General features: G+C 45.2%; 103 protein-coding genes and 1 tRNA gene (1 of these 104 cut by a window edge). 52 read left to right on the top strand and 52 right to left on the bottom strand.

What is annotated here, in order from left to right:
• Positions 1–390: 390 nt before the first annotated feature.
• The 7 genes from ACO1NU_RS10915 to ACO1NU_RS10885 form a co-directional block, all read right to left on the bottom strand.
• Positions 391–804, bottom strand: coding sequence for an OsmC family protein (locus ACO1NU_RS10915; protein ID WP_448818509.1), 414 nt, complete (start codon positions 802–804; stop codon positions 391–393).
• A gap of 428 nt (positions 805–1,232) precedes the next feature.
• Positions 1,233–1,661, bottom strand: a complete 429-nt coding sequence (locus ACO1NU_RS10910; RefSeq protein WP_448818508.1) for a DUF2147 domain-containing protein — start codon at positions 1,659–1,661, stop codon at positions 1,233–1,235.
• Between the two features lie 100 nt (positions 1,662–1,761).
• Entirely contained in the window at positions 1,762–2,859 is a 1,098-nt protein-coding gene (locus ACO1NU_RS10905; protein WP_448818507.1) for a glycoside hydrolase family 43 protein, read from the bottom strand.
• Between the two features lie 194 nt (positions 2,860–3,053).
• Entirely contained in the window at positions 3,054–5,210 is a 2,157-nt protein-coding gene (locus ACO1NU_RS10900) for an alpha-glucuronidase family glycosyl hydrolase (RefSeq protein ID WP_448818506.1), read from the bottom strand.
• 16 nt (positions 5,211–5,226) lie between these two features.
• Positions 5,227–6,258, bottom strand: a complete 1,032-nt coding sequence (locus ACO1NU_RS10895; protein WP_448818505.1) for a LacI family DNA-binding transcriptional regulator — start codon at positions 6,256–6,258, stop codon at positions 5,227–5,229.
• A 199-nt stretch (positions 6,259–6,457) separates the two neighbouring features.
• Positions 6,458–7,249: a TIGR00266 family protein gene (locus ACO1NU_RS10890; protein ID WP_448818504.1), complete on the bottom strand. Its 792-nt coding sequence runs from the start codon at positions 7,247–7,249 to the stop codon at positions 6,458–6,460.
• A 130-nt stretch (positions 7,250–7,379) separates the two neighbouring features.
• A complete protein-coding gene (locus tag ACO1NU_RS10885) occupies positions 7,380–7,679 on the bottom strand; it encodes a hypothetical protein (protein WP_448818503.1) in 300 nt (99 codons plus the stop codon).
• Positions 7,680–7,804: 125 nt separating this feature from the next.
• Between ACO1NU_RS10885 and ACO1NU_RS10880 the strand changes: the two genes are divergently transcribed.
• Positions 7,805–8,359: a DUF1003 domain-containing protein gene (locus ACO1NU_RS10880; protein WP_448818502.1), complete on the top strand. Its 555-nt coding sequence runs from the start codon at positions 7,805–7,807 to the stop codon at positions 8,357–8,359.
• A gap of 369 nt (positions 8,360–8,728) precedes the next feature.
• Here ACO1NU_RS10880 and ACO1NU_RS10875 read toward each other — a convergent pair.
• The 3 genes from ACO1NU_RS10875 to ACO1NU_RS10865 all read right to left on the bottom strand — a co-directional run bounded on the left by ACO1NU_RS10875 (position 8,729) and on the right by ACO1NU_RS10865 (position 10,883).
• Positions 8,729–8,802 (bottom strand) — tRNA-Asp (locus tag ACO1NU_RS10875).
• Between the two features lie 114 nt (positions 8,803–8,916).
• Positions 8,917–9,990, bottom strand: coding sequence for a peptide chain release factor 1 (gene prfA / locus ACO1NU_RS10870; protein WP_448818501.1), 1,074 nt, complete (start codon positions 9,988–9,990; stop codon positions 8,917–8,919).
• Positions 9,991–10,127: 137 nt separating this feature from the next.
• A complete protein-coding gene (locus tag ACO1NU_RS10865) occupies positions 10,128–10,883 on the bottom strand; it encodes a UDP-2,3-diacylglucosamine diphosphatase (protein WP_448818500.1) in 756 nt (251 codons plus the stop codon).
• A 100-nt stretch (positions 10,884–10,983) separates the two neighbouring features.
• On the opposite strand from ACO1NU_RS10865, the gene ACO1NU_RS10860 reads away from it, so the two are divergent.
• The 4 genes from ACO1NU_RS10860 (at position 10,984) to ACO1NU_RS10845 (ending at position 17,170) form a co-directional block, all read left to right on the top strand.
• Complete coding sequence (locus tag ACO1NU_RS10860; RefSeq protein ID WP_448818499.1) at positions 10,984–13,101, top strand: prolyl oligopeptidase family serine peptidase; 2,118 nt, start codon at positions 10,984–10,986, stop codon at positions 13,099–13,101.
• 9 nt (positions 13,102–13,110) lie between these two features.
• Complete coding sequence (locus ACO1NU_RS10855) at positions 13,111–14,349, top strand: sensor histidine kinase (protein WP_448818498.1); 1,239 nt, start codon at positions 13,111–13,113, stop codon at positions 14,347–14,349.
• Positions 14,350–14,492: 143 nt separating this feature from the next.
• Positions 14,493–15,488, top strand: coding sequence for a pyruvate dehydrogenase (acetyl-transferring) E1 component subunit alpha (gene pdhA, locus ACO1NU_RS10850; RefSeq protein WP_448818497.1), 996 nt, complete (start codon positions 14,493–14,495; stop codon positions 15,486–15,488).
• 32 nt (positions 15,489–15,520) lie between these two features.
• Positions 15,521–17,170, top strand: coding sequence for a 2-oxo acid dehydrogenase subunit E2 (locus ACO1NU_RS10845; RefSeq protein ID WP_448818496.1), 1,650 nt, complete (start codon positions 15,521–15,523; stop codon positions 17,168–17,170).
• A 44-nt stretch (positions 17,171–17,214) separates the two neighbouring features.
• Here the strand turns inward: ACO1NU_RS10845 and ACO1NU_RS10840 are convergent, their stop codons facing one another.
• From ACO1NU_RS10840 to ACO1NU_RS10830, 3 genes are read right to left on the bottom strand one after another with little or no spacing between them, the layout of a single operon-like run.
• Complete coding sequence (locus ACO1NU_RS10840; protein WP_448818495.1) at positions 17,215–17,676, bottom strand: pyridoxamine 5'-phosphate oxidase family protein; 462 nt, start codon at positions 17,674–17,676, stop codon at positions 17,215–17,217.
• Positions 17,676–17,903 carry a ferredoxin gene (locus ACO1NU_RS10835; protein ID WP_448818494.1) on the bottom strand — a complete coding sequence of 76 codons (228 nt, stop codon included), beginning with the start codon at positions 17,901–17,903 and terminating at the stop codon, positions 17,676–17,678. Before ACO1NU_RS10835 ends, ACO1NU_RS10840 begins: the two co-directional genes overlap by 1 nt.
• Positions 17,903–19,141, bottom strand: coding sequence for a peptidase U32 family protein (locus ACO1NU_RS10830; protein WP_448818493.1), 1,239 nt, complete (start codon positions 19,139–19,141; stop codon positions 17,903–17,905). Before ACO1NU_RS10830 ends, ACO1NU_RS10835 begins: the two co-directional genes overlap by 1 nt.
• Before the next feature lie 122 nt (positions 19,142–19,263).
• On the opposite strand from ACO1NU_RS10830, the gene ACO1NU_RS10825 reads away from it, so the two are divergent.
• The gene (locus ACO1NU_RS10825; RefSeq protein WP_448818492.1) at positions 19,264–20,037 is read left to right on the top strand and encodes a threonine/serine ThrE exporter family protein; all 774 of its coding nucleotides are present in this window, start codon (positions 19,264–19,266) and stop codon (positions 20,035–20,037) included.
• Between the two features lies 1 nt (position 20,038).
• Positions 20,039–20,536, top strand: a complete 498-nt coding sequence (locus ACO1NU_RS10820) for a threonine/serine exporter family protein (protein WP_448818491.1) — start codon at positions 20,039–20,041, stop codon at positions 20,534–20,536.
• Here the strand turns inward: ACO1NU_RS10820 and glgP are convergent.
• From glgP to ACO1NU_RS10795, 5 genes are all read right to left on the bottom strand, one after another.
• Complete coding sequence (gene glgP, locus ACO1NU_RS10815) at positions 20,533–22,188, bottom strand: alpha-glucan family phosphorylase (protein ID WP_448818490.1); 1,656 nt, start codon at positions 22,186–22,188, stop codon at positions 20,533–20,535. The genes ACO1NU_RS10820 and glgP overlap by 4 nt on opposite strands.
• 69 nt (positions 22,189–22,257) lie before the next feature.
• Positions 22,258–23,559 carry a class II aldolase/adducin family protein gene (locus ACO1NU_RS10810; RefSeq protein WP_448818489.1) on the bottom strand — a complete coding sequence of 434 codons (1,302 nt, stop codon included), beginning with the start codon at positions 23,557–23,559 and terminating at the stop codon, positions 22,258–22,260.
• Between the two features lie 86 nt (positions 23,560–23,645).
• Positions 23,646–24,869: an FAD-dependent oxidoreductase gene (locus tag ACO1NU_RS10805; protein ID WP_448818488.1), complete on the bottom strand. Its 1,224-nt coding sequence runs from the start codon at positions 24,867–24,869 to the stop codon at positions 23,646–23,648.
• A 273-nt stretch (positions 24,870–25,142) separates the two neighbouring features.
• Positions 25,143–25,499, bottom strand: a complete 357-nt coding sequence (locus tag ACO1NU_RS10800) for a helix-turn-helix domain-containing protein (protein ID WP_448818487.1) — start codon at positions 25,497–25,499, stop codon at positions 25,143–25,145.
• 204 nt (positions 25,500–25,703) lie between these two features.
• Positions 25,704–26,303: an OmpA family protein gene (locus ACO1NU_RS10795; RefSeq protein ID WP_448818486.1), complete on the bottom strand. Its 600-nt coding sequence runs from the start codon at positions 26,301–26,303 to the stop codon at positions 25,704–25,706.
• A gap of 317 nt (positions 26,304–26,620) precedes the next feature.
• Here ACO1NU_RS10795 and ACO1NU_RS10790 point away from each other — a divergent pair, with 317 nt between their 5' ends.
• The gene (locus ACO1NU_RS10790) at positions 26,621–27,346 is read left to right on the top strand and encodes a CPBP family intramembrane glutamic endopeptidase (RefSeq protein ID WP_448818485.1); all 726 of its coding nucleotides are present in this window, start codon (positions 26,621–26,623) and stop codon (positions 27,344–27,346) included.
• Here the strand turns inward: ACO1NU_RS10790 and ACO1NU_RS10785 are convergent.
• From ACO1NU_RS10785 to ACO1NU_RS10770, 4 genes are read right to left on the bottom strand one after another with little or no spacing between them, the layout of a single operon-like run.
• Positions 27,343–28,557, bottom strand: a complete 1,215-nt coding sequence (locus ACO1NU_RS10785) for an AGE family epimerase/isomerase (protein ID WP_448818484.1) — start codon at positions 28,555–28,557, stop codon at positions 27,343–27,345. The two genes, ACO1NU_RS10790 and ACO1NU_RS10785, sit on opposite strands and share 4 nt — an antisense overlap.
• Complete coding sequence (locus ACO1NU_RS10780) at positions 28,532–29,728, bottom strand: glycoside hydrolase family 130 protein (protein ID WP_448818483.1); 1,197 nt, start codon at positions 29,726–29,728, stop codon at positions 28,532–28,534. The genes ACO1NU_RS10785 and ACO1NU_RS10780 overlap by 26 nt, the downstream gene beginning before the upstream one ends.
• A 21-nt stretch (positions 29,729–29,749) precedes the next feature.
• Entirely contained in the window at positions 29,750–30,883 is a 1,134-nt protein-coding gene (locus tag ACO1NU_RS10775) for a glycoside hydrolase family 26 protein (protein ID WP_448818482.1), read from the bottom strand.
• Complete coding sequence (locus ACO1NU_RS10770; RefSeq protein WP_448818481.1) at positions 30,880–32,286, bottom strand: MFS transporter; 1,407 nt, start codon at positions 32,284–32,286, stop codon at positions 30,880–30,882. Before ACO1NU_RS10770 ends, ACO1NU_RS10775 begins: the two co-directional genes overlap by 4 nt.
• Positions 32,287–32,497: 211 nt before the next feature.
• On the opposite strand from ACO1NU_RS10770, the gene ACO1NU_RS10765 reads away from it, so the two are divergent.
• A complete protein-coding gene (locus ACO1NU_RS10765) occupies positions 32,498–33,358 on the top strand; it encodes an AraC family transcriptional regulator (RefSeq protein ID WP_448818480.1) in 861 nt (286 codons plus the stop codon).
• Between the two features lie 11 nt (positions 33,359–33,369).
• Here ACO1NU_RS10765 and ACO1NU_RS10760 read toward each other — a convergent pair whose 3' ends face one another.
• The 7 genes from ACO1NU_RS10760 to ACO1NU_RS10730 all read right to left on the bottom strand — a co-directional run bounded on the left by ACO1NU_RS10760 (position 33,370) and on the right by ACO1NU_RS10730 (position 43,648).
• Positions 33,370–34,608: a glycoside hydrolase family 27 protein gene (locus tag ACO1NU_RS10760; RefSeq protein ID WP_448818479.1), complete on the bottom strand. Its 1,239-nt coding sequence runs from the start codon at positions 34,606–34,608 to the stop codon at positions 33,370–33,372.
• Between the two features lie 26 nt (positions 34,609–34,634).
• Positions 34,635–36,884 (bottom strand): glycoside hydrolase family 3 N-terminal domain-containing protein, encoded by a 2,250-nt coding sequence (locus ACO1NU_RS10755; protein WP_448818478.1) that lies wholly within the window; start codon positions 36,882–36,884, stop codon positions 34,635–34,637.
• Positions 36,881–38,197, bottom strand: coding sequence for a glycoside hydrolase 5 family protein (locus ACO1NU_RS10750; protein ID WP_448818477.1), 1,317 nt, complete (start codon positions 38,195–38,197; stop codon positions 36,881–36,883). The genes ACO1NU_RS10755 and ACO1NU_RS10750 overlap by 4 nt, the downstream gene beginning before the upstream one ends.
• 264 nt (positions 38,198–38,461) lie before the next feature.
• Positions 38,462–39,193, bottom strand: coding sequence for an ABC transporter ATP-binding protein (locus ACO1NU_RS10745; RefSeq protein ID WP_448818476.1), 732 nt, complete (start codon positions 39,191–39,193; stop codon positions 38,462–38,464).
• 6 nt (positions 39,194–39,199) lie between these two features.
• Entirely contained in the window at positions 39,200–40,678 is a 1,479-nt protein-coding gene (locus tag ACO1NU_RS10740; protein ID WP_448818475.1) for a DUF5687 family protein, read from the bottom strand.
• 18 nt (positions 40,679–40,696) lie between these two features.
• Entirely contained in the window at positions 40,697–41,977 is a 1,281-nt protein-coding gene (locus tag ACO1NU_RS10735; protein ID WP_448818474.1) for a replication-associated recombination protein A, read from the bottom strand.
• Positions 41,978–43,648, bottom strand: coding sequence for a glutamine--tRNA ligase/YqeY domain fusion protein (locus tag ACO1NU_RS10730; protein WP_448818473.1), 1,671 nt, complete (start codon positions 43,646–43,648; stop codon positions 41,978–41,980). It lies immediately after the preceding gene.
• A 203-nt stretch (positions 43,649–43,851) separates the two neighbouring features.
• On the opposite strand from ACO1NU_RS10730, the gene ACO1NU_RS10725 reads away from it, so the two are divergent.
• The 11 genes from ACO1NU_RS10725 (at position 43,852) to ACO1NU_RS10675 (ending at position 54,793) form a co-directional block, all read left to right on the top strand.
• Positions 43,852–45,252, top strand: a complete 1,401-nt coding sequence (locus ACO1NU_RS10725; RefSeq protein WP_448818472.1) for a sigma-54-dependent transcriptional regulator — start codon at positions 43,852–43,854, stop codon at positions 45,250–45,252.
• 112 nt (positions 45,253–45,364) lie between these two features.
• On the top strand, positions 45,365–46,357 hold the full coding sequence (locus ACO1NU_RS10720) for a response regulator (protein WP_448818471.1): 993 nt from the start codon (positions 45,365–45,367) through the stop codon (positions 46,355–46,357).
• A gap of 76 nt (positions 46,358–46,433) precedes the next feature.
• The gene (locus ACO1NU_RS10715) at positions 46,434–46,712 is read left to right on the top strand and encodes a YtxH domain-containing protein (RefSeq protein WP_448818470.1); all 279 of its coding nucleotides are present in this window, start codon (positions 46,434–46,436) and stop codon (positions 46,710–46,712) included.
• A gap of 30 nt (positions 46,713–46,742) precedes the next feature.
• Complete coding sequence (locus ACO1NU_RS10710; protein ID WP_448818469.1) at positions 46,743–47,105, top strand: phage holin family protein; 363 nt, start codon at positions 46,743–46,745, stop codon at positions 47,103–47,105.
• Positions 47,105–47,545: a hypothetical protein gene (locus ACO1NU_RS10705; protein ID WP_448818468.1), complete on the top strand. Its 441-nt coding sequence runs from the start codon at positions 47,105–47,107 to the stop codon at positions 47,543–47,545. The genes ACO1NU_RS10710 and ACO1NU_RS10705 overlap by 1 nt, the downstream gene beginning before the upstream one ends.
• A 263-nt stretch (positions 47,546–47,808) precedes the next feature.
• Positions 47,809–48,459: a tRNA (guanosine(46)-N7)-methyltransferase TrmB gene (gene trmB, locus ACO1NU_RS10700; RefSeq protein WP_448818467.1), complete on the top strand. Its 651-nt coding sequence runs from the start codon at positions 47,809–47,811 to the stop codon at positions 48,457–48,459.
• Complete coding sequence (locus ACO1NU_RS10695) at positions 48,459–48,782, top strand: MGMT family protein (protein ID WP_448818466.1); 324 nt, start codon at positions 48,459–48,461, stop codon at positions 48,780–48,782. Before trmB ends, ACO1NU_RS10695 begins: the two co-directional genes overlap by 1 nt.
• 5 nt (positions 48,783–48,787) lie before the next feature.
• A complete protein-coding gene (locus tag ACO1NU_RS10690; RefSeq protein WP_448818465.1) occupies positions 48,788–49,147 on the top strand; it encodes a carboxymuconolactone decarboxylase family protein in 360 nt (119 codons plus the stop codon).
• Positions 49,148–51,946 (top strand): DNA polymerase I, encoded by a 2,799-nt coding sequence (polA, locus tag ACO1NU_RS10685; RefSeq protein WP_448818464.1) that lies wholly within the window; start codon positions 49,148–49,150, stop codon positions 51,944–51,946.
• A gap of 165 nt (positions 51,947–52,111) precedes the next feature.
• The gene (locus tag ACO1NU_RS10680; protein ID WP_448818463.1) at positions 52,112–53,527 is read left to right on the top strand and encodes a glycogen synthase; all 1,416 of its coding nucleotides are present in this window, start codon (positions 52,112–52,114) and stop codon (positions 53,525–53,527) included.
• 3 nt (positions 53,528–53,530) lie between these two features.
• Positions 53,531–54,793 carry a glucose-1-phosphate adenylyltransferase gene (locus tag ACO1NU_RS10675; RefSeq protein ID WP_448818588.1) on the top strand — a complete coding sequence of 421 codons (1,263 nt, stop codon included), beginning with the start codon at positions 53,531–53,533 and terminating at the stop codon, positions 54,791–54,793.
• Between the two features lie 79 nt (positions 54,794–54,872).
• Here the strand turns inward: ACO1NU_RS10675 and ACO1NU_RS10670 are convergent, their stop codons facing one another.
• The 7 genes from ACO1NU_RS10670 to ACO1NU_RS10640 form a co-directional block, all read right to left on the bottom strand.
• Complete coding sequence (locus tag ACO1NU_RS10670) at positions 54,873–56,531, bottom strand: DUF4957 domain-containing protein (RefSeq protein WP_448818462.1); 1,659 nt, start codon at positions 56,529–56,531, stop codon at positions 54,873–54,875.
• Between the two features lie 10 nt (positions 56,532–56,541).
• Positions 56,542–58,362, bottom strand: a complete 1,821-nt coding sequence (locus ACO1NU_RS10665; protein ID WP_448818461.1) for a RagB/SusD family nutrient uptake outer membrane protein — start codon at positions 58,360–58,362, stop codon at positions 56,542–56,544.
• 11 nt (positions 58,363–58,373) lie between these two features.
• Positions 58,374–61,610, bottom strand: a complete 3,237-nt coding sequence (locus ACO1NU_RS10660) for a SusC/RagA family TonB-linked outer membrane protein (protein ID WP_448818460.1) — start codon at positions 61,608–61,610, stop codon at positions 58,374–58,376.
• A 386-nt stretch (positions 61,611–61,996) separates the two neighbouring features.
• A complete protein-coding gene (locus ACO1NU_RS10655; RefSeq protein ID WP_448818459.1) occupies positions 61,997–62,677 on the bottom strand; it encodes a metal-dependent hydrolase in 681 nt (226 codons plus the stop codon).
• Positions 62,678–62,687: 10 nt separating this feature from the next.
• Positions 62,688–62,993, bottom strand: a complete 306-nt coding sequence (locus ACO1NU_RS10650) for a YbaB/EbfC family nucleoid-associated protein (protein WP_448818458.1) — start codon at positions 62,991–62,993, stop codon at positions 62,688–62,690.
• Between the two features lie 44 nt (positions 62,994–63,037).
• Entirely contained in the window at positions 63,038–63,418 is a 381-nt protein-coding gene (locus tag ACO1NU_RS10645; protein ID WP_448818457.1) for a response regulator, read from the bottom strand.
• Between the two features lie 108 nt (positions 63,419–63,526).
• On the bottom strand, positions 63,527–64,726 hold the full coding sequence (locus ACO1NU_RS10640; RefSeq protein ID WP_448818456.1) for a serine hydrolase domain-containing protein: 1,200 nt from the start codon (positions 64,724–64,726) through the stop codon (positions 63,527–63,529).
• A gap of 140 nt (positions 64,727–64,866) precedes the next feature.
• Here ACO1NU_RS10640 and fumC point away from each other — a divergent pair, with 140 nt between their 5' ends.
• The 4 genes from fumC (at position 64,867) to hisS (ending at position 69,333) form a co-directional block, all read left to right on the top strand.
• Positions 64,867–66,264, top strand: a complete 1,398-nt coding sequence (gene fumC, locus ACO1NU_RS10635; RefSeq protein WP_448818455.1) for a class II fumarate hydratase — start codon at positions 64,867–64,869, stop codon at positions 66,262–66,264.
• 46 nt (positions 66,265–66,310) lie between these two features.
• The gene (locus ACO1NU_RS10630) at positions 66,311–66,814 is read left to right on the top strand and encodes a fumarate hydratase (protein ID WP_448818454.1); all 504 of its coding nucleotides are present in this window, start codon (positions 66,311–66,313) and stop codon (positions 66,812–66,814) included.
• A gap of 44 nt (positions 66,815–66,858) precedes the next feature.
• Positions 66,859–67,653: a S1/P1 nuclease gene (locus ACO1NU_RS10625; protein WP_448818453.1), complete on the top strand. Its 795-nt coding sequence runs from the start codon at positions 66,859–66,861 to the stop codon at positions 67,651–67,653.
• A gap of 279 nt (positions 67,654–67,932) precedes the next feature.
• Entirely contained in the window at positions 67,933–69,333 is a 1,401-nt protein-coding gene (gene hisS, locus ACO1NU_RS10620; protein WP_448818452.1) for a histidine--tRNA ligase, read from the top strand.
• A gap of 249 nt (positions 69,334–69,582) precedes the next feature.
• Here hisS and ACO1NU_RS10615 read toward each other — a convergent pair whose 3' ends face one another.
• A complete protein-coding gene (locus ACO1NU_RS10615) occupies positions 69,583–70,761 on the bottom strand; it encodes a THUMP domain-containing class I SAM-dependent RNA methyltransferase (RefSeq protein WP_448818451.1) in 1,179 nt (392 codons plus the stop codon).
• Between the two features lie 67 nt (positions 70,762–70,828).
• Here ACO1NU_RS10615 and ACO1NU_RS10610 point away from each other — a divergent pair, with 67 nt between their 5' ends.
• The 9 genes from ACO1NU_RS10610 (at position 70,829) to ACO1NU_RS10570 (ending at position 79,613) form a co-directional block, all read left to right on the top strand.
• Positions 70,829–71,194, top strand: a complete 366-nt coding sequence (locus ACO1NU_RS10610) for a DUF3127 domain-containing protein (protein ID WP_448818450.1) — start codon at positions 70,829–70,831, stop codon at positions 71,192–71,194.
• A gap of 182 nt (positions 71,195–71,376) precedes the next feature.
• Positions 71,377–73,245, top strand: coding sequence for a sensor histidine kinase (locus ACO1NU_RS10605; RefSeq protein ID WP_448818449.1), 1,869 nt, complete (start codon positions 71,377–71,379; stop codon positions 73,243–73,245).
• Between the two features lie 58 nt (positions 73,246–73,303).
• A complete protein-coding gene (locus ACO1NU_RS10600) occupies positions 73,304–73,996 on the top strand; it encodes a response regulator transcription factor (RefSeq protein ID WP_448818448.1) in 693 nt (230 codons plus the stop codon).
• Positions 73,997–74,048: 52 nt separating this feature from the next.
• The gene (locus ACO1NU_RS10595; protein ID WP_448818447.1) at positions 74,049–75,134 is read left to right on the top strand and encodes a polysaccharide deacetylase family protein; all 1,086 of its coding nucleotides are present in this window, start codon (positions 74,049–74,051) and stop codon (positions 75,132–75,134) included.
• A gap of 36 nt (positions 75,135–75,170) precedes the next feature.
• Positions 75,171–76,145 (top strand): alpha/beta fold hydrolase, encoded by a 975-nt coding sequence (locus tag ACO1NU_RS10590; RefSeq protein WP_448818446.1) that lies wholly within the window; start codon positions 75,171–75,173, stop codon positions 76,143–76,145.
• A gap of 3 nt (positions 76,146–76,148) precedes the next feature.
• Positions 76,149–76,820, top strand: a complete 672-nt coding sequence (locus tag ACO1NU_RS10585; protein ID WP_448818445.1) for an HD domain-containing protein — start codon at positions 76,149–76,151, stop codon at positions 76,818–76,820.
• A 12-nt stretch (positions 76,821–76,832) separates the two neighbouring features.
• Positions 76,833–77,858, top strand: a complete 1,026-nt coding sequence (locus ACO1NU_RS10580) for a sensor histidine kinase (RefSeq protein ID WP_448818444.1) — start codon at positions 76,833–76,835, stop codon at positions 77,856–77,858.
• 79 nt (positions 77,859–77,937) lie between these two features.
• Positions 77,938–78,585, top strand: coding sequence for a DUF47 domain-containing protein (locus ACO1NU_RS10575; RefSeq protein ID WP_448818443.1), 648 nt, complete (start codon positions 77,938–77,940; stop codon positions 78,583–78,585).
• A gap of 17 nt (positions 78,586–78,602) precedes the next feature.
• The gene (locus tag ACO1NU_RS10570; RefSeq protein ID WP_448818442.1) at positions 78,603–79,613 is read left to right on the top strand and encodes an anion permease; all 1,011 of its coding nucleotides are present in this window, start codon (positions 78,603–78,605) and stop codon (positions 79,611–79,613) included.
• A gap of 4 nt (positions 79,614–79,617) precedes the next feature.
• Here the strand turns inward: ACO1NU_RS10570 and ACO1NU_RS10565 are convergent, their stop codons facing one another.
• Genes ACO1NU_RS10565 through ACO1NU_RS10555 form a run of 3 tightly spaced genes read right to left on the bottom strand, consistent with a single transcriptional unit; the run spans position 79,618 to position 83,093 of the window.
• On the bottom strand, positions 79,618–81,474 hold the full coding sequence (locus ACO1NU_RS10565; protein ID WP_448818441.1) for a M1 family metallopeptidase: 1,857 nt from the start codon (positions 81,472–81,474) through the stop codon (positions 79,618–79,620).
• Positions 81,475–81,481: 7 nt separating this feature from the next.
• Positions 81,482–82,528, bottom strand: coding sequence for a hypothetical protein (locus tag ACO1NU_RS10560; RefSeq protein WP_448818440.1), 1,047 nt, complete (start codon positions 82,526–82,528; stop codon positions 81,482–81,484).
• Entirely contained in the window at positions 82,515–83,093 is a 579-nt protein-coding gene (locus ACO1NU_RS10555) for an RNA polymerase sigma factor (RefSeq protein ID WP_448818439.1), read from the bottom strand. The genes ACO1NU_RS10560 and ACO1NU_RS10555 overlap by 14 nt, the downstream gene beginning before the upstream one ends.
• 87 nt (positions 83,094–83,180) lie before the next feature.
• Between ACO1NU_RS10555 and ACO1NU_RS10550 the strand changes: the two genes are divergently transcribed.
• Positions 83,181–85,016, top strand: a complete 1,836-nt coding sequence (locus ACO1NU_RS10550) for a YfbK domain-containing protein (protein WP_448818438.1) — start codon at positions 83,181–83,183, stop codon at positions 85,014–85,016.
• 3 nt (positions 85,017–85,019) lie between these two features.
• Positions 85,020–85,745: a DUF4197 domain-containing protein gene (locus ACO1NU_RS10545; RefSeq protein ID WP_448818437.1), complete on the top strand. Its 726-nt coding sequence runs from the start codon at positions 85,020–85,022 to the stop codon at positions 85,743–85,745.
• 14 nt (positions 85,746–85,759) lie between these two features.
• Here ACO1NU_RS10545 and ACO1NU_RS10540 read toward each other — a convergent pair whose 3' ends face one another.
• The 5 genes from ACO1NU_RS10540 to porX are packed head-to-tail and all read right to left on the bottom strand — an operon-like array spanning position 85,760 to position 91,870.
• Positions 85,760–87,544 (bottom strand): DUF885 domain-containing protein, encoded by a 1,785-nt coding sequence (locus ACO1NU_RS10540; RefSeq protein WP_448818436.1) that lies wholly within the window; start codon positions 87,542–87,544, stop codon positions 85,760–85,762.
• A gap of 42 nt (positions 87,545–87,586) precedes the next feature.
• Positions 87,587–88,570, bottom strand: coding sequence for a YihY/virulence factor BrkB family protein (locus ACO1NU_RS10535; protein WP_448818435.1), 984 nt, complete (start codon positions 88,568–88,570; stop codon positions 87,587–87,589).
• Positions 88,571–88,622: 52 nt separating this feature from the next.
• A complete protein-coding gene (locus ACO1NU_RS10530; RefSeq protein ID WP_448818587.1) occupies positions 88,623–89,834 on the bottom strand; it encodes an alanine dehydrogenase in 1,212 nt (403 codons plus the stop codon).
• A gap of 53 nt (positions 89,835–89,887) precedes the next feature.
• On the bottom strand, positions 89,888–90,316 hold the full coding sequence (tsaE, locus tag ACO1NU_RS10525) for a tRNA (adenosine(37)-N6)-threonylcarbamoyltransferase complex ATPase subunit type 1 TsaE (protein ID WP_448818434.1): 429 nt from the start codon (positions 90,314–90,316) through the stop codon (positions 89,888–89,890).
• Positions 90,317–91,870 carry a T9SS response regulator signal transducer PorX gene (gene porX / locus ACO1NU_RS10520; protein WP_448818433.1) on the bottom strand — a complete coding sequence of 518 codons (1,554 nt, stop codon included), beginning with the start codon at positions 91,868–91,870 and terminating at the stop codon, positions 90,317–90,319. It lies immediately after the preceding gene.
• A gap of 109 nt (positions 91,871–91,979) precedes the next feature.
• On the opposite strand from porX, the gene ACO1NU_RS10515 reads away from it, so the two are divergent.
• The 7 genes from ACO1NU_RS10515 to ACO1NU_RS10485 all read left to right on the top strand — a co-directional run bounded on the left by ACO1NU_RS10515 (position 91,980) and on the right by ACO1NU_RS10485 (position 98,507).
• A complete protein-coding gene (locus tag ACO1NU_RS10515) occupies positions 91,980–93,215 on the top strand; it encodes an HD domain-containing protein (protein ID WP_448818432.1) in 1,236 nt (411 codons plus the stop codon).
• A gap of 72 nt (positions 93,216–93,287) precedes the next feature.
• On the top strand, positions 93,288–94,325 hold the full coding sequence (lpxD, locus tag ACO1NU_RS10510; protein ID WP_448818431.1) for a UDP-3-O-(3-hydroxymyristoyl)glucosamine N-acyltransferase: 1,038 nt from the start codon (positions 93,288–93,290) through the stop codon (positions 94,323–94,325).
• A gap of 21 nt (positions 94,326–94,346) precedes the next feature.
• On the top strand, positions 94,347–95,756 hold the full coding sequence (locus ACO1NU_RS10505; protein ID WP_448818430.1) for a bifunctional UDP-3-O-[3-hydroxymyristoyl] N-acetylglucosamine deacetylase/3-hydroxyacyl-ACP dehydratase: 1,410 nt from the start codon (positions 94,347–94,349) through the stop codon (positions 95,754–95,756).
• Positions 95,753–96,535 carry an acyl-ACP--UDP-N-acetylglucosamine O-acyltransferase gene (lpxA, locus tag ACO1NU_RS10500; protein ID WP_448818429.1) on the top strand — a complete coding sequence of 261 codons (783 nt, stop codon included), beginning with the start codon at positions 95,753–95,755 and terminating at the stop codon, positions 96,533–96,535. Before ACO1NU_RS10505 ends, lpxA begins: the two co-directional genes overlap by 4 nt.
• Positions 96,536–96,565: 30 nt before the next feature.
• Positions 96,566–97,192, top strand: coding sequence for an ABC transporter ATP-binding protein (locus ACO1NU_RS10495; protein WP_448818428.1), 627 nt, complete (start codon positions 96,566–96,568; stop codon positions 97,190–97,192).
• Positions 97,193–97,276: 84 nt separating this feature from the next.
• Positions 97,277–97,837 (top strand): elongation factor P, encoded by a 561-nt coding sequence (efp, locus tag ACO1NU_RS10490; protein ID WP_448818427.1) that lies wholly within the window; start codon positions 97,277–97,279, stop codon positions 97,835–97,837.
• 58 nt (positions 97,838–97,895) lie between these two features.
• Positions 97,896–98,507: a 5-formyltetrahydrofolate cyclo-ligase gene (locus ACO1NU_RS10485; RefSeq protein ID WP_448818426.1), complete on the top strand. Its 612-nt coding sequence runs from the start codon at positions 97,896–97,898 to the stop codon at positions 98,505–98,507.
• Here ACO1NU_RS10485 and ACO1NU_RS10480 read toward each other — a convergent pair.
• The 3 genes from ACO1NU_RS10480 to ACO1NU_RS10470 form a co-directional block, all read right to left on the bottom strand.
• A complete protein-coding gene (locus tag ACO1NU_RS10480; RefSeq protein WP_448818425.1) occupies positions 98,461–99,231 on the bottom strand; it encodes an exodeoxyribonuclease III in 771 nt (256 codons plus the stop codon). The genes ACO1NU_RS10485 and ACO1NU_RS10480 overlap by 47 nt on opposite strands.
• A gap of 4 nt (positions 99,232–99,235) precedes the next feature.
• Positions 99,236–99,934, bottom strand: a complete 699-nt coding sequence (locus ACO1NU_RS10475; protein ID WP_448818424.1) for a peptidylprolyl isomerase — start codon at positions 99,932–99,934, stop codon at positions 99,236–99,238.
• 89 nt (positions 99,935–100,023) lie between these two features.
• Positions 100,024–100,359, bottom strand: coding sequence for a hypothetical protein (locus ACO1NU_RS10470; protein WP_448818423.1), 336 nt, complete (start codon positions 100,357–100,359; stop codon positions 100,024–100,026).
• Between the two features lie 357 nt (positions 100,360–100,716).
• Here ACO1NU_RS10470 and ACO1NU_RS10465 point away from each other — a divergent pair, with 357 nt between their 5' ends.
• The 6 genes from ACO1NU_RS10465 (at position 100,717) to ACO1NU_RS10440 (ending at position 106,228) form a co-directional block, all read left to right on the top strand.
• Positions 100,717–102,123 carry a tetratricopeptide repeat protein gene (locus ACO1NU_RS10465; RefSeq protein WP_448818422.1) on the top strand — a complete coding sequence of 469 codons (1,407 nt, stop codon included), beginning with the start codon at positions 100,717–100,719 and terminating at the stop codon, positions 102,121–102,123.
• 77 nt (positions 102,124–102,200) lie between these two features.
• Positions 102,201–102,968, top strand: a complete 768-nt coding sequence (locus tag ACO1NU_RS10460; protein ID WP_448818421.1) for a phosphosulfolactate synthase — start codon at positions 102,201–102,203, stop codon at positions 102,966–102,968.
• Between the two features lie 14 nt (positions 102,969–102,982).
• Positions 102,983–103,762, top strand: a complete 780-nt coding sequence (locus ACO1NU_RS10455) for a shikimate dehydrogenase family protein (RefSeq protein WP_448818420.1) — start codon at positions 102,983–102,985, stop codon at positions 103,760–103,762.
• Position 103,763: 1 nt separating this feature from the next.
• Positions 103,764–104,345, top strand: coding sequence for a gliding motility lipoprotein GldD (gene gldD, locus ACO1NU_RS10450; protein WP_448818419.1), 582 nt, complete (start codon positions 103,764–103,766; stop codon positions 104,343–104,345).
• 18 nt (positions 104,346–104,363) lie between these two features.
• Positions 104,364–105,002, top strand: coding sequence for an MBL fold metallo-hydrolase (locus ACO1NU_RS10445; RefSeq protein WP_448818418.1), 639 nt, complete (start codon positions 104,364–104,366; stop codon positions 105,000–105,002).
• A 5-nt stretch (positions 105,003–105,007) separates the two neighbouring features.
• Complete coding sequence (locus ACO1NU_RS10440; protein ID WP_448818417.1) at positions 105,008–106,228, top strand: FtsX-like permease family protein; 1,221 nt, start codon at positions 105,008–105,010, stop codon at positions 106,226–106,228.
• On the opposite strand, the gene rfaD is transcribed toward ACO1NU_RS10440, so the two are convergent.
• The 3 genes from rfaD to mqnB are packed head-to-tail and all read right to left on the bottom strand — an operon-like array spanning position 106,223 to position 108,680.
• Positions 106,223–107,188: an ADP-glyceromanno-heptose 6-epimerase gene (rfaD, locus tag ACO1NU_RS10435; RefSeq protein ID WP_448818416.1), complete on the bottom strand. Its 966-nt coding sequence runs from the start codon at positions 107,186–107,188 to the stop codon at positions 106,223–106,225. The genes ACO1NU_RS10440 and rfaD overlap by 6 nt on opposite strands.
• A 17-nt stretch (positions 107,189–107,205) precedes the next feature.
• Positions 107,206–108,039, bottom strand: coding sequence for a 1,4-dihydroxy-6-naphthoate synthase (locus tag ACO1NU_RS10430; protein WP_448818415.1), 834 nt, complete (start codon positions 108,037–108,039; stop codon positions 107,206–107,208).
• Positions 108,039–108,680 (bottom strand): futalosine hydrolase, encoded by a 642-nt coding sequence (mqnB, locus tag ACO1NU_RS10425; RefSeq protein ID WP_448818414.1) that lies wholly within the window; start codon positions 108,678–108,680, stop codon positions 108,039–108,041. Before mqnB ends, ACO1NU_RS10430 begins: the two co-directional genes overlap by 1 nt.
• Positions 108,681–108,761: 81 nt before the next feature.
• Between mqnB and ACO1NU_RS10420 the strand changes: the two genes are divergently transcribed.
• From ACO1NU_RS10420 to ACO1NU_RS10405, 4 genes are all read left to right on the top strand, one after another.
• Positions 108,762–109,175: a 6-pyruvoyl trahydropterin synthase family protein gene (locus tag ACO1NU_RS10420; protein WP_448818413.1), complete on the top strand. Its 414-nt coding sequence runs from the start codon at positions 108,762–108,764 to the stop codon at positions 109,173–109,175.
• A 16-nt stretch (positions 109,176–109,191) separates the two neighbouring features.
• Positions 109,192–109,830 carry a GTP cyclohydrolase I FolE gene (gene folE / locus ACO1NU_RS10415; protein WP_448818412.1) on the top strand — a complete coding sequence of 213 codons (639 nt, stop codon included), beginning with the start codon at positions 109,192–109,194 and terminating at the stop codon, positions 109,828–109,830.
• A gap of 22 nt (positions 109,831–109,852) precedes the next feature.
• On the top strand, positions 109,853–110,734 hold the full coding sequence (gene fabD, locus ACO1NU_RS10410; protein ID WP_448818411.1) for an ACP S-malonyltransferase: 882 nt from the start codon (positions 109,853–109,855) through the stop codon (positions 110,732–110,734).
• A gap of 101 nt (positions 110,735–110,835) precedes the next feature.
• Positions 110,836–114,537 carry an ATP-binding protein gene (locus ACO1NU_RS10405; RefSeq protein ID WP_448818410.1) on the top strand — a complete coding sequence of 1,234 codons (3,702 nt, stop codon included), beginning with the start codon at positions 110,836–110,838 and terminating at the stop codon, positions 114,535–114,537.
• Here ACO1NU_RS10405 and ACO1NU_RS10400 read toward each other — a convergent pair whose 3' ends face one another.
• A protein-coding gene (locus ACO1NU_RS10400) for a hypothetical protein (protein WP_448818409.1) crosses the window boundary here: on the bottom strand, positions 114,538–115,343 show its 3' portion. Its footprint extends 118 nt past the window's final position; 806 of the gene's 924 nt are visible here — the last part of the coding sequence; its start codon lies off the right edge, out of view; the stop codon is at positions 114,538–114,540.

Below are 115,343 nucleotides of genomic sequence, written 5' to 3'. Positions count from 1 at the left end.
TGGATAAAGTGCTGCCAGCCCGCTCCATCCGGTCTTTTAGAGGAACTACCCTCAATCAAACCTTGCTTCAGACCGGCCTAGCACGTCTGGAGTACAACCTGAGGATAACAAGAGACCAAGGAGCCACCAACTTCGATGTAGAGCCACAGTGCAGGCACCGTGCAGCCACGTTGAGTCCACCTTTTCGCTATAAAAGGTGGACTCAACGTGGCTGCACGGTAGCTAGAATATGGCTGCACCCCCCAGATGACTACATACTGGTCCATAGAAAAGCAGGACTTGTACTCCTGATTTTCACCACCATTGGAGGAGGAATATAGATTTAGCTCAAACGGGTAGGTATTCAAGTACCGCATGAGCCAGAAGCTGTTTTTTGGTGAATTGCCGGCTTTAGCTCAGCAGCTTAGCTTCCGATGAGATTTCGGTGTTCAGTAATTTGCTGATCGGGCAATTTTCTTCGGCATCCTTAACCGCAGCCTGGAAATCTTCTGAAGAAATTTCAGGAACCTTTCCTTCGACGATCAGGTGCGATTTCGTTACCGCACCATTTTCAAAGGTGATATTGCAACGGGTGCTCAGCTGCTCTGCCGTAAAGCCCTTTTCGTTGAGGACGAAGCTCAGTTTCATGGTGAAACAGCCCGCATGTGCCGCAGCGATCAATTCTTCGGGATTCGTTCCGATTCCTTCTTCAAAACGGGAGGTAAAAGAATATTGGGTATTGTCGAGTACCGTACTCTGCGTGGTCAGGTTTCCATTTCCGTCCTTACCTGAGCCGTTCCAGACAGCTGTTGCGTTTCTTATCATGATTTTTTGTTTATGTATTTAATTAACGGTTATATGCGCCCTTGGTTTGCCCGGCAAGGGTCGCCTTACACTAATTTAAATAATTGCTGCTCAGAAAACGTCATAAACAAGAAGAAAGGATGTTGATAAAATTTTAATTTGGGGATTATTGAAAATGTTCAATTTACCAAGTTAGCAACCGGGAACGTTGTTAATTGCAATATATATAAAAATAAAAAAGTCAGTTTAAAATATTTGTAACAAAAGACATCCTACACTATCTTTGTATCAAGCAAAACGAAATAAATGCTTAACACTGTAGAGTGGTGAAACAGGAGAAATCCTGAAGGTTCGACTCCTTCTCTTACAGCTCCTTTCAATAATTTAGGTTTATAATTGGTTAGTTTGAGCTCTCGCCCATCGAGAGCTTTATTTTTTTCTAAGATTTTCTAAATCCTCAGCATGGTTTCGGTCTTTCCGATAAAACTAAACCCAAGATATCCCCTGATCGAGAGCTTCCCATCTCCAGACAAAGACAATTTACAATCGTAGCTTTTACCTGTTCTCGGATCGTAGATCTTTCCACCAGTCCATATACCGTTCTGATAATGAAATCCTTGCAGGATCTCCAATCCTTCCAACGCGCGTTCACGTTTTTCGGGTGCGGGATTTTTCTTGTCTTTCCGGACATTTCCGTTCTCGTCATAAGGATCTTTGAGCCAGTAAAGCTTCCCAAAGAACTTCTCTCCCTTTTTGTAGATCATCACCTTAGCCTCTCCCTTGTGATCACTCCACTTTCCTACAATACCATCTTCATCACCGGCCAACATGCGCAAGGGCAACTGCACCAGCATTAACAGAACTAATATTCTCTTCATAGCAAGTACTTTTTCCTGTAAATACAGACTTTGATGACATTTGTTTAACTACAGGCAATAAACCTTAACCTTCACAAGAAAATCTACAAGTACCGTCCGATTACTTCTCCATCGGTTCGATTAGCTGAATAGAACCATCCGCCTTGTGTTTCAGTTCGGTAACCTTCATGTTCCGGAGCCACGTTTTACCAGAAAGCTGGGTATCATGGTAGAAAAGATACCATTTCCCTTTCGACTCGACTATAGAATGGTGACTCGTCCATCCTTTCACAGGATTCATAAATGTCCCCTGATAGGTGAAGGGGCCAGTAGGGCTATCGCCTGTTGCATAAGCCAGAAAATGCGTATCTCCTGTTGAGTATGTGAAATAATACTTTCCATCGTATTTATGCAGCCAGGCCGCTTCAAAAAAGCGACGGTCATGATCACTCGCCAGAATTGCTTTTCCCTCTTTGTCGATAATCTGCACATCCTGAACCGGACCGTCAAAACGGAGCATATCCGTACTCATCCTGGCGATCTTTGGAGCCAGCGCAGGCGCATTTTTATCCTCAGGGTCAGCGTCGGGAGCCTTGGCATCGTACTTTCCATCCTTCCAGCGCTGCAACTGTCCGCCCGAAAGTCCACCAAAATACATGTACGAGCTTCCGTCATCGTCCGTAAACACTGCAGGATCGATACTATAACTTCCTTCAATTGGCTTTGACTCTGCTTTGAAAGGACCCGATGGCGTTTTCGAGCTCGCTACCCCGATACGGAATATACCATCGCGACCTTTGGCCGGAAAATACAGATAATAAGTCCCGTTCTTATATGCCGCATCGGGAGCCCAAAGCTGCCGCTCTGCCCAGGGTACATCTTCGACAGTCAGGGCCACGCCATGATCGGTTACCTTTCCGTTAACGCTGTCCATAGAGAACACATGGTAGTCTCGCATGGCGAAATGGTCACCTTCCGCGTTTTGAGGGGTTCCCGCATCCACATCATGTGACGGATAAACGTAAATTCGTCCATCGAATACGTGAGCGGAAGGATCTGCAGTGTACATATTTCGGACCAGCGGCTGCGATAAATATTTGGCAGAGTCAGCTTGGTCTGCATGCTGTCGATCAGCTGTAGATGGACTACTATTCTGACACCCGGCCATAAATGCCAGGAAGCTCGTCAGGAGGAAAGTGCATTCTATTTTACTTTTCATTTGGCAAATCATATTTAATCACGGTCAGCTGTAAAAAAATTCATTCAGAAGGCTCGAAAATCTCTTTCACTATCTCTTTAAACAACGATCGGCTGCTGTAACATACCCGGATGGCCGTTTCCCATTCCGGGTATGCCACAACGCGATTTGTCCCTTACCACGTGGAACATTTGTGCTGAAATAAGGTATTCGCCTTAAATTCCCGGAACAAAGTGGAAATTTTTGGTCTCGTAAAACTGCAGCGATTCTTTCGGCGGAGTTACGCCGGCAGGAAAAGGCAGGCCAGACCGCGACTGGAAATAAGCCAGACAAGCATCATGCCACCACCAGGCTTCATCCTTTTGAATCCTGAGGAGCATGCTCACTTGCTTATGACGCTCCTTGTCCACGTAAGAAGAGAGAGCATCCCAGCCCTTGATCATCGGATCCATTGATTCGGCACCCATCTGGTAACGTCTGCATAATTCATCCCAGAGCGTCTGTCCCGTCTTCATCTTGTGAGTCCACGGCAGACGATGGAACCAGAGGAGGTATTCCGGCGGACAGGTTTTTAAACTACCGTAGAACTTAGCCACCTGAGGGCTGTATTGCGACAGGGCATTACTTCCACTGGCCGAGCGATCAAAGCCGATCGCCTTTTCATCAGCCTGATGGTAGTAGACCGAAGTCCAGTCAGCTCTTGGTTTATCCTTGATCCAGGGACCAGGACCGTAATGATGATCCCAGCCCATGATATGATGCAAGCCCAGCGGGGTCATATAATTCACCAGGTTTTCCCGCGATTTCATCATCATCTCCCTCAGGGAAGCCTGAAATTCGGTAACATTCGAAAAGGTCATTCCGGTCCATTCGTTCGCAATATCTTCAGCAGCGAGCTGATGGTTCCATGCCAGGCGGCCGAAAGCGTACCAGTTCGACTGCCCAAATAGATGTCCCGTCCAGTTCAGGTCATCCCCAATGTTCGCCACGCCTGCAATTCCCGAGATAGTATGCTTATCCAGGCTGCCATCGATCACCTTTGCCACCGTAGAACCCTTACCTTTCGTGTAGGTGTCGGCGTCAAGCACTTCCTTATACAAAGGTGCCTGATACACCAGGTGAGTAGCCTGACCAAGGTACTCCTGTGTGATCTGAAATTCCATCATCAGCGGCGTCTTGGGCATCGCACCAAACAGGGGTGAAAAAGGTTCCCTTGGCTGAAAATCGATCGGTCCGTTCTTCACCTGCACCAGTACATTCTTCCGGAACTGGCCATCAAGAGGTTTAAATTCATTATAAGCCTGTTTGAAACGATCCTCCGGCTGCTCATGACTGTAAACAAAAGCCCGCCACATCACAATACCGTTGTGGGGAGCCAATGCATCGGCCAGGAGGTTCGCGCCATCCGCGTGTGAGCGACCGTAGTTCTGGGGTCCCGGCTGCCCTTCTGAATTCGCTTTCACGAGGAAGCCGCCGAAATCCGGTATATACCTGTAAATCTCATCTGCCTTGTCTTTCCACCATTTCTTTACGCTCTCATCCAGAGGATCGGCTGTTTTTAGCTTCCCAATCTCGATGGGTGAACTGAACCGGGCGGTGAGATAGACACGGATCCCGTATGGACGCAGCGCATCTGCGATAGCCGCAACTTTCGGAAGGTACTCTTCCGTCAGAATCAGGGAGTTTGCATTTACATTGGTGAGCACTGTGCCATTGATGCCGACGGAGGCATTCGCACGTGCGTAATCGATATACCGCTGCTGCACATAGCCCGGCAGCAGGTGCCAGTTCCACAAAGAGAAGCCGGCATAGCCACGCTCCACCGTACGGTCCAGATTATCCCAATGGTTCAGTACGCGATGTTTCAGCAAAGGTTTTTCAGTGATGCTGAGTTTTACCAGGGGCTTGTGTGTCTGCACGAGCCTCAGCAAGTGGAAAGAGCCATACAAAACACCAATGTCAGTATTCGCGGCGATAACAGTGATGGGCTTACCCTGGTGAACCAGTGAGGTGATTAAATAGCCTTCGTCTCCCACAGCAGTCAGGCGAGCTCCGAGACCCAGGTCCTTGATAATAACAGAGGAGGCAGGAGTGCCCGCGATAAGCGATCCCGCTTCGAAATTGGCTGTACCTGCCGGCACCACCGCTTTATCCAGCAAGCCGGAGAGTCCCATAGCGAGTTCTTCGGATGCAGCCTTGAGAGTTGCTGATACCGTGTCAATGTGAATACCCCTCAGACTACTCTGGTACTGCTTCCGCAGACCCTCGTCACTGATCGGATCATAGCGCATCCATAAGCGGTATCCGCTTTCAGCGAAAGCATGACTCAGCGTTATAAAAAAGAGGACTAATGCAAATGTTACTTTCTTCATGTGTATTATAATTGGCTTATTTGCCTTCCCTGCGGGAAGAATTTCTTATGATCAGTTCTGATTCCAGAACAATGGTTTCAACAGCGCTCGTTGCTCCAGCAGGACGCAAACGGTTTATCAGGCTCCGGGCAACCACTTCGCCCATTTCCTGCCCCGGATAGTTAACGGTTGACAAGGGCGGCTCCGTAATACGGGAGGTGGCATCATTATTAAATCCAACAATGGCAATATCTTCCGGAATACGCAGTCCCGCCTGTCTTAAGGTCTTCAAACATATTGCCGCACAAAAATCGTTGGAAACAAACAGGCCGTCGGGCAATACATTCATCTTCAGGATGCGGTTCATTACCTTCATGGTGGAAATCTCGGTGAGGTCGGTTTCATAAACCATCTCTTCATCAAACACCAGGCTGTGGTCCTCCAGCGCCCTGCGATAGCCGTCCCTCCGGTCGGCGTACACGTCACGCGTGGTATTTCCGGTAATATGAACGATCCGGCGGCAGCCCTCCCCGATCAGGTGAGCAGTAGCCTCGTAGCCTGCCTTTAGGTTATCGATCACCACATTTGTATATTCATCCCCTGCAACACCCCTGTCTGCAAAGAGTAGCGGAATATGGTGCTTCAGGAAGGGTTGAAAATGATTGATATCGCTGGTGTTTGCTGCCAGGGTCACGATCAAACCGTCTACCCGGTTGTGCAACATCGTTTTTGCGTATTCTGCCTCTTTATCCTGCGACTCGAGAGACTGGCTGATGAGCATGTTATAGCCGGCCCCCTGCAACTCCTTTTCTATCCCCGCCAGCATAGCCGAGATGAAATAACTATTCAGTCGCGGAACAATAACGCCAATGGTATTTGTTTTCTGAGCGCGAAGATTTCTTGCGAAAGTATTGAAGCGATACCCCATCTCGTTAGCGGTATCGAAGATCCGCTTCTTCGTCATTGCATTTATCGCAGCGTGATTCTGTAGCCCCCGGCTGATCGTTGACGGTGACAAACTTAGTTTCTCGGCGATATCATAAATGGTGACTACTTTTTCCTGGCTCATAAGCTGGTTAGGCTAAGTGCCGCAAAGTAGCAAATAAAACAATATCATGCAATCGGTTGCAATTGAATTGTTACGTAGAAAGTCCTAATGATTCGAAATTCAGGAGAAGCAGATCTGAATAATGGTAAAAGCGTATCCTTCAGCGGACTGGATACGAGGAACGTGTGCAGTGCGTTTGGCACTGCACACAGATAGTTATTTATCTTCCGTCTCCATCGAGAAGGTTCCCGAGTCCGCCCAGGATACTTCCCTCCTCTTTACGTCCGGAGTTCGCAAACTGCATGATGCGACCTGCCAGGCGGCTGATCGGGAGTGTCTGGATCCATACCTTGCCAGGCCCCCTCAATGTAGCGAAGAAGACACCTTCACCACCGAATACAGTGTTGCGAATGCCGCCTACGAACTGTATATCGTAGCTCACGCCTGAGGTAAAGCCGACAAGACAGCCTGTATCCACCTTCAGCAGTTCGCCAGGCTGGAGTACCCGCTCGAGCACGTGTCCTCCCGCATGCATAAATGCCATGCCATCACCTTCTATTCGCTGCATGATAAAGCCTTCGCCCCCAAAGAGTCCCGTGCCCAGACGGCGTTGAAATTCAATACCAACACTCACGCCCTTAGCTGCACAGAGAAACGCATCTTTCTGGCAGATAATGCGACCGCCGAGCTGATAGAGATCAAGAGGAATGATCTTGCCGGGGTACGGAGAGGCGAAACTCACCCGCTTCTTGCCATAGGCAGCGTTAGTAAAGGCTGTCATAAATAGGTTCTCGCCGGTAAGAAGACGCTTTCCGGCACTGAACAGCTTCCCCATGAGACCTCCCGATTGCTGACTGCCGTCTCCGAAGATGGTCTGCATCTGAATTCCTTCATCCATCATCATAAAGGCTCCAGGCTCTGCTATGGCGGTCTCGTTCGGGTCGAGTTCTACTTCGACATATTGCATTTCTTCACCATAAATATGGTAGTCTATTTCGTGATTGCTGATCATGTTGAGTTTTGGTTTATCAGGGATTAAAATACGAATTTCTGTATCAGATTTGAAAAATCCGCATCGTTCTGCGCCGAATAATGCATTACGTATCTCAATCTGATGTCGCGCTACCTTCTGCTCCTGCTGCTCACCCTATAAAGTTGAGCGTAATCAGCAGGATGACAATCAGAATTCCAGCGAGGGAAAGAACAAACAAATAGTCTGCAATGGTCTCTAGTCTTCGTTCCCTTTCAGGATTGGAGGTTCGTATTGATGCGAATGAGAGAAGACAGGAACAGGTCAGAAATATGGCAATCACGGAAGTGAATTCATCGATCAGATGTGTCTCAGTGAGGTTTGCTATATGCAGGGAAGTGATTACAAAAAGGCAGAACCCGAGCAGATTGGCGGCAGTATTAAGAATATGCGGAGACGTGGTATTTGGCATGTGGAATCTATTTTAACACGGCGGATAATGGATAAAACCTACTTGAAATTACACTTATAATCAGGGAATAACAACTTGATTATTATCTTGAATCCAGTAAATTAGACCATACTAACATCATTAATATGAATGAAGATAACCAGTCAGGTACGATGACCGAAAAGAGCCGTGAAAATATGAAAAGGTTGCACGACATAGTTCAAAAAACTATGGAGGAGGAACAGTTGATTGTCAACAATCTCCTGCACCCGCCTCAGGAAGTGCTGTCAAGAGGACAACAGATATCCGATAAAGTCGCCCGATTCGGTGGAAGCTGGAAGTTTATCATCCTGTTCTCGCTCTTCATGACGGCCTGGATCCTCTATAATACGCTGGTCCCCGCTAAGGCAGAGTTCGACCCCTACCCTTTTATCCTGATGAACCTACTACTTTCATCTATTGCGGCCCTACAGGCACCCATTATTATGATGAGCCAGAACAGACAGGAAGAAAAGGACCGGATGCGCAGTGAGAATGATTACCTGATCAACCTCAAAGCAGAACTGGAAATCAGGAGCCTCCATCAGAAATTAGATTTGTTGGTAGAAGACCAGATCAGAGAACTTTATGAAGCCCAGGTCGCGCAGGTGAATCTGATCAGAGAACTTTATGAAAAATTGGAGAAGCTGGAGGCGAAATAATAGGTGTTTTGAAAGCTTCCTACGAAGAAGATAAAACCAGAAGCATCAACAAAGCGGTCTTTGTATATCTCCATCACGTCTGTCAGGGAGATCTGACAAGCCTTTTCGATGGACGGCCCAACACATAGCCTTTACGTTTGCTATGGCTTATGTTCATTCATCCACTAGAGCGGCGGTTAGTCATGCGTGCAAGAACCATAGGGGAGGAAAATGTTTTACTTGCACCTAGAACTTAAGAAGGTTTTCTTTATTCAAAGACGTTAGATGTGCGTAGGGGATAAAAAATTGAGATCCGGGAAGCGGAGGAAATATAAGGGCATAAAAAAAGGAGGCTTAAAACCTCCTTTTTTACTTTGACTTGCTTTTCAGCGGTCCGGACGGGACTCGAACCCGCGACCCCATGCGTGACAGGCATGTATTCTAACCAGCTGAACTACCGGACCGTGTTTCCCGTTTGGGTGTGCAAATATAGCTCGAATCTTTAACTTTACAACACAAATTTAAGATTATTTACAATTACACTGATAATCAGGGAAATAATTTTCAAATTAATTTTATCAGGCAATTGAACCCTCTTTCATCTTTTCTGCATTCTCTGCAAATTGCAGTGCATCGATGATTTCCTGGATATCGCCGTCCATAATTGCAGTAAGATTGTACATGGTCAATCCAATACGATGTTCGGTAACTCTCCCCTGAGGATAATTATAGGTCCTGATCTTTGCAGATCTGTCTCCGGTAGAAACCATAGTCTTTCTCTTAGCAGCGATATCACCGGTTTGTTTTTGTACCTCCAGGTCATACAATCTGCTACGAAGCATTTCCATAGCACGTTCGCGGTTACCGAGCTGCGAGCGCTCAATCTGACAAACAACCACCATGCCGGTAGGCTTGTGGGTAAGCTGAACCTTTGTTTCCACCTTATTCACGTTCTGACCACCTGCACCACCTGAACGCGATGTTTGCATTTCTACATCAGCCGGGTTCAAATAGAAGTCAACTTCTTCTACTTCGGGCAGAACAGCAACTGAAGCCGCAGAAGTATGCACCCTGCCTTGTGTCTCCGTGTCGGGAACGCGTTGAACGCGGTGTACTCCTGATTCGTATTTAAGCTGCCCGTATACATCCTCACCTGTAACCTTCAAGATAACCTCCTTATAGCCTCCTGCTGTCCCCTCAGTAACATCCATCGTCTCTACACGCCAGCCTTTCTTTTCAAAGAAGCGGGTGTACATCCTGTATAAGTCCCCTGCGAAAAGAGCCGCTTCATCACCACCGGTACCACCTCTGATTTCAATAACTGCATTCTTGGCATCTTCCGGATCCTTAGGAATAAGCATCAGGCGGATCTGGCTTTCCATCTCTTCTTTTTTAACAAGCAGTTCATCAAGCTCCATCTTGGCCATCTCACGAAGCTCCTCATCTTTTTCTGTCGCTAAAATTTCGCGGTTTGCATCGATGTTCGATACAACATTCTTGTACACTTTATATTCGTCAACGATCTTTCCGAGATCTTTGTAATCTTTATTCAGCTGAGCATAACGTTTCATGTCGCTCATGGTTGACGGGTCACTCAATTCCCGTTCTACTTCTTCCCAGCGAAGTTTGATGGCTTCTAATTTGTCTAGCATGATCTAATTTAAAAAACAGCATCATTTCTAAGTAAATAGCTGCTGTATACTGTATATGATAAACAACGGGACAAGGCGTCCTGTGTTTAATTTCCAAAAATAAGGCTTTTTAGGTAAAAAAATAAGATGGCACCAGATTATGACTTCTTTTCGAAGTAACAGAGGGAAAGATCATTACCGTCGAACACCGCATAGGTGTTGTAGTTGATCCACTCCCCGAGATTTACATAGCGGCTCGACGGACTCAATGTAATATCCAGGGGCAGATGCCGGTGACCGAACACGAAGTAGTCGTAATGGGTATTCTGAAGCACCTCTTTACTGTATTGTACCAACCACTCATGCTGCACCTCAAGAAAAGTCTCCTTTTTTGCGCCTGCAATACGACTGTGACCCGACCAGGCTCTGGCTATACCTATCCCTAAGTTGGGGTGAACCCTCGCAAACAACCACTGGCAAATACTGCTCCGGAAGATTCGCTTGAGGATCTTGTATTTGCCGTCCCCGGGGCCAAGGCCATCCCCATGATGAATATAGAAACGCTTGTCATTTCGCTTAAGGACCATTTCGTCCGACACAATTGTAACACCGACCTCTTCTTTAAGATAGCCGAACATCCACATATCGTGATTGCCTTTGAACATCGTTATCTTGATGCCCAGATCTGAAAGTTCAGCAAGTTTACCTAGAAAGCGGACATAGCCTCTGGGCACCGCGTGTTTGTATTCAAACCAGAAATCGAAAATATCTCCTACAAGATATAATTCTGATGCGTCGTGTTTAATAAAATCAAGCCAGCGGACTATCCTATCTTCTCTTTCTCTGCTTTGTGCATAATTGGCGGTTCCTAGGTGAAAATCGGAGGCAAAGTAGATTTTATTGCGTAGAGCCATGGGATAAAGGTAGTATTATGGCAAATAAGATCAATAGTTTAATAAAAAGACTATTTCATACATTTGACGTTATAGTAAATTCATACACATACATTCATAGATGAAAAGGCTTCTTACATTAATCCTTGCTTCCGGGATATCCTATACCGGTTACGCGCAAAACACTCAATCTAAAATGCTAAACTATCCTAAAACTAAGAAAGATAATACTACAGACACTTATTTCAACACCGTTGTAGAAGACCCTTATCGCTGGTTGGAGAACGACATGGCTGAAGACACCAAGGCCTGGGTAACCGAACAAAATGAGGTTACACAGGGATATTTATCGAATATCAGCTTTCGCGATAAGATTAAAAGCAGACTGGAAACGCTCTGGAACTACGAGAGGATAAGTGCACCGTCTAAAGAAGGTGACTATATCTACTTTTCGAAAAACGACGGACTTCAGAACCAGTCTGTCATCTACCGCCAAAAAAAAGGTGGCAAGCCGGAAGTGTTTCTGGATCCGAACAAGTTCTCGACTGATGGCACTACGTCACTTGCCGGGCTGGATTTCAGCAAAGACGGAAGCTTGGCTGCTTACCAGATATCTGAAGGAGGATCTGACTGGCGCAAGGTTATTGTAATGAAGACAGCAGACAAGAGCATCGTTGGAGAAACCCTTATAGATGTAAAGTTTAGCGGAATCGCCTGGAAGGGCAATGAAGGATTCTACTACAGCAGCTATGAAAAACCTAAGGGTAGTGAGCTTTCTGCTATGACGCAGCACCACAAGCTTTACTACCACAAGCTGGGTACTCCTCAAAATCAGGATGTATTAATTTTCGGCGGCGTAACAACGCCAAGAAGGTATATCGGAGCTTATATCACGGAAGATCAGCGATTTCTGGTTATTTCGGCTGCAAACTCAACTTCCGGAAATGAGCTATACATTCAGGACCTTAAAAATCCTTCGGGAAAAATTATCAGCGTAGTTGCTAACATGACAAATGAGCATCAGGTACTGGATGTATCAGGAAATACGCTATTTATAGAGACGAATCTAAAAGCTGCAAACAACCGTGTTGTTAAAGTGGACTTCAGCAATCCGGCTCCTCAAAACTGGGTTGACGTTATCCCGGAAACGGTGAATGTGCTTAGTGCTAGAACCGGCGGCGGCAAATTGTTCGCAAACTATCTGAAGGATGCGACATCTCTGATCATGCAATACGACATGAACGGAACGCTTGAGCGTACAATTGACCTGCCAGGCGTAGGAACAGCTTCTGGTTTCGGAGCCAAGAAAACGGAGAACGAATTGTACTTCACTTTCACATCTTACGTATACCCTCCAACGATTTTCAAGTATACCATTACAACAGGAAAATCAGAGCTGTACCAAAAATCCGGAGTTAAGTTCGATCCAGCTTTATACGAGTCAAAGCAAGTTTTCTATAATTCAAAAGATGGCACAAGAGTTCCGATGATCGTCACTTATAAAAAGGGAATTAAATTGGATGGAACGAACCCGACCATGCTTTACGGCTACGGGGGCTTTAACATCAGCCTGACCCCTGCATTCAGCACATCGAATATCATTCTGCTTGAACAGGGTGGGATTTATGCGGTAGCAAATTTACGTGGTGGCGGTGAGTATGGTGAGAAGTGGCATGTCGCCGGCACAAAGCTGCAGAAGCAGAATGTTTTTGACGATTTCTTGTCGGCTGCCCAGTATCTCATTGACAATAAATATACATCCAGCGCACGACTGGCTATTGCAGGCGGATCTAATGGCGGGCTCCTTGTAGGCGCAGCCATGACTCAGCGCCCTGAAATGTTTAAGGTGGCGTTCCCTGCTGTTGGGGTTCTTGACATGTTACGCTATAATAAGTTTACTGCGGGCGCAGGTTGGGGATATGATTACGGAACAGCAGAAGACTCCAAAGAGATGTTTCAGTATCTACTGAATTACTCTCCTTACCACGCATTGAAGAAAGGCGTGGCCTATCCGGCGACGTTGGTGACAACAGCAGATCATGACGACCGGGTTGTTCCGGCGCATTCATTCAAGTTTGCGGCACGTTTACAGGAATTCCATTCTGGTGATAACCCGGTTCTGATTCGTATTGAGACGAAAGCAGGTCATGGCGCGGGGAAATCAACCGCTCAGGTTATTGCTGAGCAGGCCGACAAGTGGGCTTTCATGTTTTACAACATGGGACTAACTGTAAAATAGCCCTGAGATATGAATCCGTACGAACAGAAACGACGCTGGAAATTCCTTTTGCTGGCCTTCGCGGTTGTTATCGCGTCGGCCTCGCTCTGGTATACAAATTACCTGGTAAAGAACATCGCGGTTTCAGAACGTACGCGTGCTGAGGTATGGGCGATGAGCTTTAAAAAGATTATTGAGATAGAGGATATCAACGATGAATATCTGACAGTCATCTTCTCTATTCGCGATAGCTTGTCTATGCCGACGATTGTTACTGATGAACGGGATAGCATTATCTACTGGAGGAGTCTGGACAGCACGAAGACGAACTTCCAAGTGGAAGACAATGGGCGGGAGTCGGCCATTTTTACCAGGAAGATCCATGATCCCGGATACTTCAAGGCCCAGCTGGCAGAAATGAAACGCCAGCATATCCCGATCGTGATCATCAAGGAAGATGGCGAAAAGTGGTTCGTGTACTACAAGGACTCCCAACTACTTACACAGTTGAAGGTTTTCCCCTATATCCAACTGATGGTGATCGGTCTATTTCTGATGGTGGCTTATACGGTATTCAGCTCTTCCAGACGATCGGAGCAAAACCTCGTTTGGGTGGGGATGGCGAAGGAGACGGCTCACCAACTGGGGACGCCTATATCCTCACTGATGGCCTGGATCGAATTACTGAAATCGAAATTTAAAGCAGATGAAGACCCACTTATCCTGGAAATGGAGAATGACGTGCACCGGCTCGAAATGGTTGCTGATCGCTTCTCCAAGATTGGCTCAACTCCTAATCTGCACAGCCATCCGGTATATGCCGCAATAAAGGAATATGTTGATTATTTCAAAGTTCGAACCAGCGAAAAGATTAAGTTCAAGGTGTCGGGGGACCAGGAAGTGGAAGCGCTGATGAATATCCCGCTTTTTGAGTGGGTTATCGAAAATCTAATGAAGAACTCGGTCAACGCGATTGAGGGGGAAGGTTCTATAGAGATTCAGGTTATTGAGAACCTCGTTAAAGAGCAGGTTTTCATTGATGTAATTGACAGCGGAAAAGGTATTCCGCGAATGAAGTTTGAAACTATCTTTCAACCGGGATATACAACCCGAAAAAGGGGCTGGGGACTCGGGCTCTCTCTCACAAAGCGGATTGTCGAGAACTATCACAAGGGCCTCATCTTTGTTAAAGATTCAGAACCGGGCGTCGGCACTACGATCCGGATCGTCTTGAAAAGCAGCACCCGGTATGAACCAGCGACAGATTGATCTGGCATAGTGTATTAATTTCAAAACATTGCAGATCATAATTTTTAATAAACGATATTAGCGCAAACACGTAAATCGGCGGCGCATCTTCTTTTTTTGGGAAACTATAATTAGATTTGCGTTCCAAAAAACACATTATAACAATGAGTTCAGTAGAAATTACTAAAGACACCTATCTGCACTGGTATGAATCGATGTTGCTTATGCGCAAATTCGAGGAGAAGACCGGTCAATTATATGGACAGCAGAAAATCAGAGGTTTTTGTCATTTATATATCGGTCAGGAAGCTGTTGTAGCAGGTACCATGTCAGTGTTAAAACCAGAAGATTCTTTGATTACTGCATACAGGGATCACGCGCATGCAATCGCAAAAGGCGTATCTCCTAATGCTGTTATGGCAGAAATGTATGGAAAAGCTACCGGAAGCTCTAAGGGTAAAGGTGGATCAATGCATATTTTTAGTAAAGAACATAAATTCTTTGGCGGACACGGAATTGTTGGTGGCCAGATTCCTCTGGGCGCTGGAATTGCTTTTGCTGAACAGTATAGTGGTACTGACAGTGTTTGTGTTTGTTATATGGGAGACGGAGCCGTAAGACAGGGTGCTTTGAACGAGACCTTCAATATGGCGATGATCTGGAAGTTGCCCGTAATCTTTGTTTGCGAGAACAACGGATATGCTATGGGAACCTCCGTAGCCCGTACAACCAACATGGAAGATATCTACAAGATCGGACTTGGGTTTGATATGCCTTGTGCTCCTGTTGACGGTATGGATCCGGTTGCTGTGCATAATGCGATGGATGAAGCTGTTCAACGTGCACGTGCCGGCGAAGGACCTACGTTCCTGGAAGCGCGTACATATCGTTACAAAGGCCACTCGATGTCTGACCCTGCAAAATACAGGACTAAGGAGGAGCTTGAGAACTATAAAGCTAAAGATCCGATAGGCGTTGTTAAATTGGCTATTGTTGAGAACAGTTATGCTGATGATGCCTGGTTTGAGGAAATAGATAAAAAGGTTAAAGCTATTGTTGACGAAGCTGTGAAATTTGCTGAGGAGTCTCCATGGCCGGATGCTTCTGAAACTTATACTGATGTATACGTTCAGGAGAATTATCCTTTTATCAGAAACTAGTTAATTGTCAGACAAACAAACCGCACGAAAACATGGCTGAAGTAGTTAGAATGCCGAAAATGAGCGATACCATGACAGAAGGTGTTATCGCTAAATGGCATAAAAAAGTTGGTGATAAAGTTAGCACAGGTGACCTGATTGCTGAGGTTGAGACCGATAAAGCAACAATGGATTTTGAATCCTATCAGGAAGGTACCTTGTTATATATTGGAGCTGAAGAAGGCTCAACTGTTCCTATCGACGCAGTTATTGCTGTGTTAGGTGAAGAAGGTGAAGATTATAAATCTGCATTGGAAGGAAATTCTACTGGTGGCGCCGAAAAGGCACCGGCCAATGAAGCAGATAAGCCGGAAACAAAAACTCCAGAAAGCGAGTCAGAACCCGCTTCTACAGATGAAGGTATAGACCCTGAATCTGTAGGTGCAACAGTGATACGTATGCCTTTACTAAGCGATACGATGACTGAGGGAGTTATTGCTGAGTGGCATAAGAAAGTTGGTGACGAAATTAAGAGTGACGATACCTTAGCCGACGTTGAAACAGACAAGGCGACGATGGAAGTTACTGCGTACGCCGAAGGTACTTTACTTTACATTGGTGTTGAAAAGGGCGAGGCTGCGAAGGTAAATGATGTTATCGCCATCGTTGGTAAGCCAGGCACAGATGTACAGCCTCTATTAAAGGGTGGTTCTAAGCCGAAATCTGCTGATGCAAAAGCGGAAGAGCCTAAAGCTGAAGCCAGAAAAGAAGAAGTCGCAACTGCTACATCTTCTGATGCTGACTCAAGAGTTAAAGCATCACCTCTGGCTAAGAAAATTGCTAAAGACAAGGGCATTGACCTTTCTCAGGTAAAAGGAAGTGCAGAAGGTGGCCGAATTGTAAAGAAAGATATTGAAAGCTTCAGCCCGGGTGCTAAGCCTCAAGCTGCTGCTCCTGCTACTGAAGCTCCTGCTAAAGACTCTAAGGCTGCAGCCCCTTCTATTCCTCAATTTATCGGTGAAGAAAAATATACTGAAAAGCCTGTTACTCAAATGAGAAAGACTATCGGCAAGAGATTGTCTGATAGCCTCTTTACCGCTCCACACTTCTATGTGACTATGTCTATCGATATGGATAGTGCGATAGCTGCACGTGCGAAGATGAATGAGTTTGCTCCGGTTAAAATATCATTTAATGATATCGTGATCAAAGCTGTTGCCGTTGCGTTAAAGCAACATCCTAACCTGAACTCTTCATGGAGAGGAGATAAGATCCGCTATAATGAGCATGTGAACATAGGTGTTGCAGTTGCTGTGGATGAAGGTCTGTTGGTTCCTGTTGTTCGCTTTGCGGATGGCAAATCCCTTTCTCATATATCTGCAGAGGTGAAAGACTTCGCTCAGAAAGCTAAGAACAAGAAACTTCAACCTGCTGATTGGGAGGGCTCTACCTTCACGATCTCTAACCTGGGTATGTTCGGCGTAGATGAGTTTACGGCTATCATCAACTCTCCTGATGCTTGTATTCTTGCAATTGGAGGTATCTCACAGGTGCCTGTTGTAAAGAATGGTGCTGTTGTTCCTGGCAACGTTATGAAAGTAACGCTTAGCTGTGATCACCGCGTGGTTGACGGCGCACAGGGTGCTGCGTTCCTTCAGACATTAAAAGCTCTCATCGAGGAGCCAGTAAGACTACTTGTCTAATTGGAGACTTGGATTTATCTGATAATACAAAAAAGAGCGATCAATTAATGATCGCTCTTTTTTTGTTTAGGCATCTCCCATTTTATCTTCTTACCGAAGCCGAGCGTATTGTCTGTGAACTTGATCCAATTGAGTGCGATAGTCCATATCTCTCCGCCCATAGCAAGTGCGAACGGATACTTGGCGTAATAGGTCTTTTTTAAATCAGATAGGCACTGACCTTCCGATACAATTAATCGCCCTTTAAACTGGATACCCTTGATCTTACCTGTTTGAAGCTTATCTGGTAAAATGGATCCTCCAACCAGGCTGTTGGCAAGAGATTGCTGGATATGATCGGTCTTCTCTGATGACTTAAATATAAGCATGTTATGTTCTTCACTGTAAGCATAGAAGCATGTGGCACAGTGAGGCTGATCCTGAAAGCTTGTTGCCAGAGTAAAAACGGTCTGAGACTTGAAAAAATCAGCAATAAGCTGGTCCGGTTTAGATGATGGTTCTTCCATTATAATAGTTCTACTTTTATACAGTTTACAGGACAATGTGTCGCTGCTCTTAAATTATCTTCCAACTCATCATCTGCCACACGGATACTATAAACACCTTTCTTTTCTATACCCTGGACGAGAGTCACCTTACCATCCTTCCTCGATATTCGCCATCGGTAGGAGGCTGCTTCTACACAGGCATTACAGCCAATACACTTAATTCGATGCTGGATAATTCGTACCATTAGATTTCTTCCAGCTTGTAAAGCTTATCTGAGGGCCTCACTTTCTCATTCAGCGGTATCGAGAAGGTTTCTCCCTTTGTAACTGTATCTCTTGTCTCATTATCAACTCTGATCTCTTCCACTGTTGACCAAACAACACCTGTTGTGGGACCTGTTATCATGATCTTAGCCCCCTTTTTCAAAGAATGTGCGTCTAGTTGAAACTCCGCAACTGACGACTTATCAAAGTACTTTATCCCCCTGCCGATATAGGTTTTCTTTTGTGTAGCTTTTGATCCATAAACGTCGCTCCACTCTCCCATTTTACGACCGAGATAATACCCATCCCAAAAACCCCGGTTGAAGACTGTTGACAATCGGGTCTTCCATTCTGCGAATAAACCAGGTTCATAGTTGCCGCTGTTGTAAGCGTCAATAGCTTCCCTATAGCAGCAAACGACTGTATGAACATAGTCAGCGCTCCGTCCGCGTCCTTCAATCTTAAGTACAGATACACCTGCATCAAGGATCTTATCCAGGAAATCAATAGTACAAAGATCTTTCGCTGACATGATGTATTCGTTATCAATTTCGAACTCCGTTCCGTGTTCCTTCTCTGTAACGATATAGCTCTTCCGGCAGTTTTGAATACATGCCCCGCGGTTCGCCGATGCAAAGTCTGAATGTAGACTGAGATAGCACTTACCGGACACGGCCATACATAAGGCACCATGTGCGAAGATCTCAACCCTGACAAGCTCTCCTGATGGCCCTGTGATCTTACGACGTTCTATGTCGCGGGTTATATTGGAAACTTGCATGAGACTAAGCTCCCGCGCCATAACCATCACATCTGCGTAGGCAGCATAAAATTCCAAAGTATCAATATTGGATATATTCGCCTGTGTGGATATATGTACCGGAAAACCGATCTTTTTAGCGTAGTTTAAAACTGCGTGATCCGACGCAATGACCGCAGAAATACCACTGGCATGGGCAGCATCAACGATCCTTTTCATCAGGTTGATATCATGGTCATACAAGATAGTATTGAGGGTGAGATAGGACTTAATTCCTGCAGAACGAGATATAGCGGCTATTTTGGTAAGATCATCCAACGTAAAGTTGCTACTCGAACGAGCGCGCATGTTCAATTGTTCGATCCCAAAGTACACGGAATCTGCCCCTGCCTGAATAGCCGCCGTTAGCGATTCGTAAGAACCGGCAGGTGCCATCAGCTCTATTTTCTCTTTAAACATAAATATGGTAAATTGTATACTGCAAAACTTCCCATTTTTTTCATATAAAAATATGACGGGCGTCAGGTATGCTTAAAAAAAAGAGTTCTAATTTTACGCCGCAGTCAACTACTGCAATGATCATGGCAATTCCGACAGAACAGAATGAAATAAAGCAACTTGGATCTACCTTATTGAATGTTGGGACTTTGTTACTTAGCGCCGGAGCAAGCACTGGCCGGACGCGTAAAACCATAAACAGGATCGCAGAATCCTTTGGATACGAAACCGACCTTCTTGTCTCACACCGGACGATCATGCTTACCATAAGGGATGAACAAAACGATTTTTTCTTCAACAATCTGAAACGCTCTCCTCCACATGGGGTGAATTTTAAATTGCTTACAGGAATTAGTCGGCTTAGCTGGCAGGTTGTAGAAGACGACTTAACGATCCAACAGATTAACGACCAGTTAGCAAGGATCTCGGCACTCCCGCATTATCCGCGTTGGGCGGTGCTCTTATTCGTAGGCTTAGCGGGATCGTCTTTCTGCAGGCTTGCAGAGGGCGATGCGTTGGACATGCTTACTGTACTTATTGCCACAGTTTCAGGTCTGTTTGTCCGCCAGGAGGCACATCGGTTAAAGTTCAACCCCTATATCTGTATCTACTGTGCTGCCTTAACCGCATCTTTCATTGCAGCCAGCGCGTATAAATTTGGTGGCGGATACATCCATGAACCAGCGTTTTCAACCTCGGTACTTTTCCTGATCCCAGGGGTACCTTTGATAAACTCGTTTTCAGACATGATCGATGGTAATTTGAATAACGCCATGATTAGAGGAATGAATGGGTTCATTATATCTTTCGCAATTGGCTTAGGTCTGCTCACATCCATGTTTATTTACGGACTCTGATATGGAACATGTTATCTTGTTAGAAAAGTGCATTTGGTTAGGCATGGCTGCTGTCGGCTTTGCAGTATTGTTTAACGTTCCAAGCCGGGCCCTCGGCTACATTGGGATTATGGGAGCTTTGGGGGGTATACTTCGAGTACTTATGATACATAATGAGATCAGCGTAATTGTAGGAACGCTGTTCGGAGCCACACTTATAGGTTTCCTGAGTATCTATTTCGCCCACAAAAGCCACTGTCCCCCTCCGGTCCTGGCTATACCTTCGGTGATCCCAATGATCCCGGGAAAGTTCGCCTACAAAATGATGATAGGATTAATTGAGCTCTCAGGAGACATCGATCCGGTTACTTACACTCACATCATGTCTGAAACGCTGAATAACTGCCTCAAAGTTATGTTTATCCTTATGAGTATTGCAGGAGGTGTAGGCATCCCCCTTCTGATCGCCCGAAGAGACACAGCAAAGGGGATGCGGTTAAAGAGAAGATCCTGGAGCTAAGGCTGAGTGTACATTAGGCGATAGTACTCTGCAGCCATTCTTCCAGATTCAAATGCGGGACACACATCTCTGGCACTGTTCTTTACTATACTGAGCCATGAGCTACGATTTTCGTAATACATAGGAAGGATTACATTCTCCAGCTTTTCAAGCAGGCGAACAGACTCAATATGGTCTTTCTCTTCCTGTGAAAGATGGTCATCAGCAGGATCAATGAGAAAGCTATTTTCCATGTCTTTAGCAAACTCCGGAATCCAACCATCTGGAATAGAAAAGTTAATGCTCCCATTGATTGCCGCGGTCATTCCACTCGTACCCGACGCTTCCCTGTACATCCGGGGGTTATTCAACCACACGTCTGATCCCTTCTTTAGCAGAGCCGAAAGTCCGAGTTCGTAGCCTGTCACCACAGCGCAATTTGCAAACGGCTTAACCCGATCAATTATGCTGTTAAATAAGTCTATTGCTCCATAATCTTCAGGATAGGGCTTCCCGGCCCAGATTATTTGAATTGGATGAGTACTATTATTGATCAGGTGAAGAAAACGACACCAATCTTTCATGATCATATCTGCCCGCTTATAGCTGGCAAAACGTCTCGCCCAGACAACGGTTAGTACATCTTCATTGAAAAGCTTACCCGTCTGGTCAGCGACCAGCTTGAAAAGCCGATTCTTCAACTCCTTCTTTCGTTCAGACAATTGAATGTCGTTACCAGATTCAAGTGCCTGTTCAAAGATTTCGTCCTTCCAGTATGATTTATTTTGTGCATTTGTAATCGAAGTAATCTCGCAAATACCAAAATTTGATTTCCACATATCTCTCGATACCGTACCATGAAGTTTTGACACCGCATTCGCCTTCCGAGCGAATTTCAACGCGGCAAGAGTGTAGTTCAGATGATCTCCATCAATCCCCAGTAGTGATTTTACCTCATGGTTCTGAAGACCACAGAAGAATGACATATCCTGAAGAATATTATAACTATGAGACTCATTTCCGGCAGCCTCAGGGGTGTGAGTGGTAAATACAACCCGCTTTTTAACTTCCTCAAGGTTCTTAAACTTAGAGTAGAGATGAAAATTAAGCGAGAGCGAATGGCCTTCATTCATATGATAGATATCTGTATGCCTGCCAAGGTGCTCCAATAAGATAGCTCCTCCTGTACCTAATAGGATCGATTGAGCGATACGAGTCGCTTCATTTGAATCGTACAGGCGGTTGGTAATGCTCCTCGACATATCATCATTTTCCGGCAGATCCGTACTCAACAGGAATAAAGGTGCGGACCCGAAAGTTTCTGGCCTTAGAAGCCACGCTTTTACCCGGACAGGGGAATTATGCACGAGAATAGTAAATATGATGCCGGTATCCTCCAGAAAAGAATAGCTCTTCTCTACGTAACCGGGTTTCATCCTTGCATTTACGTCCCTCTCTTGGTCATAGTATCCGTACTTCCAAAGAATTCCTATACCAATAAGGTTTTGCTTCAATTCAAAGGCACTACGCAAATGTGAGCCTGCAAGAAAACCTAAGCCACCACTGTATATTTTCAGCGACTGATCTATAGCGAACTCCATGGAGAAGTAAGCTACAGATTGGGAATACTCTGGGTTAATCTCGTAAGGAAAGATATCTTGTGCATTTATCATAAAGCAAAATAAGAATTAAAATAAAAAATCCCATCTTTTCAGACGGGATTCCTTAGCTAATCGATGATTCTACTCTTTTATAAAAGCTTTTCGAAGCTCCTCAACCTGTTCATTGCTGATAGGCACCATGGACCCAAGAGATGAGCACATTACAAGCGATTTGGCACTAAACTCCGCCACTTCGAGATAGTCGAAGGTTTGCAATAACCCGTTACCAGTAACGACAACACAGTCATTCTTTACCAATACAGCCGGGTTGCTCTTGGAAACCATCGTCGGAATTTCAGCTCTGCCGTTGAATTGAACACCAAAGTCGAGCGTGTGAACATCCTGTAGGAATATCCAGCTTTCTGGAATAGTTCTTACGTTAAATGATGCTCCGGTTACTGAGAAAGCCATCAGATAAGGCGACTGAGTCAGAATAATCGAATTGATCTCCGGGTGCTTAGCATAAATATCCTGGTGCAAATAGGTAGACCGACTTGGAACTTTACCTTTTTCGCGCTTACCATTCTTAATTTGAACGATATCATCTGGAACCATATCCCAACGCGGAACATTCGTCGGTGTAATCAAGAAAGTGTCATCATCAACACGGGTAGAAATAGTTCCGTATGAACTGATCATCAATCCTTGTGTACAGGCTCTATGAACTATTTTGCATATTTCGGCACGCTTCTCCCGCTCTACAGATGAATGAAACGTCTCCTCCATTTCGGGAAGAAGTGCTGGAATCTGACTTTCAAAAGCATCGATATCATCATCGTTCAGATATGCCGGCGTTCCCACAGAGTTTCCATAAAGTATTGTCCTCGCAGAAAACTCCAGTGTTTCAAATCTTTGGAAGGTGTCCACAAGGTCAGAACCTCCTACTACGGTTCCATGGTTTTCCATAATGACCGCGTTATAGCCGCGAGTGAACTCACTGGCGATTTTCGAACCCAGGGCTTCACTGCCCGGCAATTCATACTCAGCATACCCTATCGGTCCGCAAACATGTTTCGCCTGTGAAATGATATTGGTATTTGGAATAGTACGTGCAATACTAAACGATACCAGAGCGGGTGGATGTGCGTGGATAATAGCTTTGATGTCTGGCCTTATCTGATATATAGCGCGGTGAAAAGGATGTTCTGAAGATGGCTTGTGATTACCAATAATAGTTCCGTCCTTCTTTATACATACGATGTCTGTTGGTTGCAAAGAGCCTTTATCAACAGCAGAAGGTGATATCCAGATATCCCCATTGTCGTCGATGATAGAGATATTTCCTCCTGATGTGGTGGTTAACCCCCGTCTGTATATTCGAGTCATAACCATTGTTATCTGGTCACGTGGGTGCATCAAACGGGTATCCAAAACTTCATTCATAGCTTAATTTTTATTTTATACAAAGAATATAAATCTAAGAGTGTAAACAAGTGACCTGCATCATTTATACGAGACATTCTCTTTGATTATCGCTTTAACTGACCATTGATATCAACGGAAACGTCAAACGGTCTTAAGTAACTATTGAAAAGGACAGCGAACTCGCGGCGGGTTATCTGACGCTTTGAATTGAATTCTCCTGGAAGCTTGAAAGATATCTTCCAACCTTTCTCAATCTCCTTATCCAGCTCTGACCCTCTCTGCGCAGTAAACTTGATGAGGCTCAACAATTGTTCCATCGTCATTTTGTCTGACTTGTTATCCAGGAACCAGATCTGGCTCCGGGAGTAGTATTCTTTCACCGGAAGTCTTATATCTTCCGTCGACACCGAAGAGTCTGGTAGTAAATAGATTTGACCGTTACGTACTTTACCTTTAATGATCCCGGTAAGCGCAAGCTGCTGAATTGCTAAAGAGTTAGAATCCAGGGGTACAATGTCAGCAAAACCAATCAACCTGGACCTGTAAGTCATGAGCTCGCTCTGAATCAGCCGGATGTTGAGCTTGTCTGTCGTTGTGTTAAAGAAAGAACAATAGGCTGCAATTGCTCCGGCAGCCTGGCCGGTTGAAAAACCTGCTGTCTCGCCGGGTGTCATTCCCCAGGCATATACAAAGTTCTTCAGTGAACTCAGGAAAAATTTAGCTGGGGTAGTTGCCGGGAGAACCGAAACGTCGTACGGTATCGTCACACTAGTCCGGTAAAGTTGATGCAAATATGATAGAGAATCCAATTGCCTCACCGGGTCCTTTAATCCCGCTATTGCTGAAGCCTTTCTACCTGCAGTGGCATCCACAATAATATCGGCCTTAATCACTGCTTTAGAACTTTGCACTTCCCACCCTTTTCCAGACTTCTTAATGCCTGACACAGCTGAGTTCCTGATAACTGTAAGATTTTTAATGGTATCAGTCCAACCCTTTAAAATGGTAGCAACGTATTCGGGTGAGAGTGCTTGTGTACTCTTAACAGGATACTTCTGTAAGTCCTCAATTTTTGACAGAAGATCCTTCACGACTCCAGAGGGATTTTCACGTTCTTGTTGTTTGATTACTACCGAGGTACTGGACCCTTCGTCCAAAAGTACTGTTTTAACCCCCGAATGGGCGGCCTGTATCGCTGCAGCTATGCCCGATGGAGAGGCGCCTATAACTAAGACTCCTGATTTAAGTGTTTGTGAGGATGCGACAGTATGAAAAAGCAACAGTAAAAGTACACCTACATACTTATTTAAATGCCGGAAATTAATCATATCGGAAGACTCATATAATTAGGAATTGCAATATAAACATTAAAACGTTCAGCGGCGAAATGGTTTCGCTGAGAGAGTTGTTATTAATAGAGGTACATTAAATATCCCTGGCACGTGTTTAAAAAACAACAAAACACATCAGGGCGGTTATAACGGATCATATGAGATCATCCAAAGATTGCATGATTCAGCGGGAGATGCTGCTTACAGATAAGGAACGAGGTACCCTGTCATCGACAAGTATACCTCGCCCACAAGCGGCTTAGGTGCCCTTCAGATTGCGACAAACAATTTATCTTGCTTCATTAGGTTATAACTCTTCAAGAGCTTATCGTATTTATTTTTCCAATATTCACTGTCATCATGGTGATTTTCCATGCTAAACGGTTCAGAAAATTCCTGCGATTGAAAATCAAAGTCTTTCTTTGAAAAAATTGAAGGCAGTTCAACCGAAAAGTCATGCTTTGTTATGCAGCCGATCCGGTAGATAATCTCTGACCGCAATTGCGGTTGGCTAAACCAGTTATAAACAGATCTTCTGTTCACTTTCATTAAACGGGATATTTCACTAATGGAGTGGCCTTCCCGTCTGATCACTTTTTCGACAATTTTTCCGTGATTCGTTTCCATGAGCGTCGTATTTTGTACCAATATATAGCTTCCGATTCTCCATTTTACATCGGGAAACACCTATTTTCACCGATACAAATACCTGATATTAAGCACACTAAAATATTAGCGCATAAATACACTCCTGAACGTGTTAGCTTGCTGATAAAAAAAGCCCCTGACCGGTCCGGCTAGGGGCTTAGCTTAATAAACTAGTTTTATCTGCTATTGAGCATTCTGACGAGCCTCGTTCTTCAACTGCTCATTTGCAACGATGACAATCTCAACGCGTCGGTTTTGAGCTCTACCAGCTTCGGTACTATTGTCCGCGATTGGTTCCGCCTTACCTTTACCTGAAATGGTTATACGGGACGCGCTCACTCCATTTGCCACCGCCAGCGACTTCACAGATTGTGCACGTCTCTCAGACAGAGAATAGTTGTATGTATCAGAACCAACGTTATCCGTATGGCCGATAACCATAATGTTGGTTTCCGGATTATTCTTCATTGTAGCAGCAAGGCTCGCAACGTTGGACACTCCTGCACTCTTAAGATCTGATTTGTTGAAATCAAATAAAATTCCATCGGTGAACTTAACAATAAGTCCTTCTCCAGTCTTTATAACTTCAGCACCTGGAACGTTCTGCTGAATTTCTTCGGCCTGACGGTCCATCTTGCGACCAATAAATGCTCCTGCAGTACCGCCAATGGCACCACCGATGATAGCACCTACAGCTGTATTACCAGCCTTTTTACCAATTATTGCTCCTAGTGTTCCGCCAGCCGCAGACCCGATTGCCGTACCTTTTTGAGTTTGAGTCATCTGACTACATCCAGATATCACAAATGACGCTGCTGCAATCATTATTGTGTAAGTAGCTAATTTAATGTTCATGATAATTTATATGTGTTTAATGAAATAATTCAAATATGGTGCCACAAAACAGGAAGCATCACACCGATACCTAGAAGTACTTACAACGTTCGTTATTTAAAATATATGCGGCTTCTACCTGTGAAACTGTCCCAATTTCTAGTCACTTTCTGACACAAACATAAATATAATCCAACAATCATAAATCGTTTTTACATTATTTAACAGGTCGGGCGAAACACAATTTCATTTACCTTTGCCCACATATGATCGCCTCTTCATACCTTTTAAGTGCCCTGATGCAGTTCGTTGTCGTTCTTCCCTTTCTTTTCTTCGGGAAGCCGAGGTTTTCAAAGACTGAGTACCGCTTTCTGGGCATTTTTGCCATCTTGTTTCTCCTTTGGTCCGTATTAACCAATGGTCTGGCAAGCATCATTGTTAATGAACATCAAACATGGAACTGGATAGGAAAGATTGCCGGACTGCTGCTGGGAGTCTTCTTCGTATACCGAAACAAGTTGATATCGAAGGGTGAGATCGGGTGGACGATAAGGTTCAACAAAGGCACATTAATGCCTGTGACATACACTCTGCTCCTGGTGCTTCTTGCGAGACTGATCATCTACCTATCGTTTGAGAGAGTAAATCCAAACTTTGATCTCGAAACTCTTGTTTTCCAGGGCACGCTGGGCGGATTGTGCGACGAATTAATGTTTCGGGGAATACTTCTGGCGCTTCTAAATCGCGTATTCCAGGCGAAAGAGGATTTAGCGGGCTATTCCCTCAGCTTCGGCATACTAATCAGCTCACTCCTATACGGATTGAGTCAGGGATTTATTCTCCATGACGGGTTCCATCTTCAGATCAACCTCGTCAGAATTCTATTCGGTTTCATCGCCGGTCTGATTGCAGCGCTGTTAAAAGAGCGTTCTGGTAGCCTGGTTCCTGCTGTTTTATTCCATAACGCCTGGGTACTGATAACTAACCACTAAGCTTTTAAGTGTTGAAGCCGATGGATAAGCTCCAGGCAGGCTCTGCTGTTATGATACGGGCACTTCCACAAACCCGCCTTATCCTCCTTGCTCATCACTTGCCCTTGTTCATCGCGGCCCCATATCCACTCACCGTGTACCGGATCGATTATGAACGCTTTTACATAATTCCAAACACCGAGAGACGCCCGCAAAAACTGCTCGTCGCCTGATATCTGCCACGCATTGAAAAAACCTACCATAGCTTCAGCTTGTACCCACCAATGCTTTTCATTCACAACATGCCCTCCTTCAGGATCAAGTTCATAGAGCATTCCTCCATCTGTGTCCAGGGCTTCCAGCGAAGCTCCGGCCATCTTAACAGCAAGATCTTTAACTTCATCAATCACATGCTCATCTTCGAGTACTTCTGCTGCCTCAAGTAACAACCAGGATGCCTCGATATCATGTCCGAAGGAAATGGCTGACGATTTTACAAACCAGTCTTCATCCATAAAAAGGTTAAGATGAAAGGTGTCTTTCTCTATGATATGCTGGCTGAAATTATTCAGCAGCGTTAGGATTTGTCGCTTAAGTCCCTCATCTTTCCAGACCCTGTATAAATTGGTGTATGCCTCCAGAATATGAAGATGAGTATTCATTGTCTTCTTTTCATTGGCGTCTTTATCACTTAACCTTTGGTCGGCGATCTCAGACCAATCCCTGTGAAAGGCCTCGAAATATCCCGTTCGCTGCTCGTCAAAACTATGTTCCTGAAGGTCGCCATAGAGCGAAATGGCTAAATTCACTGCTTGCTCGCTCTCTGCTGCACGCGAGTATTCAGCCAGTGCATAGATAACAAAAGCAACCGCATAAACCTGCTTTCTTGTACTAAGCGGATTACCCAGGCGATCAACAGTCCAGTAAACACCTCCAAACTCGGCGTCTATAAGATGGTCACGTATGTAATTGTACGCAAGATGAGCATGTTCCAGATGCTCACTATTTCTGAAGCTATTATATCCCGCGGAAAACGACCATAATATCCGGGCGTGAAGTACAGCTCCTTTTGCTGCTTCAGGATAGATATTCTGATCATGGTCTATCCTGCCAACAAAGCCTCCCCGGTCATCTGTAGCAAAGTTCATCCACCATGAAAGGATATGAAGAAGTTCGCTTTCAAGTTCTGGAAGGTAGGCTCGAAGCTCATCTTTTAACGTCGGGCTTTCCATCAATGCATTCTTTATTTCTATCAATTATGCGAAGAATCGACTCCACAGATGACTCTGATCGGTATCCGTCTTCAGGAGTATTTATTACATAGTCGACCAGCTGATCAATTGTACTGGTCGCAACATGCATGCGGGTGTCCGACGACGCATAATAAATGAACACTCTTCCATCATCCTCTGCGATCCAGCCGTTGCAGAACAAAACGTTAGATACATCACCTACACGCTCATCGCCCTGGGGCGCCAGGAAATATCCACCTGGACAGTATATAACCTTATTAATATCCTGCAGATCCGTCATGAACATGTACAACACATATCTCAAACCTGCTGCAGTGTTCCTTACACCGTGGGCAAGATGCAACCATCCTTTTTCTGTGCGGATAGGTGTTGGCCCCGCACCATTTTTTGCCTCGTACACCGTATGATAGGCTTTGTTGTGGATGATCACTTCCTCATCAATTACGGCGTCCTCCATTGAGCCGGAGAAACCCAGACCGATGCCGCCTCCCGAGCCAGCCTCAATAAATCCGTCCTGGGGGCGCGTGTAAAAGGCATATCTTCCTCCCACGAATTCAGGGTGCAGAACCACGTTTCTCTGCTGAGGAGAGGGAGTCCTGAGATCAGGAAGGCGCTCCCACTCTACAAGGTTCTTTGTCCGGGCAATGCCGCATGCTGCTACAGCCATCGATTGATCGCGTGCAGGTGCAGCAGGATCCTTACGTTCTGTACAAAATAAGCCATATATCCAGCCGTCTTCGTGCTCTGTAAGCCTCATATCATAAACATTGACATCGGGCTCCTCAGTTTGAGGCAAGCGCACCGGCTCAGACCAGAAAACAAAGTTGTCTACCCCGTTACTACTTTCTGCAACCGCGAAGAATGATTTCCTATCCGCACCCTCCACCCGTGCAACAAGCAAATACTTTCCCCTCCATTTGATGGCTCCCGCATTAAATACCGCATTAATCCCGAAGCGCTCCATCAAATATGGATTTGTCTGCTCACAAATATCGTATCGCCAGAATAGCGGCGTATGCGCCGCAGTAAGCACCGGATATTTGTAGCGGCTGTAAACGCCGTTTGTTTCTTCCAGCTTCTCGTTCTGCTTACTGATTAGTTTTACATACGAATTCTGAAGCTGCTCTAGTCTCGTCTCAAAAGCATTCATTATTTACAATTCTTAGGGCAATCATTTATAAAGGTTTAGTGAGCCGGCCTCTTTTCCAAGGACTATGCGCCCATTTTTGGTGAATTTCAAAAAATCTGGCGCCGAGCCGTGCCCACGATAAGGAGCATAATAGTGATAGTCTTTGCTATGTGGTCGATAACCTGCGTTGCGCCACACTAATACGTAGGAAACAGGCTGATTGCTGATTGATGGGTATAAAACCCCGGTCCACCAGTCCGGATCAGGAATCGTTTCGTAACCTGTCTCTGCTAACGCGATGAGCTTTCGTTTCGTCTTGGCTAGGCCGGCCAGAATATTCATCTTGCTCTCTGTTTCTTTTCTGAACCCCACCCCGTTTTCCTTAGGGCCAAACTGATACGTGTCGAAACTCAGTATATCTGCATATTCATCTCCCGGGTATCTTTCCAGAAACTCCTGTGAAGATGAAAAATCAGCCGTATTGAATACATATATCAAATTATGCACCTGATGCCGGCGGCTTAGGTAATCAAGAGTGAATACCCAAAGTCTCTTCATCTCTTGCGGACTGCATTCTCTCTTTCCCCACCAGAACCAGCTTCCCGTTAACTCATGAAAAGGGCGAAACAAAATGGGAACCAATTTCCCGTCCGATCCTTTAAGGTCCTTCATAAACAACGCAACTTTATCCAACCACTGCTTGTAAAGCTGATGCTTTGCTCCTCCCGGGAGAATCATCCCTACTGAGCCCGGAATGGTATCCCAGGCCGATTTGCCATTCACAGGGTTATCTAAATGCCAGCTGATCGTGTTTACACCACCTCTATCGTACACATCACGTATAAACTTCTTCATCTTTTCAAATGGAACAGAATCGAGGTTAACAGGTGAATCATTCTCCAGTCCAGCGATATCCCACCCATAAAGAGCGGGATGCTCGCCGGCCACATCTTTGATATCGCTTCGATCAGCGTCATACTTCCAGCCAAATCCATAGGCCAGCGCATCCTGGTGCCCAAACAGAATTTTTGTTTCCCTCAGCTTAAATAAGTTCTTGTACAACTTCTTAGTTTCCGTACTCGCTTGCTTGTCTGCCAGTTGCTGTGCCACGGCGGTTTGGCAAACACTTAGAGCAAGCACTGCATACACCCATTTAACCATTGTCAATCGACTCATATTTCAAGCTTTACATGATTTTTTCTTTTGCTCTCCAGCTCATCCTCTATATGTTGAAGCTTTTCCTCTGTTAGCGGATAGAAGGCTATGAAGACAACCGACAATACGGTGCCGATAGCCGGCAAAACACTCAACATCAACCTGATCCCCGATTGAGCTACCTCAGTCTGTTCCACATTGGCCTGAAAACCGTAATATCCCAGGAGCCATCCCGTAGCGGCCCCTCCAATGGTCCAGCCAAATTTCTGAGACATCGACGAAGAAGAAAATATGAGCCCCGTCGCTCTTCTGCCATTCTTCCATTCTGAATAATCTGCAATATCTGCATACATAGACCATAGCAACGGGAAGATACAACCTGCACATATACTGATCAGAAGCTGAAATACCATGATCCAGACCAGGTGCTCCCTGCCGAACATATAAAAAGTCAGACTGAGAACCGTAGCGATCGACATCACGAGCAAAAACGTGTTCTTTTTACCGATGCGGGCAGAAAGAGGGGTCGCCATAATTACCCCGATGATATTGGCAGCTTGTCCTAGAACCAGATAGAGTGTGGTGAGCGACAGATTGATTCGGGCAGATCCGAGTGCAAGGTCAATATGACTATCCTGCCCGATGTAATATTTAAAATAGAAAGCTGCTCCCCCGTCGCGGATAGAATTAAAGATCAGGGCCGATATTCCTGCCCCGAGCAGAATCCACCAGGGACGATTAGCCAATAGATTCTTCATGTCTTCCCTCAGGTCATTCTCAGTTTCGTTCATAGGTCTGACCCGCTCCTTAGTCCATGCAAAACACAGCCAGAAGAAAACAGATGCAATAACAGCGAAGATCACAATCGATAAAAACCATCCCTGCTGAGGGTCAGACTTACCACCAAGCAAGTCGATCAGCGGTTCTATCAGCGCCAGAGCAAGCAGACTACCACCAAACGCAAACACCATCCTATAAGACGAGAGGGCTGTACGCTCGATCCTGTCAGATGTCATCACCCCCATTAGCGAAGCGTAGGGAACATTGATCAGCGAATAGATCATCATCATCAGGGAATAAGTCACATAAGCATAAATCAACTTCCCTGACTGTGTAAAATCCGGCGTGTAGAACGTAAAAAGAGCGATCACTGCAAATGGAATAGCTACCCATAAGAGATACGGTCTGAACTTACCCCACTTGCTCGATGTGCGGTCAGCCATGACCCCAACCACGGGGTCACAAAAGGAATCCCATACTCTGGTAATGAGAAACATCGTACCCGCCGCAGCGGCCGATATACCAAAAACATCGGTATAGAAAATGAGCAGGTACATACTGAACAGCTTCCAAAACATAGATGAGGCAGCGTCGCCGAGGCCGTAGCCGACTTTTTCTTTAAAAGAGATCTTTTTGACGTTCATTAGGTGGGCTGGTTCGATTGGTTATAGATCAAATGTAATATCTGAGGAATGCTTTTATCAATACTTTTTTAACCTAAAAAAATGAATTCTTAGCCCAAGGCCAGGAAGGGTGAATATTTCAACTTGCAGGATATCCAAAGAATGTCGACAATCCTTATATTAGTGATATATACTATTTTATCAACTAACCATATCACATATGAACGGGATAATGAAAGAAATTACTCCCCTTACATCGAACGATTGTTTTACAATCTTCTCGCGTGTAAAAAAGGAGTTTAACTTCCCTCTTCACTTCCACGAAGAATTCGAATTGAATCTGATCCTAAATGCCAAAGGAGCAAAGCGAATAGTCGGTGACCATATAGACGTGATCGACGACATTGAGCTTGTACTGGTCGGATCTAATCTCAATCACGCTTGGTTTACTCATCAATGTAAGAGCGATGAAATCACGGAGGTCACCATCCAGTGGCACAAAGATCTGTTCGACGACAAGCTTCTCAAGCGAAACCAGCTTCGGCTGATCCGGCAAATGCTGGAACGCTCGATGAAAGGGATTGCATTCTCGGCAGAGACCATCAGGAATATCAGCCCACGGATACTTACGCTAAATCAGAAGAATGGATTTGATTCCGTTATGGAACTGATCAGCATCCTGCATGACCTGTCGTCCTCCCGAAATATGCGAACCCTGTCCGATAGTTCTTTCAGCGACTTTCATCAGCCCAGCAACAGCAGGAGGATTGAAAAAGCATTTGAATACCTGAACAATAACTACGACAAACAGATCAGTCTGAAAGAGATCGCCAAGCTCGTGAACATGACCGAGGTATCCTTTAGCAGATTCATTAAAAAAAGAACGGGCAGTACGTATATCGACTCATTAAACGAAATCCGCCTCGGACATGCATCCCGGATGTTGATCGACACCACTCATTCCATCGCCGAAATCTCCTTCAACTGTGGCTTCAATAACATTTCGAACTTCAACCGCTTGTTTAAGAAGAAAAAGAACTGTACACCAAAAGAGTTTAGAGAGAGCTTCTCCGGCAACAGGATCTTCATCTGAGCTTTCTTGGCTCAATTTTTAGAAAGTCGGAACATCAGCACATCATGTGGCGGCACAACCGCCTTAAAGGCCTTCTTAGTAGTTCCGGCCACTTTCTTCGTCCACAGATTCCTGAGCGTATATCCGCGGCCGCCTATCTCGATTTTCCTCTTCGATAGCGAATCATCAACAACCTCCTTGCTCCAGTCGAAATTTACCTGTTGCCCAATGTCGTTCCTGTTTAAAAAACACACCGCCCAATCGCCATCTTGAAGAGGCTTAAACCAGATCTCAAGCTTATCCTTCTCCCTGTACTGAAAACCCTGAATACCCAGCGAGTCCTGATTTACCGCAATGACGTCCTTGTTGGTCAGAATCTGGAGAGTTGTGGCCGACATGGAACGAAGATCATTTCCGGCCACCAGTGGTGCAGCAATCATCGCCCACATAGCAAAATGAGCCCTGTCCTCATTAACTACCATGCCGTTTCCTACTTCCAACATATCCGGATCATTCCAATGCCCCGGACCGGCGTATTGCCTCAGGCCCTTTTGTTTATCCAAAATCTGCATCACACCAAACGACTTCCAGGTTCCATGATCCTCTACGCAGTCGAAACAGTTAAAAATATCTCCTGTTGTTCTCCATAGATGTCCTACTGCAGGCCCCCACTTCCAGGGTTCATCATTGCCCCATTCGCAAATACTAAGCACCATGGGCCTGCCTGCTCTTTTCAGTGCAGCTGCAATGGTCTTGTAGGCACCCTCCGCCTTCAGCCCTTCTGTATTGCACCAATCATATTTCAGATAGTCCACGCCCCACTTGGCATAAGTGAGAGCATCCTGAAACTCATAACCCCTGCTTCCGGGCCTTCCCCCGCATGTCTGAGAACCTGCATCTGAATAAAGCCCGATTTTAAGTCCTTTTGAATGAATATAATCTGCTAGTGCCTTCATCCCGGAGGGAAAACGCTTGGCATCAGGATGAATAAAACCAAGGCTGTCCCGCTCTCCATGCCAGCAGTCGTCCAGGTTTATATACTGATAGCCTGCGTCCTTCATTCCGCTCGAGACCATCACGTCCGCTATTTCCCTGATTAGTTTTTCATCGATATTACAGGCGAATTTATTCCAACTATTCCACCCCATCGGCGGAGTCAAAGCCAGGCCCTCGTACTTGGTATAATCCTGAACGTAATTATTCCCTTGTGCATAAAGATCAGGCGCGGACAGACCCATCAGAAAGCCTGCAACCAATAAGAACTTTTTCATAATTAATCTCCTTATCATTTACCTGATTATCGAAAGTTAAAAGATGATGTTAATCCCCCGATAGACACTTTAAAGGCTCCAGGCTCTGTTACTCGCTTCAGTTCATTATTGATGAACGAAAGATCCTCTGCTGAAATAGTAAACCTGAGCTCCTTAGACTCCCCGGGTTGAAGCTCGACCTTCTGAAATCCACGTAGACGCTTGACTTCCGGAGTAATAGAAGCGACCAGATCACTCACATAAAGCAATGCGGATTCCTTACCAACCACCTTACCGGTATTCTTCACGGTTACACTGATCTGAAGCGGACTTTCCGCCCGTAAGTCTGAAGAACTAAGCCTAAGGCCTGTGTATTCATAAGATGTATAACTCAGACCATGGCCGAATTCCCATTGCGGATTGTAACCTGCCGCGGGGTCAAACTCAAGAGTCTCCGTGTACTTATGGTAATAGTTTGTTAAGCTGTTTGTATGCCTTGGATACGTATAGGGAAGCTTTCCACTGGGATTGATCTTACCAGATAACACATCTGCAACAACATTTCCCCCCTCGTTCCCAAGCAGATAAGTGTGTAGCACCGCCTTGCTATATGGCTCTATGTCAGAGATTATGCGAGGCCGTCCCTCCGTTAATACATATATGATCGGCTTCCCGGTAGCTGACAATGCCTTAGCCAGATCAATTTGAGCGCGGGATATGGTCAATCCATCGATGTTTCCGGGAGTTTCTGTATAGCTATCCTCACCGATACACAAAACGATTACATCTGCAGAAGAAGCTTTACTAACGGCATCCTCCATCCCGCTTGCCTCAGTAAATGTTGCGCCCGGGGAGTAAACAACATGGTCTGCCCCGAACGTACTTGTTACTGCCTCCAGAATATTGTTCTTTGCCTTCTCTGTTTCGTCTGAGTTAGTTCCCTGCCAGTTGCGCGCCCACCCGCCATTCAAGGCTCTCATACTCGCAGCAGACGGTCCTGTAACCAGAATCTTTGTGCCCTTTTTCAAAGGCAACAGCGCTCCTTCGTTCTTTAATAGGGTGATACATTCTGCCGCCAGTTCATAGTTCAGTTGATTGTGTTGCACACTATTAAATAAAGGATAGTCTTTGGCGTTTCCTGCAGGCTGATCGAAGATACCAGTCTCGTACTTAACCTTCAAAATCCTGCCTACAGCGTCATCTATCCGGCTCATACTCACTTTCCCTTCTTTGACCAGAGCAATCAGGTCGTCGCAAAAGGTAAAGTCTGTCGGCACCATGCTCATGTCGATCCCCGAATTGATGGCTATCATAACAGCTTCCTTGTTGTCTGAGGCAACCTTGTGTCGCTGGTACAGGTACTGTATGTCCTGCCAGTCGCTTACAGTAAAGCCTTTGAAGCCAAGCTCGCCTTTTAATATATCAGTCAGGATATGCTTATTCGCGTGAACAGGCACACCGTTGATCTCGCCACTGTTTACCATCACAGTCCGGGCACCTTGCCTTATAGCCGAAGCAAACTGTGGCAGAAAATACTCCCGCAGCTCTCGCTCAGGTATCCATGCCGGTGTACGGTCATGACCACTAAGCGGCATACTGTATCCCATATAATGTTTAAGGCATGCAGCCACGTGGAAACGGTCAATAGTGGACGAACTGCCCTCATAGCCTCTTACAACCGCAGTTCCCATCTCCTTCACGAGATAAGGATCTTCACCATATGTTTCCCAGATCCGGGGCCATACCGGCTGCCTGCCAAGGTCGAGAACAGGACTGAAATTCCAGGGAATGAAGGCTGCTCTGGTTTCGTAAGCAGCTACTTCTGCAGCCTTGCCCGCCATACCGATGTTGAAAGATGCTGCCTGGGCAATCTGCTGAGGGAACAATACGGCATCAAGCGTATAGTTATTCCCTCGTATAGCATCTACTCCGTACAACACAGGGATCTTGAGCCTTTGCTTCATAGCCAGCTTCTGAATTTCCTCGATCCTCTTTCTCCACAATGCCAGAGTCTGAGCATCCCCTCCCACATTCAAAACAGAACCGATCTTGTACTTCTCCAGACCATTTTTCAACTTAACCTCATCAAAAACATGCGGTTCTACAGGTACTCCGTTCACCGTTTTTAAAAAAGCTTCAACGCTGATCTGCGTCATCTGACCCACCTTTTCTTCCAGGGTCATCCTGGTAAGCAGGGACTTTACGTTTTTGTCTATTGTTTCTGGAGACATAGGGCTTTGTGATTTTACTGTAGCGACAGCTGCAAGCAGGCAGACTGTCAGAATAGACTTTCTCATGGGATCTTGGGTGATATTATATCTGCGAATGATTTGATTAGTTTCCAGGTGCTGGTATCGCTGTCGAACAGGGAATTAAGTCCCTGCTCTTCCTGAGGAGGATCTCCCATAAAATCGTCGCCTTCTCGCCAGAACAGCTGTCCCTTGCGAGGTCTCGCTCTCCCTCCAAACGACCAGATGTTACAGCCCGCAATGACATCATTCGTCTGGTGGCTCTTTCTTACGGCAGAAAAGATCGTTTCAAAGTATGCGTCCCTTGCGGTAGTCTTACTCTTGGGTGAAAACGAATGGCCATCCCTCGGCAGCCCAAATTCTTCGATCACCATCGGCTTCCGGAGCTCCCCTGCGATACTCACATGCCTGGCGATATACTCCTCAGACCTCCGTATAACTTCGTCAACCTGACTATTCACATCGGTACCTTTAAACCACTGCCAGTTTTTTGGCCAGATATGAACGGTTAGATAATCAACCGGAGCAAGTGCGTGAACCTCCCTGAACAGATCTGCCGATTCATCTGTCCCCATTATCCCCTCTGTGCCTATCGTTAAAAGATGATTTTTGTCCTTAGCCTTAATATGAGCCGCAGTTGATAGTATCCACTTCTTATAATTCGCTACCGCCGCCGCCCGCATAGGCCGCGGTTCATTGGCAAGCTGCCAGGCCATAATACTGGGATCCTCCACATAGGGCCTTCCGGTATAGGTGTTTACCCGGCTCATAATGAGCTCAACCTGCCGGAGATAATCCTCCATACAGGGCTCACAGCTGTAAAATAGGCTGGTGTTGTCTCTCAGCCCGTCCCAACTCATTTTACTCTTCATGGTCGAATCCGAGATTCGTTTATTCCAGTTCAAATACTGGAGAAATCCACCGCTCCATTCCCAGTTGTTGCTGAGGTACAATACTGCCACCATATCTCTGCGTGCCATCTCTGAAAGAAGAAAATCCAGACCACGCAGTATTTCCGGCTCAAACTGCCCATGTGCAGGCTGCAAACTAGGCTTAAGTCGCTCCACACCGTTCACCAAACCGCGCCCTTCAGAGCCAGCAAGCACCCGCAGATTGGTGACGCCCTTTGATCTGAGAAAATCAAGCTCCTTCCTTACCCTCTCCTTTCCTCGAACGCTGTCTTTCCCAATGGCAAGCATTCCTCCATACCAATAATTAACTCCAATAAAATAGTAGGGCTTACCGTGCCGGATAAACTGTTGGTCTTTTCGCGACACAAATTCTTTGTCGTTTGCATTTGAGGTAGCCCCTCCCATCACAATTATCGAGATGAGCAGAAAAATGGAGACTTTATTCTTCATGGCTTCCTCCGCACTCTGCGTCTGCAACACTTACCCCGAATCCCAAAGATGCTGGGGCGGGTACACAGGAACAGTTTCCTGAAAATGACACGAAAAGCGGATGCTCTCCTGATAGAACGTTTTGCATGGCCATGTATACTTAGTTAGTATACCAAAAGTATATTCATGGACCATCAAATGGTAATATTTTTTTAGCTATAGATAACTGTTTATTATCTACTCAGGCTGTGATTTGCCAGATGCCACCGAATTGTCCTGATACTTTTATGACATACCTGAGCTTCTGAACGGCTCAGGTTGCTGAACCGAGAAATAGTTTTCAAGCTCGGCTAGGGTATTGCTGTCCGTGCGGATATCCTTAATGATCCTCCCTTTTTCCATCAGCAGAATCCGCTGGCAGACGTCGGTGACGTGGTTCAGATCATGGCTCGACACAATCGTCGTACACTTTGGATCTCTCTGAATTCCTTTAAGAATATTCTTCAATCTGATTTGAGTGCTTGGATCTATATTCGCAAAAGGTTCATCCAGCATGATGATCTCAGGTTGCTGCATCAGACAGGATACCACACCTACTTTACACTGATTTCCCTTGGAAAGATCCCGGATATACTTCTTTTTGCCAAGAATCTCCTCGTTGAAAAAGTCGCTGTAAGCTTCGAGCTTCAGATCAACATCACTGCGTGAGATCTGGTAAAGTGATCCGATATAATAGAAGTATTCTTCAGGGGTCAGGTAATCAATCAGAAAGCCTTCATCCAGATAGGATCCGGTATAGTCCTTCCAGCTATCTGTTTCTGTCACGTTCTGCCCCTTCGATATAACCTCACCACTGTCTTTCCGTATCAGGTCCAGGATGATCCTGAACAAAGTTGTCTTTCCGGCCCCGTTGTTTCCGACCAGGCCGATCGACTCCCCCGCGCCAATGTTTAAAGATGGAATGTCTACTACAGTGACTCCGTTATACGATTTTTTTAGGTCTCTTATCTCGATCATAATTGCTTATCCATTTCTGAATCCCTCTGCTATAGTGTGTCTTTTCTCGCCAAATTCCCTGACCAAAAGCCCCAGCCAGTATCCGCGGGTAATCAGGAAGGTAATACTGCTCAGGGCCAGGATCAGTATCCCCCACATCTCCAGCCCGAAAAGACTGAAAGGTAAATAGATCACATATGGAAGAAAAATAAGGGGAATACTTAATATCCACTGCGAAGCGCCAACGCCCTCCCAGTTAAATGAAGAGCTTTTGGTCAGGTCTATACGCTTGTAGTTCCGTGTGGCGAAATACAATACGATAAGCGTATTCACACCTATATTCCATAAGAACATGACCGAGTGGATCAGTAGTACCTCCCATCCGAAATAGACATAAGGAATGGTTAGGATATAAGCGACGACAGAGAAGCAGTAAAAAAGAATGAACTTCGACTGGAAGAAATCACTTGCTTTTACCTTCTGTGCCATCAGTCCGTCAAAATGACTGGATTGCCAGCTGAACATAAACTGACCGTAATTGATAATGAAAATTCCCGTCATAAACATCCCCACGAAGATCTTCCAGCCAGGCCCAGATCCGTATGCCGGATTGGTATAGATCAGTAGTCCGTAAAACATCATCAGTCCACAGATCTTTAATGATGATCCCGGTCTTTTGTTCCTCATAATTAGCTTCAACTCAAGAGCAGCAAGCTGCCCTGCTATCCCAAAACGATTGAAGAAGGCGATATCGGTGCTCGACTTTTCACCAGAATGGTCCGAGCGGAGTTCATCCAGATATAGATTATTTTTCAGGAACGTATAGTTAACAAAAAAGATACCGGCGGCAAGTAGACAGGGAACAAGGCAAAGCAAAGGCGTTGCATAAATCTGCCCGAATACAGCCTTCGATATATTGGAAAAAGAGATAATTTCCCAATGAAAATCCAGTAATGCCAACACAACAACTACAATGACAAATCCCAACAGGAACCAACTGTTGATATTCACCTTCCGCTTAAACCAAAGGCTAAAGAAATGATTGAATAAGGTGAGTGCAGCAATGGAAACCAGATAGCCGAAAAAAATGGCCGCACCATGATAGGGTAACACCTGCTTCAACAAAAAGGGCAGCGTAAGCAAGAGCGGCGCAATGTTAAAGGGCGACCATAAGGAGCATATACTAAGATAATTTACAATCTGCCTTCTGGTAACCGGTAAGGTCAGATAAGGTCTTACACTCAATGTCGGAAGTTCCTGAAGCTGAAATCGCGTCAGGATGTCCATCAGAAAGTAATAGAGAAGAATACCGTTAAACGCCGAAATGACCGTTTCTGAAGGGAATAGTTCATCCAGGATTTCATCCAGAAAAAAAGCGACTAAAACAACATTCAGGAGGAGATAAAGGGTAAGGAATGCCATCACCACTCTCACGGCAACGCTCTTTCCTGTATTCTTTGACCGCCAGAACGCCTTCCACTGATGCTGAAAAAAGGATAAGGTCATATTACAAAGTCGAAATCTTTAGTAATTATACTTATTTTTCCATAGAGATCTTAGCTTTTCCCGCAATTTTTGCTCACTAGCATTATCCCCCGGATCATACAGCTTGGTACCACTCAAGGACGCGGGGAAATATTCCTGCTCACTGAAGTTATTTTCGAATGAATGTGAGTATTTATAATCTTTACCATAGCCGATATTCTTCATCAGCTTGGTGGGAGCATTCCGGATATGCAACGGTACCGGGAGATCACCCGTCCGCGCAACAAGTTCCTGCGCCCTGCCAATAGCCTCATAGCTGGCATTGCTCTTTGCCGATGACGCCAGATAGGTTACGGTTTGCGACAAAATGATGCGTGATTCAGGCCAGCCGATAACATTTACAGCCTGAAAACAGGTATTAGCAAGAAGCAGTGCATTTGGATTAGCATTCCCGATGTCCTCAGATGCCAATATGAGCAGTCGCCTCGCGATGAAAGAAGGATCTTCACCTCCCGCAATCATTCTGGCGAGCCAGTATACCGCAGCATTCGGATCGCTGCCCCGGATAGACTTGATGAAAGCTGAGATAATGTCGTAGTGATTCTCTCCCGCTTTATCATACATCGCCATGTTTTGTTGAACATGCTTGAGAACAAAATCGTTGGTGATGTTAACTTCCGAAGAGCCTGCCGCATTTACCACCAGCTCCAAGACGTTCAGTAATCGCCTCGCATCACCTCCCGATAGGCGCAGGAGTGCTTCATGTTCAGCGATGGTGATCTTCTTTTTTGAAAGATAGGTATCTTCATTGATCGCGCGGTTGATCAGCTCAAGCAGATCATTCTCTGTAAGATGCTGCAGAATGTACACCTGGCTACGCGACAAAAGCGCAGAGATCACCTCAAACGAGGGGTTTTCTGTAGTCGCGCCGATGAGGGTAACAAGACCGCGCTCTACCGCCCCCAACAATGAATCTTGCTGAGATTTTGAAAAACGATGGATCTCATCTATAAACAGCACGGGAAGATTGTCCTCTGTCTCCTTTAGTCGTGCTGCTTTTTCAATAACTTCCCGAACGTCCTTTACCCCTGAGTTAATTGCACTCAGGCTAAAAAATGGACGGCTTAACTGCTGGGATATGATATAAGCGAGGGTGGTTTTACCCACTCCCGGAGGACCCCACAGGATCATTGAAGGCAAATTCCCGCTCTCAATGGCTTTCCGCAGGATCGCACCCGGACCTACCAGATGCTTCTGTCCTGAATACTCGTCCAGACTCGCCGGACGCATACGTTCTGCCAATGGAGCTACCGTTGCCATCTATCCTTTTCTAACTTCTTTTGCCCAGGTATCTTTTAGTGTCACTGTTCTGTTAAAGATGATTTGACCGGGAGTCGAATCCTTATCGAGGGTATAATATCCCTTTCTCAGGAATTGATATCCTTTGCCCATCTCTGCGTTTGCCAAATCGGGTTCAATATATACCTCCGGGATAACCTGCAAGCTTTCGTGATTGATGATTTCCACGAAATCCCGGCTATTACCCACTGGATCCTCATCATTGAACAGGCGGTCGTAAAGTCGAACTTCAGCTTTTGCGGCATGAGCCGCGCTCACCCAGTGAATGGTGCCCTTAACCTTGATGTCTGAAGTATCATTTCCTGACTTTGATTCCGGGATATAAGAACAATGAACTTCAGTAATGTTTCCTGATTCATCTTTTACAAAATCATCGCACTTGATGATGTATGCACTCTTCAGACGCACCATCAGGCCTGGCCCTAAGCGAAAATACTTCTTTGTAGGGTTCTCCATGAAGTCATCCCGTTCAATCCATAGTTCCCTGCTGAAAGGAATGACACGAGACCCCTCACCGCCTTCAACTTCCGGATTATTTTCACCTTCAAACATCTCCACTTCTCCTTCAGGATAATTGGTGATGACCAGCTTTAACGGGTCCAGAACTGCCATGCGCCTCCAGGCACTTTTATTCAGATCCTCACGGATACAAAACTCAAGCAGGCTCACGTCAATTACATTCTCTCGCTTCGCAACTCCTATTCGCTCACAAAAGTCGCGTATTGAAGCCGGTGTATACCCCCTTCTTCTCAAACCACTTATAGTAGGCATACGCGGATCATCCCAGCCATTTACGAAGCCCTCATTTACGAGTTGCAGAAGCCTGCGCTTGCTCATGACGGTATAAGTCATGTTCAAACGGGCGAATTCATATTGCCTGCTCGGGAAGATCTCCAACTCCTCGATAAACCACTCATATAATGGTCGGTGGGGAATAAACTCCAGGGTACAAACAGAATGGGTGATCTCCTCAATCGAATCAGATTGCCCGTGAGCAAAATCATACATCGGATAAATACACCAGGCATTCCCTGTACGGTGATGCTCTACGTGCCTGATTCTGTACATAATCGGATCACGCATATGCATATTAGGAGAGGCCAGGTCAATCTTCGCTCTCAGCACTTTCTCGCCGTCCTGATACTTGCCGGCCCTCATCTCTGCGAAAAGACGCAGGTTCTCTTCTATGCTGCGGCTTCTGTACGCATTCGGAGTACCCGGCTCGGTAGGAGTTCCCTTCTGAGCCGCAATTTCATCGGCGGTACTGTCGTCAACATAAGCGAGTCCCTTTTCAACGAGCCTGACTGCAAAATCATAAAGCTGCTCGAAGTAATTTGATGCATATAGCTCATTCTCCCACTCAAATCCCAGCCACTTTACATCCTCCTTGATACTGTCCACATATTCGGTATCTTCCTTCTCAGGATTAGTATCATCAAACCGGAGATTCGTTTTTCCATTATATTTTCGTGCAAGACCAAAATTCAGACAAATCGACTTGGCATGACCGATGTGAAGATAGCCATTCGGCTCAGGAGGAAACCGCGTATGTACCCGCCCCCCGTGCTTGCCGCTTTTAATATCTTCTTCTATTATTTCTTCTATAAAATTCAGTGACCGTTCTTCGCTCATATACAGGTTAAAAAGGCCACAAAAATACTAAACATTTCTGTATCACACAGTGAGTAAGTTAAGGAACAATTTACGCACATATTGAAGGCAGAGACAGCATTAAGGCCAAAGGGGTTCAATCGGATAAATATTACATCACTTGTAGAATAAATTTCCCATGTAAGATTTAAAAATTATCTTTACTATTCGGCCCGATAATATATATGAAAAGAATTCTAATAGTTGATGATGAGGTAAATATCGGAATATTATTATCCAAATTCCTCACGAGAAACGGATATGAAGTGGCTACGGCATTGAGTGGTGCAGCAGCGTTAGAACTACTTGCAAGGGAAAAGTTCCAACTCGTTTTGTGCGACTTTCGCCTGGAAGATACAGACGGTCGCGAAATCCTCAAAAAAGTCAAGGCTCAATATCCGCAAACTGGCGTAATCATTATCACCGGCTATTCAGACATCAAACTGGCGGTAGAGCTCATCAAAATGGGAGCTTATGACTATATCACGAAGCCCCTGTACCCCGACGAAATCTTGAATACGATCAACAAAGCCATTGAACTTCAAGACAATATATTCAAGTCGGAGGCCACCTCAACGCCACAGCGGAAAGAGAAAACGGCAAACTCAGGCGAATATCCTGAAGAATTTATTATCGGCGAAAGCGCTGCATCCAAAGAACTTATCAAGCAACTAGACCTCATATCACCTACCAACTACAGCGTTATACTGACAGGTGAAAGCGGAACAGGAAAGGAGTCTATTGCACATGCCATTCACCTTAAAAGCAATCGCAGAGATAAACCTTTTATTGCGATGGACTGTGGATCACTTACAAAAGAGCTGGCCGGAAGTGAGTTCTTCGGACACGAAAAAGGCTCATTTACAGGGGCTCTGTACACGAAGATAGGCCATTTCGAGATGGCTAACGGAGGCACCCTCTTCCTCGATGAGGTCGGCAATCTGTCTTATGATATCCAGGCAGCCCTCCTTCGGATCGTTCAGGAACGAAAAGTAAAACGAATAGGCAGCACCAAAGAAATAGATCTTGATGTCAGGCTCATCGTCGCGACCAACGAAAACCTTCATGATGCCATACAGAAGGGGCGCTTCCGCGAAGATCTTTATCACCGCTTCAACGAGTTCAGCATCCATCTTCCTCCACTAAGGGAGAGGGATATCGACATCATGATATTTGCAGAAAAGTTCCTGAAATTCACGAACAAGGAGCTTAACAGAAGCATTGAAGGCTTTTCAAGCGAGGTAATCGACTGCCTGATGAGCTACAACTGGCCAGGGAATGTACGGGAACTGAAGAATGTCATCCGCCGTGCAACCTTGCTTTCTGAAACGCCAAAGGTGCAGATCAAAGCGCTTCCTCTCGAAATATCCAACTACACGCGGGCGACAGCTATTGAGACCGCCGTTGATGCTATCCAGTCTCGTGAGCAACGAAAAGGATTAAAAGACGCGGCACTCGAAGCAGAGTATGAGACCATTTTAAACGTTCTCAGAGAAGTGAACTTCAATAAGACGAAGGCTGCTCAGATTCTGAATATCGACAGGAAAACGCTTTACAATAAAATGAAAGCAATCAACCTGGGATAGCTCTGCGTTTACAATCCGCTACAATGGCATTGGTTTTGAACCATACTGAACGGAGGACCCTTAAATAAAGACCCTAAGGGAAATTATCTTCCGGTTTAGAACTTTAAGCCACATGCGCGCTATAAAAATATTGTTGGTTGTTGATGAGGAGGACGATTATATCGTAATACGGGATTTGCTGTCAACGGGCATCTCAACACACAAGTATAGGCTCAGCTGGTGCAGTGGCTACTCTGATGCCATTAACGCCATGCTCAAGGATCGGTATGACCTCTATTTGGTGGACTCCAGCATTGGCGCATACTCCTGCCTTGACTTGCTGAAAGAAGCTGTTTCATCCAATTGCACTCGACCTATCATCATCATGACCGGAACGGGTGATAAGAGAATAGATGAAGAAGCGCTTGAAGCAGGTGCCGCCGACTATCTGACCAAAGACCGGATGAGTAGTGAAACGCTCGAAAGGTCCATTCGTTATGCGACCCGGCAATTCGAAACATTAAACAAGCTGAAGCAAAGTGAACACACGTTCCGCACACTTTTCGAACGCTCGCAAGATGCAATCGTCATCAGCGATACGGCAGGCCATATTCTGGATGCCAATAAAAGTGCGCTCGATTTCTTTGGCATGGATTATACTGATGTCGGCGAGATAAACTGCGCATTCTTTTACCGTCTGCCTAAAGAACGGAGGATCTTTATTGAAGTTTTGCAAAGAGAGGGCTCCGTACACGACATGCTCGTCGAACTCATCACGCTCAATGGAGATATTAAAACCTGCTGCGTCTCCTCATTCATCGAAATACCGCAACATGGAGACACCGAACTCCTATATACTTTTATCAAAGATGTCTCGTATACTCCTGAGCTGACATTGCCCAGCTATTTTCAGGAAGATGCTTATCCCATCAAAGCCCAACTTCCTCAATCCGTAAAAGCGGTTCGCGTATCACTTTCTAAGATCGTCGCAGCAGTAGAAAAAAAAGCTGATCTGGAAGCATGTCCCGAAGAAGCAGCCCTTTTCGATACCATCCGAATGAATGCCTCTTTTGCTGATCAGGCCCTCAAGAACCTGGAGGACCAACTTGACCGTCAAGAGCGATAAAGAATTTTATCAAAACAGTTCTGATAGTTCTTTTGTATTATAGGAGATATTACCTCAAAACTTAAACTTTGTAACCATGAATGACAATTCAAAAGTATTAGTGGCATTATTAGCCGGAGTTGCTGCAGGCGCTGCACTCGGTATCCTGTTTGCACCTGAAAGAGGAACAGAAACCCGCGACAAGCTAAATGATGCATTGAAAAACTTGGGAGATACAATTAAGGATCGTGCTGCTGAAGAAATTGATAACCTATCTTCGCTGAAGGAGAAGATCGTCGAAAATATCAAAACAACGCTGGGCGCAGCAGAAGACGCTGCCGACCAGGCTAAAACATCAGCAACAGAACCCGCCTAATTAAAGATCTGTCTCATTTACCTTACGATTATGCCCGAATCTCAAGATCAGAAACAAGGCCCAGACATTGTTTCTCTAATTAAAGAATATATATCTACGAAAGTAGAACTGACAAGACTGACGGCCATTGATAAAATCACTACGCTCGTATCTTCCATGATCACCGGCGCCGTGGTAGTAGTTGCCATGCTGCTTACCTTCCTGTTTGCATCCATCACCCTCGCCCTGTTTCTGGGAGAGCTTCTGAATTCCTATGCAGCAGGATTTGGCATAGTGGCGCTGATTTACCTTGCTCTGGCGGTAATTACCAATATGAGCAAGGAGAAATACATCAACAGGTTCCTTCAGGATTTTATGGTCAAAAAAATATTTAATAATAAGGAGGAGAAATAATGGAAAAGAGCTTTAGCAGTTTGAAAGAGGTCCAGGCAGAGATACAACTCCTTAAGGTTAAACAGTTTCAACAGGGAGAGATACTAAAGGAACAACTTAGCAGTCCCGCAGCAATCTTCCATGCGGTGAGCGGCCTCTTTAAAAGCGGCAACACACACCAGCCACTTGGGAAGAACCTGCTTAATCAGGATCTGATCACCAACCTCGCAAGGGTCGGAATACCCCTTTTAATGAACGGGTTCCTCTTCAAGAGATCCGGATTTCTGGCCAAGATGCTAATTACCTTCTTGTCTCAGAAAGCAGCCAAGAATGTGACATCGAATGCGGTATCGGGGGCTCTTGATAAAGTCCAGGGACTCATCAAGAACTTCATAGGAACCAGAAAAAAGAAAGCTCCCGTTAGAGACTATGGAATACCCCCTGATAGCGAGAGCTATTAAAACATAAAGGGATGTATCAAAAGTCATTTTGGCCTTGAGGTCGCAAAATAATATTTTATTGTGGCCACCATCTTTACAAAAAACGGCAATTTTTCATATAGAAAATTGCCCTTTTTGTTGTATTTCATTATTTTCAGAGACCCGTCAAAATTAAATTCTGTTTGCGAATTATGATTTTGACTTTTGATACAGCCTCTTTTTGTATCGCCCCACCAATCCCTTATCAACTGATTTTTATCTAAGTTTGTAGCGAAAATAACGCAATGGGCAAAGATAAATTAAGACGATTCGCCGAAATAGAAACATTCGCGAATGTATTACAGCTGGATGAAGGCAAGCCATTCAAAGGCTGTTGGAGTGCCAGACACTTTGGGAACGACAAGCCTCTGATACTAGAGCTGGCTTGTGGAAAGGGAGAATATACCGTAAACCTCGCAAAACTGTTCCCCGAAAAGAACTTCATCGGCATTGATTACAAGGGAAACAGGATCTGGAGGGGAGCCAAGACGGCCCTCGAAGAGGGTATTTCTAATGTGGCATTCCTCCGTATTCAGATCGAAAACCTGCTCGAATATTTCGCAGAAGGTGAAGTATCAGAAATCTGGATCACCTTCCCCGACCCTCAGCCGCAAATAAGCCGTGAAAAAAAGCGCCTTACCTCTCCTCGCTTTCTGGAGAAATACAGAATCGTCTTCAACAAAGAGGGCATTCTTCACCTGAAGACCGATAATGACGACCTTCATGCCTATACGCTTGAAAAGATCCAGGAGCTGGGTCTGAACCTGCTCAGCCGGACTGAAGATCTGTATAAATCAGACCTGGTGAATGAGATCCTCTCTATCAAGACATACTATGAAAAGAAATATCTTCTACACGATAAGAACATCAATTATTTAAGCTGTAGCTTTAAGTAATGACTGACGAAAACTTCTTCGAAAAGGTCTATGCGATTGCCCGGCAGATCCCTGTCGGGAGGGTCACTACCTATGGTGCGATCGCGGAAGCGCTGGGAACTAAAGGCTCTGCGAGAATGGTGGGCTACGCCATGAACGGCTCCGGATCAGTCATCCCTCCAGTACCTGCACACCGCGTCGTAAACAGATCTGGACTTCTCACAGGCAAAAGAGCTTTCCATAGTGAATCGCTGATGGCCGAACTGCTGAGAAACGAAGGAGTAGAAGTATTAAATGATCAGGTTGTCGACTTTAAACACCTTTTTTGGCATCCTTTAAAATAACAGAGATGGGAAAGTTAGTAAACGAATTCAATGAGTACAGAACCCGCATGAACGATCGGGTAATGGAAACCGCTAATACCAATATCAAGCGCTTCTTCGCACTCGATACCACATCGTATGCCGAAGGAGCCCTGAATTTAAAAACCAAAGAGATGCTGGGTCTTGTCGCTTCCATGGTCCTTCGCTGCGACGATTGTATCAAGTATCACCTCGGCAAATGCCACGAAGCAGGTGTCACCTCTGAGGAGCTGAACGAAGTATTCATGATCGCGAACCTTGTTGGCGGTTCTATTGTTATTCCTCACTACCGGAGAGCGGTTGAATACTGGGACGAGCTGTCAGCTTCGGACAAAACAATCCAATAGATGAAAAAATTATTTCTTTTAGATGGCATGGCTCTGATCTACAGGGCTCATTTCGCTTTGAGTAAAAACCCCCGGTTTACCTCTTCTGGCTTGAATACCTCAGCCGTTATGGGGTTTACGAACACGCTCCTGGAAATACTAAAAAAGGAAACACCAACTCACCTGGCTGTTGTTTTCGACACAGAAGCCCCGACGGAAAGACATATTGAATTTACCGACTATAAAGCACACCGGCAAGCCATGCCGGAAGATCTCTCTGCAGCCCTCCCATACGTCTTCAAACTGATTAAAGGATTTGGGATCCCTGTCATCACGTCTGATGGCTATGAAGCAGATGACATCATTGGCACGCTTGCAAAAAAGGCCGAACAGGCAGGGTATACAGTTTTTTGCATGACTCCCGATAAGGACTTTGCGCAGCTGGTATCAGAAAATATATTTATATACAAACCAGCAAGGATGGGCAACGACTTTGAAATCATGGGGGTTCCTGAAGTATTGGCCAAGTGGGAAGTGGAACACGTCCACCAGGTCATTGACATCCTTGGCATGTGGGGCGATGCAGTCGACAACATTCCCGGTATCCCTGGCATCGGCGAGAAAACAGCGAAGACCCTGATCAGGCAATTTGGCTCCGTAGAAGCGGTTATCGAAAACAGTCATCAGCTGAAAGGCAAGATGCGGGAAAACGTCGAAAAATTTGCAGAACAGGGCCTCATTTCAAAAAAACTCGCCACCATCATGCTCAATGCTCCGGTAGAGCTCGACGAGGAAGCCCTATTGGTCACTGAACCAAGCAGAGAGATGCTTGAACCGCTCTTTGCCGAACTGGAGTTTAGAACGATAGGAAGAAGAGTGTTCGGCGACGAACTGAAGGCTGAAGGCTCCAGACCGACGGGTTTCGGCCAGCAAACAGACCTTTTTGGTCAGCCTGTAAACACACCTTCACCTACTTTTGCCTTGCCGGAAGAGCCCTTACAGGGAACCCGGAATATTCAAAACACGCCCCACACGTATCACCTTGCTGATACTCCTGATAAAGTCGCTGAACTGCTCGGCATCCTGGAATCGGTAGAAAGCTTCTGCTTTGACAGTGAGACCACCTGCATTGACGCCAATAACTGTGAATTGGTGGGACTTTCTTTTTCTATAAAATCCGGCGATGCCTGGTACGTCCCTTTTCCGGCAGATCAGGAGGAAGCATTTAAACTGGTAAATCAGTTTAGAGCGGTATTTGAGAATGAAAGTATTGCCAAAAGCGGACAGAACCTCAAATACGATATCCTGGTTTTGAACTGGTATGACATCCAGGTGCGGGGCCAGCTCTTCGATACCATGATCGCACATTACCTCCTCGATCCCGACACCCGGCACAACATGGATATCCTGGCAGAAAACTACCTCGGATATAAGCCTGTAGAAATCACATCGCTCATCGGATCAAAAGGAAAGAACCAGGGCAACATGCGTGATGTCGAGATAGAAAAGATCAAAGAGTATGCGGCTGAAGATGCTGATATTACACTGCAGCTAAAGGAGGTTTTTGAGCCCCGTCTTGTGGACGCTAATGCAGACAAACTCTTCAGAGAAGTGGAGACCCCCCTGATCTATGTACTGGCCGATATGGAGCGTGAAGGAGTCCGCATCGACAAGAATGCATTGAATGAATATTCCCTGCAGCTTGAGACGGACCTGAATCAACTCGAAGCCACTATATATGAAAAGGCTGGGGTGAGATTCAACATCTCTTCTCCACGGCAGCTGGGTGAAGTACTGTTCGACAAGCTGCAACTTGATCCTAAGGCTAAAAAGACGAAGACCGGGCAGTATCAAACTGGCGAAGACGTATTGAGTGCGCTCGCCGGCAGAAGTGATATCGCACGCGACATCCTCGACTTCCGGCAGCTTCTTAAGCTTAAATCCACTTACGTAGATGCCCTGCCCTTGCTGATCAATCAGAAAACCCAAAGGCTGCACACCTCCTACAACCAGGCTGTAGCAGCTACCGGCCGCCTTAGCTCCAATAATCCAAACCTGCAGAACATCCCGATCCGCACTGAACGCGGAAGGGAAGTGCGCAAGGCTTTTATCCCCCGCGATGAAAATCACCTCCTCCTTTCTGCGGATTATTCGCAGATTGAACTTCGTCTGATCGCTGAAATCAGCCGCGACGAAAACATGATGGATGCCTTTGCAAATGGTCTTGACATTCATACAGCTACCGCAGCCAAAGTGTATGGAATCTCACTGGAAGAAGTAGACGATACAAAAAGGCGCAATGCCAAAGCTGTCAACTTCGGCATCATATACGGACAGTCAGCTTTCGGTCTATCTCAAAACCTGGGTATTCCGCGAAAAGAGGCTGCCGCCATCATTGAAGAATACTTCAATCAATATGCCGGCATAAAACGCTACATGAACGATACCATGAACTTTGCCCGAGAAAACGGATATGTACAGACACTTATGGGACGACGTCGCTACCTCCGCGATATTAACTCTGCAAATGCCACTGTTCGGGGCTTCGCAGAGCGAAATGCCATCAATGCACCAATCCAGGGTTCCGCCGCTGACCTGATCAAGGTAGCCATGATCAATATTCACCGGGATTTCCGCGAACAAAAGCTCGTTTCCAGGATGACCATGCAAGTACATGATGAGCTTGTTTTTGATGTTTTCGCGCCTGAATTGGAGAAAGTCAAAGAAATTGTCGGAGACCGCATGCGCAACGCCCTGAAAACCACGGTCCCCATTCTGGTAGAAATGGGTACAGGTGCCAACTGGCTGCAGGCGCATTAATTTGGTATTGCTTGATTTTGTTCACGTTGAGAAATTAAATATTTGATACATTTAACTCATCAACATTTTTGACCACAAATAAAGTCGTTTATGCTAAACCTTCGGGCTTTTTCGAGGTTATTCATTATCAAAATTGAAGAACAATAAACCTTATACTGATTAATCATGGTTGTAGTACATTTAAGTGCAGAGTGTTTTCCCTTAGCCAAAGTTGGAGGATTAGGAGATGTAGTTGGAGCCCTCCCCAAATACCAGCAGGAACTCGGAGTAACGTCCATAGTTGTCACCCCTTATTACGACAGGAAGTTTGCCCATGACAATGAATTCGAAGTCATCTTTGAATCAAATGTCAGAATGGGCGACAGAGACCTGCCTTTTCAGGTCCTGAAGGAAACGACTGACAAGCTGGGATTTCACCTGCATCTGATCCGTATCCCCGGATTACTGGACAGATCAGAAGTCTATTCCTATGCTGATGAAACGGAGCAATTCATCGCCTTCCAATTGGCATTCCTTGAGTGGCTCCTGAGGTTTTCTGAATACCCGGACATTGTTCATTGCCACGACCACCATACGGCGCTGGTGCCATACCTCATGGCTCATGCATTCAAATATCGCTTCCTTTCTACTATACCAACGGTGCTGACTATACATAATGGCCAGTATCAAGGCTGGTTTGGCTGGGATAAATTCCACTACCTCCCTGAAACCGATCCGCTGACGAGGGGCGTGCTCGACTGGGGCGGTGCAATCAACCCGCTTGCTGCAGCTGTTAAATCGTGCTGGAAGTTCACCACCGTATCCCCGACCTATCTTGAAGAACTGAAGCAGAGCTCCAAAGGGCTTGAATCACTTTTCCTGCAGGAAGAAAAGAAAGGATCCGGTATATTAAACGGTATCGATACAGACGTCTGGAATCCAGGCACAGACTCATTGATTCCCTTGAACTACAGCATGGATAATGTGACGAAAGGAAAGCAGGAGAACAAACGTGCACTATGCAAAGAGTTTGGCTTTACCTTATCCAAGCCCCTGTTTGCCTTCATCGGGCGACTTGTCGGTGAAAAAGGTGCCGATCTGCTTCCTGCCGCAATAGAAAAAATCCTGTCTGCAGCTAGAAGCAAGGCAAGTATTCTTATTCTCGGCTCCGGAGACCCTGCTATTGAAGAACAACTGGCCCAGCTGAAGGAAACTTACAAGAAGGACTATAATATTTATATAGGATACGATGAGGCGCTTTCACACCGTATATACGCCGGCGCAGACTTTCTGCTGATGCCTTCACGGGTTGAACCGTGTGGCCTCAATCAGCTGTATGCACTCAAATATGGGACTATCCCCGTTGTGCGCAGCACAGGAGGCCTCAAAGATTCCGTTATCGACGTTACAGAACCTGAAGGTTATGGCATCTGCTTCGATGAGCTGAGTGCCGAATCCATCGTTGAAGCAATCGGCCGTGCTGTCGATTTATACGCAAACACGAGCAACCTTCGATTGTTACGTAAGAGAATGATGTTGCTGGATTTTTCCTGGAATCGCTCAGCAAACCAATATATCGATCTATATAACAGCCTTAAATAATATATTATGTCCAAAGTTATTGCAGTTATCCTGGGAGGCGGGCAGGGAACCCGGCTTCATCCCCTTACTGCCACCCGATCAAAACCGGCCGTTCCCATTGCAGGGAAATACAGGCTGGTTGATATTCCCATTTCAAACTGTTTTAACTCAGGGATCGACCGGATCTTCGTCCTAACGCAGTTCAATTCGGCATCTCTAAACAAGCACATTAAGAATACCTATCACTTTAACGTATTTAGTGACGGGTTCGTCGATATACTTGCTGCCGAACAGACGCCGAATAATTCCGGCTGGTATCAGGGAACTGCTGATGCTGTAAGACAATGTCTGCATCATATCTCTCCATTTGACTTCGAGTACGTGCTCATCCTTTCCGGAGATCAGCTCTATCAGATGGACTTCAATGATATGATTGAAAAGCATGCGGCACTCAAGGCAGATATCTCCGTAGCGACAATCCCTGTATCAGCAAAAGACGCATCTTCCTTCGGTATCATGAAAACCGATGAGAACTTCAATATTACCTCGTTTATTGAGAAGCCGAAGTCAGGTCTGGAAGACTGGACCTCAGAAGTCGGCGACGATATGAAGGCACAGGGAAGAATATTCCAGGCGTCAATGGGTATCTATATCTTCAACAAAGACATCATCTATGATACGCTAACCAACGACCCTCATACCGACTTCGGTAAAGAGATCATTCCCGAGGCAATCAACAAGAAGAAAGTGGTAGCTTACCAGTATGATGGCTATTGGACCGACATTGGTACGATCCCATCCTTTTTTGAAGCAAACATCGGACTAACTGACGATATCCCTCAGTTCAACCTGTTCGACAAAAAAAGTATTTTCTCCAGAGCTCGTATGTTGCCGCCATCAAAAATCATGGGCACAACCCTCGAGAAAACGGTTATCTCCGACGGATGTATCATCGATGCCAGCCGCATTGAACGCTCTGTTATAGGTATCAGAACACGTATCGGTAAGGGTACAACGATCGAATGCACCTATATCATGGGGTCTGACTATTACCAGACACTTGAGCAGCTTGAAGAAGCCCGCAAAACCGGAACCCCTGTCATGGGTGTTGGGGAAAGATGTTTCATAAACAACGCAATCCTTGATAAAAACTGCCGTATTGGAAATGATGTTCGCATCAATGGAGGTCCGCACCTCGAAGACGGCGACTACGAGAAATATACTGTCAGAGACGGTATAGTAGTCATCAAAAAAGCAGCTGTTATCCCTAACGGCACTGTGATATAAAATAAAAAAGGACAGACTGTGATCATTCCTGATCCAGTCTGTCCTTTCAATGTCTCCTTAGAAACCCTTCGACAGCTACTTACTTAGCCCATCTCGGATCTCCTATCGGACCTCCATTTGTACCTGATGTTCTCAATTCTGAACCTGCAGGGAGAGAAAAGTCAGTAGTCGCTGCATTCCATCCTAAATCAATGGTCTTCAGGTTAGCTGGTGTCGCATAATTCGGGAATGTTAAATCAGCCGCAGGCGAAGCCCCATTCGTTAACTTGAAAATATTGTTGTTAGTGACAGATACCATAGACGTTGGAGCTGCTGCCCTTAGAGCTGCATTTCCGATAGCTCCGCCAGTCATAGGAGAGTTAGCAAGAATTGAGTTCCTTAACACAAAGTCGATTGGGTTTGCATTCGCATCTATGATAAGATAGTTCCGGTTGTTACCTCCTGATCCAAAATTATTGAAGGTACAATTATCAATTAGTACGCTCGGCTTAGCTGCAGATGACGGCAGTGTAGTACCAGCTGAAATGAACGTCCGTCCTATGTTGTAAAACGTAGAATTTGATAGTTCCATCGTTTTAAACTCAAGCTTCTCAATCGTAAAGGTAACGTATGTTGCTCCTGAAGAGATGTCATAAGCCTTGCTGTTGGTGAACTTTATTGAGTTGATCTTATGATCACCGTTAGCAGCGCGGTTAGCTCTCATTATACAATTGGCCAGGTTGTGTATATTACAATTGTCTACTAAAATCGAAGAAAATGTCGCTGCCCCAGCATCATTGCCAACTCCTCCTACAAGGTTTATAAAATAGGCCGCAGAATACGCCGCTCCATCGAACTCAATTCCCTTAAGTACTGCTCCCGCTCCGGTTCCGGCCAGCACAACTTCTTTAAAATTGACCTTCGTATCTCCTGGGTTACCGGAAACAGACTGTAGAGTCACACTTTTCTGAGCAAATACCAGGTTCTCCGCTACGTTATAGGTCCCAGGCTTCAATCCGATTACGTCTCCGTTTGCCGCGTTGTTCACCGCCACGATTAAATCGTCTCCAGGCTCCAGAATCACGGTAAAGATACTTGGTTCAGGAGTCACAAAAGTAGTGGTGCCCTTCAATTTTGCCCCCTGGTAGATCTCTGCTACATACGACGTGAGTGGCGTCAGTCCAGTAATCAGTTTAAAGTTATCAGCTACGTCATTCGCGGTCAGCGGAATTTCTATTGCGGCTCCGCTCGTAGCCTTTAAGCTTATCTTGGTAAGGTTTGCCGTGTTTCGCCATCTCAAGGTAACCGACTTATCCTTGATTTCAGAAGGAAGCACAGGAGAAAATATTTGCTCGCCGGTAATGCTGAAAGCAGGAGTTCTTCCCCACTTGGAATCAGCTGTCGTGCCAGCACCATTTGTTTTAACAAGAGCATAATATTTCTGCTTCACTGCCAAATCATCGTCTGTCAAAGTAATACTTGCTGTATCTGTTACCTTCGTCAGCATCTGAGATGTTGATGCAAATGTAGAATCCGTAGACACCAACACTGTATAGGTAACACTATCCTTACTGGTAGTAAACAAAGCTTTGCTCCAGGATATCTGTACTTGAGTCTCACCTGCAGTTACCTTTAGCGTAGTAGGCAGAAATTGTCTGCTTAAGTTAACACTAGGATCGAATTCATCTTTCTTACAAGATGCTACGGCGATACATAGCATGGTAAAGAAAAGACCGTTTAATATATTCTTTAATTTCATCACTTTCATGTTAGTATCCGTAATCTTGAGTCAAGTTTGCATTCAGGTTAAGGACTCCGCTAAAAATAGGGAACAGCTCTTTGCGATTAGGCTCAAATTGAATAGCAAATCCTGTGAGTGGCCCCGTAATATTGGCTTCAGTTATGGCAGCACGCCAGTTCCTCTTTACATATCCTGCAGGAGCTGTAGCGGGAGCGGGATTATACATAGCAACTGATACCGAACCGCCAAACAGATCAAGACTTTCAATCTCAGCTTTCACATTAGTATTCAAAAGACGGGTCGGCTTATAATAAACGTGGGTCGGCACATTAGCATACTTCCCTGTTCCATTCATCAAAGCTCTAAGATTCGCCCTTGTTTTTTCAATTGTCGAAGCCAGCAGATTCCACCTTATTAAATCATATTTCCTGATTCCCTCTCCACCGAATTCCAGTAAGCGCTCCTGCACTATGGCATCGAAGAAGCCCTGATAATCACCGGGAGTAGCAGGAATTGTACTCTCATAGCCCGCGAATGCTCTTTTTCTGACAAGCTCCAGCGCATTCTTCGCGGCTGCAGACGGACCTCCATTAACTTCATTATCGGCTTCAGCATACATCAACAGAATATCGGCATAGCGGATAAGGGGGTAGTTGATACCCAGGGTCTGGTTGGTACCTTTGATAGTGGTCCAGTACTTTCTGAACTTACCCTCCCTGAATGAGTTAGGATCAACAATTGCTTTACTGTCCGTCGCATCTATTTCGAAATACGCCAACGTAACATCTCTTCTTGAATCGTTTTTCTCAAACTCATAGAAATACGTAGGGATCGCTGCGTTTCCGCCATTAGCCTGTCCGAAAGATGAGTTTGTATTCATGCGGATACCGTTGGCATAACCTAACTTTGTATCGGTTCTGGCATTTCCCCCATACGCTCCAACTTCGAAGATAAGCTCGTAGTTCGGGTCCATCCGACCTGCTGTGTGCAATGTCTTGAACAGGTTCTCAAAGCTTGGGTTAAGGCCATTCTCACCTTTATCAATGATCGATTTGCACTCATCCATGGCAATTTTGTAGAAAGCTTTATAGTCATCCTTCCGCATCATCATCCGGGGCTCTCTACGTAGTGAATAACCTCCTCTGGCTAACGCGATCCGTGCTCTCAACCCTTTAACAGCGGCCTTCGAAACACGGGTGGTCGGTTCATTAGACTGACTTCTCCATGGAACCAGTTCACTGGCCAACTCCAGGTCAGCGAGTAGCTTATCATATATCTCATCTCTGTCGGTTTTCGGAAGACTTGGATCTGGAACATCTTCTGCTGGCACGAATGACGCAGGCACATCTCCCCAGTTACGAATCAGTTCATAATAAAACTGCGCCCGAAGTGTAAGTGCCTCCCCGTATAACTTACGCATGGAAGCCTTCTCTGCTGCTGTTCCGTTATTATACAGATTGGATAAGGGAATATACTTGATACAAATATTCGCCCGCTCAATTCCGGAATATAATTGTGCAAAGGGAGCATTCAATTCGGTGTTGTCAGGACTTGCGCCATAGCCGCTTAAACCTCTTCTGTCAAGAGGATTGAAGTCGCCCCCAATCTTGAAGTCTTCGCCTCCCTGAGGATAAAGGATAGATATTCTACTCCCGTACCCATCGTCTCCCGGGAGCTTGTTGTAAATTCCTATGACAGCGGAATTTGTATACGATACGCTACTAAAAACGGCATTTTGAGATAATGTAGCCGGGTTTTCTATATCAAGTACATTCTTACAGGATGGAGCTAAGACTGTCGCTCCGAGTAACAATGCCAGGGTTATGTTCTTTATATTATAAGTATTCATTCTCTTGTTTTTTAAAATGTTACATTCAAACCTGCAACAAAGAAACGGCTGCGAGGATATGCAGCATAGTCTACACCAGGAGTCAAAGGATTTGATCTTCTGGTGTTGGCCTCAGGGTCATAACCTGAGTATCCTGTAATCGTCCACAGATTGTTCACGGTTGTATAAACACGTAGATTACTTATCACTTTTGTCGGCTTTATAATGCTTTTAGGAAGTGTATATCCCAGAGTGACATTGCTAATTCTCAGGAATGAGCCGTCCTCAATCGCAAAAGAATGCAGGAAGTATTGACCAACCGGAGGAGTCCAATACTGAGTGCCTGCGTTCATCGCTGCCAGTTCAGTAGGGTCCTTCACCAAAGCACCTGCTTCATTATACCATTTCCAACGATCGTTCATTAGAGAAAGCATGTTGTTGTCTTTATACAAATATTGGGTTGTGAACTCAATCTTGTTCGCATTATAAACTTTGTTGCCTACAGAGAAGTTCATGAAGATCCCGAGATCAAAACCTTTATAGGTAAAGTTCTGGTTAAATCCACCGATGAAAGTTGGTTGAGCATTACCTAATACCGTCCTGTCAGCGGTAGAGATATAATCGCTCTCAGAGTTAGACAACTTCTTTAATTTCAAGTCACCAGGCTGCGGCTCTCTGTTTCCCAAGGCAATGTCCCTGCTATTAGGAATACCAGCCTTCAAGGTGTAAGCCCGCGTGGCAGCGTCATAATTGAAGTCTTCGAGCTTATAGAAGCCATCAGTCACATATCCATAATATTGCCCAACTGGCTTTCCTACTTCGACCAGGAAGTCCTCATAGGTTGCACTTACCCATCTTGATGATTCCAGATAGGATTTGATCTTGTTGCCCTGTGGATCCTGGCCAAGGTCAACAATCTTATTCTTGTTGAAAGACATGTTGTAGCTCGCTGTCCAGTTAAAGTCTTTCTTGCTGATGATTGTACCGGATAATTGAATTTCCAATCCCTTATTTTCAGTCTTTCCGATATTATTTGTCCGGTCTGAATACCCGATCGTCGGCGAAACCCGCTGCTTTAACAGTAGATCTTTCGTGTCATTCAGGTAGAAATCAACCGTTCCCGTCAGGCGGTTTTTAAACAATGCGAAGTCAACGCCCAAGTTCCGTGAAACGGTCGTTTCCCATTTTAACTGAGGGTTCGCATAATTTATAGCAGCCAAACCTGGAGTTAATGCTTCACCTTCAGCATAACTATCATTCGTTTGAGATTCAAACATGATTTTGTACATATCCAGGCCGATTCTGTTGTTACCCAGTGCACCCATGCTCAGGCGTATCTTTAAGTCTGAAAGCCATGATTTTGAATTCGCCATGAAGTCTTCTTCGTAAATTCTCCATGCAAGGGAAGCTGAAGGGAAAATTCCCAACCTGTTTTCTCTGGCAAAAAGCGAAGACCAGTCAGCACGTGCATTTACAGTTGCAAGATATTTTCCTTTGTAATTGTAGTTGGCTCTTCCAAAAAGTGACATCAGTCGATCTTCCTGATATCCTGTAGTCGGTGCGTCCTGGATCAATCCTGCAGGAGGCGTTGCCTTCTGTATGCCATTGAATGCCTGATCGGCTGTTATGTCTGAGGGCAGGTATTTAGTTCTGACAGCACTCAGCTCGTTTTTCCGCTGAACATACTCTTGTCCCAAAAGAAAATCTAACTTATGATCTTTTTTAACAGCAGTTTTATAGGTGAATGTGTTCGAGATGTTGAAGTTGACACCGTCGTTTCTAGACCTATCAACCACTGGTAACTGAGCGTTCTGTCTCGCTACGCCTGTAGCAACACCATTGAAACTGTTAATTTTCCTGTCAGTAGCGGTTACACCTACCAACGATCGGAACTCCAATCCTTTCATCAGTTCCAGACCAAACCAACCGTTGAAATAAACGTCATTACGGTAATCATATTTCAGTTCCTGTTGTGCGAGCACGATCGGACTGGTTAAGTTTGTCAGGTTTGCATACTCTGCATCGAACTCATCCACCTGAGATTCCAAGCCAGGCGCAACAAAGGGTCTGAACCTTACCGCATTTCTTAACCGGTTGGTACCTTGAGTTCCAGTACTTGACGTACCTACACCATCTATCCTTTGTCTGCTATACCGGGTATTGACCCCCACTTTAACACGTTTGGAAACTTTATGATCAAATTTTAAAGAGGCAAGTGTACGTTCATAGCCCGAACCTATCATAATACCGTCCTCCTCAGTATGATTCAAGTTGAAGGAGAACGTGGTTTCTTTTGAACCTCCTGTAATACCTAAAACATGCGATTGCGTAAATGCTTCCGTACCGAAAACCTGCTCCTGCCAATCTGCAATCGGCACCTCTTTATATAAGTCTAAGTCTCCATAAAAGCCATATGACTTGGTGAAGCTATTTCGGGTATCTTCGTTCGTATTGTAATTGTAGATTTGGTACTGATACTTGACAAATTCATAAGGATCCATAACCTCAAGCTTGTTTACGATCTTTCTAAGACCCGCATAGCCAGTATAGGTTACCTGCGTTTTCATATCCCTTCCGCCTTTGGTCGTAATCAATACAACCCCATTAGCACCACGAGATCCATAAATGGCAGCAGAAGCAGCATCTTTAAGCACCGTAATATCTTCAATTTCCTGAGGGGAAATAACAGACAAGGCATTGTCTACCTGAATACCGTCTACGATATACAACGGTTCATTACTTCCGGTGAGAGAACTTCCACCCCGAACTCTGATCTGAATTTCCGCACCAGGTGCTCCTTCTGTCGTTGTGACCTGAACACCAGCTAAACGGCCTGTAAGGGCTTCTGCAGCAGTGCTCACCGGCACATTTGACAACTCGCGACCTTTAACCCCTGAAACCGAACCGGTTGCCGCCTCTTTAGAGACAGTCTGGCCGTAACCGACGTTAATCATCACCTCGTCCAGCAAAGCCGAATCATCCTCAAGCACCACGTTCAACTTGGTTTGGCTTCCAACCTGAACTTCACGACTCTTAAACCCTACGTACCTGATAACCAGAACTGAGTTGCCGCTGGTAGGTATTGAAAGTTTGAAATTTCCGCTAGCGTCTGTACTCACCCCTTTAGTAGTACCCTTGATGGTAACACTCACTCCAATTAGAGCCTCTCCGCCCTTGTCTGTCACTTTACCGGTGATCTGTCTGGTTTGCGCCGAAGCAACAAACATAAACGAACACAATAAAGCCACTACTAGTAGAACTTTTTTCATGCAAAATAAATTAGGTTATTAAAATAATAGAGAATAGCGTTAGTTTATTGGTCTCTAAACTGACTATATTTTCCTTTCAGAAACAAACTTAAATACTTTAAATGTGAAATAATTCACTACGGAGGGAAATATCTGTGCAATCGTTCCCGGTCAGGGACTCATGGCCGTTTAGTCAGAAGATCAACCTGATAGGTTAAAACTGGCGCTATTTTGTTGGTATAAATATGGGCGTTGAGGAAGTCACTCGCAAAACAGGTAAAAACAAAAAATCCCACATAACCGGATATCTTTTCATGTAGATATATCGTTATATATGAGATTTCTATTTCAGGTGCCCAGCCTGAAATAACCGGAAAAGTCAGCTAAGTTTAGCGGAAAGATCGTCCTCAGAGCTCGCTACTTCCACCGATATCAATTAATTTCAAATCATTACCGGCAGCCTTAAACCGCTGCACAGCATCTTCTTTGTCGATTTTGATATAGCCAAAGGTATCATAATGCATTCCGATGATCTGCGTACAGTTAAGAAAACGGGCAGCTACGATAGCATCATCTATGCCCATCGTGAAATTGTCGCCTATAGGCAAAAATGCAAGATCTGGCTTACACAACTCACCTGTTAACTTCATTTCCTGCGTAAGTGCAGTGTCGCCGGCGTAATACAATGTCTTTCCGGAAGTTTTAATCACGAAACCTGCCGCTGTACCCGCATAGGTACCGTCCGGCAGAGAGCTCGAATGAGCAGCAAAAACCATCTTCACGTTCCCAAAATCGAAGTTCCATTGCCCACCCAGATTCATCGGATGGCAATTGGTCACACCCTGCTTTTCCAGCCAGGCTGAGATTTCGAAGGCACAAATAACTACAGCGTTTGTCCTTTTCGCTATTCTGACCAGATCGGCAGTATGGTCTTCATGTCCGTGCGACACCAGAATGAAGTCAGCAGGGATCGAATCGACATCGATATCCTTGGCGAGTTCATTGGGACTGATAAACGGATCGAAGAGAATATGATAGCCCTGCGTTTCCAGGAGGAAACACGACTGACCGTAATACGTAAGTTTCATAGATGATTGGTTAACCGTTAAACAGATTGCCTAAACCTCCCAGCATATTGCTGCTGAGCGCCTGCATTTCAGTCTGATGAACATTTTCCGCTTGCGTAAGCGCCTTGTTTACCGCAACAGCCAGCAGTTCTTCCAGCTCTTCTTTATCCGCAGACTGTAGAAAAGCTTCATCGATATGAATAGAAGTAATGTTCTTATTTCCTGTAGAAGTAACCACTATCTTACCTCCCTCTGCTTCACCCTTAACGCTTATCGAATCCAATCGCTTCTTGATCTCTTCAGCCTGCTGCTGAACCTGCATTAATTTATCGAACATATCTATTAGATTATTTTATTAATACAATTATCGGAACCAATGGTTTAACTCAATTCCTTCAGGATTATCGGAGAAAGCGGTTTTGATACAAAGCCTTTAACCGAGCTAAATGTAGCTGCGCGAACTTTGTCATTCTCGTCCACGGAGGAACTTACGATATAAATGTTGATTTTCTTGGCTAGCTTGGATTCAAAGGTTTTAAATTCTTCCAGGAAATCCCAGCCATCCATTACGGGCATATTCAGGTCCAGGAGAATCACGTCAGGGAGTTCCGATAGGGAGCTGATATTCTCCTGCAGAAAGGTCAGCGCTTTAGAAGCTTCTGTATAGCTGGAAATAGAATCATAAGTATGATGCTTTTCGATCATTATCTGAGCAATTCTCTGATGGATCACATCATCGTCAATGATAAAAACCTTTCTCATAGTCTATTTACTAAAGGGGAATCGCCCAAATGTACATTCATCTCGCACGGGAAAGTACCCGACTTGTTAAACATACAAAAGGAATTGCGCAAATAATAATTAAATTGATCATTCATCTGTAGAATCCCCATTGCCTGAGTAGGCAGATTTACGAACAACGGGCATTCCCACCATTTTATATAACTCATCTAGCTGCAGAAGGCTTCCATTAGTTAGATTACTCAGCAGCACAATCGTTACATCTGATTTCAGGTCCCGAAGATAAATATGTCTGAACCCATGCCACCATCCAGTGTGATAAACTACTTTGTCGTTCTTCCCTTCGAAGGTCCGCCAACCATAGCCATAGTTGAAATGCCCGCGGGCCATTTCATTATGCCCTGTATAAGCCGAATCCTGCCATGCTTTACTAAGGAGCTTGCCCTTTCGCAGCGCCCTGTCGAAGATGAACAGGTCCTGCACTGTACTGTAGATCCCCTTATCGCCTACTGGTCCGTCCAGAAAATTCTGAACAACTGAATAACGCCACGTACGATCATGCCCGACCACGTCTACGGGGATTTTATCGTATTCTGCCTTTGAATAGACAGCTGTATTGTGCATGCCTGCCGGCTTGAACACATTTTCGCTCATGAATTGCGAGTAAGGCACTCCAGACACCTTCTCTATAATAGAAGCAAGCACCATGTAATTGGAGTTATTATAATGAAACTTGGCGTTCGGTCGTGTATAAGCTGACGGCTTCCGCTCAGCAATCATCTTCATGACGTCCATATTGCTGATGCCCTTGCTCTCACTCCTTCGCTCCTTCTTAAACACCCCGTCTACAAAATAGACGTAGTTCATCATTCCCGAACGGTGAGACAACAGCATCTTTATCGTGATACCCTGATAAGGGAAATCAGGAAAAAACTCGTCCACTGTCTGATCCAGCTTAAGTTTCCCTTGTTCCGCCAGCATCAGAATGGCAGTCGCCGTCATCGGCTTCGTGACAGATGCCAGCTCAAACTTCGAGTGAATCTTCAAACTGTCGCGGTGCAGATAGTCTGCCCATCCTATCGCATTCTGATAAATGATCTTTCCCTTTTTTGCTACCAGCACATTCCCGTTAAAACCCCTCTTCTTATGCAGGTTGCGCATAAATTCATCGATATTTTTGTCGCCTTTTGCCGGATCATAAACAAGCATCAAACTATCAGACTTATCGTCCTCCGCTGTACGTTGAGCAGGCTTACTTTCTGATGAGCAGGATGAGAATGAAAAAGTGAAGCAGAAAATTGCGGTTATAAAGAGGCAGATTCGTGTCATACGGAATTCAAGATAGCTGTTAATCAACCGCGAAAATCAGAAAATTATTACAATAACCAAGTTCAGAACCTCCTTTAAAACGCTTTTCTGTCTGATTATAAAGGATAAAAAAATTAAATTTGCTGACCAAACTAAAAATCATGAATTTCAGAATAGAACATGACACCATGGGCGAGGTGCAGGTCCCGGCTGAGAAATACTGGGGAGCACAGACCGAGCGCTCAAGAAATAACTTTAAAATTGGACCGGAAGCATCTATGCCAAAAGAGGTTATTGATGCATTCGCCTATCTCAAGAAGGCAGCAGCATATACCAATACAGACTGCGGTGTACTTCCAGCAGAAAAGCGCGATCTAATCGCTAAAGTGTGTGATGAAATTTTGAATGGCGATCATTATGGAGAGTTCCCCCTGGTCATCTGGCAAACCGGATCCGGTACCCAGTCGAACATGAACGTAAATGAGGTTGTTGCTAACCGGGCACATGTGCTGCAGGGTAACACGCTCGGAAGCGGTAAGACATTTATACACCCGAACGATGACGTGAACAAATCTCAGTCGTCTAATGATACCTACCCTACTGCCATGCACATCGCTGCATACAAGATGGTGCTTCACACCACCATTCCCGGGGTTGAAAAATTAAGAAACACGCTGAAAGAGAAATCAGAAGCTTTCAAAGATGTTGTCAAGATCGGACGTACCCACCTGATGGACGCTACGCCGCTGACACTGGGACAGGAGTTTTCCGGCTATGTGTCACAACTTGATCATTGCCTGAAGGCGATCAAAAACACCCTGGCTCACCTTTCTGAGCTGGCACTGGGCGGAACCGCTGTAGGTACAGGCATCAACACTCCTAAGGGATACGACGTGAAGGTGTCAGAATATATTGCGCAGTTTACCAGTCTTCCTTTTGTTACCGCTGAGAATAAGTTTGAAGCACTGGCCGCACATGATGCCATGGTTGAAACTCACGGTGCACTGAAGCAGCTTGCTGTAGCGCTGATGAAGATCGCCAATGATATCCGCATGATGGCGTCTGGACCACGTTCAGGCATCGGTGAGATATTCATCCCCGAAAATGAGCCTGGATCATCCATTATGCCTGGAAAGGTGAACCCTACACAAAGTGAGGCCCTTACTATGGTTGCTGCCCAGGTAATGGGTAACGATGTGACCATCTCTATAGGCGGGTCGAACGGACACTATGAGCTGAACGTATTCAAGCCGGTGATCGCTGCCAACTTCCTGCAGAGCGCCCGTCTTCTCGGCGACGCATGTGTATCGTTCAACGACCATTGTGCCATCGGTATCGAGCCGAACTACGTTGGTATAAAAAAACACGTGAACAATTCACTGATGCTTGTTACAGCCTTGAACCCGCATATCGGCTACGAGAATGCGGCGAAGATTGCCAAGAAAGCTCACAAAGAAAATAAATCACTTCGCGAAGTTGCTCTCGAACTTGGTTTACTTACCGGAGAACAATTTGACAGCTGGGTACGCCCTGAAGATATGATTGGAGGCCTTAAATAGGTTTTCGTTAAATCCCTCTCCATGAAGGAGAGGGAATTTTTATTTTATGAGATACAGATTCCAGGCTCCGGCTTACCTATTTACTTTCCTGTTCCTCTTTTCTGCCTGCAAGTTCAACCCGAACATGCAGAAAATTGGCTCCCCCGAATTTCAGGGCATCTGGGAAGAGGCACCGCTGCCTTTCAAAGACAGCTTGCTCCTGAACACAAAACATACCTTTACGTTTACCTGCGACTCGTTCTACGTCAACATTGAGACCTTTTCGAAAGTGAACTATCATGCCGACAGCTGCTTCAAAGGCGGCCACTGGAAAGAATATGCAAAGGGAAACTACGTCATCAGCAAAGACACCCTCTACCTGGTTGGTGCATTCACCCACGAAAACTTTAAACAAAAGCTGGCAGGCTGCTACCGCACGGGCGTCTACAATCCCAAGTTCCTGATCCGCAAAACCAGCCCTCAGGAAATTGAGTTGGTGAACATTCACCAGCATGTGCCTATGTCGCTTAATTTAAAACAAAAGATCACCTGCAATCCGCAGCCACTCTAATACAGATCATTACGAGCATATAGCTCAGCATAAATCATACACGAATGAAAAAATCATTTACGGTAACACTCCTTTCGGCGTTCATGCTGTATTTCCCTTTACAGTCTCAGGCATGGGGCCTCCTTGGACACCGTATTGTAGGCGAGGTAGCTGAGAACCACATTAACTCAAAAGCCAACAAAAAGATCAGAAAGATCCTTGGACACGAGAGTATTGCCATGTGCAGCACCTGGATGGACTTTATCAAAAGTAACCCGCATTACCGGTACATGAACAACTGGCATTTCGTGAACCTACCGGAGGGGCTGACTCCAGAGCAGGCCAGACTGGCCCTGGAGAAGGACACTACCTCCAATGCTTACAATAAGATCCGATTTGTAGCCGCAGAGCTGAAAAAGAAAGATCTTCCCCTGCAACAACAACAGTTGTATCTTCGCATTCTGGTTCATCTCGTTGGCGATATTCACCAACCGATGCATTGCGGACGCGCAGCAGACAGGGGTGGTAACGACATCAGGGTGAAATGGTTCAGCCAGCCCGACAATCTTCACAGCATCTGGGATTCAAACATCATCGAGTACCAGCAGCTAAGCTATACCGAATACTCCAATGCAGTAAATGCTGCGGGAAAAGCTGAAATCCAGAAGTGGCAGAGAGATGACCTCTCTACCTGGATCTATGAATCTTACCAGAAGAGCGAAGATCTCTATAAGGCTGCTGAAAAAAGCACCGACTATAGCTTCCGGTACAACTATGACTGGATAGATACCACGAACCAGCAACTGGTAAAAGGAGGAATCAGACTTGCGGGCCTTCTGAACGAGATTTTCGGAAGCTAATAACATAAGAAATCCCGGCAACATCCTCTATGGCAGCCGGGATTTTCATTTATACCTCCCTTGACTCTGGTTGGTGCATCATCCGACCCTAAGCCGCTGGTGACCCGACACTCACCCGCCGTTCACCCGAAAAATATCGGGTGAACAGCGGCTCAACCCTAGCTCAACAACGAAGCAACTCCCCCCTTTTCTCCACCCATCTAGTACCGTAGCCCCTATTTGATCAGATCATGGCCTCTCGGTGAGCAAATTCAGCAGGCAATTTGTATTTTTGCCGCTATGGCGAACATTAAACCGTCTGTTCCAAAAGGCACACGCGACTTCTCACCATCTGAAATGGTGAAACGTAACTACATATTTAGTACAATCAGCAGCGTATTCCGCAAATATGGTTATCAGGAAATACAAACTCCATCTATGGAGAACCTGAGTACCCTTACGGGTAAGTATGGCGAAGAAGGTGATAAACTGATCTTTAAGATCCTGAATAGCGGTGACTTCTGGAGTGAAGCAGATAAGAAGAAGCAGAAATCAGCTGAATTTGAATATAACTCTAAGGCACTGCTGCCGGTTATCTCTGAAAAAGCATTGCGTTATGACCTTACGGTACCCTTTGCCAGGTACGTGGTGATGCATCAGAACGAAATCTCGTTTCCCTTCAAGCGATTCCAGATTCAGCCTGTATGGCGTGCAGACCGACCTCAAAAAGGCCGTTACCGCGAATTTTATCAATGTGATGCCGACGTGGTAGGATCTGAAAGCCTGCTTAATGAGGCTGAATTTGTGCTGATCTACAAGGAAGCCCTTAGCTTACTGGGGCTGAAAGACTTCACCATCAAGATCAACAACAGGAAAATCCTGTCGGGCATTGCCGAAATCATCGGAAAGCCAGAGCTTATCGTCGACATGACCGTTGCAATTGATAAGCTGGATAAGATCGGAATTGATGGTGTCACCAAAGAATTGATCGACCGGGGTTTCACCGCTGAAGATATCGAGAAGCTAAAACCAGTGATTCTGCTGCAGGGCAGCACGCTGGAGAAGCTCGCACAACTCAAGGTTGTTTTGGCCTCGTCTGAGACCGGTTTAAAAGGTATCGCGGAAATTGAATCTATCCTGGAGTACCTTAAAGGACTCACCAGGCTGTCTGACGAAGATTTGTCGCTGTTCCTGGAGCTTGACATTACACTGGCGCGAGGACTGAATTATTATACCGGCGCAATCTTCGAAGTGAAGACAAATGAAGTCGCAATGGGAAGTATTGGCGGCGGGGGCAGATATGATGACCTGACCGGCATGTTCGGGTTAAAGGGACTTACCGGCGCAGGCATTTCCTTTGGTGCAGACCGTATCTATGATGTTCTGGAAGAGCTAAATTTATTCCCCGAAAGCACCTCGGAGACCACGAAGCTGCTAATCACGAATTTTGATGCGCAGGCAGAGATCTTCGCATTGCCGATCATTCAGTCATTGCGGGAAAATAGCATCGCAGCCGAGCTGTACCCTTCTTCTGCAAAACTGAAGAAGCAGCTTTCGTACGCGGATGGCAAGAACATTCCGTTTGTGGTACTGATCGGAAGCGAGGAAATGGAAACCGGAGAACTGACGCTGAAAGATATGCAGGCAGGCACACAGGAAAAGATCAGCAAAGAAGAACTGATCAGCAGGTTCAGAAAGTAGAGCATTTCCACATGAAATAGAAAAGGGGCTGTATCAAAAGTCATTTTGGCCTTGAGGTCGCAAAATAATATTTTATTGTGGCCACCATCTTTACAAAAAACGGCAATTTTTCATATAGAAAATTGCCGTTTTTGTTGTATTTCATTATTTTCGAGACCCGTCAAAATTAAATTCTGTTTGCGAATTATGATTTTGACTTTTGATACAGCCTCTTTTTCGTTTATATCTCAGATGATCTATTGCCCGGGGCTATGCGTTCTGCTCTAATGGCTCACGCTTTGATCCATCGTATAACTCATATTCAAACAAGCGGCAATCGAGTCTTCCGTTATAAAATTCAATTCTTCTGGAAGCACGAAGTCCGATCTTTTTAGCCAGGTCAGGATTTCCGGTAAACACATATCCGAAATAACCTTTACACTTCTGCTTCAGGAAATCACCGATACGCTTGTAGGTAAGCTCCAGCTGTGAATGCACACCCAGACGCTCACCATATTCAGGATTGAACATGACCACGCCTGCTTCTTCAGGCATCTCTGTAGCTTCGAAATCACAGACCTGAAAGTCAATAAGCTGATCCACGCCTGCAGTGCGGGCATTCTGACGGGCAGTTTCAACCGCTTCCTCAGAAATATCGCTGGCGATGATCTTCACATCCAGCTGCTTAACGATTCTGTCTTTCAGCTTCCGGCGCTCGGTAAAGAACACCTGTTCATCATATCCAAGAATATGCATGAAGCCGTAATTCATACGGAACAGACCAGATCTCCTGTCGGTTGCAAGCAAGGCCGCTTCGATGGCCAGGGTTCCCGAACCACACATGGGATTTACAAAAGGACTCTTCATGTCCCACTTGCTGGCCAGAATGGTTGAGGCTGCGAGCGCTTCCAGCATCGGGGCTTTTCCCGGCAGCTTACGGTATCCGTGCTTGGATAGCACCTCACCCGAAGTGTCGAGGAAGATCTCCGCCAGATTGTTCTTCCAATACAGATGCACAACGGTCTTGTCGACAGACGGTCCTGTGTTAGGCCTTAAATTTTTCTTGGCGCGTATGCGGTCCACAATAGCATCCTTCACCTTAACGTTGGCGAATAAAGGCGTGCGGATATGTTCGTTGTCCACGTTAGACGTAATAGAGAAATAACCGGCGAAGTCGATTATCTCTTCCCATGGGATATCTACCAGCCCGTCGTATAATTCTTTCGGACTAGGTGCATCGAAACTTTTTATCGAATAAAGGACCTGACTGGCCGTGCGCAGATTGAGGTTTAGCGTGATGCAGTCGGTGACCGTACCCTCGAGTTCCAGGCCCGTATTGAACCTGCGCGTGATGTCAAATCCCAGAGCATCAACTTCATCTGTGAGATAAGGACTGAGTCTGTTATTGCAGGTAATGATGATCCTGCTCTTAGTGTTGAAAACTTGCATAAAATATGTGCTAAGTTAATCAATTAAATTTGCCAGTTTTGATTAAGATTTTAAAAGAACAGACAGTATGGATATCAAGGGAAAAGTACATGAGATTTCTCCTATAATGAATGTTACCGAAACATTCAAGAAGAGAGAACTAGTGATAGAATATGCAGAGAATCCTTCATACCCCGAATACATAAAATTCGAAGCGTTACAGGACAAAGTTAATTTGTTCGATAACGTGAAACCGGGCGATCAGGTGGAGGTGTTTTTCAACCTTCGTGGCCGTCCATGGACAGACAGAAACGGAAAGACAGCGTACTTTAACACGCTTGTTGTATGGAGACTAAACACCCTGACAGGTGCTGCTCCTGAGAGCAACACACCAGAATATGCTCCACCAGCTAACTTCAATTCTTCAGCACAGGACGACGATCTTCCATTCTAGAGAAATCTGGAATATTCGTTTAAATTTTAATATAATAAGCTCGGAAGGCTTTCTACTGCTGTAGAAAGCCTTCTGTTTTTTCATGCAGTACCTATCTTTGAGCCTGCCGGCACGCCAATGCCCTGTGTTAAAAATTGTTAAAACATCTTTCGGGCACAGGCTCTTATGTATTTTTGTCTTGAATGAAGAAAAGAAGTATTAGCCTTATAATAGGATTGATGACTGCGGCGTTGCTGGGGGTTATGGCTATGCAGTATTATTTCATACGCGAGTCTTACCTGCAGAAGTCGCAGCTCTTTGACCTCTCTGTAAAGAGTGCGCTCAGCGAGGTGACGAATAAACTGGCCAAGCAGGATGCGATGCACTTCGTCAAACGGAAGGCAAAAGCCGAGGAGCTGAATAAGAGCAGGAAAGAGAAGGAAAGAGATCAGCTCATGGCGAAACGCCAGGTGGAGCGGTTTGCCGACAGGGTGAAAACCCTTACAGCCAACATCGAGAGAGACTTCAGAGTGCGCGACAGCATCTTGAGAAGCAGGTTCCCGAGGATCATGACTATCGATAACGACTTCTATGAGACCTATTTCAGGGATCCTGACCAGCTCAGCAAGGTTCATTTCAAGATCAAAATGCACCAGTCGGTAGATGATTTCGGGCAGGTCTTTCAAAATGAAGTACATGAACTCTATGTAGAGAACGACGACATACAGAAGATCAAGAAAGCAAGACCGTCGGCAAAAGACACAGTTTTCTATCTGATTGAAGATCCCTTGGCAGGCCTTCGGGTGGTTTCCATTCCGAGACGCAATCCGAAGTTAAACCGGGAGCTTCTTCTGGCCAAACAGAGGAGAGAAGAAGAGCTCAGGGACATGGAGCTGCGTCAGCAGAAAGAAAATGAAGTGAAGAGCATGAACCACTTCTTCAAAACGGCGAAGCACCGGAATCAGAAGGCTGAGATATTTGAAAACCTGGCTAATGACTACGAACAATTTAATATTCCTCTGCTGCATCGTGTCAATCCACGAACAGTAGATACACTGCTCAAAAGCGAACTTCAGAACAGGGGGATCGGACTTCAGTATGCCTATCAGATATCGACTGCTAAATCGGACTCCCTCCTCTTCACCAGTGCTTCGGATGTGCAGGAACAGGGCGGCGAAGACAATACATATACCACTAACCTGTTCCCAAAAGGCATTATCTCCGATAACGGGTTGTTAACGGTCATTTTCCCTGGCAAGAATCAGTTCATGTTTCAGAACATGCATGAGGTGCTGGCATCATCGGCCAGTTTGCTGCTGGTACTTATCGGTTGTTTTTCATTCACGATCCTGACCATATTCCGCCAGAAAAAGATTTCGGAGATGAAGACGGATTTCATCAATAATATGACTCACGAGTTTAAGACACCTGTTGCGACTATTATGATTGCCAGTGAGGCGCTTAAAGATCCGGAGATTACTGAAGACAAGCAGCGGGTAAACCGCCTTGCGGGGATTATATACGACGAGAATATCCGATTGGGCAACCATATTGAAAGGGTGCTGAATATTGCCAAGCTGGACAAGGGAGATTTGAAGCTGGACTTCAAAACCGTGGAAGTTAATGATCTGATCAGTGCGATTGCAGACAGTATGCAACTGCAGTTCCAGAAAAAAGGTGCGAAAATCAATTTGAACCTCGAGGCGACCAATGACCTTATTACAGGGGATGAGCATCACCTGAGCAACGTTATTTTCAACCTGATCGACAATGCGCTGAAATACAGCAAGGCCGATCCGGAAATCAGCATATCTACGCTGAATACAGGAAAGAAACTGGTGATTAAAGTCGCCGATAACGGTATTGGAATGAGCAAGGACCATCTATCGAAGATATTTGAACAGTTCTACCGAATACCAACCGGGAATTTGCATGATGTAAAAGGCTTCGGTCTGGGATTGAGTTACGTTCATGACATTGTAAGCCGTCACCACGGTGAGATCAGGGTCAAAAGCGAAAAGGATAAAGGATCAGAGTTTGAGATCGTTTTTCATACCTTCTCCAACGTGTAAATGCTTTAGTTTAACTTGCCGGGTAAGACACTCTGCCCGGTGACTTTAATATACTCGAATGAAGAAAATTTTACTGGTAGAAGACGACCCTAACCTCGGCATGTTATTACAGGATTACCTCCAGCTTAAAGGGAAATACGACGTCAGGTTGGCTCGTGATGGAGAAGAAGGCCTGACGGTGTTTCAGAAAGAGAGTTTCGACCTTTGCATCTTGGACGTGATGATGCCTAAAAAGGATGGATTTTCACTTGGAAAAGATATCAGGAAAAAAGATCCGCTGATACCAATCATATTTGCTACCGCTAAGGCCATGATCGAGGATAAATCAGAGGCTTTCACCCTCGGCGGAGACGACTATATCACGAAGCCCTTCCGCATTGAAGAGTTGCTTCTGCGCATCAACGCACTTTTGAAGCGGGTTGCCAACCAGAATAACGCGGCGAGCGAAAGTCCCGACAAGTTCGAAATAGGTAAATATCACTTCGACTATACACTACAGTCCATTAGGCATGAAGATGCCATTCAGAAGTTGTCTACAAAAGAAGCGGAATTGCTCAGGCTGCTTTGCTTGAAAAAGAATCAGGTACTGACACGGGAAGAAGCCCTGCTGAGTATCTGGCATGACGACAATTACTTCAACGGCCGCAGTATGGATGTATTCCTGAGCAAGCTCCGGAAATACCTGAAGGATGACCCTGCCGTGGAGATCCTGAATGTACATGGAAAGGGCTATAAGCTGATTGTAAATTGAACTTAGGAAATCTTCGTTTATAGATTTACCTTTAGCAATTATACATCCTTTCATGAAAGTACATTTTTCTTCGCTTCTTTATAGCACAACTATTCTTCTTGCACTGAGCAGTGCATGTTCTTCCACATCCAGCAACAACAGTCATTCGGCTCACCAGGATAGCAGCCCGGCAACGGCATCTGCTGTTCAGCAGGCAGACACCCTTGCTGCTGCAAAAGACTTCAGCAAGGAAAACTATACACCCAATGAGCTCGGGCGCGTGATGGTACTGGAGTATCACCTGATAGGTCACCCGGAAGACCGCTGGAGAAGGACTCCTGAAAACTTCAGGAAAGACCTTCAAATGCTATATGATAATGACTTTTACCCGGTATCTGTCCATGCTATCGCTTCGGGTGAGCTGGATGTTCCCGCAGGAAAGACTCCGTTTGCTTTAACATTCGACGACTCAAGTGCCGGACAGTTCCGCTACCTGCAGAAGAATGGGGAGCTGGTCATTGATCCCGAGTGTGCACTGGGGATCATGGAGGATTTTAAGAAAAAGCATAAAGACTTCCCGATCACTGCGACCTTCTATGTGTTGCCGGCTATCAAGCCAACACTACGACTCTTTGCACAGCCTGAATACAAAAAGCAAAAGTTGGAGTGGCTGCAAAAGAACGGCTATGAGATAGGCAACCATACCTGGTACCATGCACAGCTGTCTAAGCTCAGCGATGCAGAAGCGCAGAAACATCTGGCCATGTTCGTTAAGGAGATCAGAGAGTTTCTTCCTGAATATACGGTAAAGAGCCTGGCATTACCTTTGGGAATGCATGCAAAGAACCGTGCGCTTGAAGAAACGGGTGAGTTCGAAGGCTTGCGATATAAACACGAATCGGTAATGCTGGTCGGCTCAGCTACCTCTGTATCGCCCTACTCAAAGAAATTCAGCAGGCTTGGTATCCAGCGTGTTCAGGCCGGTGAGCATACCGAGAATCCGGAAACATTTATGAAGAGCCAGATCAAGCATAATACCCGTTTTGTAAGTGATGGCGATCCGAAAACCATTACTGCGCCAGAAACGTTAAAAGACGAGGTTAATCCTTCACTCAGCAAGCAATACCGCTTTAACTGGATAAAGGTACCGGCTGTTTAATAATCGTCTGAAACATTCTGCCTTTAACTGATTCTGATGAAAAAGATATTAACTGCCCTCCTGCTGACTCTCAGCTTTTACGCATCAGCACAGGTTGACACCTTGTCGATCACGCTGGAGAATGTCAGGTATGCCTATCCAGTACAGTTCCTCTCTTTGAAAACAGAGGGACAGGATATCCGCATGGCATACATGGATATCAAGCCGGCAAACCCTAATGGCAAGTCGGTGATGCTATTTCATGGAAAAAACTTTGCGGGCTATTACTGGACAAATGTTATCCAGGCACTTTCAAAGTCGGGATACCGGGTGATCGTACCCGACCAGATCGGCTTTGGTAAATCGTCCAAGCCTTTTATCCACTACAGCTTCCATCTGCTGGCCAGGTTCAACAAGCAATTGCTGGACACGCTGGGCATCAGGGAAACTGCGGTCCTGGGACATTCCATGGGAGGTATGCTGGCCACCCGCTTTGCGCTGATGTATCCGGAGAGCACGAGCAAGCTGCTGCTGGAAAATCCGATCGGACTGGAAGATTACCGGATGATCATTCCCTATCAGACTACAGAGGAGCAATACGCAACAGAGCTGAAGACCAGTGCTGAGAGCGTAAAGAAATACTATCGTTCGTCTTATTTCCCTGAGTGGAGGAGCGACTATGATTATCTGGTTGATATTGCAGCCGGAGTAACCAAAAGCGCGGATTTCCCGCGGTATGCGAAAGTATCTGCCTTAACCTTTACAATGATCTTTGAGCAGCCTATTGTACACGAGTTTTCTTCAGTGCGCGTGCCGACCGTCCTCTTTATAGGAACGGCAGACAAAACGATTGTTGGAAAGGGAACACTTTCGCCGGAAGACCAGAAAAAGTTTGGACAGTATGCTGTCTTGGGCAAGGAAACAGCGAAGAAGATAAAGGCCTCCAAGCTGATTGAGTTTGAAGGGGTGGGTCATATTCCTCATCTTCAGATCCCGGAAGCATTCATCAAAGCCCTTCTTACAAACTTATAACACATGCACACATCCAGCACTGCTATATACGCTGAACTGATTGACCAAACGGTTACCTTCGTGAAGGATTCATTGCAAACCGCCGAGAGCGGACACGACTGGTGGCATACCGAGCGAGTCTGGAAAAATGCCAGGCTACTGCTCAGAACTGAAGAAGCCGATCAACTGGTAGTGGAGCTAGCTGCCTTGCTGCACGATATAGCCGATTCGAAGTTCCACAACGGCGATGAAGAAATAGGGCCACAGACCGCACGGAATTTCCTGCAATCTATTGGAGCCGAGGAAAATGTCATATTCCACGTGGAACAGATCATCCGGAATATGTCATACAAATCAGGACTAGGGAACATCGCGTTCACTTCCAGAGAAATGGAGATTGTTCAGGATGCAGACCGGCTGGATGCTATAGGAGCAATCGGCATTGCGAGGACATTTACTTACGGAGGTTTCAAAAACCGGATCCTCTATGACCCTTCTATCGAACCGAAGCCTTCGCAAAGCAAGGAGGAGTATAAGAACAGTACGGCGCCGACAATCAACCATTTTTACGAAAAGCTGCTGCTGCTGAAAGACAAAATGAACACACCGGCAGCGCGGCGCATTGCGGCTCAAAGACATGAGTTCATGATGTGCTATCTTAAACAATTTTTTGCCGAGTGGCAGGGAGAAAAATAGTATTATTGCAATATGAAACTCAGGGTTTTAGTTCTTTTAAATGCGCTGGTGGTCGCTTTGGCTCTGGGTATTGTCAATTACTACTTTCAGCGAAGCTGGTACCACCTCAGCGTGACATTTGTCATGACGCTGGGCATCTGTTATGTAGTTTTCTACTACCTGATCGAGCGTTATGTGTATAGCAAGATCAAGTTAATCTATAAGCTAATCCACCATCTGAAACTGGGGCAGGAATTAAAGGATGCCCTTGGAGAGTATGTGACGGATGATCCGATCAATGATGTGGAGACAGAAGTGAAGGAATGGGCACGCGTCAAGAAGATCGAAATTGACGAGCTGAAAAAACAGGAACAGTTTCGGAAAGAGTTTCTGGGTAATATATCCCATGAGCTGAAAACCCCTCTCTTTGCTGTACAGGGCTATATCGAGGCGTTACAGGATGAAGGTCTGGAGGATACGGAGATGAACAGAGGCTTCCTGAATAAAGCATCAAAGAACATTGAACGCCTGAGTTTGCTCATCAAGGATATTGATGCGATATCGAAGCTGGAAACCGGAGAGATCCAGATCAACTACAAGAAGTTTGATCTTTCTGCGCTCATCAAGGAGGTGCTTGAGCAGATGGAGCTGAAGGCCCAGAAACATCATATTCACCTTGTATTTAAAGAAAAGTATAATTTCCCTACCTGGGTATCTGCCGACCGCGACAAGATCAACCAGGTGTTGATCAACCTGGTGAGCAATTCGATTAAGTACGGAAAAGCAGGAGGAACAACTAGTTTGAAAATATTTGAACTTCATGACCAGATGCTTGTTGAAGTTACAGATGACGGGATAGGGATTGAAGAGAAATATTTACCAAGAGTATTCGAGCGGTTCTTCAGAACGGATAAAAGCCGTTCCAGACAAATTGGAGGATCGGGTCTCGGGCTGGCTATTGTGAAGCATATCCTTGAGGCTCACCAGCAAACGATAACCGTCAGGAGTACTGAAGGACTTGGATCTACATTCGCGTTTACGGTTTCGAAGGCAAGGTGAAATTGTGACTGACTAACAAAAACTTAACATTAGGTTAACATACGATAAGTAATTTTGCACATATTTTGAAAATAGTCATATGTCATTAAATAGCATTATTCAGTACTTTGTTCCTAAAGACAGAAAGTTCTTTCCTTTGTTTGAGAAGGCTAGCCGGAATTTAATTTCCTTAGGGGAGGCTCTAAATGAGCTTGTTAACACAACGGATTTAGAAAAGAGGAAGGAACTCACCAAAAAGATCGAAGATCTTGAACATGTTGGAGATGACATCACGCACCTGATCTTTCTGGAAATGGGTAAGAATTTTATCACGCCCTTTGACCGTGAAGATATGCACGCTCTTGCTTCAGCACTTGATGATATCGCGGATTACATCCACGGATCAGCAGCAAGAATGCAGCTTTACAAAATTACAGACATCACCCCTCCTATTAAAAAACTGGCTGAACTCATCCTGCAAGGTTGTATAGATGTAAACAAGGCGGTTGAGGAGCTCAAAAATCTGAAGAACATCAGATTGATCACTGATTCATGTGTTCGCATCAACAGCATGGAGAATCAGGCTGACTATGTATTTGACCGTGCAGTTGCGGATCTTTTTGAACATGAAGAAGACGCTAAAACCATCATCAAATACAAAGAATTGTTTGCAGCGATGGAAACGGCTACTGACAAGTGTGAAGACGTTGCCAATGTCCTGGAAACGATTCTGGTTAAGAATGCTTAACTACTAAACAATACAAAATGGTTACTACCCTATTGGTAATTGTCATCATCATGGCAATTGCTTTTGATTATATCAACGGTTTTCACGACGCCGCGAACTCAATTGCTACTGTTGTGTCAACGAAGGTTTTATCACCTTTCCAGGCGGTTCTTTGGGCTGCTATCTTCAACTTCGCCGCGTACTTTTACTTTGATGACCATAAGGTTGCCAATACCGTTGCGAAAACTGTAGTTGAAAATTTCATCACGATTCACGTTATCCTTGCAGGTCTCATCGCGGCTATCGCCTGGAACCTCCTGACCTGGTATTACGGAATTCCTTCCAGTTCTTCACATACACTGATTGGCGGTTTTGCCGGAGCAGGCGTTACTTATGCCATGCTGAATGGCGCATCACCAGCAGACGCTTTGAACTTAGGTTACGTTTTCAAGATTATTTCCTTTATCGTGCTGGCACCTGTCATCGGTATGATTATATCTATTGTCATCACGCTGATCATCGTCAATCTCAGCAGATGGTCTAAGCCTGCGACTGCTGAGAAATGGTTTAAGGGACTGCAGCTTCTATCATCTGCGGCGTTGAGCTTCACGCACGGAGGAAATGATGCTCAGAAAGTAATGGGTATCATCTTCGTAGCCTTGGTTGCCAACAACGTGGTCAGCAGCTCAGATCCAATGCCTGAATGGATTCCGCTGGTATGTTACGGAGCGATCTCCCTGGGTACAATGAGCGGTGGCTGGAGGATTGTGAAGACCATGGGATCAAAGATCACTAAAGTAACTCCACTGGAAGGTGTTGCAGCAGAAACAGCAGGTGCGATCACCCTCGGAATTACAGAGCACTTCGCCATTCCTGTATCTACTACACACACCATCACCGGTTCAATCATCGGTGTGGGAGTTACCAAACGTATGTCGGCAGTCAGATGGGGAGTTACCATCAACCTGGTATGGGCTTGGGTATTAACTATACCCGTATCAGCCCTCCTTGCCAGCATCATTTATTTGATATTCGATTTATTCCTGTAGGCACTTAGTCGCCCAACATATTATCGATAGTTGTAAACGAGACCGAATGATAGTTCGGTCTCGCTTGTTTATAGACCTTTTTCGCCCAGCTCTTTCCTTCAGGTGTTTTAGCCATTTCTGTATAGAGCGGAATCTGGAACTTCCTTCTTCCCACACGAATCAGGAAGGCTTCGATCTGCGGATTAGCTGCCGTATAGTGATGGCGAATGGCATGGATAAACCAGGCGGCATTCAGCTCAGCGTTACCAGACTGTGTAAAGCCAAATTCAGCGTCGATTCTTTTCATATCAGATACACTCAGCTCCTGAGGCAGACGCTTAATAAAATAAAGCTGCTCGTTTGCTGACCGGATGTGAGATTTCAGGCCTTCAGGACGCACGTCCTTCTTCCAGCCGGCCAGTACTGAATCGATATAATGGAAATTAGCAGATCCTATTGCAGGCATACCGGCCGGTAGACCGGGTTCATAGATCCACTTTTTCAAATTAACCTTCGCGGCGAGCGTTTCATCACCTTTCAGCAGATTTGTATTCAGGTAAGCCACAAACTGCTCGGTTGTAAGTGACTTGAAGGCATGCTCAGTGAAGTATTTTTTAAGAAAAGCATCCATCTTTGTTCTTCCCACTGCCTCTTCAATTGTGCGGAGGAAAAAGTATCCTTTTTCGTAAGCGATGTCCGTCATTCCCTCATCCGGGTCGCGGCCTTTCAAGTCGAGATGCAAACGAGTATCGGGATGCGAGTGGCCGATATCTTCCAGCGTTTCTTTCAGTGCCTCATATCCGAGCACTTCCTGCATTTTCCCTTCCTCCTTACCATAGACATCTTCCACGATACGTCTTTCGAAGTAGACTGTAAAGCCTTCATTCAACCAGAAATCGTCCCATGTAGCGTTTGTGACCAGGTTTCCACTCCAGCTATGCGCCAGTTCATGGGCGATCAGGCTGACCAGAGAGCGATCTCCGGCAATGACGGTGGGTGTTACAAAAGTCAGCATGGGATTTTCCATACCTCCGAACGGGAAGCTGGGTGGCAGCACGATCACATCATATCTGCCCCATTGGTAAGGGCCATAAAGTTTTTCCGCTGCACTGACCATCTTTCCCATATCCGCGAACTCCCAGGCCGCAGCATCAAGAGATCCGGGTTCGGCATATACGCCTGTCCGCTCGTCGATCGCTTTGAATTCAAGATCGCCAGCAGCGAGGGCCATCAGATACGCAGGGATCTTCTTAGGTTGGGTGAAGCTATATACGCCAGAATCGTTCCTTGCAACTGGGTTCTCAGCACTCATGAGCGCCATCAGATTTTTCGGAACAGTTACATGGGCGTTGTAGGAAAAACGGATACCAGGAGAGTCCTGGCAAGGGATCCATGAACGCGCAAGAATCGCCTGGGATTGTGTGAACAGGAAAGGCTGCTTCTTTCCGGCTGTTTGCTGGGGACTAAGCCATTGAAGCGCAACAGCCTCGGGTGAGGTGGTGTACCAAACGGTCAGCTGGCGTGTATCTTTGTCGATCTTTACCTTCAGTGCCCTGCCAAGAAACTTATCTTCCGGACCGAGTTCAAATTCGGCATTACTGCTGGAATCGGATAAGCTCACCCTGCTAATCTCAAGACCTTTGGTATCGAGGATGATCGTATCAGCACCGGATGGGTTTTCAATTTCCCAGGTGGCTTTCCCCTCAATTACTTTTTGATCGAAATTGACCTGCAGGCTGAGGTTGAGATGGGTAACGAAAGCCTCATCCGGCCTGGAGAAGGAATGCACATCCGCACTGTGTTGAGCGACATCCGAAGAGGGTTTGTTTTGTTTACAGGAGGCCATGGCGGCACAACAAAGTAATAGTAAAAAGTACTTCATGAATAAATTAGTTTTTAAAATCAATCCGGACGCGAACAAGGTCGCTACTGCCGGTTTCGGGAACTATCCAGAGCGGACCTTCCTTCACCAGACGGATTGCTTCGGCGTTATATTGTTCATTGATGCCCTGTTCGATCCTGAATGCATCAGGCTTACCGTTGGGTTGAACCATAAAGATGAGTACGACGTTAACCGCGCCCTCCGCCGGTGTACTGAGCCGTTTATTTGCCCGAACATAAGCCTGAAAATCTTTCCAGCCTGTTACCGGCTGAATCGAGCTAAGGGGCTGTATCTTAGCATAGCTAGCTGAGCGGGCACTGGCTGTAAACACCTGTTGCTGACTATCCTTACGCTCAGTAGTCCGGCCATAAGCTGTGACCTGCACACTTTCAGGAGCACTTGTTACCGAAGCAATAGTGGCTTCAGCCGGAGAGGCTTCCCGGGACAATGAGGGTGTCGCCGCTGATAGCGAAGAGGCTGGCTCTGACTGAGGAGCGCGTTTGGCAGCAAGCACCTGACTCCAACGAGAAGGAGAAGCTTCCGGCGTAAGCGATTTTGCAGCAACTTTTACTTGTGTGGTCTGCTTTGGAACAGCTGCAAAAGTCTCAGTAGCAGCAGGTGCTATCCTGGTATCTGAAGGTTGTGTTTTTGTCTGATCTGCAGGAGCCTCTAAAGCATCGGGTGTGAGATTCACTTCCACTTTCTTCGGTCCGGCTGCTATTCTCGACTCTGTATTGGTGCCCTTCATCCAGAAAAGGATACTTGCCGACACGAAGAGAAGGCTGGCAGCAGCAGCGACGCTGACGCGCTGCCAGGTAAAGAAGAACAGATTCTTTTTTTCAGCATTCTCCGCTATCCGATCTTCCAGCTGGCGCTGCAGAAGACTTAGATGCGGTTGAGCGGAACCATCAAACGATGCATACCCTTCAAGCGCTTCCGCCAGGAAAGGATCCTCAAGAGCTTCTTTCTCGAGCTCATGCATCCTTCCGGGATCCAGGGTTCCATTCAGGTATTGCTGTATAAGATGATGTTGATGTTTATTAGCTTCTGTCATTCCTCTCCATACAAATTTTTAAATTCCTCTTACCGTTCTGGATATAGCTTTTCACTTTATTCATATCAAAACCGGTAATATCTGAGACCTCCTTGTAGCATTTCTGCTGAATATAGAACAAGTCTATCGCCTGTCGTTGTTCATCCGGCAGGCCCTCCATACACTTCTCCATAGCGCTTAATTGCTCCTCATTTGTACCGTCTATATCTAGATGCACTACTTCGGGTCTTTCCATATTTTCGACTTCCAGGGATACAAAAACATGTTTTGAACCGGAACGGAGAGCCATAAGACAATGGTTACGGGCTAATGTGTACAGCCAGCTTTTAAAGTTGCTCACCTCATGCTGTTTGAGCTTAGTGATCAGCTGTTCAAAGATCTGCATGACTGCATCTTTACTGAGATCCTCATCTTTTAAGTATTTCAGGCACAAGCCATAAACCAAAGGCATATAGTTACTGTACAGCTTTCCAAGAAGCTCAAGGTTGCCCGTACTCCGGTATCCTGAAAGCAGCTCTGCTTCTGAAACGTTTGAAAGACCAGGTTTATTTTTGATGAACTTCAATGGACAAATCTTTAATCAAGTATAGAAATTTTTTATTGATATCTATGGAAACCATGTTTCTGTTTCATCCTGACATAAACATTTAGTATGAAAAAGCTCCTCCTCCTGATTCCCCTTGTGACTCTGATCGTGTTTTCAGCATTTCGCGGCATTCCGTCTGTGAAGCTTGAGGGTACGGTAGTCAACGCTGTCGGCTTAACTCCATTAAAAGGGGTATATGTTTCGATAAAAAGTAAATCTATTGGAACCTATACAGACGAAAAAGGACATTATACCCTGCCAAAGCCTGAGGCTGGTGATTCGATTGAATTCAGTCTGACAGCTTATAACACAGTAAAGATCAGGTATTCAAACCAGAACGCGATGGATGTACGCTTAGAACAAAGTGTTGTGATCGTGGGATACGGGCGGATGAATAGTCCGAAGATGGAATCGTTAGCCGTAAGAGGATTATCCATTGTTTCTCCCGAACCGCCGCGGGTGAATACGGAGTCGTACGCATCCTTCGCGGAAAACAGGTTTGTAAATCCCCGGCACACCCCATTATCAACCTTTGGAGTCGATGTGGATGCTGCCTCCTACAGCAATGTAAGGCGCTTTATCAACCTGGGACAGCTGCCACCGGCAGATGCTGTCAGGGTTGAAGAGATGATCAACTATTTCCGATACGACTATGCGGAGCCGAAGGAGGCTGAGCCCTTCTCGGTAAGTACGGAGCTCAGTATATCACCCTGGAACCAACAGCACAAGCTCCTGAGGATCGGCCTGCAAGCGAAGCGAATAGACCTTTCAAAGCTTCCGGCATCTAATCTGGTGCTCCTCATAGATGTTTCAGGATCCATGAACGCCCATAATAAACTTCCTCTGGTAAAGTCATCCATGAAAATGCTCATCAACCAGCTGAGGCCCTCAGATAAGGTCAGCATTGTGACCTATGCAGGCGCGGCAACACTGGTTCTGAAACCCACCTCAGGAAAGAACAAAAAAGTGATTCTCGAGGCGGTAGATGAGCTGAGGGCGGGAGGATCGACAGCCGGAGAAGCGGGGATTAAACTTGCCTATGAGCTGGCGGCTTCCAACTTCATTTCCAGGGGGAACAACAGGGTAGTCATGGCGAGTGATGGCGATTTTAACACAGGGCAGGCCAGCGACGTGGCTATGCAGAAGCTGATCGAAGAAAAGAGAAAGAGCGGTATCTATCTCTCTGTATTGGGTTTTGGCATGGGGAACTACAAGGATAGCAAGATGGAGATCCTGGCCGACAAGGGCAATGGAAACTATGCCTACATCGACAATATCAGCGAAGGAAGAAAGGTGCTGGTGACCGAACTAGGTGGCACCTTGTTCACCGTCGCCAGTGACCTGAAGTTACAGGTGGAGTTTAATCCTTCAAAGGTGCAGGCCTACCGCCTTATTGGGTATGAGAACAGGATGCTCAATCAGGAGGATTTTAAAAATGATCTTAAAGATGCGGGAGATATGGGAGCCGGACATTCCGTTACGGCGTTATATGAGATCATTCCCGTGGGGGTCAGGAGCCAGTTCAGCGGGAACGTGGAGGATCTCAGGTATGCGGATAATGAAGGTGCCGCAGCCGGCCATCAAAGTGAGCTGGGGTATATCAGACTGCGGTACAAGGCACCGGGGAAAGACATTAGCAGCGCGTTCAGTCATACGATACAGGACAAGAGTGTTCCCATTGAAAAGGCAAGTAGTGATTTCAGGTTCTCCGCTGCCGTAGCCGGATATGGGATGTTACTGAAAAAGTCAGAATTCATTCCTGGCTATACTTTCGGCATGTCTGCTCAGTTGGCGTCGAGCGCACTGGACAAGGATGATGAGGGATTCAGATCAGAATTCGTACGTTTGGTGAAGGCTTCTTCTCTGCTGGCAGAGGATTTGCTTACACATACAGAAAATTGATCCATGAAAAGACACGTATTCGTTCTACTTTTAAGCTCTTCAGTTATATTGAGCAGTTGCGAAACATTAAATCAGACTGCGCAAGTACTAGGCCAGTCGCTCGGAAACCCTTCGAACGCAGAGATAGCCACTGGTCTGAAGGAGGCCCTTCAGTTAGGGACCAGCACAAGTGCAGAAAGGCTGCATGCAACTAATGGTTTCCTGGGCAATGCAGCAGTGAAGCTGTTGTTTCCACCGGAAGCTCAGAAAGTAGAAAAGACACTTCGGGGACTTGGGCTTAATCAATTATGCGACAACGTGATAACCAGCTTAAACAGAGCGGCAGAAGACGCAGCTATTGAAGCTAAGCCGATATTTATTTCTGCTATAAAGCAGATGACCATCAGTGACGCCACATCTATCCTGTTGGGTAAGCAAAACGACGCTGCTACACAGTATTTCCAACGAGTAACGAACGACCAGCTGAGCGCTAAATTCAGGCCAATCATTCAGAGCAGTCTCTCTAAGGTAGGCGCTACCAAACACTGGGGCGATGTGGTTACGCGCTACAACCAGATTCCTTTGGTATCGGATATCAACCCTGACCTTACCGCTTACGTTACGCAAAAAGCGATAGACGGACTTTTCCTGGAAATTGCACGCGAAGAACTAAAAATAAGACAGAATGTAGCATCAAGAAACAGCCTCCTGCTACAGAAGGTGTTTGGTTATGCCGACCGACAGAGATAAGAACGGAGGGGTCGTTACTTATTGAAAGCGGCGACCCATCTGTTCATTTTGCTTTCCAGAAGAGACAGCGGGAGAACACCGTCGCGGAGCAGCTCATCGTGGAATTCAGAGATCCGGAAATCACCCTTTAGCTCTTGTTCGCACATCTGGCGCAACTCCCGGATCTTCATCTGCCCTACTTTGTAAGAAAGTGCCTGGCCCGGAATAGCCATATATCGTTCAACCTCCGCAGTCGCGGCATCCTTGCTGATGGCTTCATTCTTCATCATATAGGCAATTGCCTCTTCCCTGCTCATGCCCTTCAAATGAATGGCTACATCTACGACCAGCCGGATTGCGCGATGCATTTCATCTCCGAGAGCTCCCATATATTGATAGGGATCGGTATATAGTCCCAGCTCTTTACCCAACGACTCGGTGTACAGAGCCCAGCCCTCCCCATACGCCCCATACCATGCAAAGCGCCGGAATGAAGGCAGACTGAGATTTTCCTGCTGCAGCGAGATCTGATAGTGATGGCCGGGAATGGCTTCATGAAGAAACAGCGACTCCATTCCTGAAGTAATATTGAATTTTGCGGGATCTGGCACAGGTACATAGAACACTCCTGGCCTGCTGCCATCAGCGGATCCGGGGACATATTCTGCACTTGCAGACGCTTCTCTGAAAGCTTCCGTCTGCCGGATTTCAAAAGGTGCGGCCGGCTTTGTACCAAATAACTGGTTTACATTCGGCTTCACTTTTTCATAGATCCCTCTGAAGGCGTTGATAACATCTTTCCCGGATTTGAATGGAGTAAACCTGGGAGAAGTTCTCATGAATGCAAAAAAGGCGGGGAGGTCTCCAATGAAGCCCACTTCATCCTTCACTCTTTCCATCTCGGTGCGGATACGCTCAACCTCCTTTAATCCCGTCTGGTAGATCTCTTCTGCTCCTGTCTCGGTGGTCGTATGGTACTTCACCAGAAACCCATACATGTCTTTACCTCCTGGAATGGCTGATAGGCCTGATGTCTTACGTGACTTTGGCAGATATTCTTTTTGGAGGAATACTGCTAGTTTACGATAGGATGGTATGATGTCATCCTGTATAGCACTAATATATTGTTGTGTGAGCTCCGTTTTCTGCTGTTCAGTGAAAGAGGCCGGGAATTTCTTGAGGGGTCCGTAAAAAAGGTTCTTTGTGGAATCTTCCACTAGCATGGACTCTAATTGGGGAATAACCTTCTTTACGAGGCTGGCCGGCAGCACAACACCGTTTTTGAGGCCCGTTCTGAAGTTTGTGATCGCAGAATCTGTCCATACATCGAAGGCTTTTACCCTGGATAGCCAGTTCTGGTAATCTTCTACTGTCTTGAATGGCTGATAGCTGTCGCCAGAACCCAGTTGGGCGATGGTAAGCGGCATTCCGGTAAATTGCTGAAAGGGCATCATCCAGTTGTTGTACTTCAGTCCCTCCAGCTGAGTATGGAGCTCATACGCGAGCACATCGTAACTAAGCTGGTCATTCGAAGAAAGAGAATCACGATTGATTTTGTTAAGCGAATCAAGAGTTGTGGAGTAGAACCTTTTAAGGGAATCACGGAATGAAGCGGTCTGATCGTTAGGCAGAAGAGCATTGAACCGATTGTCGCCTTGCTGCATGGCTTCTAGGGGGAAAAACCTCGAACGTTGCTCCCAATAGCGTGTAAACAACTCAGCAGCATTATTGTGAGAGGAGGAGTCAGTGCCTTTTGGTTTTTGAACACAAGAGAAGCATATCGTCAGAAGCAGCAAAAGGATCAGAAAGTTCGATTTCATAGGATTAATAATACGTATTTATATCTGCGTTTTCAATCGGGATTACTCCTTACAATCTGTTGCAGGTTTTTCGGGATCATCCTCGCACATATTCTTTTTCGGTAATTCTCTGACGTACACCTCCTCTTCCGTCTGCACGACGTGAACAGCATACTCGGCGGGACGGATACTTCCCCCGAATTTCTCCGCATATACCTGCGTAAACTCGGCACCAAAGTAAAGTATGGCGGCAGTATAATACACCCAGGTAAGGATCACCACAAGCGAGCCGGCGGCACCGAATGTAGAACCAGTACCTGCCATCTGGAGATAGATTCCTATAAGCACCCGCCCTAACATAAACAAGAGGGCTGTTGCTATCGCCCCTACCCGCACGTCTTTCCAGGAGATTTTAACGTCGGGGAGAAACTTGAATATTATCGCGAATAAGGTGGTAATGATGGTGAATGTCAGGAAGATATTAAATGCCTGCACAAGGAGGACGGTGATTTCTGGGAAGATATTACTAAGCCGTTCGCTCAGGGCAGCAACGATGCCGTTGATCACGAGGGAGACGACCAGCAGAAAGCCAAGACTGATAATCATGGAGAAAGATAAAACCCGGTTTATAAGCAGTTTCTGGAAGCCCTTTTTAGGTTTTGGCCTGACTCGCCAAATGATATTGAGGGTATCTTGTATTTCGGTAAAAATTGCTGTTGCACCTATCATCAGGACAATAATGCTGATGATTAGGGACAGCGTTGAACCACCCGATAAGGCGCTCTTTTCGATAAGTACTTGAATCTGGCTGGCAGCGTCACTACCGACCAGTTGATTGATTTCAGAAAAGAGCTTACCCTGTATAGCTTCCCTTCCATAGAAGATGCTTGCGAGCGATATAATAAGCACCAGAAGCGGGGATAAGGCAAAGATCGTGCTGTAGGCAAGAGAGGCACTATATTTCATGGCTTTGTCCTGGGAAAAGGCGTTAGCCGATCCCAGGATTACTTTCCATAAATCTTTAAAATATTGTTTGTCTAGATGCATAGTCTCGGCTTTTCTTTAAAAGCCGAAATGCAAGGAATTGTTTTAAGGCTCACTACCGATGAGAGATGATCAGCAGGTCGAGATCCTTCGGTAGGATATTAAACCGGTTAGCCAGATCCTGATTGGTAAGATGCCCCTGATAGAGATAAATGGCGTTTCTTACACCCGGTTTCTCCCAGATGACGTTCTTGATACCACCCATCTCGCCAATATCTACCAGTATGGGCGTAAAGATATTGGTTAGCGCATACGTGGCCGTGCGTGCTACCCGGGAAGCGATGTTGGGAACACAGTAATGTATAACGTCGTATTTTCTGAATACCGGATGTGTGTGATTGGTTATACGGGAAGTTTCAAAACAGCCACCCTGATCAATACTTACGTCGATGATCACGGAATTCGGTTTCATTTTACTGACGGTCTCCTCAGAAACCACACATGGACTTCTACCATGGCTGGCGCGGATTGCACCAATCACTACGTCGCAACTGGTGATTGCTTTGTTCAGCACGATAGGTTGGAGAACCGATGTGAAGACACGATTTCCGATATTGTTCTGCAATCTGCGAAGGCGATAAATCGAAGTATCAAAAACCTTTACCTCGGCACCAAGAGCGATAGCTGTACGAGCTGCATACTCAGCAACGGACCCACCACCTAGGATTACCATTTCTGTAGGTGACACACCGGTAATGCCTCCGAGCATCAGTCCCTTTCCATCAAACACATTACTCAAGTACTCGGCCGCAATTAATACGGACGTGGCACCCACTATTTCACTCATGGAGCGGATGACGGAAAGCGAGCCTCCCTCGTCCCGCAGATATTCATAGGAAAGGGCCGTAATTTTCTTCTTCATCATCGCTTCGAGGCTCTCTGCTTTAAGAGATGCCATCTGAAGGGTTGAAAACAGCACCTGAAAGGGCTTCATCATTTCAATTTCTTCAGACGTAGGGGGGCCTATTTTGATGATGATGTCTGCCTTAAAAAGCTCTTTTTTATTGTATTCGATGATAGCGCCCTGCTCACTGTAGTCGCTGTCGGAGAAGTTGGCACCTGTACCCGCTCCCGCTTCAACAACGACCTTATGACCGTTATTTACCAGGACCGCGACGGACAGCGGTGTAAGGGGAATCCGATTTTCCTGAAATGAGCACTCTTTAGGTATTCCTATAAAAAGTGAGTTCTTCCGGCTCTTGGTCTCCATCATTGCTTCCTGCGGTTGCATCATAGCTTGCTTGGCAATGTCAGACAGTTCAGTCATCATAAGGTCTTAAATTGAGCCTAATCTACAAATTCCATCTTATAATCGACTGATTATACCATGCTCTGTATTTCCGCGGTCAAACTTCTTTTATCCCCATCTATCAACTCAAGAGACACTTTGACCACTCTCTGAGGTATGAGGTCAGGTATCTTCTCGGGCCACTCGATGAAGCAATACTGGCCTGAATACAGATAGTCTTCATATCCGAGGTCAAATGCCTCGCTCTGATCCTTCAGCCTGTAAAAGTCAAAATGGTAAACGCTTCCACCAGCGTATTCGTACTCGTTCACAATAGAAAAAGTGGGGCTTGATGTGGTATCTGTGACACCAAGCTGCTCGCACAGCGCCTTAATGAAGGTTGTTTTACCAGCGCCCATCTCTCCATAGAAAAGGAACACCCGCTCCTGAGTTGCAAAAGAAAGAAGCTTCACGGCCGCTCCGGGAAGTTCGTCTAATGCGGAAATTACATGATTCATCATTTATTTCGGACTGTAAGTAATATATGGAACGATCATCTCCTCCAGGGATATGCCTCCATGCTGAAACGTCTCGTTATAGTAGTTCACAAAGTGATTATAGTTATTTGGATATACAAAGTAACTATCTTCTTTTGTAAAGATAAAACTCGAACTTACATGCAGTTTCGGCAGTTGCGCGTCGTGCGGGTTTTTGATATGAAACACTTCCTTGGCATTGAAATTCAAATTCTTTCCCTGCTTATAGCGGAGATTGGTATTCGTATTTCGATCCCCGATAACCTTGCTTGGGTGTTTTACCCGAATCGTTCCGTGATCCGTCGTGATGACGAGCTTGATATTCTTTTGAGAAATTCTCTTCAGCAACTCTAGCAGTGGCGAGTGTTCAAACCAGGATAATGTAAGGGATCTGTAAGCCGCTTCATCATTCGCTAACTCCCTGATCATCGCCATGTCGGTACGGGCATGTGACAGCATATCGACAAAGTTGAATACGACAGCATTGAGTTCATTTCCCATGAGATTATTGAAATTCTCGACAAGCTCTTTACCCTGTTCAAAGGTAAGCACTTTGGTATATGAGTATTTTACGTCTCTCCTCAGCACACGCTGCAGCTGGTCCTTCAGGAACTGGTCTTCGAACAGGTTCTTCCCCCCTTCATCTTCATCATTCTGCCACATGGATGGGAAGCGCTTTTCCATTTCAATTGGCATCAAACCGGAAAAGATAGCGTTTCGGGCATATTGGGTAGCTGTAGGGAGAATACTGAAGTAGGTTTCTTCCTCATCTAGCCGGAAGTGCTCGGTAATGATCGAGTTGATCATTTTCCATTGGTCATACCTCAGATTATCTATTAATACGAAGAAAGTTGGCCTGTTTGGATCCAGAAGAGGGAAGAGTTTCTTTTTTAGAAGTTGGTTGGAAGTAACAGGTCCGCTTTCAGGGTCTTTCAGCCAGTCGAGATAGTTTTTCTCGATAAACTTGCAGAACTGTGCGTTCGCCTCGGCCTTTTGGAGGGTGAGGATTTCATGCATGCCAGCGTCTTCGAGCTTCTCCAGAGACAGCTCCCAGAAGACCAGCTTCTTATATACGTCTGCCCATTCGGCATAACTGAGATTATCATTGAGCGTCATGCCGAGATTCCGGAAATCCTGCTGGTAGGCCATGGATGTCTTTTCACTGACCAGGCGCTTATTATCGATGAGTCTCTTAATGGTCAGCTGTATCTGTTTTGGATTAACCGGCTTGATCAGATAATCATCGATCTTAGATCCGATAGCATCTTCCATCAGATGCTCCTCTTCGTTCTTTGTGATTAAGACTACAGGAACATCGGGATTAATATTTTTTATTTCTGCGAGTGTTTCGAGGCCGGTTAGGCCAGGCATATTTTCGTCGAGAAAAACAATGTCGAAGTATCCGTTTCTGAAAGCATCAAGAGCATCGTTTCCATTTGTTGCTGTCTTGACCGTATAACCTTTATCGTTAAGGAACATGATATGGGGTTTCAACAAATCAATCTCATCATCGGCCCATAGTATGGTGGTTTCCTGCATATTATCTGTGTAAAGTATTTTTTATATTTATTCCAAAAGAATATAACAATAAAAGTGGTTTTTTGTATTCAGGAAAATTAACAATTTTTTGAAAGAGGGAGCATTTATCTTGAATAAGAAAAAAATAATTAACGACCCGGTTTACGGTTTCATAACCATCCCATCTGAGTTAATCTACGACCTGATTGACCATCCATACTTCCAGCGGCTGAGGAACATCAAGCAGTTAGGAATGACTCATCTGGTCTATCCGGGAGCTGTCCATACCCGCTTCCACCATGCCCTGGGAGCGATGCATCTGATGAGCATGGCTATCGAGACACTGAAAAGCAAAGGACACACCATTACCGAAGAAGAGGAAGAAGCAGTAACCATCGCCATTCTTCTTCATGACGTTGGACATGGGCCTTATTCCCATGCGCTTGAGAATACCATTGTGAGCGGAATTTCGCACGAGGATATTTCTATCCTGCTGATGAATAACCTGAACCGGCAGTTCAACAACCGTCTGGATCTGGCGATTCAGATATTTAAAGGATCTTACGCTAAGCCGTTTCTGCACCAGCTTGTTTCGGGACAGCTTGATACGGACCGGATGGACTACCTGAACAGGGACAGCTTCTTTACGGGCGTATCGGAAGGGATTATCGGTTTTGACCGGATTATTAAGATGCTTAATGTATATAACGGACACCTGGTGGTGGAGGAGAAGGGAATATATTCTATAGAAAAGTTCCTGGTTGCTCGCCGAATCATGTACTGGCAGGTTTATCTGCATAAAACAGCTGTAGCTGCAGAGCACCTTTTGGTTAACATTCTCAGACGGGCAAAAGAGCTGGTCAATAACGGGCATGAACTTTTTGCCACACCAAGCTTTCACCATTTCCTTACGAATACGATTACTAAAGAAGATTTCATTCACGACGACATCCATGTCAGGAATTTCACCTGTCTGGATGATCACGATATTTTCACCTCTGTAAAGGTGTGGACCACGGGCAAGGATAAGATCTTATCGCATCTCTGCAGATACCTACTATCGAGGTCACTTTACAAAATAGAAGTAAGTCCCGAAGCATTCGATGCTGCCCGGGTTGATGATCTGAAGCAACAGGCCGTAAGCTTACTGGACATTGATATTGCCGATGTTGACTATTTCGTATTTACTGATACGATTACGAACCATGCCTATAAGATGAACGATGAGAGCATCAATATCCTGATGAAAAACGGGACGACCCGGGACATCACCCTTGCTTCTGACAATTCCTTGCTGGAGGGGCTCTCGAGAACTGTGAAGAAGCATATCCTTTGCTACACAAAAGAGTTAAATAAGCTTAAATAGTGCCTCATAATTCTTTAACTAAGGGATAATTTTCAAATTTGATCATAAATTAATAAGATATAACTTTGTCCGATGCAATTTACTGCCCAACAGATTGGAATATTACTTGATGGAAGTGTGGATGGAAATCCGGAAGACACAGTAAATCAGCTGGCTAAGATCGAGGACGCACAAAGCGGCTCCCTGTCTTTTTTAGCGAATCCGAAATATGAACATTTTATCTATCAGACGAATGCTTCTATTGTCATCGTAAATAAAGACTTTGTGCCGACGGCGCCGATAAAATCCACATTGATTCGGGTAGAAAATGCATATACGGCATTTTCGCTGTTACTTCAGCAATACAATACCATCAAGCTTAATAAAAAGGGCATTGAGGAGCCGAGCTATATTCATCCATCCGCAAAGATCGGGAAGGATGTTTATATAGGCGCTTTCGCTTACATCGGGGCTGATGTTGTTCTGGGAGACAATTCAAAAATATACCCACATGTCTATTTAGGTGACAACTCATCTGTAGGTTCCGATTGCACCCTCTTCTCGGGAGTAAAAATTTACCACGATTGCAAAGTAGGCTCGAACGTCATTATCCATTCAGGATCCGTTATCGGAAGTGACGGATTTGGATTTGCGCCACTTGATGACGGCAGTTACAGCAAGATCAGTCAGATTGGAAATGTAGTGATCGAAGATGATGTGGAGATCGGCTCAAACACCTCGATCGACCGCGCGACTATGGGATCTACCGTTATCCAGAAAGGCGTTAAGCTAGACAACTTGATCCAGATTGCCCATAACGTGGAGATCGGCCCAAATACAGTCATTGCCTCACAAGCTGGCATATCAGGAAGTACGAAGATCGGCGGACAGTCTATTATAGGTGGTCAGGTTGGAGTGGTAGGCCACATCAGCATTGCTAAAGGGTCCCAGGTTCAGGCACAATCCGGCATAAACCGGGCAATTGTAGAAGAGGGTAAGAAGTGGGCGGGAAGTCCGGCCACGACATTTAACAGCCAGATGAGGGCCCAGGTTATCTTTAACCGACTTCCGGATCTGGAGAAAAAAATTGAAGAGTTAGAAAGAAAACTAAAAGAATTTACAAATAAATAACTGATACACATGCATCAGGCCATGAACGTTAAACAAAGAACTATTAAAAGCGCGGTTACCGTTTCCGGAACGGGATTGCATACGGGACAACCGGTAAACATGACTTTCAACCCTGCGCCTGAAAACCATGGTTATAAGTTCAGAAGAATCGACATTGAAGGACAGCCGATCATTGATGCCGATGTTGACAACGTAACGGATACATCAAGAGGGACAACAATCTCTCAAAACGGCGCTAGCGTAAGCACTATTGAACACGTTCTGGCAGCACTTGTGGGACTTGAAGTTGATAACGTTCTGATTGATCTGGATGGTCCGGAGACACCGATTATGGATGGCAGCTCAATTCACTTCATTGATTCACTGGAAGAAGCAGGATTTGTTGAGCAGAGCGCAGAACGCGAATACTACCACATTCCTTATAATATACATTACACAGAGCCTGACCGTAAGGTAGAGATGGTTGCCATGCCGGTTGACGACGATTACAGACTGACCTGTATGATCGATTACAACTCTCCGATTCTGGGGAGCCAGCATGCGGCAATTACCAGCATATCGGAGTTCAAGAAAGAGATTAGTTCAAGCAGAACTTTTTGCTTTCTTCATGAGCTTGAGGCATTGCTCGACCATAACCTCATTAAGGGCGGAGATCTGAACAACGCGATTGTGGTCGTTGACAAAGAGGTAAGCAAGGAAGAGCTGAAGCATCTGGCCAAGTTGTTTAACCGCGAGGATATCGATGTTGCAAGGGAGGGAATTCTGAACAATATCGAGTTAAGGCATCAGAATGAACCCGCGAGGCATAAGCTGCTGGACATGATCGGTGACCTTGCCCTGGTAGGTGTTCCTCTGAGAGGCCATATCATGGCTGCCAGACCTGGTCATGCCGCCAATATCGCTTTTGGAAAGAAGATCAAGGCACAGATCAAGAAAGAAAGAAAGAAGTCGCAGTATAAGCCATACGACCCTGGAGCAACACCGCTGTACGATACCGTTGAGATTATGAAAATCTTGCCGCACAGACAGCCTATGCTGATGATTGACAGGATTATGGAGTTAACCAAGACCCATGTCGTTGGCGTGAAGAATGTAACGATGAATGAAGATATCTTCAGGGGACACTTCCCTGGAAGCCCTTTATTTCCCGGCGTGTTACAGATCGAAGCCATGGCTCAAACAGGTGGAATCCTCGTATTGAGTACTGTTCCTGATCCTCAGAACTGGTTAACTCTGTTCCTTAAAATCGAGAATGCGCGCTTCAAAGCTCCCGTTACTCCAGGAGACGTGATTGTATTCAGATGCGATCTGATCAGTCCGATAAGACGAGGTATCGCCCAGATGAAAGGGGTTGGATTTGTTGGTGAGAAAGTTGTTGTAGAGGCCGAATTAATGGCACAAATAGTAAAAGTTAAAAACGAAGAAGAATGATCCAACCGTTAGCATATATACATCCACAGGCAAAGATTGCCGATAATGTTGTTATTGAACCATTTGTAACCATTCATAAGAATGTAGAGATTGGTGAGGGTACCTGGATAGGTCCGAATGTAACCATTATGGATGGAGCAAGAATAGGCAAGAACTGCCGTATCTTTCCTGGTGCAGTAATCTCTGCGATCCCCCAGGACCTGAAATATAACGGAGAAGAGACAACCGCAGAGATTGGAGATAATACCACCATCCGTGAATGCGTAACGATCAACAAAGGCACGAAGGACAAGTGGAAGACTGTTATCGGCAAAAACTGTTTGATTCAGGCATATTGCCATATTGCCCATGATTGCGTGGTAGGAGACAACTGTATCTTTTCAAACAGCACGACCCTGGCGGGCCACATCACCATTGGCGACTATGTTGTTCTAGCTGGTCTGGTAGCTATTCATCAGTTCTGCAAGGTAGGCTCTCACGCGTTTATCACAGGAGGTTCTCTTGTAAGAAAGGACGTTCCTCCCTATGTGAAGGCAGCCCGCGAACCTCTTTCTTACGTAGGTATCAACTCGGTTGGTTTACGCAGAAGAGGTTATTCATCTGATCAGATTAATGAGATACAGGATATCTACAGAACATTATTTGTTAGAAAATACAATATCGGATCAGCTCTGGACATCATTGAGGCAGAACATCAGCCAACAGAGATCAGAGACGAGATTCTTGACTTCATCAGAAACTCAAACCGCGGTATAATGAAAGGTTTTACCGGGGCATAACGCCATGCGAAAAGAGCCGGTCTTATTATAATGGAAATCAAACTGGATAATATTGGCCGGCGCTTTAACCGCGAATGGATCTTCGAAGGAGTAAACTATACATTTCAAAAGAATACATCGTACGCGATACTGGGACACAATGGTTCCGGCAAATCCACTTTTCTGCAGGTTGTGGCAGGAAGCCTGAGCCCATCGGCGGGGGCTATATCCTGCAACCTGAAAGGAAAAAGCGTTGATATGGAGCACATGTATCAGCATGTTTCCATCGCAGCACCCTATCTGGAGCTAATAGAAGAAATGAGTCTCCGCGAATTACTCAAGTTCCATTTTCACTTTAAAAAACCGCTTCAACAACTATCCGTTGAACAAATCATTGCGCTTCTAGGCTTTGAAAGGTCTGCTGCAAAACCGGTTAAGTATTTCTCGTCGGGGATGAAGCAAAGAACTAAACTGGCCCTGGCATTATGTTCTGACACACCATTGGTGATGTTAGATGAACCGGCGTCCAATCTTGACTCTGCGGGGGTTACCTGGTACAGGGAGATGATCAGCCAATTTGGAAAAGACAGGACATTGATCGTATGTTCGAATCAGGAGTATGAATATGATTTCTGCCAGGAAAAGCTCCTTATCACCGATTACAAAAGAAGCAGGTGACCTGAATTATCCAGATGCAAATCAGCCTGCGATTATACAGTATTTCTGAAAAACTATATCTTTGTCGCTTTAAAAAAGACATATATGGCAAAGGCTTCTGATATCAAAAATGGCAATATATTGCGCTTCAATGGTGAACTGATTGCAGTGGAAGAGTTTATTCACCGCACGCCGGGCAACCTTCGCGCATTTTACCAGGCCAGAATGCGGAACGTTAAAACCGGAAAGTTAGTAGAGTACCGATTCCGTACAGATGAAGAGGTTGAAATCTGCCGCGTTGAGACGAGTAACTACCAATATTTGTATTCTGATGGTGAATTTTTCGTTGTGATGGATAACAATACCTTCGAGCAGCACAATATTCCAAAAATGTTGTTTGGTGATGCCGCTAAGTTCCTGAAAGAAGGAATGAATGTGATTGTTGCATTTGAAAGCGATGAGCCTATTATGGGTCAGGCACCAACAAGTGTAGAGCTGGAGATCACGTATACTGAACCTGCAGTGAAAGGCGATACATCTACAAACGCACTCAAATATGCAACCGTTGAGACCGGTGTAGAGATTAAAGTGCCTCTATTCATCAATCAGGGCGAGAAAGTCCGCGTAGATACACGTACAGGTGAGTATATTGAACGGGTAAAATAGATAACTACATAAAATATAAAGGCTTTACAATGTAAGGCCTTTTTTATTTGTACGGAAGATGGATAAGAAAGAACTTAGAAAGGCTTATATGAAAAGTCGGCAAGCGCTTCATGCCGGCGAACTTGAGGATTTGAGCACTCGCATCGCCTCTAATTTCTTTTCTCTGGATCTTCATGCCGTTCGTTACCTGCATCTTTATTACCCTATAGCAGGCAAACAGGAAATCGACAGTCTCTTAATCAGCAACAGGCTGCGTAAAGACTACCGGCATATACAACTCGTGTTACCTAAGAGTGATCTTACAAACTGCACACTGAAGCATATCTGCTGGGAAGAGTCAACCCCACTAGCAATGAACGAATGGGGAATAACAGAACCCGGGAACGGACGGGAAATAAGTCCTGAGTTGATTGACCTGATCGTTATTCCTTTGCTGGCGTGCGATAAAGAGGGTAACCGCCTGGGCTATGGGAAAGGGTTTTATGACCGTTTTCTGACTTCGTGCCGTCCGGAAGCATTAAAAGTCGGCCTTTCTTATTTTGAGCCCCAGGAGTCCATCATTGCTCATGAATCACACGATATCCCGCTTGACATTTGTATAACACCTGATCGGATATGGAACTTTAAACATCCAACTCTACAAGGACCGGGCAATGATCTGAATGAGTAGCCATATTCAGAATTGACGATCTTCTGAGGGAGGAACGCAGTCCCTCGCTTACGAGGTTATAGTCAATGCGCCAGCCTAAGTTCTTTCCGCGTGCACCTGCCCTGTAACTCCACCATGTATAATGATGAGGATCTTCATTGAAGTGCCTGAACGAGTCGATAAATCCAGAGTTGATAAAGTTCTCCATCCATTCTCTTTCAGCAGGTAAAAATCCCGAGGAATTAGCATTTGATTTGGGATTGTGTATGTCTATCGGCCTGTGACAGATGTTATAATCTCCTGAAATGATCAAGTTGGGGTATTCCTTCTTTAGCTTGTCGACATAGATCTGAAAATCATCTAAGAACCGGTATTTGAATGCTTGTCTTAAATCGCCGCTTGAACCCGAAGGAAAGTAGGTGCTCATGACAGAAAAGCCGTCAAAGTCGGCCCGCAAAACCCTACCTTCAAAATCATAATCACACTCTCCACACCCGTATTCTACATGTTTGGGGGTAATCTTGGTCAAGATAGCTGTCCCGCTATATCCTTTTTTTTGAGCTGGATACCAATAGTGCTCATAGCCCAATACTTCAAGCAGAGGCAGAATAGACTGTAACTGGTCTGGAGACGCTTTTATTTCCTGAAGGCAAACGATATCAGGGTTAGCAGCCTGTAACCAGTCTATCCAGCTTTTGCTAACGGCAGAACGAATCCCGTTAACGTTATATGTAATAAGTTTCATTTGATTATTTCATGATGAGCTTGTTTCTGAAAGCATCTTGTTTCAGCTGCTTTTCAAGCTTTTTTATATCTTTCTTTTTCATTACAGTGACCTGCATGGAGATGTTCTCCAGAGGCCTGTCGTTCTGATCACGCGCAGCACCCGCAATTGCGTCGACCATTTCAAAGCCTTTTACGATTTCTCCGAACACAGTGTAATTCTGATCAAGAAACGGGGTTCCGCCGACAGTCTTATAGAATGCTCTTTGTTGGACGGGGATCTTTCTTCCCTTCAGGCGCACCTTTTCAACGCGGTCGAGCTCTTCATCGGTATAGGTTTTGCCTTGTACGAGATAAAACTGCGAACCACTTGAAGCTTTAGCGGGATTGTCATCCCTGGCAGCAGCCAACGTTCCTTTTTTATGGAACAGGCTATCGTTAAACTCAGCGGGGATGGTATACGCCGGCCCCCCATCTCCCAACATCTTACCAGGCGCTGCGTTCTTCGAGTCAGGATCACCACCCTGAATCATGAATGACGGGATTACCCGGTGAAAGAGCGTATTGTTGAAATAGCCACTTTTAGCGAGCTTAATAAAGTTATCACGATGAAGAGGGGTTTCGTTATAAAGCCTGATAAACGCTTCTCCCTTGTCCGTTTTAATGCTTACATATTGCGACTTGGTGCTCCCCCCGAACAACTTGTCGAATATATCTATTCGCACCTTGTGCTTATAAGAACTTGAGTTAGCCCCGAAAACCAAAGAAGAACATGTTATAGTAAGCAAAAGCAGGGTAGAAATTATACGCTTCATTATTGTTCGAAATAGTTTACGATGAGTGATTTCATTAACATTTCCTGTTCTAAAAGGGTATAGCTCGGTATTTCTTTCACGAGCTTCCAGTGTGGCCAACCATCCTGATCCAATCCTTCCAGTTCATAGAAGCCCATCTCACTAAATAGCCGGCAGTTTGCGATGTGCATTAACTCTTCTTTCTGTCGTTTCGAGAACTTTCTCGGCCCTTTTCCCAGTTCCTGAACTCCAATCAGAAAGAGCATAACTTTAATATCCGGCTTTTCTGTATCAAAGTCGGCAGCTATTTTATCCTGCAGTTCAGCCCATCTTTTATTTATTTCAGCAGGTGTCATAATGTATATTCGATTTAAATACAGGCAAACTTAATAAAGTTGCCTGTAGGTACGCGTATTCCTACAGAATTAAAGCTTTTAAATAAACAAAATTGCACTGAGATTATTATATAGGAAGAGCTCTACTGACACCCGCTTATCCTTCTATTTATGGCCGATCAGATATCGAGTTATTTATCCACAGAATACCCCTTTACTTCATTGTTAGATAAGGTTTTATTAAAATGAGGCCTCTGTTGTGGATAAGTCTATCGATGTTTTCTTCATTTTCTTTTGTTATTTTAATCACTAGAAGGCTGCTAAGATCATTGAATATACTTTAAGTTGATTGCAAACGTTCTTTAAACATAGATATTTATGGAAGAAGATTTTGAATTTGAATTCTCGGAGGATCCTAAGTTTTCAGTAGAGCGTTATGAAGAGATGATCAGAAATGAGGATCAGCTTTTTTTCGACGCCAGGGCTTTTGAAAATATCATCCAATTCTATTTTTCACAGAACGATGCTGTTAAAGCCTTAGAGGTGGTTGAGTATGCCATAAATCAACATCCCTTTGCTCCTGTATTCCTATTAAAGCGATGCCAGCTTTACATGGCCACCAACGAGATTGATAAAGCCTTCGAAGCACTGGATAAGGCCGAAATACTAGAGCCTTCAGATCCGGACATTTACCTGCTTCGGGGAAATATATATGAGTCTCTGGATCGTCATCATGAGGCCCTGGAGAATTATCAAAAAGCGTGCGGTCTAGTAGATGAAAGCACGGACGAAATTTTAGTCCAAATTGCCCTCGTCTATCAGAATATGAATGACTATGAGAATGCAATTGCCAATCTGAAGCTTGCTCTCGAGCAGAATATGATGAACCAGGACGCGCTATATGAACTTGCGTTTTGCTACGACGTTACGAACCGTCAGGATGAGTGCATAGACTTTTATAAGCAGTATATAGACAACGACCCCTACTCATACCCTGCATGGTACAATCTTGGAAATGCATACCATAAGATCGGCCTATACGAAAAGGCGGTAGATGCTTATGATTATGCCATCCTGATCAATGAAGAATTTGCTTCTGCATATTATAATAAGGGCAACTCACTTATTCACCTCGATAAATATGAAGAAGCGATCGAAGTTTTTAAACAGTCGGTGAGCTTTGAAGTTCCGAATGCAGATACACTTTGTTCTCTTGGTGAATGCTATGAGAAGCTCGAGCAAATGGAGGAGGCGCGCTTACATTATAAGAAAGCCGTGAAACTCAATCCGGACCTCGGCGATGCCTGGTATGGAATTGGAGTAACCCTCGATGCAGAGGGCAGAATCTTTGAATCGCTACACTATTTCAAAAAAGCCCGTGATTCCGATGAGTCATTTCCAGACTACTGGTTTGGAATTGCAGACGCAAATTATAAGCTTGGAAATCTGGAAGCATCCGTAGAGGCTTATCAAAAAGTTGTGGAATTGAATCCGCTTGATCCGGACGCATGGTTAGACTTCTCTTCTGTTTTGTACGAACTCAACGAACTGGAGAGAGCAACAGAAACGATTCTGGAAGGCATAAAAAACAACCCGGATGCGGCTGAGCTTTATTACCGGATGGTAGCTTACATCCTGGCCACCGGAAAGTTCAACGAGGCTCTTGAAACCTTGGAAACAGCTCTGAAGATTGACCCCACAAAACACGAAATCTTATTTGAATACCTGCCACAGTTACAAAATAATAAGGTGGTTATAGAGATCATCAATAAGTACCTCATTTAACAGTTTTAACCAAAATTTTGTATTAATCCAATACCTTTAACCTCAGTATTGGATTTTTTTTTGAGATTTGTAGCCGTATGTTAAATTTTAGTTTAAAGAACGTTCCACTTAGAACCCTTAAACCCCGCGACCATGGATTGACGATGGTTATGGATAAGGGACTAAGCATAAGGGAGATTGAAAACTTACTGGAAGTAGCTGGTCCTCATATAGATATTGTCAAACTAGGATGGACAACCTCCTACGTTACACCCAATCTGGAAACGAAACTAAAGGTCTATCACGATGCAGGTATTCCTGTATATTTCGGAGGGACGCTTTTCGAGGCATTTGTCATCAGAGATCAATTTGACGATTACCGACGCGTACTCGATAAATATGGAATGAACTATGCAGAGGTTTCTGACGGTTCAATCGATATTCCTCACGATGAAAAGTGCGATTATATTCGTCGGCTAAGTGAACAGGTTACTGTTATCTCTGAAGTCGGATCAAAAGACGCACAAAAGATCTTCGCCCCATATAAATGGATCAAGCTTATGAAGGCAGAGCTTGAAGCAGGATCATGGAAGCTGATTGCAGAATCGCGTGAAGGAGGGAACGTGGGAATATATCGTGAGTCGGGAGAAGTTAGAGAAGGTCTGATAGACGAAATACTCACTGAAATTCCAAAAGATAAAATTATCTGGGAGGCTCCGCAAAAGGACCAGCAGGTATGGTTTATTAAGTTAATAGGCGCTAACGTTAATCTTGGAAATATTGCACCTGCAGAGGTTATTCCATTGGAAACTATTCGCCTGGGATTGAGAGGAGACACGTTCAATCACTTCCTCAACTCTTTATAATAACAGCGAGTGATATGAAAAGATTTGGGCTGATAGGTTATCCGCTGGGACATTCATTTTCTAAACTCTACTTCACTAAGAAATTTGAAGAAGAGGGACTTGAAGATCATGTTTATGAACTCTATCCTATAGAGCACCTCAGTGATTTTGAGAATCTGATTAATTCAAACCGTGACTTGTGTGGACTCAATGTAACGATACCGCACAAGATCGGCATTATGTTCTATCTTGATAAAATTGACGCAGATGCAAAAGCGATTGATGCCGTAAACTGTATCAAAGTAATAAAAGGCAGACCTCTTGAGTCTTTTTTCACGGGAGAGGTCTCGTCAATGAAGATGCGTCTGGAGGGTTATAATACAGACTGCTACGGATTTGAACTGTCGCTTAAACCACTATTAAAAAAGCATCATACTAAGGCCCTTGTCCTCGGTAGCGGAGGCTCTTCCAGAGCTGTAACCTATGTACTTGGAAAATTAGGCATTGATTACCAAATCGTTTCCAGAAAACGCTCAAGAAAGCAGATTCTTTATTCTGACCTGTCTGCTGAATTGCTTTCAGAACACACCCTCATTATCAATACGACGCCTGTAGGGATGTCTCCGGCAGTGGATGCGTGCCCCGACATTCCTTATGAATTTCTTAAGGACAAGCATCTGCTTTACGATCTGGTTTATAACCCTGCGGAGACTATGTTCCTGAAGAAAGGTAAAGAGCAAGGGGCGACTATCAAAAATGGTGAGGAAATGCTTCATTTGCAAGCTGAAAGGTCCTGGGAAATATGGAATAGCTGATATGAGGTTAGGAGCCATCTTTTATCTGATTCTTGCCACGGCGATATTAAGTGTCTCCTGTACCGAAAATTATTCACCCAAGCCACGGGGATTCTTCAGAATTGAGCTTCCAAAGAAGTCTTACCAGCGCTATCAGGGGCCTTGTCCCTTTTCGTTTGATTACCCAAGCTATTCTGTTATAGGTCCTGACAAGTCAGAGAATGCTGAACCCTGCTGGCAGAACATCAACCTCCCCCAGTTTAACGCAACGATCCACATTAGTTATCATCCTGTCGGATCAAAGAAAACGTTGGACGAGCTGTCTGAAGATTCGCGAACGTTTGCATTTAAGCATACATCCAAGGCTACCTCGATAGACGAGGCCAGAATAAACAACCCCGGTAAAAGGGTTTACGGCGTTTACTACACTATCGAGGGAAATGCGGCCTCATTCGCACAATTTTATCTGACCGACAGTACACGTCATTATCTTAGAGCGGCGCTTTATTTCAACGAGGAGCCTCGTGCAGACTCTATAAAGCCCGTCTTGTCCTTTCTCAAGAAAGACATGGACGTCATGATCAGATCGTTCCAATGGAAGTAACAATTCAAGAAACCAGCTATGATACATATTAAGTCCTTCGTCTGCAATCCGTTTCAGGAAAACACCTATTTGCTTTATGACGGTACTAAAGAGTGCGTCATTATTGATCCCGGGATGTACACAGGTACAGAGCAGAACGCAGTGGTCAGGTTTATTTCCGAAAATAACCTCAAGCCTACCCTCCTGCTCAATACTCATTGCCATATTGATCACGTTCTCGGCAACAAGTTCGTATTTGACACCTATGGATTGCTTCCTCAATTTCATGAGGGAGAGTTGCCTGTCATCACCTCTGTTTCGGCATATGCGGCTCCTATGGGGATTCAATACGAAGTCTCTCCCTTACCTTCCAGCTATCTGGCTGAGACAGGAACCCTCAAATTCGGAAACAGCGTTCTGGAGCTTGTATTTGCGCCCGGACACTCTCCTGCCCACTTATGCTTTTACAGTGCAGAGGATCGCTTCCTGATAGGCGGAGATGTCTTGTTTTACCGGAGCATCGGTCGCACCGATCTTCCTGGGGGTAACTACAATCAACTTCTGACAAGCATAAGGGAGAGCATTTTTAAACTTCCTGATGATTGTACGGTTTATCCAGGACACGGCCCGGAAACAACAATAGGCTTTGAAAAACTGAATAATCCGTTTTTAAGTTAGCTGGAATGAACACTCCCTTATTTATCGCCAAACGTTATCTTTTCTCGAAAAAATCGATTAATGCTATCAACATTATTTCGGGAATTTCGACGTTGGGCGTTTTTGTCGGGAGTGCTGCATTAGTTATCATCTTATCGGTCTTTAACGGCTTCGAGAACGTTGTTCTATCCATGTACAACACTTTTACTCCGGAGATTATTATAGAACCGACGAAGGGCAAGAGCTTCGATCCGGGAACCACAGCCTTTTTATCTCTAAAAAAAGACTCCCGCATCAGCAACTATACTGAAGTTTTACAAGAAAAGGCCCTACTCAGATATGGAGACCGGCAGCATATTGCACTTGTGAAGGGGGTAAGTGATGGTTTCCTGAAGCGAAAACAACTCGACAGCACCTTGCTGGAAGGGAAGTTCATGCTTCATAAAGGCAACACACAATATGCCGTCGTTGGATCACTGGTGCAGCTTTATCTTACGCTGAACATTCATAATGACTTTGAACCCCTCAATATCTACTCTCCTCGAAAGGGTGCTGGTAATTCAATAAACCCTGCTGATGAAATTACACTGAAATCCATACATCCAGTCGGTGTATTTCAGATTCAGCAACAATTTGACGAAACCGTTATCGTGTCACTTAACTTTGCAAGAGATCTATTAGGAGAGGAAAAGAATGTTTCGGCTATTGAAATCTACCTTAATCCGGAGACGTCTGTTGAGGAATTTCAACGTGAAGTGACGGAAAGACTTGGCGAGGGCTACATTGTAAAGAACAGAATACAACAAAACGAACTCCTATACAAAATTCTCAACTCTGAAAAGTGGGCAATATTTGTCATACTCACTTTCGTTTTAATAATAGCTGTGTTCAATATTGTAGGATCACTTACCATGTTGGTAATCGATAAAAAGAAAGATATCGTGATATTGAACAGCATAGGCGCCAGCAAATCTTTGATTCAGCAAATTTTCTTCATGGAAGGCATGATGATTTCCTTGATCGGCTGTATTTCCGGGATGGCTGCAGGACTTGCTTTCTGCCTTGCTCAACAACATTACGGTTTTATCACGATGTCTGACTTCATAACCGATGCTTATCCCATAGGCATCAAACCCACGGACTTTATTCTGGTCTTTCTAACAGTAACGACCATTTCGGTTATCACCTCTGGAATATCATCAAGGCTAAGCGTAAAAACCCTTAGCCAGATGAAAGAACAATTATAGATACCTTTCTGAGACCAGGTAATTGGTCACGTAGTCTTCTACTCCCTCCTCAAGAGTATGGAATGGCTTGGTATAACCGATCGAACGGAGTTTACTCATGTTCGCTTCAGTAAAGTATTGATATTTGTCCCGTATATCTTCAGGAGTCGGTACAAAGGTTATTTGCGGTTCTTTTCCCAGGGCCTTAAACGTGTTGGTTGCCAGATCCAGGAATGTTCTGGCTTGTCCGGATCCTAAATTGTAGATACCAGAGTCACGTCTGTGATGCAGAAAAAAGTACAGTACTTCCGTCACGTCTTTCACATAAACGAAATCACGCATCTGTTCTCCATCTTTAAAATCAGGATTGTGGCTTTGAAACAATTTCATTCCCCCCGTCAGCTTGATCTGATTGAACGTATGGAAGATGACTGAAGCCATTCTCTTCTTATGATATTCATTAGGACCATATACGTTGAAAAACTTCAAGCCTGCCCAGAAAAAAGGCTTGGTGTCCTGACTGAGTGCCCATAAATCAAAATTATTTTTTGACTCTCCATACGGATTAAGCGGTTTCAGTTCACTTAAAGCGCTTTCATCATCGTCATAACCACTTTCCCCCAGACCATAGGTAGCAGCTGAAGATGCATAGACAAGCGGAAGACCAAACTTCACACAGGCATTCCATACTTCTTTAGAATATTCAAGATTAAGCCGGTTCAGCAGATCGTAGTCGAACTCGGTCGTATCTGTACGCGCCCCTAAATGAAACACAAACTGGATGTGCAGATGATTCGCAGCTATCCATTCAGGAAAAAGCTCACGTTCAACCAACTGGGAGTATTGCTTTCCTTCGAAGTTTTTGTTCTGTTCAGGTCTTGAGAAATCATCTACCAATACAAGGTCCTTGAATCCTTCGGTATTGAGTTTCTGAATAAGGCAGCTACCGATAAAGCCCGCTGCACCTGTAATTATAATCATGATGGGTGATGGCTAAATTATGAAAGAAATAAGTCTTGTTTGACTTGTGGAATAATACCAGCGCCAACTGCTTTTGAAAACATCAACTCAATAGCATGGCGGCCTTCCGGCCCCAAATCTACAGAATAATTATTTACGTAAAGCTCAATATGCTTGTACATCACCTCATCATCCATCGCTTGCGCGTGACTGCGGATGAACTCGATTCCTGACTCAGGATGAGCGAATGCATACTCTACACTTCTTCGGATGATTCTGTTCACCTTCTGCTTGATATCGTTACTCAGACTACGCTTGATAACGATTCCGCCAAGGGGAATAGCACAACCAGTTTTCTCTTCCCAGAATGCACCCAGATCTATAACCTTGTGCAAACCTTTTTGCTGATAAGTAAACCTATTCTCATGAATGATAAGACCTAGATCTACTTTCCCGCTAAGCACTGCATCTTCAATTTCAGAAAACACCATCTCCACTCTGTCTTTCACCTGAGGAAATGCGAGTCCAAAAAGAAAGCTCGCCGTGGTAAACTTACCAGGTATTGCAACTTTCGCATCTTTCCCGACATCCCCATAGCCTAGCTGCTCCCGGGATATCACCAGAGGGCCCACGCCATAACCAAGTGCACTACCCGAGTCGAGAAGGACGTAATTATTGACGCAATATGCATAAGCATGGAAGCTCAGCTTGGTTATATCAAGTTCCTGACTGAATGACTTTTGATTTAACGTCTCCACATCATCGTAAAAAACCTCAAAATCAAGACCTTCTGTATCGATCTTTTGATGTATCATCGCGTCGAAAATGAACGTATCATTCGGACAAGGAGAAAACCCAAGTTTTAGCTTCATCAGATTGCAGTGTATATATTTATTAAACGTCTATTAAGCATTTCAATTGCTAAAGGGATATTCCAGCGGGACTTGTCTCGTCTCTCCACGTAATTGGATATTGATCTTAGCTGCGCTGAGGGGAGCCCCACCTGATCGCATGAGTAAAAAAAAGCTGCACCTTCCATGGTCTCCACGGCAGGATTCAGTCGCTCTGAAATCGAAGCTATCTCCATATCATCACCATGCACACAATTGACAGTAATGCCCCTAACACCCTTGTGAGTCGAATACAAACCTTCTAAAGGCCCACCTTGTAAAGGAGTAAATACCGATTTACCAAACCCTAATTCTTCAATCGGCAAAAAGGATTGTCCATCCATTGCACCGAGCTCAGAGAAGCAATCTCCAGTAACGATCACGACCTCCCCCAGTTCGATGTCTGTCGAGAAGCTGCCGGCGATGCCCGCGTTAACCGCGAAATCAAACTTGTCTGTTGCCAGGATATTTCCCATCGAAAACGCGGTAGCAACCATTCCTACACCCGTAATTAAAACAACAATCTGATTTCCATTTAGATAATTCAATCCGCTCTTCAGGCCGAAGTGAGAAAGAAAAGGTGCGATTTCAAATTCTGTTGCCGAGACGAGAAGCGATTTCATTGCACGAATATACAGAAAGCATCATCCTGCCAAATCATTTAGAAATCAGTTTTGATTATATTCGCACCTTAAGATTGATAAATGATATACATCACCCGACGAGAACAGTTTAATGCAGCACACAAGCTATTCAGGGAGGAATGGAGTAACGAGAAAAATCTTGAGGTTTTCGGTAAGTGTTCCAATCCAAACTGGCATGGACATAACTATGAGCTATTTGTGACGGCAAAAGGAGATGTTAATCCTGACACCGGATATGTGCTCGACCTCAAGACACTTAAAGACATCATCAGGAGGCATGTGGTTGATAAACTAGATCACAAAAACATCAATCTTGATGTCGATTTCATGCAAGGAAAAATGGCATCTACGGAAATCCTGTGCGTGGAGATATTCAATCAACTGGAAGTACCTGTCAAGGAGACCGGAGCAATACTCCACAAGGTGAAACTGGTAGAAACAGAGAACAATTACGTCGAATATTATGGCCGCTAAGGCACTATTATAAAAAATGAAAGAACACGATTTAAATCATTCAGGAGAAGAAAGCGAAATAGGCTATGTGAAGGTTGATCGGTATGATCCGGCAAAGATTGAGCGAATTGCATCTCACTATTCAGAGATTTTGGCTGATCTTGGCGAAGACCCTCAGCGTGAAGGATTACTGAAGACGCCCGAGCGTGTAGCCAAAGCTCTGCAGTTTTTAACTCATGGTTACGACATGAAGCCGGAAGAAATCTTGAAAAGTGCCATGTTCAAAGAGGAATATAGCCAGATGGTTGTCGTCAAAGACATCGAAGTTTACTCGATGTGCGAGCATCATCTTCTTCCATTCTTCGGGAAAGCTCATATCGCATACATTCCAAACGGGCATATCGTAGGGCTCAGCAAGATCCCCAGAGTTGTTGATGCATTTGCAAGAAGACTGCAGGTTCAGGAACGCTTAACAAACGAGATCAGAGACTGCATACAAAGCACGCTTGCGCCTTTAGGCGTTGCGGTGGTTATCGAGTGCAAGCACTTGTGTATGTCGATGAGAGGTATCCAAAAGCAAAACTCTGTTACCACTACATCAGCCTTTACGGGCGCTTTCGCCAATGAAAGAACCCGTTCAGAATTCCTAACATTAATAACAGCAAGCCTCGACTAGTCAGGCTATGAATATTTAACAAATGAAAGCATATATTTTTCCTGGCCAGGGTGCTCAATTTACCGGAATGGGTAAAGACCTGTACGAACAAGAGACAGCTAAACAGCTTTTTGAGCAAGCAAATGATATTTTGGGATTCCGCATTACCGACATTATGTTTAATGGAACGGAAGAGGAACTCAAACAGACAAATGTTACACAGCCTGCAATATTCCTGCATTCTGTCATACTGGCAAAGTCCCTTGGATCGTCCTTTACTCCCGACATGGTAGCAGGTCATTCCCTCGGAGAATTTTCTGCTTTAGTCGCTGCGGGAGCTATGAAGTTCGAAGACGGTCTCAGGCTGGTAGCTGCCAGAGCAAACGCTATGCAGAAAGCCTGTGAAATACAGCCTTCTACAATGGCTGCCATTCTCGGACTCGATGACTATACAGTCGAAGAGGTTTGTGAGATGGTGAGCGAAATTGTCGTTCCTGCGAATTATAACTGCCCGGGGCAGCTGGTTATTTCCGGAAGCATCGAAGGCGTAGACAAAGCCTGCGCGTTTCTTCTTGAGAGAGGAGCTAAAAGAGCGCTGAAACTGAATGTTAGCGGCGCATTCCACTCCCCGTTGATGGAGGCTGCCCGCGCTGAACTTGCGAGCGCGATCGAAGCTACTACTGTAGTATCTGCGGTTTGCCCCATCTATCAAAACATAGATGCCAAACCATACGTAGATTCTGAATCCATTAAGCATAACCTTATTGCTCAACTTACCGGCCCTGTGCGGTGGACCCAAACTGTACAGCGGATGCTCGAAGATGGAGCAACCTCATTTACGGAAGTTGGCCCAGGAAATGTACTGCAGGGATTGGTAAAGAAAGTAAATCGGACCATACCTACTGCCAGCGCAACAATCTCCTAACCACAACAGAGATTTTTACCTTCGCATTAATTTTTGGTAGCATAAAGCCATATCTTGTTTAAATTAAAACATTATATGGCTTTATGTTTTAAATACGTATCGTGAGTGCAACTTTCAAAATCCGGATTCTTTTATTCTTATTAACCCTCAGCTGCGCTGTTACAGCGATCACAATAAACCTGACGTTCAACAAGAATGAACTATTAGAATTTGAAGCGGGTACCCTTGAGAAACGCTTGCAGGAAAAGGAGAGGTTCATTCGTGACTACCTCAATGATACTTCTAATGTAAATGCCTTAAAACAAGCTCATAGCAATTCACAGACTGCACTCCATCTTATCGACGAATTTCGGGACAAGCGTCGGATCTATGTCTTCACGTACGAAAAAAATGAGCTGCTCTTCTGGGGAGGAAACCGTATTTCACCCAATACTGACGCAGGATTAAAGATCGGAAGCAACCGGATCAAAACTCAAAACGGTTGGTATGAGGCTATCAAGAAACAATTCGGAACGTTCTCAGTGGTCATGATAATTCCCATTAAAGCGGAATTTAAGTTTCAGAACACCTACCTTAAAAATACGTTTTCAGAAGACCTGATAAAGGATAACAACCTGGAGATCGCCAGTCTCGACGATAAGAAGACCTACAACATCAAAAATATAGACGGCGAATTCATTGTTGCAGTAAAGTTAAAATCTGCAATAACCAATACGTTTTATTCGGCGCTGGAGCTGTCACTGTGGTTGTTAACGGCGTTCTTTGCAACGCTATTTATCAATTTCGTTTGTATCTTCGTCGCGAACAAAGGAAATATAAAAACGGCTATCAGCTTGTTTTTCGTCTACTTCCTTGCTTTAAGATTGCTCACGCTCTACTTTCCCTATCTCGATACGCAGTTTAATGTAAGTCTCTTTTCTTCCCGGCACTTTAATGATGGCTTTTTTCTCCCCTCCCTGGGTGATTTTCTCTTAAACTCCATAATCGTAAGCTGGTTCCTCGCTTTTATATACAGCTACAGAAAAGAACTTAAGCTTACCGACTACCCCATAAGTAAAACGGCAGGCGTCATTATCTTCTCCCTTTTAGGCCTCATCGTCTATTTTGTTGCAAGCCAGCTTAGTGATCTTTTCTATGCATTGATCATCAAGTCCAACATCAACTTCGACCTGACTAATATTCTGAATCTTACATCCCACAGCTGGATCTCCATACTCATATTATACATATCAGCATTCAATCTCTATCTGCTGCTTGAAATTATTCTTTCCATCGGCGATAAGCTTCCAATATCCAATCAACTTCGTTTCAAAGTCTTCATCAATGGAGTGATTATTCTGCTGATCGTTCACCTCGTGGTGGGAATGATCAACGCATATATCCCCCTTTTCTGCACCATATTGTTTATACGGGGTTATTCATTCTACACCAGAAAGTCGGGCTATCGAATGGTCATCTTTCTCTTCTGCGTCTTGATTTTCTCCATCATCGCCTCCATAAAACTGTCTTCGTTTCAATTTGAAAAAGAAAGAGAACAGCGTAAAGTGGTCGCCTATAAACTGGAGTCTGCCGATGATCCAAACGCAGTTCTTCTCTTCATGTCGCTGGAGCAGGAAATCAGGAACGACGAAATGATCAAGACTTATTTCCGCACGAAAGGCGCCTCGAAGAGCAAGCTCGACGAAGACCTCAAAAAGCTTTACTTCGATGGATATCTATCCAGATACGAGTTCGAGACCTATACATTTTACCCTGGGGAAGAATACAGCTCTGCCGACAGTAGTCAGATTCGCGGATATAAAGACCTGGTTATGGCGGGATCAATTAAGGTATCCGAAAACTTCTACAGGGTAAACAATACATTCGGTTTCCAAAATTACTTCGCAATACTTCCCGTTACAGATAACGGAGAACACACTGGAACAATTATTCTGGCGCTCACATCTAAAACCTTCAAAAACCCCGGTACGCTGCCTGAAGTCCTGATCGATAGCAAGATGAACATCGACAAAGAATTGAGCAATTACTCATTCGCTTTTTATCTCGACGGGCACTTGTTGAATCAAAACGGCAGCTATACCTATAACCTCATAAACAGCGACTTTCCGGGCAAGATTAACCAGTTTGTGTTTACGGAGAAGGAAGGCTATAGCCATGTTATTTATCAGTCGAACAGCAAAAAGCTCATTGTCGTTAGCCGCCCCACCACGACCCTTATCATGAAACTCGCATCGGTGTCTTTCATGTTCCTGGTGATGATCATCCTGACCATGTTTATGATGATCATTTATCAGTTATGGGTCACCTTTCACGACGAACGTTTTATCACTGAACACAACGGATGGAGTGCACTATTATCCAGGCACAAGATCTTGTACAAAACACGGATACAAGCTTCTTTGGTTGCCGCTATCGTATTCACTCTACTCATCGTCAGCCTGATAACATACTTCAGCATCAGCCGGCAGTTCAAAAAAGAGCTGGAGGCCGACGTTATACAGCAGGCAAATCAGGTCAATTCAGGACTAGAGAAAAACAAGATCTTCAAGAATGGCAAAATTCTGGAAAACGAGGACATTCTGCGCACCTTCTCTGAGATCAATGCGACTGACCTCGCCTTGTTTGACGTGAACGGAAAGCTTTTATTCACCACTCAGTATAAGATCTACGATAATGGATTTCTGGAGCCCCGAATGAATGCAGTGGCATTCCAGTATCTAAGAGGTCTCCAACGCTCTGAACTACTAAACCAGGAACTGATCGGTCAGCTCCAATACATAACAGCCTACCGGCCTCTTCGAAATGCCAGAAACGAAACCATCGCATACCTCGGGATCCCTAAGTTCTCTTTCGAACACGACTATGATATGCGAATCGGGCAGTATTTGAATACACTGATCAATGTGTATGCCCTCGTGCTTATTGTGATCGCCCTGTTCGCTATATTCCTGGCTAATCAGATCACTTTCCCGCTAACGCTTGTCAGCAAGAGTCTGAGTGAAATCAGCATAGACGGCAAAAACGAACCGATCAAATGGAAGAGCAACGATGAAATAGGTAGCCTGATCAAAGAGTACAATAACATGATACGTGCTCTTGAAGAAAGCGCCCAGAAGCTTGCCCGTTCAGAAAGGGAATCTGCCTGGAGAGAAATGGCCAAACAAGTTGCCCACGAAATCAAGAACCCGCTTACACCGCTAAAACTTGGCGTACAGCTTCTTGAAAAGTCCTGGAAAGAGCAGGACCCTAACTTCAGCAAGAAGTTTGAACGCTTCAGCAAGTCGTTTATTGAACAGATTGAAAGCCTGGCTCTTATTGCTTCTGAGTTTTCCAACTTCGCAAAGCTCCCTGACACTCCTTTTTCGCGGATTGATCTTGTCGAAATTGTGAACAGGTCAATAGAGATCTATGATAATTCAGACGATCTCAACATTGTATTTGAACACGAGTCCCCTCAGGTAGTGGTAAATGGCAGCAAAGATCACCTGCTCAGAATCTTCAACAACCTCTTCAAAAATGCACTTGAAGCTATTCCTCCGGGAGTCACGGGACTCATAAAGGTAAGTATGGAAGTTCAGGGACAAACAGCACTGATTAAACTGGCGGATAATGGAAAAGGCATACCAGAAGATTTAAAAGACAAAATCTTCAATCCAAACTTCACTACGAAGAGCTCAGGAACAGGTCTCGGACTCGCATTCGTGAAACAGGCTGTCGAAAATATGCTTGGTACGATCGATTTTATAACAGAACAGGATAAGGGAACCACATTTTCGATTCGTGTGCCGCTCGCCGGAGAATAATTATTTAAGCTGGAACATGGTCTTGCCCATGGTATATCCGTCGGCATACAAAACGACAGTGTACTCCCCTTTTTTAAAGGGCTGAGCAGGATCCCAGTCTACGCTGTACAGCTTGCCAAAAGAATTGTCAAACTCAATAGAGGTCTTGTACGTGTATTGCAGCTGATCGCCATCCGCGTCGAAAAGAGCACTGCTGTCAGATGTGATCAGGTTTCCGTCTGGATCGATTATACGGATAAAAACATCGTGTAGACCTTGTTGTGCAACCGTATTCTCAGCAACCGTGAACCTGATCTTCAAACGCGTTGCTGCACTTGCACGCGAAACCTCCGACTCTTTGCCGTTATTTCTGATTTTTACTGTCGATACAGCGATGTTAGCCACTTTGATCGCAGCGGCAATTCTCACCTTATTACTGAGCTCTGTATTTGCCTTTTCCAGCGTGGAAGCCCGTTCGTTAATATTCGCAACTGTTGTCTGTAAGCTATCCCGTTGTTGTGTTAACTTGACGTTTTTCTTTTCCAGGACTGCTAGGTCTGCAGTATACCGTGAAACGAATGACCGTAGATCCGTAATTTCCTTCTGCGCTCTGGCAAGCTGACTTTCCGTCAATTTTCCTTGCCTCAGCTGCTCCCGCAACTCGTTGATCTTTACCCTTGCCAGTTCCTGGCCTTCTTTAAGCTCCGTAGAAAGATTGACATTCGCATTCTTCGACCGGTCAAGCTCAGCTTCTATCCTGTCAATCTCAATCTCCATACGCGACTTTTCATCTGTAAGCGTGACTACCTTTTCTTCCGACTTTTTGT

Source organism: Arcticibacter sp. (assembly GCF_053551015.1).
Note: the sequence above shows the minus strand (reverse complement) of the source record. Positions and strands in the feature narration are given on the sequence as shown.

Bases quoted from the DNA above. Each gene is read 5' to 3' on its own strand.
- ACO1NU_RS10440 (WP_448818417.1), top strand. From the start codon at position 105,008: ATGAACACTCCCTTATTTATCGCCAAACGTTATCTTTTCTCGAAAAAA.
- ACO1NU_RS10845 (WP_448818496.1), top strand. From the start codon at position 15,521: ATGGCTGAAGTAGTTAGAATGCCGAAAATGAGCGATACCATGACAGAA.
- ACO1NU_RS10420 (WP_448818413.1), top strand. From the start codon at position 108,762: ATGATATACATCACCCGACGAGAACAGTTTAATGCAGCACACAAGCTA.
- ACO1NU_RS10670 (WP_448818462.1), bottom strand. From the start codon at position 56,531: ATGAAATTAAAGAATATATTAAACGGTCTTTTCTTTACCATGCTATGT.
- ACO1NU_RS10595 (WP_448818447.1), top strand. From the start codon at position 74,049: ATGAAAGTACATTTTTCTTCGCTTCTTTATAGCACAACTATTCTTCTT.
- ACO1NU_RS10590 (WP_448818446.1), top strand. From the start codon at position 75,171: ATGAAAAAGATATTAACTGCCCTCCTGCTGACTCTCAGCTTTTACGCA.
- ACO1NU_RS10630 (WP_448818454.1), top strand. From the start codon at position 66,311: ATGAGATACAGATTCCAGGCTCCGGCTTACCTATTTACTTTCCTGTTC.
- ACO1NU_RS10805 (WP_448818488.1), bottom strand. From the start codon at position 24,869: ATGATTAATTTCCGGCATTTAAATAAGTATGTAGGTGTACTTTTACTG.
- ACO1NU_RS10810 (WP_448818489.1), bottom strand. From the start codon at position 23,559: ATGAATGAAGTTTTGGATACCCGTTTGATGCACCCACGTGACCAGATA.
- ACO1NU_RS10605 (WP_448818449.1), top strand. From the start codon at position 71,377: ATGAAGAAAAGAAGTATTAGCCTTATAATAGGATTGATGACTGCGGCG.
- ACO1NU_RS10820 (WP_448818491.1), top strand. From the start codon at position 20,039: ATGGAACATGTTATCTTGTTAGAAAAGTGCATTTGGTTAGGCATGGCT.
- ACO1NU_RS10710 (WP_448818469.1), top strand. From the start codon at position 46,743: ATGCCCGAATCTCAAGATCAGAAACAAGGCCCAGACATTGTTTCTCTA.
- glgP (WP_448818490.1), bottom strand. From the start codon at position 22,188: ATGATAAATGCACAAGATATCTTTCCTTACGAGATTAACCCAGAGTAT.
- folE (WP_448818412.1), top strand. From the start codon at position 109,192: ATGAAAGAACACGATTTAAATCATTCAGGAGAAGAAAGCGAAATAGGC.
- ACO1NU_RS10690 (WP_448818465.1), top strand. From the start codon at position 48,788: ATGGGAAAGTTAGTAAACGAATTCAATGAGTACAGAACCCGCATGAAC.
- ACO1NU_RS10655 (WP_448818459.1), bottom strand. From the start codon at position 62,677: ATGAAACTTACGTATTACGGTCAGTCGTGTTTCCTCCTGGAAACGCAG.
- ACO1NU_RS10725 (WP_448818472.1), top strand. From the start codon at position 43,852: ATGAAAAGAATTCTAATAGTTGATGATGAGGTAAATATCGGAATATTA.
- ACO1NU_RS10485 (WP_448818426.1), top strand. From the start codon at position 97,896: ATGGATAAGAAAGAACTTAGAAAGGCTTATATGAAAAGTCGGCAAGCG.
- ACO1NU_RS10550 (WP_448818438.1), top strand. From the start codon at position 83,181: ATGAAAAAGCTCCTCCTCCTGATTCCCCTTGTGACTCTGATCGTGTTT.
- ACO1NU_RS10545 (WP_448818437.1), top strand. From the start codon at position 85,020: ATGAAAAGACACGTATTCGTTCTACTTTTAAGCTCTTCAGTTATATTG.
- ACO1NU_RS10720 (WP_448818471.1), top strand. From the start codon at position 45,365: ATGCGCGCTATAAAAATATTGTTGGTTGTTGATGAGGAGGACGATTAT.
- ACO1NU_RS10770 (WP_448818481.1), bottom strand. From the start codon at position 32,286: ATGAACGTCAAAAAGATCTCTTTTAAAGAAAAAGTCGGCTACGGCCTC.
- porX (WP_448818433.1), bottom strand. From the start codon at position 91,870: ATGCAGGAAACCACCATACTATGGGCCGATGATGAGATTGATTTGTTG.
- ACO1NU_RS10615 (WP_448818451.1), bottom strand. From the start codon at position 70,761: ATGCAAGTTTTCAACACTAAGAGCAGGATCATCATTACCTGCAATAAC.
- ACO1NU_RS10495 (WP_448818428.1), top strand. From the start codon at position 96,566: ATGGAAATCAAACTGGATAATATTGGCCGGCGCTTTAACCGCGAATGG.
- ACO1NU_RS10775 (WP_448818482.1), bottom strand. From the start codon at position 30,883: ATGAGTCGATTGACAATGGTTAAATGGGTGTATGCAGTGCTTGCTCTA.
- ACO1NU_RS10445 (WP_448818418.1), top strand. From the start codon at position 104,364: ATGATACATATTAAGTCCTTCGTCTGCAATCCGTTTCAGGAAAACACC.
- fumC (WP_448818455.1), top strand. From the start codon at position 64,867: ATGAATTTCAGAATAGAACATGACACCATGGGCGAGGTGCAGGTCCCG.
- ACO1NU_RS10735 (WP_448818474.1), bottom strand. From the start codon at position 41,977: ATGGCAACGGTAGCTCCATTGGCAGAACGTATGCGTCCGGCGAGTCTG.
- ACO1NU_RS10895 (WP_448818505.1), bottom strand. From the start codon at position 6,258: ATGAGCCAGGAAAAAGTAGTCACCATTTATGATATCGCCGAGAAACTA.
- ACO1NU_RS10915 (WP_448818509.1), bottom strand. From the start codon at position 804: ATGATAAGAAACGCAACAGCTGTCTGGAACGGCTCAGGTAAGGACGGA.
- ACO1NU_RS10580 (WP_448818444.1), top strand. From the start codon at position 76,833: ATGAAACTCAGGGTTTTAGTTCTTTTAAATGCGCTGGTGGTCGCTTTG.
- efp (WP_448818427.1), top strand. From the start codon at position 97,277: ATGGCAAAGGCTTCTGATATCAAAAATGGCAATATATTGCGCTTCAAT.
- ACO1NU_RS10840 (WP_448818495.1), bottom strand. From the start codon at position 17,676: ATGGAAGAACCATCATCTAAACCGGACCAGCTTATTGCTGATTTTTTC.
- ACO1NU_RS10865 (WP_448818500.1), bottom strand. From the start codon at position 10,883: ATGGCTCTACGCAATAAAATCTACTTTGCCTCCGATTTTCACCTAGGA.
- ACO1NU_RS10755 (WP_448818478.1), bottom strand. From the start codon at position 36,884: ATGAGAAAGTCTATTCTGACAGTCTGCCTGCTTGCAGCTGTCGCTACA.
- lpxD (WP_448818431.1), top strand. From the start codon at position 93,288: ATGCAATTTACTGCCCAACAGATTGGAATATTACTTGATGGAAGTGTG.
- ACO1NU_RS10600 (WP_448818448.1), top strand. From the start codon at position 73,304: ATGAAGAAAATTTTACTGGTAGAAGACGACCCTAACCTCGGCATGTTA.
- ACO1NU_RS10890 (WP_448818504.1), bottom strand. From the start codon at position 7,249: ATGATCAGCAATCACGAAATAGACTACCATATTTATGGTGAAGAAATG.
- hisS (WP_448818452.1), top strand. From the start codon at position 67,933: ATGGCGAACATTAAACCGTCTGTTCCAAAAGGCACACGCGACTTCTCA.
- ACO1NU_RS10905 (WP_448818507.1), bottom strand. From the start codon at position 2,859: ATGAAAAGTAAAATAGAATGCACTTTCCTCCTGACGAGCTTCCTGGCA.
- ACO1NU_RS10750 (WP_448818477.1), bottom strand. From the start codon at position 38,197: ATGAAGAATAAAGTCTCCATTTTTCTGCTCATCTCGATAATTGTGATG.
- ACO1NU_RS10705 (WP_448818468.1), top strand. From the start codon at position 47,105: ATGGAAAAGAGCTTTAGCAGTTTGAAAGAGGTCCAGGCAGAGATACAA.
- ACO1NU_RS10800 (WP_448818487.1), bottom strand. From the start codon at position 25,499: ATGGAAACGAATCACGGAAAAATTGTCGAAAAAGTGATCAGACGGGAA.
- tsaE (WP_448818434.1), bottom strand. From the start codon at position 90,316: ATGATGAATCATGTAATTTCCGCATTAGACGAACTTCCCGGAGCGGCC.
- ACO1NU_RS10695 (WP_448818466.1), top strand. From the start codon at position 48,459: ATGACTGACGAAAACTTCTTCGAAAAGGTCTATGCGATTGCCCGGCAG.
- ACO1NU_RS10665 (WP_448818461.1), bottom strand. From the start codon at position 58,362: ATGAATACTTATAATATAAAGAACATAACCCTGGCATTGTTACTCGGA.
- ACO1NU_RS10645 (WP_448818457.1), bottom strand. From the start codon at position 63,418: ATGAGAAAGGTTTTTATCATTGACGATGATGTGATCCATCAGAGAATT.
- prfA (WP_448818501.1), bottom strand. From the start codon at position 9,990: ATGCTAGACAAATTAGAAGCCATCAAACTTCGCTGGGAAGAAGTAGAA.
- ACO1NU_RS10650 (WP_448818458.1), bottom strand. From the start codon at position 62,993: ATGTTCGATAAATTAATGCAGGTTCAGCAGCAGGCTGAAGAGATCAAG.
- ACO1NU_RS10535 (WP_448818435.1), bottom strand. From the start codon at position 88,570: ATGCATCTAGACAAACAATATTTTAAAGATTTATGGAAAGTAATCCTG.
- ACO1NU_RS10760 (WP_448818479.1), bottom strand. From the start codon at position 34,608: ATGAAAAAGTTCTTATTGGTTGCAGGCTTTCTGATGGGTCTGTCCGCG.
- ACO1NU_RS10455 (WP_448818420.1), top strand. From the start codon at position 102,983: ATGAAAAGATTTGGGCTGATAGGTTATCCGCTGGGACATTCATTTTCT.
- ACO1NU_RS10860 (WP_448818499.1), top strand. From the start codon at position 10,984: ATGAAAAGGCTTCTTACATTAATCCTTGCTTCCGGGATATCCTATACC.
- ACO1NU_RS10885 (WP_448818503.1), bottom strand. From the start codon at position 7,679: ATGCCAAATACCACGTCTCCGCATATTCTTAATACTGCCGCCAATCTG.
- ACO1NU_RS10855 (WP_448818498.1), top strand. From the start codon at position 13,111: ATGAATCCGTACGAACAGAAACGACGCTGGAAATTCCTTTTGCTGGCC.
- ACO1NU_RS10900 (WP_448818506.1), bottom strand. From the start codon at position 5,210: ATGAAGAAAGTAACATTTGCATTAGTCCTCTTTTTTATAACGCTGAGT.
- ACO1NU_RS10910 (WP_448818508.1), bottom strand. From the start codon at position 1,661: ATGAAGAGAATATTAGTTCTGTTAATGCTGGTGCAGTTGCCCTTGCGC.
- trmB (WP_448818467.1), top strand. From the start codon at position 47,809: ATGGGCAAAGATAAATTAAGACGATTCGCCGAAATAGAAACATTCGCG.
- polA (WP_448818464.1), top strand. From the start codon at position 49,148: ATGAAAAAATTATTTCTTTTAGATGGCATGGCTCTGATCTACAGGGCT.
- ACO1NU_RS10795 (WP_448818486.1), bottom strand. From the start codon at position 26,303: ATGACTCAAACTCAAAAAGGTACGGCAATCGGGTCTGCGGCTGGCGGA.
- ACO1NU_RS10465 (WP_448818422.1), top strand. From the start codon at position 100,717: ATGGAAGAAGATTTTGAATTTGAATTCTCGGAGGATCCTAAGTTTTCA.
- ACO1NU_RS10430 (WP_448818415.1), bottom strand. From the start codon at position 108,039: ATGAAGCTAAAACTTGGGTTTTCTCCTTGTCCGAATGATACGTTCATT.
- ACO1NU_RS10460 (WP_448818421.1), top strand. From the start codon at position 102,201: ATGTTAAATTTTAGTTTAAAGAACGTTCCACTTAGAACCCTTAAACCC.
- ACO1NU_RS10825 (WP_448818492.1), top strand. From the start codon at position 19,264: ATGGCAATTCCGACAGAACAGAATGAAATAAAGCAACTTGGATCTACC.
- ACO1NU_RS10830 (WP_448818493.1), bottom strand. From the start codon at position 19,141: ATGTTTAAAGAGAAAATAGAGCTGATGGCACCTGCCGGTTCTTACGAA.
- ACO1NU_RS10780 (WP_448818483.1), bottom strand. From the start codon at position 29,728: ATGAATGCTTTTGAGACGAGACTAGAGCAGCTTCAGAATTCGTATGTA.
- ACO1NU_RS10470 (WP_448818423.1), bottom strand. From the start codon at position 100,359: ATGACACCTGCTGAAATAAATAAAAGATGGGCTGAACTGCAGGATAAA.
- ACO1NU_RS10575 (WP_448818443.1), top strand. From the start codon at position 77,938: ATGTCATTAAATAGCATTATTCAGTACTTTGTTCCTAAAGACAGAAAG.
- mqnB (WP_448818414.1), bottom strand. From the start codon at position 108,680: ATGAAATCGCTTCTCGTCTCGGCAACAGAATTTGAAATCGCACCTTTT.
- ACO1NU_RS10585 (WP_448818445.1), top strand. From the start codon at position 76,149: ATGCACACATCCAGCACTGCTATATACGCTGAACTGATTGACCAAACG.
- ACO1NU_RS10640 (WP_448818456.1), bottom strand. From the start codon at position 64,726: ATGACACGAATCTGCCTCTTTATAACCGCAATTTTCTGCTTCACTTTT.
- ACO1NU_RS10730 (WP_448818473.1), bottom strand. From the start codon at position 43,648: ATGAGCGAAGAACGGTCACTGAATTTTATAGAAGAAATAATAGAAGAA.
- ACO1NU_RS10680 (WP_448818463.1), top strand. From the start codon at position 52,112: ATGGTTGTAGTACATTTAAGTGCAGAGTGTTTTCCCTTAGCCAAAGTT.
- ACO1NU_RS10540 (WP_448818436.1), bottom strand. From the start codon at position 87,544: ATGAAATCGAACTTTCTGATCCTTTTGCTGCTTCTGACGATATGCTTC.
- lpxA (WP_448818429.1), top strand. From the start codon at position 95,753: ATGATCCAACCGTTAGCATATATACATCCACAGGCAAAGATTGCCGAT.
- gldD (WP_448818419.1), top strand. From the start codon at position 103,764: ATGAGGTTAGGAGCCATCTTTTATCTGATTCTTGCCACGGCGATATTA.
- rfaD (WP_448818416.1), bottom strand. From the start codon at position 107,188: ATGATTATAATTACAGGTGCAGCGGGCTTTATCGGTAGCTGCCTTATT.
- ACO1NU_RS10625 (WP_448818453.1), top strand. From the start codon at position 66,859: ATGAAAAAATCATTTACGGTAACACTCCTTTCGGCGTTCATGCTGTAT.
- fabD (WP_448818411.1), top strand. From the start codon at position 109,853: ATGAAAGCATATATTTTTCCTGGCCAGGGTGCTCAATTTACCGGAATG.
- ACO1NU_RS10835 (WP_448818494.1), bottom strand. From the start codon at position 17,903: ATGGTACGAATTATCCAGCATCGAATTAAGTGTATTGGCTGTAATGCC.
- ACO1NU_RS10570 (WP_448818442.1), top strand. From the start codon at position 78,603: ATGGTTACTACCCTATTGGTAATTGTCATCATCATGGCAATTGCTTTT.
- ACO1NU_RS10740 (WP_448818475.1), bottom strand. From the start codon at position 40,678: ATGACCTTATCCTTTTTTCAGCATCAGTGGAAGGCGTTCTGGCGGTCA.
- ACO1NU_RS10660 (WP_448818460.1), bottom strand. From the start codon at position 61,610: ATGAAAAAAGTTCTACTAGTAGTGGCTTTATTGTGTTCGTTTATGTTT.
- ACO1NU_RS10610 (WP_448818450.1), top strand. From the start codon at position 70,829: ATGGATATCAAGGGAAAAGTACATGAGATTTCTCCTATAATGAATGTT.
- ACO1NU_RS10715 (WP_448818470.1), top strand. From the start codon at position 46,434: ATGAATGACAATTCAAAAGTATTAGTGGCATTATTAGCCGGAGTTGCT.
- ACO1NU_RS10790 (WP_448818485.1), top strand. From the start codon at position 26,621: ATGATCGCCTCTTCATACCTTTTAAGTGCCCTGATGCAGTTCGTTGTC.
- pdhA (WP_448818497.1), top strand. From the start codon at position 14,493: ATGAGTTCAGTAGAAATTACTAAAGACACCTATCTGCACTGGTATGAA.
- ACO1NU_RS10565 (WP_448818441.1), bottom strand. From the start codon at position 81,474: ATGAAGTACTTTTTACTATTACTTTGTTGTGCCGCCATGGCCTCCTGT.
- ACO1NU_RS10745 (WP_448818476.1), bottom strand. From the start codon at position 39,193: ATGATCGAGATAAGAGACCTAAAAAAATCGTATAACGGAGTCACTGTA.
- ACO1NU_RS10505 (WP_448818430.1), top strand. From the start codon at position 94,347: ATGAACGTTAAACAAAGAACTATTAAAAGCGCGGTTACCGTTTCCGGA.
- ACO1NU_RS10880 (WP_448818502.1), top strand. From the start codon at position 7,805: ATGAATGAAGATAACCAGTCAGGTACGATGACCGAAAAGAGCCGTGAA.
- ACO1NU_RS10560 (WP_448818440.1), bottom strand. From the start codon at position 82,528: ATGACAGAAGCTAATAAACATCAACATCATCTTATACAGCAATACCTG.
- ACO1NU_RS10785 (WP_448818484.1), bottom strand. From the start codon at position 28,557: ATGGAAAGCCCGACGTTAAAAGATGAGCTTCGAGCCTACCTTCCAGAA.
- ACO1NU_RS10480 (WP_448818425.1), bottom strand. From the start codon at position 99,231: ATGAAACTTATTACATATAACGTTAACGGGATTCGTTCTGCCGTTAGC.
- ACO1NU_RS10765 (WP_448818480.1), top strand. From the start codon at position 32,498: ATGAAAGAAATTACTCCCCTTACATCGAACGATTGTTTTACAATCTTC.
- ACO1NU_RS10530 (WP_448818587.1), bottom strand. From the start codon at position 89,834: ATGACTGAACTGTCTGACATTGCCAAGCAAGCTATGATGCAACCGCAG.